The organism is Streptomyces sp. ASQP_92, assembly GCF_025399895.1.
Lineage (GTDB): Bacteria > Actinomycetota > Actinomycetes > Streptomycetales > Streptomycetaceae > Streptomyces.
In genome coordinates this window covers 1-113,273 of record NZ_JAODUA010000003.1, presented here as the reverse complement: position 1 = coordinate 113,273, position 113,273 = coordinate 1, and the positions used below count along the sequence as shown (strand labels likewise).

General features: G+C 70.7%; 106 protein-coding genes (1 of these 106 running past the window's edge). 39 read left to right on the top strand and 67 right to left on the bottom strand.

Translation table 11 applies throughout. From position 1 onward, the window contains the following. From nuoN to N4G70_RS09910, 14 genes are all read right to left on the bottom strand, one after another. Positions 1-1,641: the 5' portion of an NADH-quinone oxidoreductase subunit NuoN gene (gene nuoN / locus N4G70_RS09975; RefSeq protein ID WP_261712192.1), read on the bottom strand. It extends 12 nt beyond the left edge of the window; 1,641 of the gene's 1,653 nt are visible here — the first part of the coding sequence; it begins with the start codon at positions 1,639-1,641; its stop codon lies beyond the left edge, outside the window. Continuing rightward, positions 1,638-3,248 carry an NADH-quinone oxidoreductase subunit M gene (locus N4G70_RS09970; RefSeq protein ID WP_261712191.1) on the bottom strand — a complete coding sequence of 537 codons (1,611 nt, stop codon included), beginning with the start codon at positions 3,246-3,248 and terminating at the stop codon, positions 1,638-1,640. Before N4G70_RS09970 ends, nuoN begins: the two co-directional genes overlap by 4 nt. Positions 3,249-3,251: 3 nt before the next feature. Beyond that, positions 3,252-5,207 carry an NADH-quinone oxidoreductase subunit L gene (gene nuoL, locus N4G70_RS09965; RefSeq protein ID WP_261712190.1) on the bottom strand — a complete coding sequence of 652 codons (1,956 nt, stop codon included), beginning with the start codon at positions 5,205-5,207 and terminating at the stop codon, positions 3,252-3,254. Between the two features lie 14 nt (positions 5,208-5,221). After that, positions 5,222-5,521 carry an NADH-quinone oxidoreductase subunit NuoK gene (gene nuoK / locus N4G70_RS09960; RefSeq protein ID WP_053728780.1) on the bottom strand — a complete coding sequence of 100 codons (300 nt, stop codon included), beginning with the start codon at positions 5,519-5,521 and terminating at the stop codon, positions 5,222-5,224. Continuing rightward, positions 5,518-6,342: an NADH-quinone oxidoreductase subunit J gene (locus N4G70_RS09955; RefSeq protein WP_261712189.1), complete on the bottom strand. Its 825-nt coding sequence runs from the start codon at positions 6,340-6,342 to the stop codon at positions 5,518-5,520. Before N4G70_RS09955 ends, nuoK begins: the two co-directional genes overlap by 4 nt. Further along, the gene (gene nuoI / locus N4G70_RS09950; protein ID WP_399035119.1) at positions 6,339-6,920 is read right to left on the bottom strand and encodes an NADH-quinone oxidoreductase subunit NuoI; all 582 of its coding nucleotides are present in this window, start codon (positions 6,918-6,920) and stop codon (positions 6,339-6,341) included. Before nuoI ends, N4G70_RS09955 begins: the two co-directional genes overlap by 4 nt. Positions 6,921-7,014: 94 nt before the next feature. Then, a complete protein-coding gene (gene nuoH, locus N4G70_RS09945) occupies positions 7,015-8,367 on the bottom strand; it encodes an NADH-quinone oxidoreductase subunit NuoH (protein WP_399034834.1) in 1,353 nt (450 codons plus the stop codon). Continuing rightward, a complete protein-coding gene (locus N4G70_RS09940; RefSeq protein ID WP_261712187.1) occupies positions 8,364-10,874 on the bottom strand; it encodes an NADH-quinone oxidoreductase subunit G in 2,511 nt (836 codons plus the stop codon). Before N4G70_RS09940 ends, nuoH begins: the two co-directional genes overlap by 4 nt. Further along, on the bottom strand, positions 10,871-12,232 hold the full coding sequence (nuoF, locus tag N4G70_RS09935) for an NADH-quinone oxidoreductase subunit NuoF (RefSeq protein ID WP_120721967.1): 1,362 nt from the start codon (positions 12,230-12,232) through the stop codon (positions 10,871-10,873). The genes N4G70_RS09940 and nuoF overlap by 4 nt, the downstream gene beginning before the upstream one ends. Then, entirely contained in the window at positions 12,232-13,044 is an 813-nt protein-coding gene (gene nuoE / locus N4G70_RS09930; RefSeq protein WP_261712574.1) for an NADH-quinone oxidoreductase subunit NuoE, read from the bottom strand. Before nuoE ends, nuoF begins: the two co-directional genes overlap by 1 nt. 17 nt (positions 13,045-13,061) lie before the next feature. Further along, positions 13,062-14,384: an NADH-quinone oxidoreductase subunit D gene (locus N4G70_RS09925; protein ID WP_261712186.1), complete on the bottom strand. Its 1,323-nt coding sequence runs from the start codon at positions 14,382-14,384 to the stop codon at positions 13,062-13,064. Next, entirely contained in the window at positions 14,384-15,109 is a 726-nt protein-coding gene (locus N4G70_RS09920; RefSeq protein ID WP_261712185.1) for an NADH-quinone oxidoreductase subunit C, read from the bottom strand. Before N4G70_RS09920 ends, N4G70_RS09925 begins: the two co-directional genes overlap by 1 nt. Continuing rightward, a complete protein-coding gene (locus N4G70_RS09915; RefSeq protein WP_120721971.1) occupies positions 15,106-15,660 on the bottom strand; it encodes an NADH-quinone oxidoreductase subunit B family protein in 555 nt (184 codons plus the stop codon). The genes N4G70_RS09920 and N4G70_RS09915 overlap by 4 nt, the downstream gene beginning before the upstream one ends. Before the next feature lie 17 nt (positions 15,661-15,677). Then, entirely contained in the window at positions 15,678-16,037 is a 360-nt protein-coding gene (locus N4G70_RS09910; RefSeq protein WP_030494815.1) for an NADH-quinone oxidoreductase subunit A, read from the bottom strand. 721 nt (positions 16,038-16,758) lie between these two features. On the opposite strand from N4G70_RS09910, the gene N4G70_RS09905 reads away from it, so the two are divergent. Continuing rightward, entirely contained in the window at positions 16,759-17,589 is an 831-nt protein-coding gene (locus N4G70_RS09905) for a C40 family peptidase (RefSeq protein ID WP_261712184.1), read from the top strand. Positions 17,590-17,735: 146 nt separating this feature from the next. After that, complete coding sequence (locus N4G70_RS09900) at positions 17,736-18,278, top strand: hypothetical protein (protein ID WP_261712183.1); 543 nt, start codon at positions 17,736-17,738, stop codon at positions 18,276-18,278. A gap of 79 nt (positions 18,279-18,357) precedes the next feature. On the opposite strand, the gene N4G70_RS09895 is transcribed toward N4G70_RS09900, so the two are convergent. Further along, positions 18,358-19,641, bottom strand: coding sequence for a geranylgeranyl reductase family protein (locus tag N4G70_RS09895; RefSeq protein WP_261712182.1), 1,284 nt, complete (start codon positions 19,639-19,641; stop codon positions 18,358-18,360). Positions 19,642-19,742: 101 nt separating this feature from the next. On the opposite strand from N4G70_RS09895, the gene N4G70_RS09890 reads away from it, so the two are divergent. After that, positions 19,743-20,285: a GNAT family N-acetyltransferase gene (locus N4G70_RS09890; RefSeq protein ID WP_261712181.1), complete on the top strand. Its 543-nt coding sequence runs from the start codon at positions 19,743-19,745 to the stop codon at positions 20,283-20,285. A 39-nt stretch (positions 20,286-20,324) separates the two neighbouring features. Here the strand turns inward: N4G70_RS09890 and N4G70_RS09885 are convergent, their stop codons facing one another. Further along, positions 20,325-21,017 (bottom strand): demethylmenaquinone methyltransferase, encoded by a 693-nt coding sequence (locus N4G70_RS09885; RefSeq protein WP_261712180.1) that lies wholly within the window; start codon positions 21,015-21,017, stop codon positions 20,325-20,327. Positions 21,018-21,140: 123 nt separating this feature from the next. Here N4G70_RS09885 and N4G70_RS09880 point away from each other — a divergent pair, with 123 nt between their 5' ends. Further along, entirely contained in the window at positions 21,141-22,151 is a 1,011-nt protein-coding gene (locus N4G70_RS09880) for a chitinase (protein ID WP_261712178.1), read from the top strand. A gap of 490 nt (positions 22,152-22,641) precedes the next feature. Here N4G70_RS09880 and N4G70_RS09875 read toward each other — a convergent pair whose 3' ends face one another. The 16 genes from N4G70_RS09875 to N4G70_RS09800 all read right to left on the bottom strand — a co-directional run bounded on the left by N4G70_RS09875 (position 22,642) and on the right by N4G70_RS09800 (position 37,369). Continuing rightward, positions 22,642-23,280 carry an imidazolonepropionase-like domain-containing protein gene (locus N4G70_RS09875; protein WP_261712176.1) on the bottom strand — a complete coding sequence of 213 codons (639 nt, stop codon included), beginning with the start codon at positions 23,278-23,280 and terminating at the stop codon, positions 22,642-22,644. 15 nt (positions 23,281-23,295) lie between these two features. After that, positions 23,296-24,495, bottom strand: a complete 1,200-nt coding sequence (gene mqnC, locus N4G70_RS09870; protein WP_120721979.1) for a cyclic dehypoxanthinyl futalosine synthase — start codon at positions 24,493-24,495, stop codon at positions 23,296-23,298. Between the two features lie 94 nt (positions 24,496-24,589). Further along, entirely contained in the window at positions 24,590-25,315 is a 726-nt protein-coding gene (locus tag N4G70_RS09865) for an A24 family peptidase (RefSeq protein ID WP_261712175.1), read from the bottom strand. Between the two features lie 17 nt (positions 25,316-25,332). Next, positions 25,333-28,308, bottom strand: a complete 2,976-nt coding sequence (locus N4G70_RS09860) for a bacterial transcriptional activator domain-containing protein (RefSeq protein ID WP_261712173.1) — start codon at positions 28,306-28,308, stop codon at positions 25,333-25,335. Between the two features lie 81 nt (positions 28,309-28,389). Then, complete coding sequence (locus N4G70_RS09855) at positions 28,390-29,424, bottom strand: hypothetical protein (protein WP_261712172.1); 1,035 nt, start codon at positions 29,422-29,424, stop codon at positions 28,390-28,392. Further along, a complete protein-coding gene (locus N4G70_RS09850) occupies positions 29,421-30,077 on the bottom strand; it encodes a hypothetical protein (protein ID WP_261712171.1) in 657 nt (218 codons plus the stop codon). Before N4G70_RS09850 ends, N4G70_RS09855 begins: the two co-directional genes overlap by 4 nt. Before the next feature lie 38 nt (positions 30,078-30,115). Beyond that, complete coding sequence (locus tag N4G70_RS09845) at positions 30,116-30,622, bottom strand: Tad domain-containing protein (RefSeq protein ID WP_261712170.1); 507 nt, start codon at positions 30,620-30,622, stop codon at positions 30,116-30,118. Continuing rightward, positions 30,619-31,137 (bottom strand): TadE/TadG family type IV pilus assembly protein, encoded by a 519-nt coding sequence (locus tag N4G70_RS09840; RefSeq protein WP_261712169.1) that lies wholly within the window; start codon positions 31,135-31,137, stop codon positions 30,619-30,621. The genes N4G70_RS09845 and N4G70_RS09840 overlap by 4 nt, the downstream gene beginning before the upstream one ends. Further along, a complete protein-coding gene (locus tag N4G70_RS09835; RefSeq protein WP_120727862.1) occupies positions 31,137-31,517 on the bottom strand; it encodes a TadE family protein in 381 nt (126 codons plus the stop codon). Before N4G70_RS09835 ends, N4G70_RS09840 begins: the two co-directional genes overlap by 1 nt. An 84-nt stretch (positions 31,518-31,601) precedes the next feature. Beyond that, complete coding sequence (locus tag N4G70_RS09830; protein WP_120721985.1) at positions 31,602-31,856, bottom strand: hypothetical protein; 255 nt, start codon at positions 31,854-31,856, stop codon at positions 31,602-31,604. A 39-nt stretch (positions 31,857-31,895) separates the two neighbouring features. Then, positions 31,896-32,822, bottom strand: a complete 927-nt coding sequence (locus N4G70_RS09825) for a type II secretion system F family protein (RefSeq protein WP_261712167.1) — start codon at positions 32,820-32,822, stop codon at positions 31,896-31,898. Next, on the bottom strand, positions 32,819-33,799 hold the full coding sequence (locus N4G70_RS09820) for a type II secretion system F family protein (RefSeq protein WP_261712166.1): 981 nt from the start codon (positions 33,797-33,799) through the stop codon (positions 32,819-32,821). The genes N4G70_RS09825 and N4G70_RS09820 overlap by 4 nt, the downstream gene beginning before the upstream one ends. A gap of 10 nt (positions 33,800-33,809) precedes the next feature. Then, positions 33,810-35,117 carry a CpaF family protein gene (locus N4G70_RS09815; RefSeq protein WP_261712165.1) on the bottom strand — a complete coding sequence of 436 codons (1,308 nt, stop codon included), beginning with the start codon at positions 35,115-35,117 and terminating at the stop codon, positions 33,810-33,812. After that, positions 35,114-35,932 (bottom strand): hypothetical protein, encoded by an 819-nt coding sequence (locus N4G70_RS09810; RefSeq protein ID WP_261712164.1) that lies wholly within the window; start codon positions 35,930-35,932, stop codon positions 35,114-35,116. The genes N4G70_RS09815 and N4G70_RS09810 overlap by 4 nt, the downstream gene beginning before the upstream one ends. A 48-nt stretch (positions 35,933-35,980) precedes the next feature. Beyond that, positions 35,981-36,709, bottom strand: coding sequence for a hypothetical protein (locus N4G70_RS09805; RefSeq protein WP_261712163.1), 729 nt, complete (start codon positions 36,707-36,709; stop codon positions 35,981-35,983). 396 nt (positions 36,710-37,105) lie between these two features. Further along, positions 37,106-37,369 carry a hypothetical protein gene (locus N4G70_RS09800; RefSeq protein ID WP_261712162.1) on the bottom strand — a complete coding sequence of 88 codons (264 nt, stop codon included), beginning with the start codon at positions 37,367-37,369 and terminating at the stop codon, positions 37,106-37,108. A gap of 554 nt (positions 37,370-37,923) precedes the next feature. Between N4G70_RS09800 and N4G70_RS09795 the strand changes: the two genes are divergently transcribed. The 6 genes from N4G70_RS09795 (at position 37,924) to N4G70_RS09770 (ending at position 43,901) form a co-directional block, all read left to right on the top strand. Next, positions 37,924-38,583 (top strand): hypothetical protein, encoded by a 660-nt coding sequence (locus tag N4G70_RS09795; protein ID WP_261712161.1) that lies wholly within the window; start codon positions 37,924-37,926, stop codon positions 38,581-38,583. After that, positions 38,571-39,605, top strand: coding sequence for a hypothetical protein (locus N4G70_RS09790; RefSeq protein ID WP_399034812.1), 1,035 nt, complete (start codon positions 38,571-38,573; stop codon positions 39,603-39,605). The genes N4G70_RS09795 and N4G70_RS09790 overlap by 13 nt, the downstream gene beginning before the upstream one ends. A 157-nt stretch (positions 39,606-39,762) precedes the next feature. Next, positions 39,763-41,784: a hypothetical protein gene (locus N4G70_RS09785; protein WP_261712160.1), complete on the top strand. Its 2,022-nt coding sequence runs from the start codon at positions 39,763-39,765 to the stop codon at positions 41,782-41,784. 1 nt (position 41,785) lies between these two features. Beyond that, a complete protein-coding gene (locus N4G70_RS09780) occupies positions 41,786-42,901 on the top strand; it encodes a hypothetical protein (RefSeq protein ID WP_261712159.1) in 1,116 nt (371 codons plus the stop codon). 80 nt (positions 42,902-42,981) lie between these two features. Continuing rightward, the gene (locus N4G70_RS09775; protein ID WP_261712158.1) at positions 42,982-43,203 is read left to right on the top strand and encodes a hypothetical protein; all 222 of its coding nucleotides are present in this window, start codon (positions 42,982-42,984) and stop codon (positions 43,201-43,203) included. A 125-nt stretch (positions 43,204-43,328) separates the two neighbouring features. Next, entirely contained in the window at positions 43,329-43,901 is a 573-nt protein-coding gene (locus N4G70_RS09770; RefSeq protein WP_261712157.1) for a hypothetical protein, read from the top strand. Between the two features lie 47 nt (positions 43,902-43,948). Here N4G70_RS09770 and N4G70_RS09765 read toward each other — a convergent pair whose 3' ends face one another. After that, positions 43,949-44,197 carry a hypothetical protein gene (locus tag N4G70_RS09765; RefSeq protein ID WP_261712156.1) on the bottom strand — a complete coding sequence of 83 codons (249 nt, stop codon included), beginning with the start codon at positions 44,195-44,197 and terminating at the stop codon, positions 43,949-43,951. Between the two features lie 309 nt (positions 44,198-44,506). Here N4G70_RS09765 and N4G70_RS09760 point away from each other — a divergent pair, with 309 nt between their 5' ends. From N4G70_RS09760 to N4G70_RS09745, 4 genes are all read left to right on the top strand, one after another. Next, the gene (locus tag N4G70_RS09760) at positions 44,507-46,468 is read left to right on the top strand and encodes an alpha/beta hydrolase family protein (protein ID WP_261712155.1); all 1,962 of its coding nucleotides are present in this window, start codon (positions 44,507-44,509) and stop codon (positions 46,466-46,468) included. A 33-nt stretch (positions 46,469-46,501) separates the two neighbouring features. After that, positions 46,502-46,849, top strand: coding sequence for a hypothetical protein (locus tag N4G70_RS09755; RefSeq protein ID WP_261712154.1), 348 nt, complete (start codon positions 46,502-46,504; stop codon positions 46,847-46,849). Next, positions 46,846-47,238, top strand: a complete 393-nt coding sequence (locus N4G70_RS09750; RefSeq protein ID WP_261712153.1) for a hypothetical protein — start codon at positions 46,846-46,848, stop codon at positions 47,236-47,238. The genes N4G70_RS09755 and N4G70_RS09750 overlap by 4 nt, the downstream gene beginning before the upstream one ends. Positions 47,239-47,415: 177 nt before the next feature. Then, complete coding sequence (locus N4G70_RS09745) at positions 47,416-48,858, top strand: PE-PGRS family protein (protein WP_261712152.1); 1,443 nt, start codon at positions 47,416-47,418, stop codon at positions 48,856-48,858. 24 nt (positions 48,859-48,882) lie between these two features. Here the strand turns inward: N4G70_RS09745 and N4G70_RS09740 are convergent, their stop codons facing one another. Genes N4G70_RS09740 through N4G70_RS09720 form a run of 5 tightly spaced genes read right to left on the bottom strand, consistent with a single transcriptional unit; the run spans position 48,883 to position 52,858 of the window. Further along, complete coding sequence (locus N4G70_RS09740; protein ID WP_261712151.1) at positions 48,883-49,587, bottom strand: hypothetical protein; 705 nt, start codon at positions 49,585-49,587, stop codon at positions 48,883-48,885. Positions 49,588-49,601: 14 nt separating this feature from the next. Further along, on the bottom strand, positions 49,602-50,204 hold the full coding sequence (locus N4G70_RS09735) for a hypothetical protein (protein WP_261712150.1): 603 nt from the start codon (positions 50,202-50,204) through the stop codon (positions 49,602-49,604). A 31-nt stretch (positions 50,205-50,235) separates the two neighbouring features. After that, entirely contained in the window at positions 50,236-51,717 is a 1,482-nt protein-coding gene (locus tag N4G70_RS09730) for a PE-PGRS family protein (RefSeq protein ID WP_261712149.1), read from the bottom strand. A gap of 10 nt (positions 51,718-51,727) precedes the next feature. Further along, the gene (locus N4G70_RS09725) at positions 51,728-52,558 is read right to left on the bottom strand and encodes a hypothetical protein (protein ID WP_261712148.1); all 831 of its coding nucleotides are present in this window, start codon (positions 52,556-52,558) and stop codon (positions 51,728-51,730) included. A 39-nt stretch (positions 52,559-52,597) separates the two neighbouring features. Next, the gene (locus N4G70_RS09720; RefSeq protein ID WP_261712147.1) at positions 52,598-52,858 is read right to left on the bottom strand and encodes a hypothetical protein; all 261 of its coding nucleotides are present in this window, start codon (positions 52,856-52,858) and stop codon (positions 52,598-52,600) included. Positions 52,859-53,081: 223 nt separating this feature from the next. On the opposite strand from N4G70_RS09720, the gene N4G70_RS09715 reads away from it, so the two are divergent. Further along, positions 53,082-53,342: a WXG100 family type VII secretion target gene (locus N4G70_RS09715; protein ID WP_261712146.1), complete on the top strand. Its 261-nt coding sequence runs from the start codon at positions 53,082-53,084 to the stop codon at positions 53,340-53,342. 214 nt (positions 53,343-53,556) lie between these two features. On the opposite strand, the gene N4G70_RS09710 is transcribed toward N4G70_RS09715, so the two are convergent. Beyond that, on the bottom strand, positions 53,557-58,023 hold the full coding sequence (locus N4G70_RS09710; protein ID WP_261712145.1) for an FtsK/SpoIIIE domain-containing protein: 4,467 nt from the start codon (positions 58,021-58,023) through the stop codon (positions 53,557-53,559). A 151-nt stretch (positions 58,024-58,174) separates the two neighbouring features. Then, complete coding sequence (locus N4G70_RS09705; RefSeq protein ID WP_399034800.1) at positions 58,175-60,172, bottom strand: protein kinase domain-containing protein; 1,998 nt, start codon at positions 60,170-60,172, stop codon at positions 58,175-58,177. Between the two features lie 239 nt (positions 60,173-60,411). Here N4G70_RS09705 and N4G70_RS09700 point away from each other — a divergent pair, with 239 nt between their 5' ends. After that, a complete protein-coding gene (locus tag N4G70_RS09700; protein ID WP_261712144.1) occupies positions 60,412-61,515 on the top strand; it encodes an esterase family protein in 1,104 nt (367 codons plus the stop codon). A 102-nt stretch (positions 61,516-61,617) separates the two neighbouring features. On the opposite strand, the gene N4G70_RS09695 is transcribed toward N4G70_RS09700, so the two are convergent. Further along, on the bottom strand, positions 61,618-62,484 hold the full coding sequence (locus N4G70_RS09695; protein ID WP_261712143.1) for a menaquinone biosynthetic enzyme MqnA/MqnD family protein: 867 nt from the start codon (positions 62,482-62,484) through the stop codon (positions 61,618-61,620). A 342-nt stretch (positions 62,485-62,826) separates the two neighbouring features. On the opposite strand from N4G70_RS09695, the gene N4G70_RS09690 reads away from it, so the two are divergent. After that, on the top strand, positions 62,827-63,030 hold the full coding sequence (locus tag N4G70_RS09690; protein ID WP_003967102.1) for a cold-shock protein: 204 nt from the start codon (positions 62,827-62,829) through the stop codon (positions 63,028-63,030). Positions 63,031-63,201: 171 nt separating this feature from the next. Here the strand turns inward: N4G70_RS09690 and N4G70_RS09685 are convergent, their stop codons facing one another. Next, entirely contained in the window at positions 63,202-64,929 is a 1,728-nt protein-coding gene (locus N4G70_RS09685; RefSeq protein ID WP_261712142.1) for a long-chain fatty acid--CoA ligase, read from the bottom strand. A gap of 240 nt (positions 64,930-65,169) precedes the next feature. Between N4G70_RS09685 and N4G70_RS09680 the strand changes: the two genes are divergently transcribed. Next, positions 65,170-66,177 (top strand): AraC family transcriptional regulator, encoded by a 1,008-nt coding sequence (locus N4G70_RS09680; protein ID WP_261712141.1) that lies wholly within the window; start codon positions 65,170-65,172, stop codon positions 66,175-66,177. 174 nt (positions 66,178-66,351) lie between these two features. After that, positions 66,352-67,503 (top strand): lipase family protein, encoded by a 1,152-nt coding sequence (locus N4G70_RS09675; protein ID WP_261712140.1) that lies wholly within the window; start codon positions 66,352-66,354, stop codon positions 67,501-67,503. Positions 67,504-67,562: 59 nt separating this feature from the next. Here the strand turns inward: N4G70_RS09675 and N4G70_RS09670 are convergent, their stop codons facing one another. Next, on the bottom strand, positions 67,563-68,204 hold the full coding sequence (locus tag N4G70_RS09670; protein ID WP_261712139.1) for a MerR family transcriptional regulator: 642 nt from the start codon (positions 68,202-68,204) through the stop codon (positions 67,563-67,565). 98 nt (positions 68,205-68,302) lie between these two features. Between N4G70_RS09670 and N4G70_RS09665 the strand changes: the two genes are divergently transcribed. Then, the gene (locus tag N4G70_RS09665) at positions 68,303-68,809 is read left to right on the top strand and encodes a DUF4188 domain-containing protein (protein WP_261712138.1); all 507 of its coding nucleotides are present in this window, start codon (positions 68,303-68,305) and stop codon (positions 68,807-68,809) included. A 663-nt stretch (positions 68,810-69,472) separates the two neighbouring features. Here N4G70_RS09665 and N4G70_RS09660 read toward each other — a convergent pair. The 9 genes from N4G70_RS09660 to N4G70_RS09620 form a co-directional block, all read right to left on the bottom strand. Then, entirely contained in the window at positions 69,473-70,513 is a 1,041-nt protein-coding gene (locus tag N4G70_RS09660; protein WP_261712137.1) for an ALF repeat-containing protein, read from the bottom strand. Between the two features lie 230 nt (positions 70,514-70,743). After that, positions 70,744-71,898: an acyltransferase gene (locus N4G70_RS09655; protein WP_261712136.1), complete on the bottom strand. Its 1,155-nt coding sequence runs from the start codon at positions 71,896-71,898 to the stop codon at positions 70,744-70,746. Between the two features lie 455 nt (positions 71,899-72,353). Next, entirely contained in the window at positions 72,354-72,983 is a 630-nt protein-coding gene (locus tag N4G70_RS09650) for a TetR/AcrR family transcriptional regulator (RefSeq protein ID WP_261712571.1), read from the bottom strand. A 531-nt stretch (positions 72,984-73,514) separates the two neighbouring features. Beyond that, on the bottom strand, positions 73,515-74,087 hold the full coding sequence (locus N4G70_RS09645; protein WP_261712135.1) for a dihydrofolate reductase family protein: 573 nt from the start codon (positions 74,085-74,087) through the stop codon (positions 73,515-73,517). 420 nt (positions 74,088-74,507) lie between these two features. Beyond that, entirely contained in the window at positions 74,508-75,872 is a 1,365-nt protein-coding gene (locus N4G70_RS09640; protein ID WP_261712133.1) for a dicarboxylate/amino acid:cation symporter, read from the bottom strand. 485 nt (positions 75,873-76,357) lie between these two features. After that, positions 76,358-76,654 (bottom strand): DUF4229 domain-containing protein, encoded by a 297-nt coding sequence (locus N4G70_RS09635; protein ID WP_261712132.1) that lies wholly within the window; start codon positions 76,652-76,654, stop codon positions 76,358-76,360. Positions 76,655-76,743: 89 nt separating this feature from the next. Then, positions 76,744-77,268: a GNAT family N-acetyltransferase gene (locus N4G70_RS09630; RefSeq protein ID WP_261712131.1), complete on the bottom strand. Its 525-nt coding sequence runs from the start codon at positions 77,266-77,268 to the stop codon at positions 76,744-76,746. 8 nt (positions 77,269-77,276) lie between these two features. Then, on the bottom strand, positions 77,277-78,440 hold the full coding sequence (gene mqnE, locus N4G70_RS09625) for an aminofutalosine synthase MqnE (protein ID WP_261712130.1): 1,164 nt from the start codon (positions 78,438-78,440) through the stop codon (positions 77,277-77,279). Positions 78,441-78,495: 55 nt separating this feature from the next. After that, the gene (locus tag N4G70_RS09620) at positions 78,496-78,945 is read right to left on the bottom strand and encodes an Lrp/AsnC family transcriptional regulator (protein WP_053728817.1); all 450 of its coding nucleotides are present in this window, start codon (positions 78,943-78,945) and stop codon (positions 78,496-78,498) included. 142 nt (positions 78,946-79,087) lie between these two features. On the opposite strand from N4G70_RS09620, the gene N4G70_RS09615 reads away from it, so the two are divergent. Next, positions 79,088-79,210 carry a hypothetical protein gene (locus N4G70_RS09615; RefSeq protein ID WP_261712607.1) on the top strand — a complete coding sequence of 41 codons (123 nt, stop codon included), beginning with the start codon at positions 79,088-79,090 and terminating at the stop codon, positions 79,208-79,210. Here the strand turns inward: N4G70_RS09615 and N4G70_RS09610 are convergent. The 3 genes from N4G70_RS09610 to N4G70_RS09600 are packed head-to-tail and all read right to left on the bottom strand — an operon-like array spanning position 79,207 to position 82,333. Further along, on the bottom strand, positions 79,207-79,929 hold the full coding sequence (locus tag N4G70_RS09610; RefSeq protein ID WP_261712128.1) for a UbiX family flavin prenyltransferase: 723 nt from the start codon (positions 79,927-79,929) through the stop codon (positions 79,207-79,209). The genes N4G70_RS09615 and N4G70_RS09610 overlap by 4 nt on opposite strands. A 44-nt stretch (positions 79,930-79,973) precedes the next feature. After that, positions 79,974-80,876, bottom strand: coding sequence for a menaquinone biosynthesis prenyltransferase MqnP (gene mqnP, locus N4G70_RS09605; RefSeq protein WP_261712127.1), 903 nt, complete (start codon positions 80,874-80,876; stop codon positions 79,974-79,976). Continuing rightward, the gene (locus tag N4G70_RS09600) at positions 80,876-82,333 is read right to left on the bottom strand and encodes a menaquinone biosynthesis decarboxylase (protein WP_261712126.1); all 1,458 of its coding nucleotides are present in this window, start codon (positions 82,331-82,333) and stop codon (positions 80,876-80,878) included. Before N4G70_RS09600 ends, mqnP begins: the two co-directional genes overlap by 1 nt. 88 nt (positions 82,334-82,421) lie before the next feature. Here N4G70_RS09600 and N4G70_RS09595 point away from each other — a divergent pair, with 88 nt between their 5' ends. After that, positions 82,422-82,820 carry a PLD nuclease N-terminal domain-containing protein gene (locus N4G70_RS09595; RefSeq protein ID WP_261712125.1) on the top strand — a complete coding sequence of 133 codons (399 nt, stop codon included), beginning with the start codon at positions 82,422-82,424 and terminating at the stop codon, positions 82,818-82,820. 476 nt (positions 82,821-83,296) lie between these two features. Here N4G70_RS09595 and ccsB read toward each other — a convergent pair whose 3' ends face one another. From ccsB to hemL, 7 genes are all read right to left on the bottom strand, one after another. Then, complete coding sequence (gene ccsB, locus N4G70_RS09590; protein ID WP_261712124.1) at positions 83,297-84,385, bottom strand: c-type cytochrome biogenesis protein CcsB; 1,089 nt, start codon at positions 84,383-84,385, stop codon at positions 83,297-83,299. Then, the gene (locus tag N4G70_RS09585) at positions 84,382-86,094 is read right to left on the bottom strand and encodes a cytochrome c biogenesis protein ResB (protein ID WP_261712123.1); all 1,713 of its coding nucleotides are present in this window, start codon (positions 86,092-86,094) and stop codon (positions 84,382-84,384) included. The genes ccsB and N4G70_RS09585 overlap by 4 nt, the downstream gene beginning before the upstream one ends. A 3-nt stretch (positions 86,095-86,097) precedes the next feature. Next, positions 86,098-86,859: a cytochrome c biogenesis CcdA family protein gene (locus N4G70_RS09580; protein WP_120722020.1), complete on the bottom strand. Its 762-nt coding sequence runs from the start codon at positions 86,857-86,859 to the stop codon at positions 86,098-86,100. Positions 86,860-86,866: 7 nt separating this feature from the next. Continuing rightward, complete coding sequence (locus tag N4G70_RS09575) at positions 86,867-87,475, bottom strand: TlpA disulfide reductase family protein (protein WP_261712122.1); 609 nt, start codon at positions 87,473-87,475, stop codon at positions 86,867-86,869. 77 nt (positions 87,476-87,552) lie between these two features. Then, positions 87,553-88,833 carry a hypothetical protein gene (locus N4G70_RS09570; protein ID WP_261712121.1) on the bottom strand — a complete coding sequence of 427 codons (1,281 nt, stop codon included), beginning with the start codon at positions 88,831-88,833 and terminating at the stop codon, positions 87,553-87,555. 208 nt (positions 88,834-89,041) lie between these two features. Next, a complete protein-coding gene (locus N4G70_RS09565; RefSeq protein WP_261712570.1) occupies positions 89,042-89,689 on the bottom strand; it encodes a histidine phosphatase family protein in 648 nt (215 codons plus the stop codon). A gap of 89 nt (positions 89,690-89,778) precedes the next feature. Further along, entirely contained in the window at positions 89,779-91,092 is a 1,314-nt protein-coding gene (gene hemL, locus N4G70_RS09560) for a glutamate-1-semialdehyde 2,1-aminomutase (RefSeq protein WP_261712119.1), read from the bottom strand. A gap of 181 nt (positions 91,093-91,273) precedes the next feature. Between hemL and N4G70_RS09555 the strand changes: the two genes are divergently transcribed. From N4G70_RS09555 to N4G70_RS09520, 8 genes are all read left to right on the top strand, one after another. Then, positions 91,274-91,858, top strand: a complete 585-nt coding sequence (locus N4G70_RS09555) for a hypothetical protein (protein WP_261712569.1) — start codon at positions 91,274-91,276, stop codon at positions 91,856-91,858. A gap of 304 nt (positions 91,859-92,162) precedes the next feature. Further along, positions 92,163-92,558 carry a molybdopterin-binding protein gene (locus N4G70_RS09550; RefSeq protein ID WP_261712117.1) on the top strand — a complete coding sequence of 132 codons (396 nt, stop codon included), beginning with the start codon at positions 92,163-92,165 and terminating at the stop codon, positions 92,556-92,558. A gap of 145 nt (positions 92,559-92,703) precedes the next feature. After that, positions 92,704-93,528: a molybdate ABC transporter substrate-binding protein gene (gene modA, locus N4G70_RS09545; RefSeq protein WP_261712116.1), complete on the top strand. Its 825-nt coding sequence runs from the start codon at positions 92,704-92,706 to the stop codon at positions 93,526-93,528. A 104-nt stretch (positions 93,529-93,632) separates the two neighbouring features. Further along, positions 93,633-95,669: an ABC transporter permease gene (locus tag N4G70_RS09540; protein WP_261712114.1), complete on the top strand. Its 2,037-nt coding sequence runs from the start codon at positions 93,633-93,635 to the stop codon at positions 95,667-95,669. Positions 95,670-95,752: 83 nt separating this feature from the next. Continuing rightward, positions 95,753-96,106, top strand: a complete 354-nt coding sequence (locus tag N4G70_RS09535; RefSeq protein WP_261712113.1) for a metalloregulator ArsR/SmtB family transcription factor — start codon at positions 95,753-95,755, stop codon at positions 96,104-96,106. After that, the gene (gene mgtA / locus N4G70_RS09530) at positions 96,090-98,753 is read left to right on the top strand and encodes a magnesium-translocating P-type ATPase (RefSeq protein WP_261712112.1); all 2,664 of its coding nucleotides are present in this window, start codon (positions 96,090-96,092) and stop codon (positions 98,751-98,753) included. Before N4G70_RS09535 ends, mgtA begins: the two co-directional genes overlap by 17 nt. 9 nt (positions 98,754-98,762) lie before the next feature. Then, on the top strand, positions 98,763-99,587 hold the full coding sequence (locus N4G70_RS09525) for a helix-turn-helix domain-containing protein (RefSeq protein WP_261712111.1): 825 nt from the start codon (positions 98,763-98,765) through the stop codon (positions 99,585-99,587). Between the two features lie 99 nt (positions 99,588-99,686). Beyond that, a complete protein-coding gene (locus N4G70_RS09520) occupies positions 99,687-100,247 on the top strand; it encodes a GNAT family N-acetyltransferase (RefSeq protein WP_261712110.1) in 561 nt (186 codons plus the stop codon). Here N4G70_RS09520 and N4G70_RS09515 read toward each other — a convergent pair. After that, a complete protein-coding gene (locus tag N4G70_RS09515) occupies positions 100,222-100,653 on the bottom strand; it encodes a GNAT family N-acetyltransferase (RefSeq protein WP_261712109.1) in 432 nt (143 codons plus the stop codon). The genes N4G70_RS09520 and N4G70_RS09515 overlap by 26 nt on opposite strands. A gap of 265 nt (positions 100,654-100,918) precedes the next feature. Between N4G70_RS09515 and N4G70_RS09510 the strand changes: the two genes are divergently transcribed. Both N4G70_RS09510 and N4G70_RS09505 read left to right on the top strand, forming a co-directional pair. Then, complete coding sequence (locus N4G70_RS09510) at positions 100,919-101,758, top strand: NAD(P)H-binding protein (protein ID WP_261712108.1); 840 nt, start codon at positions 100,919-100,921, stop codon at positions 101,756-101,758. Positions 101,759-101,914: 156 nt separating this feature from the next. Beyond that, a complete protein-coding gene (locus N4G70_RS09505; protein WP_261712107.1) occupies positions 101,915-102,652 on the top strand; it encodes a Mut7-C ubiquitin/RNAse domain-containing protein in 738 nt (245 codons plus the stop codon). 95 nt (positions 102,653-102,747) lie between these two features. On the opposite strand, the gene N4G70_RS09500 is transcribed toward N4G70_RS09505, so the two are convergent. Both N4G70_RS09500 and N4G70_RS09495 read right to left on the bottom strand, forming a co-directional pair. Continuing rightward, complete coding sequence (locus tag N4G70_RS09500; protein WP_261712106.1) at positions 102,748-103,254, bottom strand: MarR family winged helix-turn-helix transcriptional regulator; 507 nt, start codon at positions 103,252-103,254, stop codon at positions 102,748-102,750. An 80-nt stretch (positions 103,255-103,334) separates the two neighbouring features. After that, positions 103,335-103,916 (bottom strand): TetR family transcriptional regulator, encoded by a 582-nt coding sequence (locus tag N4G70_RS09495; protein WP_261712105.1) that lies wholly within the window; start codon positions 103,914-103,916, stop codon positions 103,335-103,337. A 114-nt stretch (positions 103,917-104,030) separates the two neighbouring features. Here N4G70_RS09495 and N4G70_RS09490 point away from each other — a divergent pair, with 114 nt between their 5' ends. The 3 genes from N4G70_RS09490 (at position 104,031) to N4G70_RS09480 (ending at position 106,960) form a co-directional block, all read left to right on the top strand. Then, on the top strand, positions 104,031-105,611 hold the full coding sequence (locus tag N4G70_RS09490) for an FAD-dependent monooxygenase (protein ID WP_261712104.1): 1,581 nt from the start codon (positions 104,031-104,033) through the stop codon (positions 105,609-105,611). Between the two features lie 140 nt (positions 105,612-105,751). Next, complete coding sequence (locus N4G70_RS09485; RefSeq protein ID WP_261712100.1) at positions 105,752-106,087, top strand: YnfA family protein; 336 nt, start codon at positions 105,752-105,754, stop codon at positions 106,085-106,087. Positions 106,088-106,195: 108 nt separating this feature from the next. Beyond that, positions 106,196-106,960 (top strand): SDR family NAD(P)-dependent oxidoreductase, encoded by a 765-nt coding sequence (locus tag N4G70_RS09480; RefSeq protein WP_261712099.1) that lies wholly within the window; start codon positions 106,196-106,198, stop codon positions 106,958-106,960. Positions 106,961-107,008: 48 nt separating this feature from the next. Here N4G70_RS09480 and N4G70_RS09475 read toward each other — a convergent pair whose 3' ends face one another. Next, positions 107,009-107,836 (bottom strand): helix-turn-helix domain-containing protein, encoded by an 828-nt coding sequence (locus N4G70_RS09475; protein WP_120722036.1) that lies wholly within the window; start codon positions 107,834-107,836, stop codon positions 107,009-107,011. Between the two features lie 589 nt (positions 107,837-108,425). Here N4G70_RS09475 and N4G70_RS09470 point away from each other — a divergent pair. Next, complete coding sequence (locus N4G70_RS09470; protein ID WP_261712098.1) at positions 108,426-109,502, top strand: hypothetical protein; 1,077 nt, start codon at positions 108,426-108,428, stop codon at positions 109,500-109,502. 474 nt (positions 109,503-109,976) lie between these two features. On the opposite strand, the gene N4G70_RS09465 is transcribed toward N4G70_RS09470, so the two are convergent. Next, positions 109,977-111,170: an RtcB family protein gene (locus N4G70_RS09465; RefSeq protein ID WP_261712097.1), complete on the bottom strand. Its 1,194-nt coding sequence runs from the start codon at positions 111,168-111,170 to the stop codon at positions 109,977-109,979. A gap of 200 nt (positions 111,171-111,370) precedes the next feature. Here N4G70_RS09465 and N4G70_RS09460 point away from each other — a divergent pair, with 200 nt between their 5' ends. The 3 genes from N4G70_RS09460 to N4G70_RS09450 form a co-directional block, all read left to right on the top strand. Then, a complete protein-coding gene (locus N4G70_RS09460; protein WP_261712096.1) occupies positions 111,371-112,222 on the top strand; it encodes a DUF3558 domain-containing protein in 852 nt (283 codons plus the stop codon). 35 nt (positions 112,223-112,257) lie between these two features. Then, complete coding sequence (locus N4G70_RS09455) at positions 112,258-113,019, top strand: DUF3558 domain-containing protein (protein ID WP_261712095.1); 762 nt, start codon at positions 112,258-112,260, stop codon at positions 113,017-113,019. A gap of 104 nt (positions 113,020-113,123) precedes the next feature. Beyond that, a partial coding sequence (locus N4G70_RS09450; protein WP_261712568.1) for a DUF2637 domain-containing protein occupies positions 113,124-113,273 on the top strand: 150 nt, incomplete at its 3' end.

The window sequence follows — 113,273 nt, the reverse complement described above, 5'->3', positions numbered from 1 at the left end:
CACCCCCGCATGATGCGCAAGGTCAAGGAAGTACTGCGGCGCCACACCCAGCACCAGCGTCACCGCGACCCCCACCCCGATCGTCGTCATCGTGAGCGGCGACGGCACCGCCACCGTCGGCCCGTCCGCCTTCGGCTCGCTGAAGAACATCAGCACGATCACCCGGATGTAGAAGAACGCCGCCACGGCGGAGGAGATCACACCGACCACGACGAGCGCCCCCGCACCCCCTTCCGCCGCCGCCTTGAACACGGCGAACTTTCCGGAGAAGCCGGAGGTCAGCGGGATGCCCGCGAAGGCGAGCAGGAAGACCGCGAAGACCGCCGCGACCAGCGGCGAGCGGCGGCCGAGCCCGGCCCACTTGGACAGGTGCGTCGCCTCTCCGCCCGCGTCCCGCACCAGCGTGACCACCGCGAACGCGCCGATCGTCACGAAGGAGTACGCCCCCAGGTAGAAGAGGACCGACGAGATGCCGTCCGCGTTGGTGGCGATGACACCGGCCAGGATGAACCCGGCGTGCGCGATCGAGGAGTACGCGAGGAGCCGCTTGATGTCGGTCTGGGTGATGGCGACGACCGCGCCGCCCAGCATCGTGACGATGGCGACGCCCCACATGACCGGCCGCCAGTCCCAGCTCATGCCGGGCAGCACCACGTACAGGAGGCGGAGCAGCGCTCCGAAGGCGGCGACCTTGGTGGCGGCCGCCATGAAGCCGGTGACCGGGGTCGGGGCTCCCTGGTACACGTCGGGCGTCCACATGTGGAACGGAACCGCGCCGACCTTGAACAGCAGACCCATCAGGAGCATCGCGCCGCCGATGAGCAGCAGCGCGTCGTTGCCCATGGTGCCGGCGAGCGCCGGGTCCACGTTCTGGACGGAGCCGCTGATGACGTCGGCGATCCTGGCGTAGGTGACGGAGCCCGCGTAGCCGTACAGGAGCGCGATGCCGAAGAGCAGGAAGGCCGAGGAGAACGCGCCGAGCAGGAAGTACTTGACCGCTGCCTCCTGCGACATGAGCCGCTTGCGGCGGGCCAGCGCGCACAGCAGGTAGAGCGGGAGGGAGAAGACCTCCAGGGCCACGAACAGGGTCAGCAGGTCGTTCGCCGCCGGGAAGACCAGCATGCCGGAGACCGCGAACAGGGCCAGCGGGAAGACCTCGGTGGTGGTGAACCCGGCCTTGACGGCCAGCTTCTCGCTGTCGCTGCCGGGGACCGAGGCCGCCTGCGCGGCGAAGGAGTCCACCTTGTTGCCGTGCGCCACCGGGTCCAGGCGCCGCTCGGCGAAGGTGAAGACCGCGACGATGGACGCGAGCAGGATCGTGCCCTGGAGGAACAGCGCGGGGCCGTCGACGGCGACCGCGCCCATGGCCGCGATATGGGCCTTGGTGGTGCCGTAGCCGCCGGCCGCGAGGCCGACCACCGCCGCGAAGGCGGCGGCGAGCGCGACCACGGACAGGAAGACCTGCACGTAGTAGCGGCTGCGGCGCGGGACGAAGGCCTCCACGAGGACGCCGAGGATGGCCGCGCCGACCACGATCAGCGTGGGCGCGAGCTGGGCGTACTCGATGTGCGGCGCGGGGATCTTGTCCAGCTTTCCCTCGGCCGCCGTGGTCCACAGGCTGTGGACAGCTGATGAGCTCACTTGGCCGCCTCCACCACCGGGTTGGGGTCCTTCTTCTGTACGTCCGACATGGTCTGGCGGACCGCCGGGTTGACGATGTCGGTGAGCGGCTTCGGGTAGACGCCGAGGAAGATCAGCAGGCCGATCAGCGGGGCGACCACGAGCAGCTCGCGGACCTTGAGGTCGGGCATGCCCTGGACCTCGGCCTTGACCGGTCCTGTCATCGTCCGCTGATAGAGGACGAGGACGTAGAGCGCGGCCAGGACGATGCCCAGGGTCGCGACCACGCCCGCCACCGGGTAGCGGCTGAACGTGCCGACCAGGACCAGGAATTCACTCACGAAGGGCGCGAGACCCGGCAGCGAGAGGGTGGCGAGGCCACCGATCAGGAAGGTGCCGGCCAGGACCGGGGCGACCTTCTGGACGCCGCCGTAGTCCGAGATGAGCCGGGAGCCGCGCCGCGAGATCAGGAAGCCGGCCACCAGCATCAGCGCGGCCGTCGAGATTCCGTGGTTGACCATGTACAGCGTGGCGCCGGACTGGCCCTGGCTGGTCATCGCGAAGATGCCCATGATGATGAAGCCGAAGTGCGAGATCGACGCGTACGCCACCAGGCGCTTGATGTCCCGCTGGCCGACCGCGAGCAGCGCCCCGTAGATGATGCTGATCACGGCGAGGACCACGATCACCGGCGTCGCCCACTTGCTGGCCTCCGGGAAGAGCTGGAGGCAGAAGCGCAGCATCGCGAAGGTGCCGACCTTGTCGACGACCGCGGTGATCAGCACGGCGACCGGCGCGGTCGCCTCGCCCATCGCGTTGGGCAGCCAGGTGTGCAGCGGCCACAGCGGGGCCTTCACCGCGAAGGCGAAGAAGAAGCCGAGGAACAGCAGCCGCTCGGTGTTGGTCGCCATGTGGAGCGAGCCGCTCGCGCGGGCCGCGGCGATCTCGTTCAGCGAGAACGAGCCCGCCACCACGTACAGGCCGATGACGGCGGCCAGCATGATGAGGCCGCCGACCAGGTTGTAGAGCAGGAACTTGACGGCCGCGTACGAGCGTTGGGTCGCCGCCGCCTCGTCGCCCTGTGCGTGGGCGCGGTCGCCGAAGCCGCCGATGAGGAAGTACATCGGGATGAGCATGGCTTCGAACAGGATGTAGAAGAGGAAGACGTCGGTGGCCTCGAAGGAGAGCACCACCATCGCCTCGACGGCGAGAATCAGGGCGAAGAAGCCCTGGGTGGGCCGCCAGTCGTTCTTCGCGGTTTCATTGGGGCCTCCCCTGCTCGAACGGAGTTGAGAGCTCGGGGAAGGGTCGGCGTCGTGCCAGCCGGCCGCGATGATGAACGGGATGAGCAGCGCGGTGAGCCCGATGAGGGCCACCCCGATGCCGTCCACGCCCAGTTCGTAGCGGACTCCGAAGTCCTTGATCCAGGCGTGGGACTCAGTCAACTGGTAGCGGGCGCCGCCCGGTTCGAAGCGCCCGAGCTGGATCGCGGCGAGCGCCAGGGTGCCCACCGATACCAGCAGGGCCAGCCACTTGGCCGCCGTGCGCCGGGCCGCGGGGACCGCCGCGGTGGCGATCGCGCCGAGGGCCGGGAGGGCCGCCGTCGCGGTGAGGAGGGGGAAGGACATGGTTTACACCGCCCTCATCAGCAGAGTCGCGGCGATGATCACCACAGCACCTCCGAACATCGAGACCGCGTAACTGCGGGCGAAGCCGTTCTGCAGCTTGCGCAGCCGGCCGGAGAGCCCGCCGACCGAGGCGGCGGTTCCATTGACGACTCCATCGACCAGGCTGTGGTCGAGGTAGACGAGCGAGCGGGTGAGGTGTTCGCCGCCGCGGACCAGGACCACATGGTTGAAGTCGTCCTGGAGCAGGTCGCGGCGGGCCGCCCGGGTGAGCAGCGAGCCGCGCGGGGCGACGACCGGGACGGGCTTTCGCCCGTACTGCGCGATCGCGAGGCCCACACCGATCAGCAGGCAGACGACGGTGGCGCCGGTGACGGTCCACTCCCCGATCGGCGCGTCGCCGTGGTCGAAGGAGGTGACCGGCTCCAGCCACTTCACGAACCGGTCGCCGATGCCGAAGACGCCACCCGCGAAGACCGAGCCGAAGGCGAGGACGATCATGGGGATCGTCATGGACTTCGGGGACTCGTGCGGGTGCGGCTCGTCGTGGGCGCCGCGCGTCTCGGCGGCGGGCTCCACGCTCGGCTCGGCCGGCGAGGGGGTCTTCGCGTTCCGCCAGCGCTCCTCGCCGAAGAAGGTCAGGACCATCACGCGTGTCATGTAGTACGCGGTGATCGCGGCGCCGAGCAGGGTGACCGCGCCGAGGATCCAGCCCTCGGTGCCGCCCTTGGCGAACGCCGCCTCGATGATCTTGTCCTTGGAGAAGAACCCGGACAGGCCCGGGAAGCCGATGATCGCGAGGTAGCCGAGGCCGAAGGTGACGAAGGTGACCGGCATGTACTTGCGCAGGCCACCGTACTTGCGCATGTCGACCTCGTCGTTCATGCCGTGCATGACCGAACCGGCGCCGAGGAAGAGCCCGGCCTTGAAGAAGCCGTGCGTCACCAGGTGCATGATCGCGAAGGCGTAGCCGATCGGGCCGAGGCCGGTGGCCAGGATCATGTAGCCGATCTGCGACATCGTGGAGCCGGCCAGGGCCTTCTTGATGTCGTCCTTGGCGCAACCGACGATCGCACCGAACAGGAGCGTGACCGCGCCGACGACCACGACGGCCGTCTGGACGTCGGGCACCACGTTGAAGATCGCGCCGGAGCGGGTGATCAGGTAGACGCCCGCGGTGACCATGGTCGCCGCGTGGATCAGGGCCGAGACGGGCGTCGGGCCCTCCATCGCGTCGCCGAGCCAGGACTGGAGCGGCACCTGGGCCGACTTGCCGCAGGCGGCGAGCAGCAGCATCAGGCCGATGGCGGTGTCACGCCCCGAGCTCGCCCCGCCGGCCTCACCGAGGACCGTGGTGAAGGCGAAGGAGCCGAAGGTCGTGAACATCACCATGATGGCGATGGACAGGCCCATGTCGCCGACCCGGTTGACCAGGAAGGCCTTCTTGGCGGCGGTCGCCGCGCTGGGCTTGTGCTGCCAGAAGCCGATGAGCAGGTAGGAGGCGAGGCCCACGCCCTCCCAACCGACGTACAGGAGCAGGTAGTTGTCGGCGAGGACCAGGAGCAGCATCGCCGCGAGGAACAGGTTGAGGTAGCCGAAGAAGCGCCGGCGGTTCTCGTCGTGCTCCATGTAGCCGATCGAGTAGATGTGGATCAGCGTGCCCACACCGGTGATCAGCAGGACGAAGGTCATCGACAGCTGGTCGAGGTGGAAGCCGACGTTCGCCTGGAAGCCCTCGACCGGGACCCAGGTGAACAGGTGCTTGGCCACGGTCCGGCTGTCGGCCGAGCGGCCCAGCATGTCGACGAAGAGCACCGCGCCGAGGACGAAGGACGCGCCCGCGAGCAGCGTCCCCAGCCAGTGGCCGATCCCGTCCAGTCTCCGTCCGCCGCACAGCAGGACGGCCGCTCCGAGCAGAGGCGCCGCGACGAGCAGCGCGATGAGGTTGTCTGTGTTTCCCACGATGCAGCGACCCCTTACAGCTTCATCAGGCTGGCGTCGTCGACCGAGGCCGAGTGGCGGGAACGGAAGAGCGACACGATGATCGCGAGCCCGACGACGACCTCCGCGGCGGCGACGACCATCGTGAAGAACGCGATGACCTGGCCGTCGAGGTTGCCGTGCAGCCGGGAGAAGCACACGAAGGCGAGGTTGCAGGCGTTGAGCATCAGCTCGACGCACATGAAGACCACGATCGCGTTCCGCCTGATGAGCACCCCGGCGGCGCCGATGGTGAACAACAGGGCTGCCAGATAGAGGTAGTTGACCGGATTCACTTGACCGCCTCCTCGTCCCGGCCGAGCCGTTCCTCGGAGCGCTGCTCCAGGGCCTTGAGGTCGTCGAGCGCTTCCTGGGACACGTCGCGGATCTGGCCGCGGCCGCGGAGCGTCTGGTTGACGGTGAGCTCCGAGGGGGTGCCGTCGGGGAGCAGGCCCGCGATGTCCACCGCGTTGTGCCGGGCGTAGACGCCGGGGGCGGGCAGCGGGGGCAGGTGCTTGCCGCGTACGCGCTCCTCGGACATCTCGCGCTGGGTCTTGGCGCGTTCGGTGCGCTCCCGGTGGGTGAGCACCATCGCGCCGACCGCCGAGGTGATCAGCAGCGCGCCGGTGATCTCGAAGGCGAAGACGTACTTGGTGAAGATGAGGGCGGCGAGCCCTTCCACATTGCCGTTGGCGTTGGCCTGGCCGAGCCCGTTGAAGTTCTTCAGGGAGGCGTTGGCGATGCCCGCGATCAGGAGCACCCCGAAGCCGAGCCCGCAGGCCGCGGCCCACCAGCGCTGCCCCTTGATGGTCTCCTTCAGCGAGTCCGCCGCCGTGACGCCGACCAGCATGACGACGAAGAGGAACAGCATCATGATCGCGCCGGTGTAGACGACGATCTGGACGACGCCCAGGAAGTACGCCCCGTTGGCGAGGTAGAAGACCGCCAGAATGATCATGGTGGCGGCCAGGCAGAGCGCGCTGTGCACGGCCTTCTTCATGAGGATGGTGCACAGGGCGCCGATCACGGCGACCGTGCCGAGCACCCAGAACTGGAAGGCCTCCCCGGTGGAGGTGTGCGAGGCCGCGACGGCCAGCGCGACGGTGGACGCGCTCATGCCCCCACCACCTTGCCGGACGCGGGCTCCTCCGGACCGAAGGTGGAGGCGGCCTCCTGGGGCTGCTCCCCCTTGCTGAGCGCCACCTGGCGCACGGTGCCGGGCGCGGCCTCGGTGACCAGGCCGCGGTAGTAGTCCTGCTCGTTCATGCCCGGGTAGATCGCGTGCGGGCTGTCGACCATGGTGTCGTCGAGCCCGGCGAGCAGCTGCTCCTTGGTGTAGATCAGGTTCTCGCGCGAGGAGTCGGCCAGTTCGAACTCGTTGGTCATCGTCAGCGCCCGGGTGGGGCAGGCCTCGATGCACAGGCCGCACAGGATGCAGCGGGCGTAGTTGATCTGGTAGACGCGGCCGTAGCGCTCGCCCGGCGAGTAACGCTCCTCGTCCGTGTTGTCGGCGCCCTCCACATAGATGGCGTCGGCGGGGCAGGCCCAGGCGCACAGCTCGCAGCCGACGCACTTCTCCAGGCCGTCCGGGTGCCGGTTGAGCTGGTGGCGGCCGTGGAAGCGCGGCGCGGTGACCTTCGGCTGTTCCGGGTACTGCTCGGTCAGCCGCTTCTTGAACATGGCCTTGAAGGTCACGCCGAAGCCGGCGACGGGGTTGAGGAACTTGTCCTCCGACTCCCCCGGCTCACCCGGCTTGCCCGGCTTCCCCGATGTCCCGGCCGATGACTTGTCAGACACCGTCGTCCTCCCTTCCTTCTCGGTCACTCTGAGTATCCGCCCCACCACTGACAATCAACTCGCGCTGCTGGCGCGGCCGTCGGCGGGGTACGGGCGGGAGGGTCTGTCCGGGCAGCGGCGGCACCGGGAAGCCACCGGCCATCGGGTCGAAGGCCGCGGGCGGCGTCTTCGCGTCCGCCTCCTGCTTCCTGCCGCGGAACATGTCCGCGACGAAGGAGAGCAGCAGCAGGGCGACGACCGCGCCGCCGACGTAGAGCACGATCCTGGAGAAGTCGTAGCCCTCGTTGCGCAGCGTCCGTACGGTCGCGACCAGCATCAGCCAGACCACGGAGACCGGGATGAGGACCTTCCACCCCAGCTTCATCAGCTGGTCGTAGCGGACCCGGGGCAGCGTGCCGCGCAGCCAGATGAAGAAGAAGAGCAGCAGCTGGACCTTGATGACGAACCAGAGCATCGGCCACCAGCCGTGGTTCGCGCCCGCCCAGAAGCCGCTGATGGGCCAGGGGGCGCGCCAGCCGCCGAGGAAGAGGGTGGTCGCGACGGCCGAGACGGTGACCATGTTGACGTACTCGGCGAGCATGAACATCGCGAACTTGATGGACGAGTACTCGGTGTTGAAGCCGCCCACCAGGTCGCCCTCGGACTCCGGCATGTCGAACGGGGCCCGGTTGGTCTCGCCGACCATCGTGACGACGTAGATGATGAACGAGACCGGCAGCAGCACGATGTACCAGCGGTCGCCCTGCGCCTCGACGATCTTCGAGGTCGACATCGACCCCGAGTAGAGGAAGACCGAGGCGAACGCCGCGCCCATCGCGATCTCGTACGAGATCATCTGGGCGCACGAGCGCAGGCCGCCGAGCAGCGGGTACGTCGAGCCGGAGGACCAGCCCGCGAGCACGATGCCGTAGATGCCGACCGAGGCGACGGCCAGGACGTACAGCATGGCGATCGGCAGGTCGGTGAGCTGCATCGTGGTGCGGTGGCCGAAGATCGACACCTCGTTGCCGGACGGTCCGAAGGGGATCACGGCGATCGCCATGAACGCCGGGATCGCGGCGATGATCGGGGCCAGGACGTAGACGACCTTGTCGGCCCGCTTGACGATGACGTCTTCCTTCAGCATCAGCTTGATGCCGTCGGCGAGCGACTGGAGCATCCCCCAGGGGCCGTGCCGGTTGGGGCCGATGCGCAACTGCATCCAGGCGACGACCTTGCGCTCCCACACGATGGAGAACAGCACGGTCACCATCAGGAACGCGAAGCAGAAGACGGCCTTGACGACGACGAGCCACCAGGGGTCGCGGCCGAACAGGGAGAGGTCCTCCGCAGCGAGCGTGATCACGCCTCCACCACCTCCGTGGGAGCTTCCGTAACGGCCGGGCCGATGCGGACGACCGCGCCGGGCACCGCGCCGGTGTCCGATGCGACGCCACCGCCGACGGAATTCAGCGGCAGCCACACCACCCGGTCGGGCATCTCGCTCACCAGGAGCGGGAGTTGGACGGCGCCGGCCGGCCCGGTGACCTGGAGGAGGTCGCCGTCCTTGACCCCGGACTCGGCCGCGGTGGCCGCGGAGAGCCGGGCCACGGCCGCGTGCCGGGTGCCCGCGAGAGCTTCGTCGCCGTCCTGGAGGCTGCCGTGGTCGAGCAGCATCCGGTGACCGGCGAGCACCGCCTCGCCCACGGCGGGCCGGGGCAGCGGCTGCGCCGACTCCAGGGGCTGGCTCGCGCGCGGCCCGTCCCAGGTGCCAAGGCGCGTCATCTCGGTGCGTACGGCGCGCACATCGGGCAGCGCGAGCGGCACGTCGAGGGCGTCGGCCAGCATGTGCAGCACCCGCGCGTCGGTCGGCGCCAGGCTGCGGGTCATCTGCTCCGGCTTGAGCGCGGCCTCGAACAGGCGCGCCCTGCCTTCCCAGTTGAGGAAGGTGCCGGGCTTCTCCGCGACGGCGGCGACCGGCAGGACCACGTCCGCGTGGGCGGTGACCTCGGTGGGCCGCAGCTCCAGGCTGACCACGAAGGATCCCGCGAGGGCCTGGCGGGCGCGCGCCGGGTCCGGCAGGTCCGCCGGGTCGACGCTCGCGACGAGCAGCGCGCCCAGTTCGCCGGTGACCGCGGCCTCGACGATCTGGCCGGTGTCGCGCCCGTAGCGGTGCGGCAGTTCGCGTACGCCCCAGGCCGAGGCGACCTCGTCGCGGGCCCGCGGGTCGGTGGCCGGGCGGCCGCCGGGCAGCAGCGACGGGAGCGCGCCCGCCTCGACCGCGCCGCGCTCGCCGGCCCGGCGCGGGATCCACACCAGTTCGGCGCCGGTCGCCGCGGCCGCGCGCACCGCGGCGGTCAGCGCGCCGGGCACGCCCGCGAGCCGCTCGCCGACGATGAGGACGGCGCCCGGGGAGCGCAGCGCCTCGGCCGCCTTCGCGCCGTCCGCGTCCAGGCCGACGCCGCCCGCGAGCGCGTCCAGCCACTCGGTCTCGGTGCCGGGCGCGGCCGGCAGCAGCGTGCCGCCCGCCTTCGCGAGGCCCCGGGTCATGTGGGTGGCGAGCGAGAAGGTGCGCTGGCCGTGCTTGCGCCAGGCCTTGCGCAGCCGCAGGAAGACGCCCGGGGCCTCCTCCTCGGACTCGAACCCGACGAGCAGGACGGCGGGCGCCTGCTCCAGGGAGGTGTAGGTGGCGCCCTGCCCGTCGAGGTCCCGGCCGTGGCCCGCGACGCGGGCGGCCAGGAAGTCGGCCTCCTCGGCGGAGTGCACCCGGGCCCGGAAGTCGATGTCGTTGGTGTCCAGGGCGATCCGGGCGAACTTGGCGTAGGCGTACGCGTCCTCGACGGTGAGCCGGCCGCCGGCGAGCACCCCGGCCCGGCCGCGCGCGGCGGCGAGTCCGGCGGCGGCCGCCTCCAGCGCCTCGGGCCAGCTCGCCGGTTCCAGGACGCCGTCGGCGTTGCGTACCAGCGGCGTGGTCAGGCGGTCCCGCTGCTGGGCGTAGCGGAAGGCGAACCTGCCCTTGTCGCAGACCCACTCCTCGTTGACCTCGGGGTCCTCGGCCGCCAGGCGCCGCATGACCTTGCCGCGCCGGTGGTCGGTGCGGGTCGCGCAGCCGCCCGCGCAGTGCTCGCACACCGACGGCGACGACACGAGGTCGAAGGGCCGGGAGCGGAAGCGGTAGGCCGCCGAGGTGAGCGCGCCGACCGGGCAGATCTGGATGGTGTTGCCGGAGAAGTACGACTCGAACGGGTCGCCCTGACCGGTGCCGACCTGCTGGAGCGCGCCCCGCTCGATCAGCTCGATCATGGGGTCGCCGGCGATCTGGTTGGAGAAGCGGGTGCAGCGCGCGCACAGCACACAGCGCTCGCGGTCCAGGAGCACCTGGGTGGAGATGGGGACCGGCTTCTCATAGGTGCGCTTCTTGCCTTCGAAACGCGAATCGGTCTCGCCGACCTGCATCGCCTGGTTCTGGAGCGGGCACTCGCCGCCCTTGTCGCAGACCGGGCAGTCCAGCGGGTGGTTGATCAGCAGGAGTTCCATGACCCCGCGCTGGGCCTTCTCGGCGACCGGCGAGGAGAGCTGGGACTTGACCACCATGCCGTCGGTGCAGGTGATGGTGCAGGACGCCATCGGCTTGCGCTGGCCCTCGACCTCGACGATGCACTGGCGGCAGGCGCCGGCCGGGTCGAGCAGGGGGTGGTCGCAGAAGCGGGGGATCTCGATGCCGAGCTGTTCGGCGGCGCGGATCACCAGGGTGCCCTTGGGGACGCTGATGTCGATGCCGTCGATGGTCAGCGACACTGTTTCTTCGGCGGCCTTCGACGGCCCGGCCGCCTCGCCGCCCCCGGAGGAAGCGCTACTCGTCGTCACAGTCATGCGTTCACCTCCGTGTTGTCGTCCGCCCAGGCGGTGGACCTGGCGGGGTCGAAGGGGCAGCCCTTGCCCGTGATGTGCTGCTCGTACTCGTCGCGGAAGTACTTGAGCGAGGAGAAGATCGGCGAGGCGGCGCCGTCGCCGAGCGCGCAGAACGACTTGCCGTTGATGTTGTCGGCGATGTCGTTCAGCTTGTCGAGGTCGCCCATCGAGCCCTTGCCGGCCTCGATGTCGCGGAGCAACTGGACCAGCCAGTACGTCCCTTCGCGGCACGGGGTGCACTTGCCACAGGACTCATGGGCGTAGAACTCGGTCCAGCGGGTGACCGCCCGCACCACGCAGGTGGTCTCGTCGAAGCACTGGAGCGCCTTGGTGCCGAGCATGGACCCGGCCGCGCCGACGCCCTCGTAGTCCAGCGGGACGTCGAGGTGCTCGTCGGTGAACATCGGGGTCGAGGAGCCGCCCGGCGTCCAGAACTTGAGCCGGTGGCCCTTGCGCATCCCGCCGCTCATGTCGAGGAGCTGGCGCAGGGTGATGCCCAGCGGCGCCTCGTACTGGCCGGGCCCCGTGACGTGCCCGCTGAGCGAATACAGCGTGAAGCCGGGGGACTTCTCGCTTCCCATCGACTTGAACCAGTCCTTGCCCCGGTTCAGGATCGCGGGAACCGAGGCGATGGACTCGACGTTGTTCACCACAGTGGGGCACGCGTACAGACCGGCGACCGCGGGGAAGGGCGGTCGCAGCCGGGGCTGGCCACGGCGGCCTTCGAGGGAGTCCAGGAGCGCGGTCTCCTCGCCGCAGATGTACGCGCCCGCGCCCGCGTGCACGGTGAGTTCGAGGTTCAGGCCGCTGCCGAGGATGTCCTCGCCCAGGAAGCCCGCCTCGTACGCCTCGCGCACCGCCTCGTGCAGCCGCCGCAGAACGGGGACGACCTCGCCGCGCAGATAGATGAAGGCGTGCGAGGAGCGGATCGCGTAGCAGGCGATCACGATGCCCTCGATGAGGGAGTGCGGGTTGGCGAACAGGAGCGGGATGTCCTTGCAGGTCCCGGGCTCCGACTCGTCGGCGTTGACGACGAGGTAGTGCGGCTTGCCGTCGCCCTGCGGGATGAACTGCCACTTCATCCCGGTGGGGAAGCCGGCGCCGCCGCGGCCGCGCAGACCGGAGTCCTTGACGTACGCGATGAGGTCGTCCGGCGTCATGGCGAGCGCCTTGCGCAGGCCCTCGTAGCCGTCGTGGCGCCGGTAGGTCTCCAGGGTCCAGGACTCGGGCTGGTCCCAGAAGGCGGAGAGCACCGGCGCGAGCAGCTTCTCCGGGCTGCTTCCGTTGCCGTTTCCTGCGATCTCGGTGGCCAACGTCATCACTCCCCCTCCTCGGCGGCGGGACCGGCGGGGTGGGCCGGGTCGGACGCTGAGGTCTGCTGTGGTGCGTCGTGCGAGCTCAAGTGCTCGGAACCGGGCTGGGGTTGGTCCTTGGGGCCCTCGCCTCGGGGGTGCACCACGCGCGCGCCCGGGGTCTCGCCCTTGGCCAGGCGCAGCCCGGCGAGCGAGGCGGGTCCGGCGCCGCCGGTCGCGGCGACCGCGCCGGGGCGCTGGTCGGGGAAGCCGGCCAGGATGCGCGCGGTCTCCTGGTAGGTGCACAGCGGGGCGCCCCGGGTGGGCGCCACCTCGCGCCCGGCCCGCAGGTCGTCGACGAGGCGCTTGGCGCTCTCGGGCGTCTGGTTGTCGAAGAACTCCCAGTTGACCATCACGACGGGCGCGAAGTCGCAGGCGGCGTTGCACTCGATGTGTTCGAGCGTGACCTTGCCGTCGTCGGTGGTCTCGTTGTTGCCGACGCCCAGGTGCCGCTTCAGCTCGTCGAAGATGGCGTCGCCGCCCATCACCGCGCACAGCGTGTTGGTGCAGACGCCGACCTGGTAGTCGCCGGACGGCTTGCGCCGGTACATGGAGTAGAAGGTGGCGACGGCGGTGACCTCGGCCGTCGTCAGCTCCAGGAGGTCCGCGCAGAACGCCATGCCGGTGCGCGAGACGTATCCCTCCTCCGCCTGGACGAGGTGGAGCAGCGGCAGCAGCGCGGAGCGGCTGTCGGGGTAGCGGGCGACGATCTCCTTGCCGTCCGCTTCGAGGCGGGCGCGGACATCGGCCGGGTAGCCGGGCGCGGGCAGTTGCGGCATGCCCAATTGGATGTCTGTCACCGGTCGACGCCTCCCATCACGGGGTCGATGGACGCGACGGCGACGATGACGTCGGCGACCTGGCCGCCCTCGCACATGGCCGCCATGGCCTGAAGGTTGGTGAAGGACGGGTCGCGGAAGTGGACCCGGTAGGGGCGGGTTCCGCCGTCGGAGACGACGTGCACGCCGAGTTCGCCCTTGGGTGACTCGACGGCCACGTAGGCCTGTCCGGCGGGGACCCGGAAGCCCTCGGTCACCAGCTTGAAGTGGTGGATGAGGGACTCCATGGAGGTGCCCATGATCTTCTTGATGTGGTCGAGGGAGTTGCCGAGCCCGTCCGGGCCGAGCGCGAGCTGCGCGGGCCAGGCGATCTTCTTGTCCTGGACCATGACCGGGCCCGGCGCCAGCCGGTCCAGGCACTGCTCGACGATCCTGAGCGACTGGCGCATCTCCTCCAGGCGGACCAGGAAGCGGCCGTAGGAGTCGCAGCTGTCGGCGGTGGGGATGTCGAAGTCGTAGGTCTCGTAGCCGCAGTACGGGTCGGTCTTGCGCAGGTCGTGCGGGAGGCCGGCCGAGCGCAGGACGGGCCCGGTGGCGCCGAGCGCCATGCAGCCGGTCAGGTCGAGGTAGCCGACGTCCTGCATACGGGCCTTGAAGATGGGGTTGCCGGTGGCGAGCTTGTCGTACTCCGGCAGGTTCTTCTTCATGGTCTTCACGAACTCGCGGAGCTGGTCCATCGCGCCCGGGGGCAGGTCCTGGGCGAGTCCGCCGGGGCGGATGAACGCGTGGTTCATGCGCAGGCCGGTGATCAACTCGTAGATGTCGAGAATGAGTTCACGATCCCGGAAGCCGTAGATCATGATCGTGGTCGCACCCAGCTCCATGCCGCCGGTGGCGATGCACACCAGGTGCGAGGAGAGCCGGTTGAGCTCCATGAGCAGCACGCGGATGACCGACGCCCGGTCGGGGATCTCGTCGGTGATGCCGAGCAGCTTCTCGACGCCGAGGCAGTACGCCGTCTCGTTGAAGAACGGCGTCAGGTAGTCCATGCGCGTGACGAAGGTGGTGCCCTGGGTCCAGGTGCGGAACTCGAGGTTCTTCTCGATGCCGGTGTGCAGATAACCGATTCCGCAGCGGGCCTCGGTGACGGTCTCGCCCTCGATCTCCAGGATCAGCCGGAGCACGCCGTGGGTGGAGGGGTGCTGGGGGCCCATGTTGACGACGATGCGCTCGTCGTCGGCCCTGGCCGCGGACTGGACGACCTCGTCCCAGTCGCCGCCGGTGACCGTATATACAGTCCCCTCGGTGGTTTCCCGAGCGGACGCGTGAGAAGTGCTCATCAGCTGTACGACCTCCGCTGGTCCGGAGCCGGGATCTGGGCGCCCTTGTACTCGACCGCGATGCCGCCGAGGGGGTAGTCCTTGCGCTGGGGGAAGCCCTGCCAGTCGTCCGGCATCATGATCCGGGTGAGGGCGGGGTGGCCGTCGAAGACGATGCCGAAGAAGTCGTACGCCTCGCGCTCGTGCCAGTCGTTGGTCGGATAGACCTCGACCAGCGAGGGGATGTGCGGGTCGGCGTCGGGGGCGCTCACTTCGAGCCGGATGAGCCGGCCGTGGGTGAGGGAGCGCAGGTGGTAGACGGCGTGCAGCTCGCGGCCCTTGTCACCCAGGAAGTGGACGCCGCTCACGCCCGTACAGAGCTCGAAGCGCAGGGCGGGGTCGTCGCGCAGGGTGCGGGCGACGCGCGGGAGGTGCTCGCGCGCGATGTGGAAGGTGAGTTCGCCGCGGTCGACGACCGTCTTCTCGATGGCGTTCTCGGGGAGCAGGTCCTGCTCCTCCAGGGCGCCTTCGAGTTCGTCGGCCACCTCGTCGAACCAGCCGCCGTACGGCCGCGAGGTCGCGCCGGGCAGCGTGATGGTCCGCACCAGGCCGCCGTAGCCGGTGGTGTCACCGCCGTCGTTGACGCCGAACATGCCCTTGCGGACGCCGATGACCTCGCCGGCGTCCTGGCGCGGGGCGGGTACGCCGCTCTGTTCGGGGGTGTCGGGGGTATCGGGAGAGCTCACCGCAGCAGCCCCTTCATCTCAATGGTGGGGAGCGCCTTGAGGGCCGCCTCCTCCGCCTCGCGGGCCGCCTCCTCCTGATTGACCCCGAGCTTGGTGCCCTGGATCTTCTGGTGGAGCTTGAGAATCGCGTCGATCAGCATCTCGGGGCGGGGTGGGCAACCGGGCAGGTAGATATCAACCGGGACAATGTGGTCAACACCCTGAACAATCGCGTAATTGTTGAACATTCCGCCCGATGAGGCGCAAACGCCCATGGAAATAACCCACTTGGGGTTGGGCATCTGGTCATAGACCTGCCGCAGGACCGGCGCCATCTTCTGGCTGACCCGGCCGGCCACGATCATCAGGTCGGCCTGGCGCGGGGAGCCGCGGAAGACCTCCATGCCGAACCGGGCCAGGTCGTAGCGGCCCGCACCGGTCGTCATCATCTCGATGGCGCAGCAGGCGAGGCCGAAGGTGGCGGGGAAGACGGACGCCTTGCGCACCCAGCCCGCGGCCTGCTCAACAGTGGTCAGTACGAAGCCGCTAGGCAGTTTCTCTTCGAGTCCCATAGGTGCCCCTCAGCCCCTCAGTCCCATTCCAGGCCGCCGCGCCGCCACACATACGCGTAGGCGACGAAGACGGTGAGCACGAAGAGCAGCATCTCCACGAGCCCGAAAAGCCCCAGGGCGTCGAAGGTGACCGCCCAGGGGTAGAGGAAGACGATCTCGATGTCGAAGACGATGAAGAGCATCGCCGTCAGGTAGTACTTGATGGGGAAGCGGCCGCCGCCGGCCGGCGTGGGAGTGGGTTCGATACCGCACTCGTACGCCTCAAGTTTCGCCCGGTTGTACCTTTTTGGACCGATTAGCGTGGCCATGACCACGGAAAAGATCGCAAACCCTGCCCCGAGGGCGCCGAGCACGAGGATGGGCGCGTAGGCATTCACGCTCCTCGCTCCTTCCAGTCGTCCTTGACCGTTGGACCGCACACGGGTCTCGCGAACACCTCGCCACCTCGCCATTCCGCATGAAGATCGCGTACATGTGAGGCAGTTCACAAGCCCGACTGCCCCGCATCCTATGCCCGCCGGTCTGTGATCTGCGACACGGGGTACGACAACGCCTTTGTGATCTCCACCACCTGACGAAGGATCATGAAGTCGGATGAGCGGTGATCTTCATACGTGAAGCGCCCGAGCGATCACGAGACGTGACATCTGGAGGTGTTACCGCTGGTCGGCGGCGGTCTGGCTTTATCAAGAGTTGTGCGCTACAGGCAAATTGGCGGCAAAGGCACATCCGGTGATAAGCGGCCACTCCTCACTCGCGGGAGGGACTTCTCGGCGCGGGAGTGGACGCGTGCGCCCGTTCACGAGAGCCGCCGCGGCTCCACGACCGACTCGATCTCTCCACACTGTGACCTGCGTCACGTGGCAACGGTCGGGAAATCAACGGGGCTTGGCCATCGACGTGAGGGGATGGTAAGCGCCGGGCAATTCGGGCGTTTCATGGAAAACACATGATCACAGCCCTGATAAGGGCTGCCAGTTTTGTCCGTTACGGCGTCAATAAGTGTCGGCAAGAAGCGGATTCGGCTCTTCCGTCATCAACTGTGGCGCAGCACACGTTTCTTGAAGGGAACCCCGTACCCCTGATAGCGGTTGTCCCATGTCCCACACCGCTCACATACCCAGCCACCGGAAGCCCCGCCGCAGCGCCTCGAAGGTCTCGCTCCGGGCCGGAGTTGCCGGTGGCGTACTCAGCACCATCGCGCTGGCAGGTGCGGCCGCCCCGGCCATCGCCGCTCAGCCGGTCAACGAGACCATCGAGATGCCCACGCTGACGGGCGACCTCGCGACCACCGCGGCCGCCACCGTGCAGGCCACCAAGGCGGTTGCCGCCGACCTCCAGCTCCAGGCCGCACAGGACGCCGCCGCGTCCACCGCCGCCAAGGACGCCAAGAAGGCCAAGGACGACGCCGAGAAGAAGGCCGCGGAGGCCAAGGCGAAGGCCGAGGCCGAGGCCGCTCAGGCGAAGGAGAAGGCCGCCGCCACCGAGCGCGCCTCCCGCTCCGCCGAGCGCACCACGCTCAAGGCCGCCTCCGCGAGCACCGGTGCCACCTCCTTCAAGGCGTCCAACGCCACCGGTTCCGCCGCCACCATCGTGAACTTCGCCCTGGCCCAGGTCGGCAAGGCGTACGTCTCGGGCGCCACCGGCTCCAGCGCGTACGACTGCTCCGGTCTCGTGCAGGCCGCCTACCGCCAGATCGGTGTGGACCTGCCGCGCGTCTCGCAGGACCAGTCGGCCACCGGCACCGAGGTGTCGCTGTCCAACCTCCAGCCGGGCGACGTCCTTTACTGGGGCGGCAAGGGCTCCGCGTACCACGTGGCGATCTACGTGGGCGGCGGCAAGTTCGTCGGCGCGCAGAACCCCTCCAGCGGTGTTGTCGAGCGCAGCCTGGACTACGACGCCCCCTCGGGCGCCGTCCGCATTCTCTGAGGCATCCAGCGGCCTTCTGAGCCGCACCCGCACCGCCTGTGAGGGCCGTTGCTCCCCCGCTCGGGAGCAGCGGCCCTTCGGCATGCCCGGAATGTGTTGAACTCTGCCTGTTTCCGGGCAGAGTTCACCTATCAGGGGGTGGGCGCATGGACGAGCAGGCGCGTGACGCGCAACCGCAGCCGTACGAGGTCTACGCCGACGGGCTCGGCATGTTCGCCGCCATCGGCATCGTGTTCATGGTGCTCGGCCTGTGGATGCTCACCGGCATCCGCCCCTGGCACGGCCCCGTCGACTGGGCCAAGCTCGCCTTCGGCTGGGGCTTCGCGCTCTTCGTCATCGCCGCCGGCGCGTTCCTCGTCCTGGCGTGCGTGTACGGGGCGCTGCGCCCGGTGATCCGCGCGGACGCGGCCGGGATACATCTCGCGACGCGCTTCAACGCGCCCTGGACGCAGGTGCGCGAGATCGAGGTCGGCACGGTGGCGATCTGGGAGCTCGGCGACCGGAGCGCCGAGGGCGGCTACGAGCACCACCGCGCGGTGTGGGTGACGCTGCACGACGGCAGGCGCCACGAGTACATATCCCGCCGCCAGGGCGGGGACCTGTCCGCCGAAGAACTGCGCACCGGTCTGTCCCGGTTCGCCGGAGAGGTCCCCGTCCGGTGGACGGACGAGGTGGAGCGCCGCTGCTGACGACGCCCCCGGGTCAGGCCCTTCGGACCAGGCCTTCGGACCAGGCCATCGGACCAGGCCATCAGGTCAGGCCATCGGATCAGGCCTTCGGGGCCACCTTGGAAAGGCTGTTGATGATGCGGTCCATCGCGTCGCCGCCCGTCGGGTCGGTCAGGTTGGCCAGCATCTTCAGCGTGAACTTCATCAGCATCGGGTGGGTCAGGCCGCGCTGGGTGGCGATCTTCATGACCTTCGGGTTGCCGATCAGCTTCACGAAGGCGCGGCCCAGCGTGTAGTAGCCGCCGTAGGTGTCCTTGAGGATCTTCGGGTAGGCGTGCAGGGCGAGTTCGCGCTGCGAGGGAGTGGCGCGGGCGTGCGCCTGGACGATGACGTCCGCGGCGATCTGCCCCGACTCCATCGCGTACGCGATGCCCTCGCCGTTGAACGGGTTGACCAGACCGCCCGCGTCACCGACGAGCAGTAGGCCCTTGGTGTAGTGCGGCTGGCGGTTGAAGGCCATGGGCAGGGCGGCGCCGCGGATCGGGCCCGTCATGTTCTCGGGGGTGTAGCCCCAGTCCTCGGGCATGGACGCGCACCACGCCTTGAGGATCTCGCGCCAGTCCAGCTCCCGGAAGGCGGACGACGAGTTGAGGATGCCGAGGCCGACGTTGGACGTGCCGTCGCCCATGCCGAAGATCCAGCCGTAGCCGGGGAGCAGCCGCTCCTGCGGGCCGCGCCGGTCCCACAACTCCAGCCAGGACTCCAGGTAGTCGTCGTCGTGCCGGGGCGAGGTGAAGTACGTGCGGACGGCGACGCCCATCGGGCGGTCCTCGCGCCGGTGCAGGCCCATGGCGAGCGAGAGGCGCGTGGAGTTGCCGTCGGCCGCCACCACGAGCGGGGCGTGGAAGGTGACCGGGGTCTTCTCCTCGCCGAGCTTGGCGTTGACGCCGGTGATGCGCCCGGTGCGCTCGTCCACGATCGGGGCGCCGACGTTGCAGCGCTCGTACAGCCGCGCCCCGGCCTTCTGCGCCTGACGGGCGAGCTGTTCGTCGAAGTCGTCGCGCTTGCGCACGAGACCGTAGTCCGGGTACGAGGCGAGGTCCGGCCAGTCGAGCTGGAGGCGGACGCCGCCGCCGATGATCCGCAGGCCCTTGTTCCGCAGCCAGCCGGCCTCTTCGGAGATGTCGATCCCCATCGAGACGAGCTGCTTGGTGGCGCGCGGGGTCAGGCCGTCGCCGCACACCTTCTCGCGCGGGAAGGCGGTCTTCTCCAGGAGCAGCACGTCGAGTCCGGCCTTGGCCAGGTAGTACGCGGTCGTCGAACCGGCCGGACCGGCCCCGACGACGATCACGTCCGCGGTGTGTTCGGAGAGCGGCTCGGTCACAGCGGGATCTCCCGAAGACTCGAATTTGCGTGCCGAGAAGCACAGGACATGTGCAGTCTATGGGTGGCTGTTGATCGACATCGCGAAGGGTTGCCCACGCCATGAGCTCTGTGTCCCCCGAGTCCCCCGTACCGCGGAAGTCCCCGCCGGCCGTCCGGCTGCGCGTGCCCACCGAGGAGGACGCCTACGCCTGGCACCGGGCGTTCGACGACCCGGAGGTGATGGAGTTCCTCGGGGGGCGCTCGGCCGAGGTCTCGGTGTACGAGGAGCTGACCGCCCGCCAGCGCAAGCACGACGCCGAACACGGCTTCTGCCTCTGGACGATGCTGGACGAGGACGACGAGGTCGTCGGCTTCACCGGCGCCCAGCCCTGGCCCCGGGACTGGGGCCCCACGGGCGAGATCGAGATCGGCTGGCGCCTGGCCCGCACGCACTGGGGGCGCGGCTACGCGTCGGCCGCGGCGCGGGCGGCCGTGGCCCGCGTACGCGCCGCGGGCCTCGGCCATGTGGTGGCGATGGTGCACCCCCACAACACCCGTTCGGTGGCGGTGGCGGAGCGCCTCGGGATGACGCTGGCCAGAACGTATCCGAACCCGGTGTCGGGGGTGGAGGCCCTGTGTTTCCGTCTGGAGCTGGGGAGTTGAGGCGCGGGGGCTGAGGCCCGGGGGCGAGGCGCGCGGTCCTCAGGCCTTGAAGCCGCGGTGCAGCGCGACGACTCCGCCGGTCAGGTTGCGCCAGGCCACCTTGGACCAGCCCGCCTTCTGGAGCTTCTCGGCGAGCTCCGGCTGGGCGGGCCAGGCGCGGATGGACTCGGCGAGGTAGACGTACGCCTCCGGGTTGGAGGACACGGCCGTCGCGACGGGCGGCAGCGCCCGCATCAGGTATTCCGTGTACACCGTCCGGAACGGCTTCCACGTGGGCTGCGAGAACTCGCAGATCACGACCCGGCCACCGGGCTTGGTGACCCGGTACATCTCGCGCAGCGCGGCGTCCGTGTCCTGGACGTTGCGCAGCCCGAAGGAGATGGTCACCGCGTCGAAGGTGTCGTCGCGGAAGGGCAGCTTCGTCGCGTCGCCCGCCGTGAACGGCATGTGGGGCCGGCGCTCCTTGCCGACCCTGAGCATCCCGAGCGAGAAGTCGCAGGGCACGGTGTACGCGCCGGCCGCGGCGAAGGGGTGCGAGGAGGTGGCCGTGCCGGCCGCGAGGTCGAGGACCTTCTGCGCGGGACGCGCGTCGACCGCTTTCGCGACCTCCTTGCGCCACAGCCGGGCCTGGCCGAGGGAGAGCACGTCGTTGGTGAGGTCGTAGTGTGCCGCGACGTCGTCGAACATCGAGGCGACTTCGTGCGGCTGCTTGTCCAGGGATGCGCGGGTCACGCCTCCCATTCAAGCAGGAGCCGCGCCGCGGCCCGGTGCCCGGCCCTCGCCGGTCCGGCCGGGCCGCGTACATTCTCCCTTCGGTGCCACGGGGGCGCGACCACGAGAGCGGGTGCACAGGACATGCGGAGTCTTCTGAGGGTGCCGGTGGCCGGGGCCGGTGTGCTGGCCGCGCTGCTGTGCGCCGGGTGCTCCTCGGCCCCGGCCGCTCCCGCCGCCCCCGCCGGGGCCGCCGGGGAGCCCGCGCCCGCCGCCCTGACGGCCTCGTACTCCCCCTATGTCAGCGCCACCACGGCCGCACCGACCGATGCCGTCGGCTCCCCCGCCGTCTACAACCTGGCGTTCGCCGTCGCCCACGGCTCCACGTGCCGGGCGGTGTGGGACGACGACACGGCCATCGTGGACCAGGACGTCAAGGACCGGGCCGCCGGTCTGAAGAAGTCGGGCGCGGCGGTGCGGGTGTCCTTCGGCGGGCAGGCCGGAAAGGAACTCGCGCTGACCTGCCGCACCCCGACCCAACTGGCCGCCGCCTACCGCTCGGCGCTCGACGCGGTGGGCTCCACCGAGGCGGACTTCGACATCGAGGGCACGGCACTGACCGACCCGGCCGCGCTCACCCGGCGCGCCGAGGCGATCGCCCTGCTCCAAAAGGAGCGCGCCCTGAAGGTGACGTTCACGCTCGCGGTGATGCCGACGGGACTGCCGTCCGAGGCCCTGGCGCTGCTCAAGTCCGCCAAGGAGCGCGGAGTCGAGATCTCCACCGTCAACATCATGACGATGAACTACGGCACGTCCTTCGGCGGGAACATGGGCGACTACGCGGTGCGGGCGGCCACCGCCGCGCACGCCCAGCTCCAGCGGGTGCTCGGCCTCTCCGACCGGGCGGCGTGGCGGACGCTCGGGGTCACCTCGATGCTCGGCGTCAACGACGTGAAGGGTGAGACGTTCACGCTGGACGATGCGGCGGCGGTGCGGGCGTTCGCCCGGGACAAGGGGGTTGGGCGGGTGTCGATGTGGGTCACCTACCGTGACCGGAAGTGTGACGCTGGGGTCGACTCGGGGGTGGCGCGGCCCAGTTGCAGCGGGGTGGACCAGGCGCCGGGCGCCTACGCGAAGGCCCTGTCGCAGGACTGACCCTTGGGGCTCCGCCCCAAACCCCGGGGTGTTCTCCCACCCACCCGCCCGTGCAGCGGGGCTGGTTGGTTCCGGCCCCTCCTGGGGCTCCGTCCCAGACCCCGAGGCGCCTTTGCCCACCCACCCGCCCGTGCAGCAGGGTTGGATGGCCCGGGCCTTCCTGGGGCTCCGCCCCAGACCCCGTTCGCGCCTGAACGGCGCTCGTCCTCAAACGCCGGACGGGCTGAGGTGCCCTGTGCGGGCCCGCACCGGTCCTGCCAGGGGCGCGGGGAACTGCGCGAGAAGCGGCCACGGTCTTCGGATGAAGGCGGGTTTTCCTGGGGGCGCGAGGAACTGCGCGACCAGCCACGCACGACCCGAGGCCTAAACGGGGTTAGGGGCGCGGGGAACTGCGCAAGCACCCACGCACGACCCGACGCCGAAACGGGGCCGGGGGCGCGAGGAACCGCGCAAGAAGCCCCGCCCGCAGGCAGAGCCCGGCCTCGCAGAGCTAAGCCCGGCGGTGCAGCAACCGCCCGCCGATGACGGTCGCGACACACGTGCCCGCCCCCCGCGCGAGCAGCCCCGCCTCGTCCGGCACCGCGAAGACCGCGAACCGCGCGGGCCCGCCCACCGCGAGCGGCGCACGGAAGGCGTCAGCGGGGCGCCGAGCCCCGGCCAGCGGGTCGAGGCTCGCAAACCCCCCCGCCTCCCCACCCGGCACCACCTCAAGCCCCGCCCGCCGCACGGCGGTTCGTACGGACGGCGTGGTGAGTGGCCCCGCCACCGCCACCACCCCACACGCGAGCAGCTTCTGTGTGCAGCGGCGCGCGCTGTTGCCTCGGCGGGGCTCGCTCGGGGCGAGGGTGGCGAGCGCGGCGCCGGTGAGGGGGTCGGTGCCGAGTTCGTCGGCCTCGAAGGTGTCGTCCGGGAAGTAGGTGTGCTCCAGCAGGGCCGTGCCGTGCCGGTTGACCAGGCCGGGGGTCAGCACGCCGGGCCAGCGGCGGACGCGGGCGGCGGGGTGGGCCGCCGCGACGTCCTCGTACGGCCCGATCATGGCGATCCGGCCGGCCTCGACCAGGACCGCGCCGCCGGGGACGGGCGAGCGGTCCCCGGGCAGCACCAGGTCGGCGGCGTGGAGCGTCAACACCTCAGGAAACCAGCCTCAGTTGGAGGCGAGGAGCTTGAGCTCCGGGTGGGCGGTGCCGCCCGCGATCGCCGTCGAGGAGATGTGCGACTGGACACGGACGTCGACCGGGTCGTTCGCCGGGTCGTCGTGCACCACGAGGTGCTCGTAGGTGGTGGATCGCTGGGCCGGCACGCGGTCGGCCGTGCGGATCATGTCGATCATCTCGCGCAGGTTCGAGCGGTGCTTGGCGCCGGCGGAGGAGACGACGTTCTCCTCCAGCATGATCGAGCCGAGGTCGTCCGCGCCGTAGTGCAGGGTGAGCTGCCCGGCCTCCTTGCCCGTGGTCAGCCACGAGCCCTGGATGTGGGCGACGTTGTCGAGGAAGATCCGGGCGATCGCGATCATGCGGATGTACTCGAAGATCGTCGCCTGGGTGCGGCCCTTGAGGTGGTTGTTCTCGGGCTGGTAGGTGTACGGGATGAAGGCGCGGAAGCCGCCCGTACGGTCCTGCACGTCGCGGATCATGCGCAGGTGCTCGATGCGCTCGGCGTTGGTCTCGCCGGTGCCCATCAGCATGGTGGACGTCGACTCGACGCCGAGCCCGTGCGCGGTCTCCATGATCTCCAGCCAGCGCTCGCCGGACTCCTTGAGCGGGGCGATCGCCTTGCGCGGGCGCTCCGGCAGGATCTCGGCGCCGGCCCCCGCGAACGAGTCGAGTCCGGCGGCGTGGATGCGCGAGATGGCCTCTTCCACCGACACCTTGGAGATGCGGGCCATGTGCTCGACCTCGGAGGCGCCGAGGGAGTGGATGACCAGCTGGGGGTAGGCCTTCTTGATCGCCGAGAAGTGCTCTTCGTAGTACTCGACGCCGTAGTCCGGGTGGTGGCCGCCCTGGAACATGATCTGGGTGCCGCCGAGCTCGACGGTCTCCGCGCAGCGGCGCAGGATGTCGTCGAGGTCGCGCGTCCAGCCCTTGGCGGTGTCCTTGGGGGCGGCGTAGAACGCGCAGAACTTGCACGCCGTCACGCAGACGTTGGTGTAGTTGATGTTCCGCTCGATGATGTACGTCGCGATGTGCTCGGTACCGGCGTAGCGGCGGCGGCGCACCGCGTCGGCGGCGGCACCGAGCGCGTGCAGCGGCGCCGAGCGGTACAGGTCGAGCGCCTCCTCCGGGGTGATCCGCCCACCCTCGGCGGCACGGTCGAGAACGGACTGAAGATCGGCCTTCTCAGTCACCGGAGGTGTCCCTTTCTCAGGGGTTACGGACGGACTGATCCAGCGTACGCCAGGGGTGGTGGCCCGTTCAGCGGGGCCCGGGGGCCGGCCCGGGTCAGCCGGTGAGGCCGCCGAGCAGCAGGCCGCCGAAGGCGCCGGCGACGAGGAACGGGCCGAGCGGGAACGCCGTCTTGCGGCCCGCCCCGCGGAATACGACGAGCCCCATGCCGTACAGCGCGCCCAGGACGAGGCCGAGGAGGGCGCCCGCCATCAGGTACGGCCAGCCGTACCAGCCGAGCATCACCCCGAGCCCCAGCGCGAGCTTCACATCGCCGAAGCCCATGCCCGCCGGGTTGATGAGGAACAGCACGAAGTACCCGGCGCCGAGCGCGATCCCGCCGAGCAGCGCGGTCGTCCAGGATCCGGCGTGCCCGGGCAGCAGGGCCGCGAGCCCGAGCAGCAGGGCGGCGGCTCCGGCCAGCGGCAGGGTGAGCGGGTCGGGCAGCCGCCGGACGGCCAGGTCGACCAGGCACAGGAGCACCGCGAACGGGGCGAGCAGCAGCCACACCCCGAGTTCGGGCCGGAACCCGGTGGTGGCGGCGAGGGCGGCGCACACCAGCGCGGTCGCCAGAACGGCGGGCAGTGCCCGGCCGTAGCGCGATCCCGGCCCGCACGCCGGGCACCGGGCTGGGCCGGGCCGGCGCGTCAGCTCGTGCCCGGCCGGGCAGGCCGTGCGCCACGGCTCGCCGGGTTCGACGGAGAGCCGGTACCGGGGGCGCGGCAGCAGGTATCCCGCGCCCGCGCCCCAGGCGGCCGCCGCGAGGGTCAGCGTTGCGTTCACCGGACCAGGGTGCCCGGTCAGCCCGCCGACGCCGCGGCCGGGTCGCCGTCGCCGCGCCAGGACGGGAACAGTTCGTCGAGCAGGGCGACGGTGCGCGGCGGCAGACCGCGGGGGCCGCTGCGGGTGGTGAGCTCCGCGACCAGGGCACGCAGGGCGGCCTCGTCCCCGGTGTCGTGGGTGGCGCGCAGCAGCTCGTTCCACAGCCGCTCGTCCGAGGGCGAGCTCGCGAGCGCGGTACGGAGCGCCTCGATGGCCTTCTGCGGGCGTCCCTGTTCCCGGTGGTGGGCGCAGAGCGCGAGCGCCACATCGGCCACCAGGAGCGGCAGTTGGGTGTCGATGATCTCGTGGCCGAGCCAGCCGTAGCGGCCCTCGGGGCGCTCGGCGAGGAGCGGCCCGCGCACGAGGTTGAGGGCATCGGTGAGCAGCCGCTCGCGCACCGAGGCGCGGCGGGTGCCGCGGCCCTCGGTGGCCTCGTAGTGCAGCGAGCGCAGCACGTCGAGGTCGGAGACGACGGACCGGGCGAGGGTGAGCCGCCCGTTGGCGTCCGTACGCAGCCGGGGCGAGCCGTCCTCGTCGGTGCCGAGCCAGTCCCGCAGCCGGCCGATCAGGGCCTCGCGGACCTCGTCGGTCACCCCGCGCGGCCACATCGCGGACGCGAGGACCAGTGGGTGGACGCCTTCGCGGTGCAGGAGCAGCAGGGCGAGCGCCTCGTGGAGCAGCGCGCTGCGCTCGTCGTCGGGCGCCGCGAGGCCGATGATCTCGTACGTTCCGACCAGCCGGGCGTAGACCGCGGGGCGGCCCTGCTCGGTGATGTCCACCAGGAAGGCGTGCGGGGCGGGGGCCGGGTCGTCGCCGTCGGGGCCGGACATCGCGTCGGCCGAGGCGAAGAGGCGTACGACCGCCTGGTGCACGGCGGCGGGCAGCAGTTGGGCGGTGAGTTCGAGGCCGAGCAGCGGCGCGGCCAGGCGGCCCTCCTCGCTGATCTCCAAGTCCCAGGCGGCGCCCAGGTGTTGGGCCGTACCGTCGACACCGACCAGGCACCCGATGCCCAACTTGCCCGCGCCCGCGGTCAGTTCGGCGAGGGCGGCGGCTTCGGCGTCGGTGGGAGTGCCGGCGATCATCACCAGGTGCGGGGCCCAGCGGGTGTGCTGCGCGGGTCCGGTGCGGCCGGTGAGGACCGAGTCGTGGCCGGCCGCGCCGAGCGCGGCCCGGCGCTGCTGGATCTCCGCGCCGAGGTCTTCGAGGAGCACCCCGACGGAGTCGAGGTGGCGCAGCCGGGTGGGGGCGAGCGCGCCCAGTTCGCGGCCGAAGCCCACGACGGTGACGGTCATGCGGTCGGACCAGCCGTTGGTGGCGAGTTCGGCGGCGACCGAGGCGAGCATCGCGGCGCGCGTCTCGCCGGGGCCGCTGAGCGAGACCAGGCCCGGCGCGGCTTCGAGGTTGAGCAGCAGCCGGGCGCCGTCCAGGGTGCCGAGGCTGACCAGGCCCGGGTAGGGGGCCGCGATCTCGGTGAGGTCCTGCCGCACCTCCGCGGGCACGGCCGTGCGCTCCAGACGCCACAGCGTCGGGTCGCTGCCCTGCTGCCAGGGAGCGGGCGGCTCACCGGAGGGCTGGGCCAGTTGGAGGTGCAGGTCGGTGGCGGTGAACCAGGCCGCGTACACGACGGGCAGCGGCCGGTTCGCGGCGTCGAGCGCGGCGGACAGGCCGCGCAGCGCCTGGTCGAGGAAGCGCACGGCCTCGGGGTCGGCGCCGACCAGGAGCGCATCGTGGACGTCGGCGTCGGCGCCGGTGGGCACCGGCGGCTCCATGCCGCGGCGCCCGGCGACCGCGGTCATCGCGGACTGCCACAGCGCCATCCGGCGGCGGCGGCCGAGCGCGCCGAGCACCCCGGCGGCGAGCAGCGGCGCCCCGATGAGCGCCTCGGTGAGCCCGAACCCGCTCTCGGACGACGACGAGGAGGTGGCGGTCTCGGACGCGGCGCCCCGCGGCGTCTGCTGGGGGGCGGGCGTCTGGACGGGCGGAGCCTGCTGCTGCGGACCGGAGCCGGTGCCCGCGTCCACGCCGGGCCGCGCCCCCGCGCCCTGCTGGGCCGGCTGGGCGTGGTCGCCGGACTTGGCGTACTCGGCGATCTGCCGCTGAAGCCCCTGCGGGGCCTCGACCACGGGTGCGGGCATCTCGACGAGGTCACCGCCGTGGGCGTCGGCCGGCATCTCCATGATCCAGCCCGGCCGGATCAGGCTGGCCTCGGACAGCTTGGAGCCGTCGGGCTGCACCCGGTCCTTGTTGAGCTGGTAGATCTCGTGGTAGCGCCGCCCGTCCCCGAGGTGGCGCTCGGCGACCTCCCACAGCGAGTCGTGGTGACGGCCCTCGGGCGGCTGGATCCGGTAGAATTTCGTGGCCCCGTCGGCCACCGCCCCGCCCTGCGCCTCGGCGGCGTGATGCGCCTGTGCCGCCGCCTGCTTCTGCATCGCCTCGGCGACGGTCTCGGCCTGCTGCTGCCCCGGCAGTTGCTGGGCGGCGGCGACGGTCGGCCGGGCGGTGTTCTCGACGTGCTGCCCGCCGGTCAGACCCGGGGTGAAGCTCGCGGCGGTGGCGGTGACGAGCAGCACCGCCGCGATGAGCTGACGCGCCAGCAACTGGCTCGGGCCCGCGCCCGGCACCCGCGAGGGCAGCCCGACGCCGGACACCGCGGCCTTGACCTCGACCAGCACACAGGCGGTGAACTGCGCCCACGCCAGCCACACCACGAGCGTGAGGATCCGCACGAAGGCCTGCGCGGATATCTGCTGCTGCACCATGTCGAGCGAGGGCATCCGGTGCGGCAGCGGCCACCCCACACTCGACGCGAGCGCCGCGGGCACCCCCACGACGAGCCCGAGCAGCGCGACGAACGCGAAGAACGCCTTGGCGAAGTCACCGGGCGTACGACGACGCGGCAACGGCTGAGGCGTCCGATTCGCCGGACCCGTCGAGCGGGAGGGGGTGCGTGCCATGGGGTGGGTTCCTGGGGTCGATGCGGCGGGGCCGGGGGGCTGGGGGGTGGGGGCGGTCGGCCCCCAACTCCCCTTTTCCAGCTAGCGGTTGATGGACTGGATTTCTTGGACGGTTACGTTTTGGGGCGGCGTGGTGAAGATGCTGTCCGGGAGCGGCCCTTGCTCACCGTTCGTCGCGGACCAGCTGACGTGCCACGTGATGCTCGCCTTGAACGAGTACGACCCGGCACGTCCGTACGTCACGCCGCAGGGCGGGGTCTGTCCGGCCTTGCCTGCCGCGTAGGGCTCGCCGATGCTGCCGTCGGCGTTGATCGGACAGTTGCCGGACGCCGGGAAGACGGTGGCGTCGGGCGAGCCGGACTCGATGTGCAGCGCGACCGGCGTGGCGACGGCGGTCGAGGTGATGCCGGCCAGCGAAGCGCTCACCTTCTTCTCAGTGAACTGCTTTCCCGGCGCCCAGATCCACGTCGGCAGATTCACCGTGGACGTGCCGCTCGGGGCCATCGACACCTGGGTCGACGGCAGCGCGATGGAATCCGACGCGTACTCACCGAGGATCCTGGCGTTGACGGCCATCGGAACGTCCGGCGTCTTGCCGTTCTCCACCCAGAACGGGAACTTGTCGCACTTCGAGGCCTCGGGGTCGTCCTTGCGGTTGGGATTCACCACCGCGGCCCAGAACATCCCCTTGCCTTCTTGGTCGAGGTTGTAGTCCTTGTAGCCGCCCTTGGCGGGGTCGCCCGTCTTGTACTGCGAGTCGAAGACGTCCCCGATGAAGTCACCGATGCCGAAGAACTTGATGGTGCGCCACTTTCCGATCATGGCCTCCATCTCCTTGGGCGAGTACGTCGGCTCGTACCAACAGGCGGGCGGGACCCAGGAGCTGTCGCTCGACGTCAGCTCACCCGCCGTCTTCGCGCTGCCCGACTTCTTGTCCCCGGTCACCTGCGCCTTGGAGACGCCGACGGTCACGTTGCCTGCGGAATTCTGGGCGCTGGCGTCACCCCGGCTGTGTGAAGACCCGTTGTCTTTGCTCGCCCAAGCCGGGGCGACCTGAGAAGCGACGATGATCGCGGCGAGCAGCGTCGCTGCCGCCGCCTTGTTTCCACGTGTCACGGCTGGCACTTCTGGTCTCCTCGCACCGAACTCACCATGGTGGTCTGCCACACGCCCTGAGCGTTCTTGCGCAACCGGGACACGTACGAGACGTACGAGTTCTTGTCGGGCGGAGTGACGTTGACTTTGCCCGTCTTCCGGTTCTTCGTGAAGCCCTTTGTTTCATCACCGCAGTAGGTGAGTTGAGCCGACCCGTCCTTGTCGACGGTGACCTCACGGTTGAAGAGTCGCGTCGTTCCCGTCACCGTGGTGCCGTCCTTCACGAAACCCGCGATCCATTGGGTGTCGATGATGAGGGCCTTGCCCACCGAATAGAACGCCACGCTCTTGGACTTCGGGTCCTGCTTGTCGATCGCTTCCTCGATGGCCTTCTGGTACTCCGCGTTGTCGGCGAGGATCGCGTCCTTGACCGGGTCCCCGGTCTTCTCCGGGTCAAAGGTCAGCACGTCCCCCTCGGGCAGGACCACCTTCGGCCGGTTCGCCGCGTCGGGGGTGCTGGACGCCGAAGCCGACGGCGAAGCGGACACCCCCGTGTCCGCCCCCGCGATCTCCTTGGAGTCGCCCCCCTTCGAACCCCCACCGCACCCGGTGAGCAGAAGCGCGCCCGCGGCCGCCAGGGCAGCCGCGGCCGTCGTGGCCTTGTGGTTACGCATCGGGGGGTCCTACCTCCGTGAGGGAAAGGGTGTACATCTCAGCCCACCTCGTTCTTCGCCACGGACCGGCCGTGCACCACGACCTCGCCGCCGTAGAAGAACCCGGTGAACACGGGCTTGTAGGTCAACTGGATCTCGACTTCGACCTGTTGGGCGCTGCCGCCCACGCAGTGGGACGCCGCGATGTCCTGGCCGGAGAGGCCGGACGCGCGGGCGAAGGCCTTCACGCGGGTACCGCAGTTCTCGTAGCGGATGGGCGCGCCCGCGCCGGAGCCGTCGTACAGGGCTTCCTTGTCGATGTCCTGCGCCGCGTAGCGGGCGGCCTGTTCGGCTATGTCCGCGGCGCGCTCCCGCTTGGAGATGGACAGGCCGCCGTCGATGACGAACGCGGCGAGGCCGAGGAAGAGGACGGCGAAGACGATGACCGCGGCCGCCCCCGACCCCCGGTCGTCGAGACGCGCGCGCCGGTCCCGGATCCAGGCGCACCCGTCTGCCCGGAGCCGACGCGGGGCCCCGGGCCCGGCGGTGTTCCGCGGCGCGCTCATGCGGTCTTCCTCTTGAACGGGTCCAGCGGGGACGTCGAGGTGCCGGTCAGGGTCGTGGGGATGTCCAGGCCGAGCATCGACAGGCCCCGGATGCGGCAGCTGACCTCCACCGTGAAGAACTCCGCGTCGGTCCAGCCCGCGCTGGTCTGGCGCACGCTGACCGGCCCGGAGCAGACGTCCGCCAGGTCGGCCTCCGCCGCCGACTTGGCCTCGGACAGCGCGGTGCCGAGGTCCTTCTGGATGGAGCCGGCCCGTGCCGCGTCCCGCGCCGCGGAGTCCACCGCGCCGCGCCCGTCGACGAGTTGGCCGAACGCCACCAGGACCAGGATGAACAGGATCATCACCGGGGCGAGGATGACCACCTCGATGGTGGAAAGGCCCCGGTCGGCGGCGGCCGTCGAGCGGCGGCGCACCGCGGCGGTGAGGCGGGTCGCGCCGACGCGGCTTGCCACGTCGGCGATGCGGGCCGCGCCGACGGAGCCGGGCCGAGCGGCGCGTACTGTCCGCGCGCGCATCAGTTCCCCCCCTCGCGTACGAATCGTTCGACCGGCCCCTGCGAGCGCGCATGCACCGTCAGGTGCAGCCCCGGAAAGACCGTCGGCACCTTGGCCGTGATCTCCACGCCCACCGTGTTCGCCTTGGGCTCCACCGTCTGGACGTCGGGGGCGAGCACGAGCTTCGGGCCGAGCTGCGCGATGTAGCTGGAGGCCTGGTCGCGGGCCTCGCCGCGCCAGGCGCCGGGCTGTTCGTCGGCCATGGCCCGCGCCTTGCGGGCCCCGGCCTGGGCCGCGGCCTGCGCCACATGGTCCGCGAAGAAGTACAGACCGAACTGCACGGTCGCGAAGATCATGAAGAACAGCACCGGGGTCAGCAGCACGAACTCGATCGCGGTCATGCCGGAGTCGCCGCGGGCGGAGGCTGCCTCCACCCGGCGGCGTACAAGAGCCCGGAGTCTGTCGCGCAAGGTAGTGGTCCCGCCTCAGCAGGTCTTGTCGGCGCTCGCGCCCTCGATGCACTTGCCGACCTTGTCGGCGCCGCCCTTGAGGGCCGAGTTGATGACCGCGGCGACCACGCCGACGATCGCCACGACGACGGCGGAGATGATGACCCACTCGACCGCGGACGCGCCCCGGTCGAGCTCGCCGGAGCGGGCGCGCTGGACGCGGCCGCGCAGGAAGGTGACGAGGAAGTCGACGGCCGGGTGGCTGACCTTGGGGAACTGCGGGCGGTTCATGGTGGTGGTTTCCTCTCGACAGAAGTGGGGGGAGCGCGCTCAGACCTGGAAGACGCGCATCGCGGCGGGGAAGATCAGGAAGACCAGGAAGCCCGCACAGAGCAGCAGTTGGGCGACGAGCATCGACTGGGACTTCTCACCGGCCGCCCCCTCGATCTCGGCCATCTCCCGGTGCCGCATCGTTTCGGCACGGGACGCCAGGGACTCGCGTACCTTCGCGCCGTCGTCCGCGACCAGGGCGAGCGACGAGGAGAGGTCCTTCAGCTCCTCGACGCCGAGTTCCTCGCCGAGCCGACCGAGCGCGAGCCACTGGCTGGTGCCGGTGATGCGGGCGTCGGCGAGCGTGTTGCGCAGCCGGCGCAGCGCCCAGCCGTCGCTGACCTCGGCGGCGGCCATCAGCGCCTCGGGCAGTCCGCGGCCGCCGGCCAGGTTCATGGCCACCAGGTCGAGGTAGGCCCCGATGACCCGGCGCAGGTCCCGGCGCTTGTCGGCGGCGTCCCTGCGGACTTCGAGGTCGGGCAGGAAGAAGAAGACCGCCCCGCACATCAGCGCCAGCCAGACCGGGATGATCGGGCTGCTGCCGAAGCCGAGCGTGGCGACGATGACGAAGAGCAGCGGGCCGAAGACGAGGCCCGCGACCCCGAGCAGCACCTTGATCGCCAGGAACCGTTCCCAGCCCCGTTCGAGCACGGCGAGGTCGGCGCGGATGGAGCGCTGCTCCCAGCCCTGCCGGAGGTACAGCTCGGCGACCCGCGCCCCGATTCCGGAGCGCAGCCCCGAAAGCCGGCCGGTGCCGTGCTCCTCGGGCCGCGGGGTGTAGACGCTGCCGGACGAGCGCATCGCGTCGATCCGCGCGATCTGCGAGACCGCCGAAGGCTTCGTCCGGGTCAGCGCCCTGATCAGGACGTAGATACCGAGGCCGAGGACCGCGCCGATCAGCACCGGTCCCGTGATGATGTCGCTCACCGCGCTCCCTCCCCAGCGGTTACAGGACGCTGTCCGTCCGCGTCCCGGTTCCCGGGCCCGCCCGTGGGGACGTCGGGGCGTACGAAGCGGGTCTCCGGCTCGTGCCGGACCAGGAAGCGGTCCGGCGTCTCGATCACCGACAGCTTGCGCAGCCACCAGAAGCCGAGCGCGAACAGGCCGCAGACACAGGCGAGTACGAGCTGGCCGACGGCCGAGTTGTACGGCTGCACGAAGTCACGGTTGAAGACGGAGAGCCCGAGCACGAACGCGATCGACACACCGACCACGATCTGCACACTGCGCCGGGTGGAGGAGCGCTGGGCCATCACGCGGTGGCGCATGTCGATCTCCTCGCGGGCCGACTTGGCGAGCGCCCCGAGCACCTGGCGCAGACCGGGGCCGCGCAGCCGGGCGTTGAGGATGAGCGCCGCGACGATGATGTCGGCGGACGCGTCGTCGATCTCGTCGGCGAGCAGCTGGAGCGCGTCGGGCAGCGGCGTGCGGGCCCGCAACCGGTCGACGAGCGCGTCGAGATGGGGCCGCAGCGCGGGGGCGGCCGCGCGGGCCGAGGCGGGAATGGCCTGTTCGAGGCCGACCGCGCCGGCGATGGTGTCGCGCAGCGACTCGGTCCAGGCGGCGAGCGCCTCGACCCGCTTCATCGCGACCTTCTCCTGCGCGGCGCCGCCGAAGAGCTTGTCCCAGAAGAAGACGAGCAGGCCGGTGGCGACACCGGCCACCGTCCACCGGGTGAGCAGCAGCACGAGCAGGCCGACACCGGCCGCGATCGAACCGCGCTTGCCGATGAACTGGAGCATTTCGCCCGCGCGTTGGCCCCGTGCGCCACCACCCGACTTGACCTCGAAGCCCCGGATCGCGACGACGAGCAGCGCGAGGCCGCCGCCGACGGCGAGGCCGGCCGCGAGCGCGTAGAGGGTCGTGGCCTCGAAGAGGCCGCCCATGGAGGGAAGGTTGTTCATACGGCTCCACTCACCCCCAGGCCCCGGAGGGCCGGTAGCCGTGCACGGCGAGTTCCTCGATGCAGGAGACGGGGGCGTGCGGGACGACCCGTCCGTCCGGCGTCTCGGCGAAGACCTCGCTGGACAGAACGCGCCCGTCGCAGCCGTTCACCTCGCGGACCGAGGTGACCATGCGCTGCAACCGGCCGCCGCTCTCGTAGTTGTTGCGCCGCTCGACGAAGACGACGAAGTTGACCGCGCCCGCGATCAGCATCTGGCTGGCCTCGATGGGCAGCCGCTCGGCGGCCTGGAGGGCGTACGTCGAGATGCGGTTGAAGACCTCGGAGGAGCTGTTGGCGTGGATCGTGGAGAGCGAGCCGTCGTTGCCCTGCGACATCGCGTTCAGCATGGTGACGATCTCGTCGCCGAGCACCTCGCCGACGATGACCCGCGAGGGGTTCATACGCAGCGAACGCCGCACCAGATCCGCCATCGGGATCATGCCCAGGCCCTCGGAGTTGGGCAGCCGCTCCTCGAACGCGACGACGTTCGGGTGGAGTTCGGGGAACTGGTCGAGACCCAGCTCCAGGGCGCGCTCGACCGTGATCAGGCGTTCCTGCTGCGGGATCTCGTTGGCGAGCGCCCGCAGCAGCGTGGTCTTTCCGGCGTTGGTCGCGCCCGCGATCATGATGTTCTTGCGGGCCCGGACCGCGCAGGCCAGGAAGTGCGCCAACTCCGGGGTGACGGTGCCGTTTCCGACCAGGTCGGCCATGAAGACCTTGCCCATGCGGGCCCTACGGATGGACAGCGAGGGCCGCCGGGCGACCTCCATGACCGCCGACAGACGCGAGCCGTCCGGCAGCCGCAGGTCGAGCTGGGGGTTGGCGGAGTCGAAGGGGCGCGAGGAGAGACCCGAGTAGGCGCCGAGCACCTGGATGAGCTCGATGAGCTCCTCGTCGGTCTCGGCGACCGGGTCGCCCCGGACCTCACGGCCGTCGGCGTACCCGACGAAGACCTGGTCGCATCCGTTGATGTCGATGTTCTCGACCTCGGGGTCGTCGAGCAGCGGCTGGAGCCGGCCGACGCCGAAGAGCGCCGCGTGCACGGCGGCCGCGTACTGCTCCTCGGTCTCCGCGTCGAGGGGGGTGCGCCCGGCGTTGATCTCCGTGCGGGCGTACTCCTCCAATATCTGGGCGATGACGGCGCGCGCGTACTGGCGCTCGTCCTCGCTCGACATCGCGGCCACGCCGCGCACCTGGTCCAGGCGCCGCTGCTCGGCGATCCGGTCACCGGCCTCCTGACGGAACCGCTTGACCAGCCCGTGATCGACCGCGCTCATCGGCCGACCCCGGCCCCGACCCAGGCGGCGCCGAACTGCTGGTACAGGTCGGCCGAGACCTTGCGGGCGCTGCGGATCAGCAGCGACTTGTCGAGGCGGCCACGGCCACGGCCGGCGAGCAGAGCGGCGCCCGACGGGTCGTGCGCGAGGGTGCCGATGACGCGGGCGCCGGTCTGCCCGGCCACCAGCATGTCGTTGACCTGGTGGGAGAGCTTGACGGACGCCCCGGCCTCGGCGATCAGGATCACGCCGATGAACGGGGTGGCCAGCGCGTTGCCGCGCGGGCTGCCGTGGAGGTGGGTGGAGAGGGCCGCGGCCCGGTCGCGTACCCGGGCGAGGTGCTCGGGCTCGGTGCGCGAGACGAGCAGGGCCAGCGCGGCGTGCGGGAGCAGGTCGAGGGCGGGCGAACCGCCGCTGATCCGGCCGATGTCGGCGATGACGTCGGCGGGCGCGTGCGGCGATTCGCCGAGCGAGGCGAAGGCCCGGCCGAGCGTGGGCCAGCTCCCGGCGAGACCGGCGGCCTGTTCGGCGGCGCCGAGCCCCACCAGCAGTTCGAGCCCGCCGGCCATCGGCTGGGCGTGGTCCCAGAGCTGGTCGGCGGCGAGCCCGCGACGGGCGGCCGCGGCCAGCGAGAGGAGGCCGGTGTTGGGGTTGAGGGGACCGCCGTTGGTGGCCGTGCAGCGGTACACCAGGTCCCCGCCCGCCGGGTCCGTCTCGGCGAGCAGTGCGCGACGGGGCCAAACGGCGGCCAGGGCGAGGGCGGCGGTGGTGACACCGGGAGAGCCCTTGTCGGATGCGAGTGCGATGAGCGCCATGTCTTCCGCGTCTTCTGTCTCTGCTGCGTCGCTGCGTCGCCGCGCGACTCAGCCGTTGTCCGGCGCGACCCGCACCACGGCGACTTCACCGGCGGACGCGGCCTGGGCGACGGCGGCCGCCTCGGAGGTGTTCACGGTGAGCGTGACGGCGAGGTTGCCGCTCCCGAAGGACTTGTCCTGGGTGCCGACATCGCTGACCACGGCGCGCTGGATGAGCGGCGAACTCCCGCCCGCCGAGCCGGAGTTGGCGTTCCCTCCGGAACCGCTGGTCTTGCCCGATCCGGCGGCGGTCCCGACCCGGTAGACGGCGACCGTCTCGCCGTCCTTGAGGTTGGCCGGGTACTGGCCTTCCTTGAGCGAGACACCGACGGCGGCCTTGCCGGCCTCGGTGCCGCCGCCCGCGGCGAACATCTCGCCCACGAGGATGGAGCCGGCGTAGAGGTTGGACTTGGCGCGGAGCTTGGACAGCGCGCCCAACTCGCCGGGGGTGATGTAGTGGACGTGGTCGTCGGCGGCCACCATCACCGTGGTGAGCTGTTTCTTCGTCACGGCATGGCCGGCGGCCACGTCCTCGCTGAGCTTGTAGACCTCGACCCGGTCGCCGGCCCGCAGCACCAGAACGGTCGCCCCGAGGGCGCCGATGAGGATGAGCAGGACGGCGAGGGCCGCGAGGGCGGGCTTGCGTTCCCGCGGTGGCGCCGGAAGCCGCTCACCGACCGGCTGCCCGGGCGCCGCCCCCCGGTGGGTCCCCGCCCCGCCGCGCTCCTGGACCTTCACGTCTCTTCTCCCCGTGGTAACTCTTTTGCGACAGCGTCGCGGGCGAACCAGAACGCACCAAGACGCATGCCTGGACCTGAATCAAGCCATCTCACGCCGCGAGGACTGGGACTCGACCGGTCACTTCGGGCCCGCCGAAGACCTTCGCGAGGCCACCTGCACGCTGTCAGATCATGTGATCGCACCGTAGCAGCCGCCCCTCAGCACCCTCAAGGCGCGTTAAAGATCGCGAACATTACCCATCTCGGCACAGCGGCCACAAAGGCTCCGAAATGGCTTATTTCTCCCCGTCACCGCGCACCTTCGTTACCACTGTGCAATCCATGCGAACCGGGTTCTCCGCAGCCTTGGGGGAAACGGGCCGCTCCGGGCGCCGCGGGTCCCGACACCGTCGGGTCACGTCGTCATCGCGCGCCGGCCGCGCCCGCGCACCGCGGCCAACAAGACAAAACCGATCAGAGCGAGGCCGGCCAGCACACCGCCGGCGACGAAGAAGCCCCACGGCCAGTCGGGGCTGCGATAACCGTCCTGGTGCGGCGTCTTGGCGCAGCTGGTGGTCGCGTCGCAGATGGCGTGCTTGCCCGCTTTGCGCAGGAGCCCGAGGGCGGCACCACACGCCGACGCCACCGCCGCCCCGGCGAGCAGCACGCCCGGCAGCACGTACCAAGCTCCGTGCGGCCGCAGCCGAGGAGAAGGGCGGGGCGTCGCGCATAGGGGCGGGGCACCAAACGACCCTTGGGCCGGGCCCCATGGGTGAGCCGAAGTCGGCACCTGCCGGAGCGTCATAACGGGCGCCGCGGTCGGACCGTGGGCGGACCCCGGCTCCCCTTGAATCATCCGACTCATCGAGCAACTCCCCTTTCCGACGCGGCCCAGCTGAACACCACCATCCTCACCAGCGCCCCCGGGCGCGTCGTGAGTACCCGTACTCATTCGCCACGGCGTCGTCGCACAACAAACTGAGTTCCGGGCGTTCCGGCCCCCCGGCGAGCCGGGTACCCGATCGGGAACGGGGGACGGAGACGGGCGCACACCGCTCCACCGGTGGCCGAACGGAGCGCTCCGGAAGGGGAGATCGCGGGGACGAGCCTCGTCGTTCTCCACCCATACGCGCACTGTGCTCCAGTTTGCCCAAGGCTTTGCCCTAGCGAAACCGGCCAGTCCTCGATAACTTCCCTTCACCCGCGACCACATCTGTTTCACCGGGAGCATCCGTGAACCGCCGCATCCTGCCGATGGCCGCCTCCGCACTCACCGTGACGGCTGCCCTCATGCTGAGCGCGTGCAGTAGCAATGACGAAAAGCCCAAGGACTCGGGCAAGATCGCAGGGGCGGATCAGAGCGACAAGGCGTCGCCGTCGGCGACCGCATCGGCCTCGGCGACCGCGAGCGACCGGCCGAAGATCGAACTTCCCGCCGACCTCTCCTACACCTTCGACTGGCAGAAGACCGGCGACCCGGCCAAGGACGCCGTCCTCTCCGACGGAGAGCAGCTCATCAAGGCGATCGACTACGCGATCGTCAAGCAGGACCCCCTCCAGGCGGCGTACCGCTTCTACACGGAGGGAGAGCTGTCCGCCTCGACTCAGCGATACGTCGAGGACTACGTCAAGGCCAAGTCCCGCGTGACGGGCTCGTACCGCTACTACAACGCGACCGTGTCGGTCGGCGACCACGGCACCGCCGCCCTGTCCTACTGCCAGGACCAGGGCAAGGCGTACGACATGGCCATCCCGACGGGCAAGGTGGACAAGACCCCGGCCACCAAGAACAGCTATGTGCTGTACCACACCGCCCTGCGCAAGAACGACGGCGGCGTATGGGTGACGACGAAGATGGTTTCCGACAGGGGGAATGCGAAGTGCCAGCCGTGATATCCCGGTATGCGACCACGGTCGCAGCGGCCGCCCTGGTGACACTCCTCCTCTCACCCGGCCCCGCGTTCGCGGACAACAAGATCGGCGGTGGCGCCAAGGGCGGCACCCAGGCCGGCGGTAGCTCCACCCCCGACGGCACCATCTCCGCCACCGCCGGCGGCATCGCCTACGACCGCTCGAAGAACGGCGCCGGCAGTTCCGTCGGCCCGCTCACCCCGGTCGGCAACTGGACGCCCCCGGCCTGCTGGTACGCCCCCAAGTACAGCCCCGCCGAGTTCAAGGCGTATGTCGAGCCGATCTGGAGCGCGGACTCCACCGGTTCCTCCTGGGACAACGCGCAGCGCGACAGGTACGTCAACGGAAAGCCCTACACCAACTTCAACCTGGACAAGGCCGACAAGGGCTACTGGTGGGACTCGTACGCCGACCCGAGCTTCCGGCCCGGCTGGGACGCGTGCCAGAAGCCCTACTTCTGGGTCGACAAGGGCGCGCCCCCGCCCCCTGACATTCCAGAGGCCGTCACGCCCGAGATCCTCGGCAAGCTCGCGTACGCGGAGATCCGCGTGCCGACCACCAAGGTCACCCTGAAGCCCGACGGCACCAGCAAGGTGAACCTGCCGACCTGGACATGGCTGGACAAGAGCGACTTCCACCCGGTCTCGGTCACCGCGTCCGTCGCCGCGCTCGGCATCTCGGCGACCACGACCGCCACCCCGGTCTCGCTCAAACTGGACCCCGGCACCGCGGACGCCACCCTCTTCCCCGCCTCCGGTGAGTGCCCCATCAACGCGGACGGCTCCATCGGCACCCCGTACGAGGCGGGCAGCGCCGACCAGGCCCCGCCCTGCGGCGTCACGTACCGCCGCGCCACCAGCGGCGCCCCCTACAACCTGAAGGCCACGGTCACCTGGAAGATCCACTGGGTCGGAACCCCCGCCGGCGGCGACGATCTGCCGGAGGGCACCTTCGGCCAGGACCAGCAGGTCACCGTCCAGGAGATTCAGGCGGTCAACCGCTGAAAAAGGCCGCCCCGGATAAAGGATGATCCTTTATTTGCCCAAGAAAGCGGAGGAAATCCGCTCGCTCCATACGATGGAACGCTGTTGACCATCGGGGAAAGGGCACCGGGGGCGTTCTCCGTAACGTCGCGCTGTCGTGGCAAGGCGAGCGAAAGGCATGGTGTCCATGGGGGACTACGTCGGTGTCGACCCGGTGCGGGTGCGCAAACTCGCGGACCGGCTCCAGGACTTGGAAGCCGCTCTGGCACGGCACGGCGCCCTCATCCGCAAGAACTTCGCCTCCTGGCAGAGCGGACTCGATCTGTCGCTGCTCGCCCAGCAGACGCAGGCGGTGGGCGAGGACGCCCGCAGCATGTCCAAGCGCGCCGATCTGGCCCGCACCCTGGAAGTCGCCGGCGTCGCCCCCAGCATGTGCACCACGAGCGGGGACATCATCGACATCCCGTGGGACATGGCGGACGTCGACAAGGAGAGCGCCAGGGAGGCCGGGTTGGACGCGGCCGCCCTCCAGAAGGCCCTCGACCACCCCAAGGACAAGGGCTCCCGCGAGGACATCGCGGCCATCGGCCGCGCCCTGGCGGACCACCAGGACGATCCCACCTATCTGAACGCCTTCGCGGCCGCCGGCGGAATCGTCGACGCGGCCCGTGTGAGCCGCGCCCTGCACACGCAGGACGGCACCCATGGCGGCGAGACCCTCAGCAAGGATTCGCAGAATCTGATCGGCCAGTACGCCACGGGCGTCAACCGCGTCTTCGCCCTCCAGTCGGCGGGCAGGATCCCTCCGAACCCGGACTACGCCAAAGCCCTCACCAACCCGCCGGACGACGACATGTGGTCCGTCGGAATGCTGTTCAAGTACGGCCCCAAGGGCAACGAGTGGGACACGGCCGTCCTGACCAAGGTCGGCGCGGCGATGCTGGACTGGCGTACGGCTCACCAAATGCGGCCCGCGCACACCAAGGGTCAGGTCGCGGGCATGGTCTACGTGGCGCCCGCGTTCGTGGACCCCGATCACGCCTGGTACGGGTCGCTCGGCCTCACGCACGACTACAACCGCGAGGGCATGGACGACGCCGCGAAGCGGGCCCTGGCCATCGACGCCAATGACCCGTCACTGGCCCTGATGCAGCGCGTCGGCGAGAACCCCGACGCATCACGCAACCTGCTCACCGGCACCGACGGCGCCCGGCACGCGCAGGAACTCGTCAGCGACCACTGGGCCACCCCTGGTCTCCAGACCAACGACTACGTGTGGCCCAGCACGGTGATCCGCGCGGCCACCGGCGATCGCCAGGACCACTTCAAGGCATCCGCCGAGGCCGCCGCGAACATCATCAACGCGGGGGCGGCGAAGTTCGCCTCCGACGGCAAGAAGAGTGGCGCCGAAAAGGATCAGTACCCCGTCAACCCCGAGGTGTCGAAGGCGCTTTCCTACGTCTTCCAGTCCTACGTACCGGACTTCGCCGCGTCGACCGGCGTCTCGCAGAATGACGCGACGGTCAATGACGACGGCACGATCACCGTCGGCCGGGCGCCCGCCAAGGCGTTCCTGAGCGAAATCATGAAGAACCGCGACGAGGCGGGCTATGTCATCCAGGCGATCAATGCCCAGATCAGCCGCACGTCTCAGCACGGAATCGTCGGGGATGACAGTACGTACCTCAAAAATCTGGCGGAACTTCGCGGCGAAGTGTCGGTAGCCGGACATGACGTCGATATGAATGAGGCGGCCCTGCGGGATGCCGAGCACGCCAAACAGCTCATGTGGTTCAACATCATCAGCAGTGGCGCGGCCGCCGTCCCGCTGCCCAGTAATCCGGTGAAGCTCGCTCTGGCATCCAAGTGGGTCCAGGCGGCGATCTGGGCGGGCATCCCCTATGGCGGGTCCACGTTCCCGTCCGGTGAGGCGAACCAGGTCGAGAGCGCTTACAAGGACATCAAGTTCGGCGACTCGACCTCCATGCAGATACCGCTGATGCAGGGTCTCGTCCGGGCGGGCGACATCAAGCCCCCCGAGGCACACCCGGAGTGGGCGAACGGCAACATCGTCATCCGCAACGACGCCGACCGGGCGGCCTTCAATCAGTGGTGGGTCAGGACGAAGAGCGAGAACCACGGCCGGCTGGACAACTTCGACGACGACATGCGGGATTCCTTCAGCCGCGGGGTCGGCTGACATGACCGCACCGATATGCGCTGCGAAGGGCTCGACCGTGATGCGACGCCATGGGAAGTGGCCGGCCGCCGGCGCCGTCGCGGTCGTCCTGCTGTCCCTTCAGGGGTGCCTGGGAGGCGGTGACGCCCAGTGGAAGGACCCGGACAAGGGCCAGGCGGAGGTGCTGTTGCGGACCGCCGATGAGAACGGCGGGAGTTCGGGTGCCGCCTGGCTCGCCTTCGACGGCGACCCCGACGGCCTCACCGTCGGCCCCGACGGGAAGGTCTACGGCATGAGCGCCTCGCTCGCTGTGATCGAGGACGATCACAGAGCCAGGACCGTCCTCGACGGCGAAGTGCACGGCGTCGGCGGCCTGGTCGTGCTCTCGCCGAACTCGTTCGTGGTCGGGGCTCGCTCGCAGCTGCTGAACGTGCGGACCGACGGGAAACGGAGAACGGTCCTCGCCGGCGCCCCGGGTGGGCCGAGGAAGCTCGGACAGCCGGCGCCGGCCACCGCCTCGGCGCAGGACGTCCACCTCTCCGACCAACCGGTCGAGCCCTTCGGGAAGCGGCCGGACGGCACCCTGCTGTTCACGGACGGCGATGTGATCTGGCAGCTCAAGGAGGGGCGTCTGACACGTCTCTACCAAGTGCCTGCGGACCGGGGCGACGCCGCCGGGCGCGCCATTGCCCGCGGGAGTGCGGTGGACCGTTCCGGCACGGTCTATCTGCGCACGTCGGCGGAGGGCGCACAGGGGCGTCTTGCCGATGTGGTCACCGTTCACCAGGACGGATCGGTCGCGAAGCTCGCCGTCCCAGAACAGGCCGACGGGGTGAAGGGGAACCTGTCCGACCTGCGACCGACCTGGATGGCGGGAGACGACGGAAACGGGGTCTACGTACGCGCTCATGACGACACGGCGCAGTACGTACTTCACCTGACGGCCCAAAAGGCCGAAGTCGTGGCCAAGCAGGCCTCCGGCGGCTCACGCGGCGACTCCGACGCGGGCTGCGACGAGGGGCACTTGGTCGACGCGACGAAGCTGCCCTGCCCGATGCCCGAAGCCCTGACGTACTCGTCGGGAGCCCTCGTGATGGCGGGGAACGCCCCGTTCGTCCTGAAGATCGCGACGCGGTGACATCAACTCGACCCCGGAAATGAGGCGCAGTCATGGGAAGACCGCAGGAAGACCGGCTGGATTACCTCTGCCGTCAGGACATGAACGCGATAGAGAGCGCCGCGGGCGAGATCCGCACGGCCATCCGGAACGTGGAGTCCATGATGCCGAAGACATGGATCGGCAAGAAGGCCGACCAATGGTGCGCCGACCACAACGGCCGCATGCAGCGCCTCAAGACCCTCTTCGACTCGTTCCCGGCCGAGGAGAACCGGCTCGTGGAGAAGGCCCGCAAGGACGAGACGGGACACGGCGCGGGGTGAATCCGCCGCTCCCCCGATCGGGAAACGCGGCAATTGGTGCGTAACGCTCGGCGTGCTGACCGCCCTCGCCGGCCGTCACGTAGCCTCAGAGCACTGTGCCCCCACACACCACGGGAGACCATCAGATGGGCGTCCGAAGGTTCAAGAGGATCTCCATCGCCGCACTGATCGCGGTGGTCGCCTGCGGCTGCTCGTCGGCCTCGGGGAACTCGGGCTCCGGCTCGGGCAAGAAGACCGGCGGCGGGCCGACGTACCAGCAGGCGATGGACGCGCTGCATCCGGACGTGCTGGACGCGATCAAGGCCACGATGCCGGGGATCCGTCCCGACGAGTACTCGGACGGGTCGCGGGACTGCGGTGGGCCGGACTGGATCGACTCCAAGGACGCCAGCAAGCGGTCCCTGACCTCGTACATCCGCGTCCCCGGCGCTCCCTCCGACAAGCGTACGCCCGCCGCTCTGGTCGACAGCGTGGTGGAGCATCTGCGCGGCAAGAACTGGGCGGAGGATCCCGAACGAACCGGGTCCTCCAACGCCGGCGACGGCTCGGTGACCAAATACGTGAAGAAGACGGGCGGCAACGGTTCGGCCGTCGTGTCCGCCACCCCGTTCAAGCTGGCTTCCGGGGAAACGTCCCAGACGCTGGTGGCCCAGATCGTCACCGACTGCCTGCGCAACCCCGACTACCACAAGAACTGAGCCGGGAACCTCGACGCCGTCTGGAGCTCAGGCGTCGGCCGCGGACGTCAGCTGGGCTTGTTCGGGCCGCCTCCGGTGTCCTTCCGGTTGGCCGCCGCCTTGTCGATCGCGTCGGCCATGACACCCAACTTGACCTTGCGTCCCGCGAGTTCGCCGCGAATACGCTCGGCATTCGGGCCCGCCCATCGTTCATCGTCCTTGGCGCTCCGGTCCGCCGCGATGGTTATGGGCTCGTCCAGCAGCTTTCGGATGTCGTCCGCCAATGTGCGCAGATCGGCGGCGTCGCGTGACCCCATCTCCAATACCCCCGTATAAATGGACCATTTGGGCAACCCCGTGCCGCCGTCGTGTTCCAGGCACTACGGTACTTGACCATGGGGATGGTTTACGCGGATCCGGACATGCTTGATCGCCTGGCGAAGTCATTCGACAGCAAGGCTCAGGCGATCCCACAATTGAAGAGCCGGGCCACGGCCCTGGACGTGGGTGGCGAGGTGTCCCAATTGCCCGCACTTGCGAGCTGGCTTCAGGATGAGGCACGTGACTTGCGGTGCCGGGCGGGCATCCTCCGGGCCCCGTCGGAATCCCCCTTCGACTCCCTGAAAATGTTCGGCCTTCCCAGCTCGATGGCCGGAGACAAGGACGCCGGGAAGAAGCTCGAAGACGGGCTCAAGGCGGCTCTCGCGGCCCACAAGGACGGGACTCCGCAGGAGCAGGCCAAGGCCGTCAAGGACTACTTCGCCTCGCTCTCGCCCGAACAGCAGGCTTCGCTCGCCGCGACGGACCCGTCCTTCGTCGGAAACCTGGACGGTGTGCCCGTCAATGTCCGGTTCGCGGCGAACCGAATATCCATCCAGAAGGAATTCGACTCGGAGAACGCGTACTTCAAGGGTCTGGCCCCCAATGACCCGGCCTACAAACGCACCAAGGACCGTGTCGATACGCTTCGGAGTTTCCTCAACCCGCGCATCAAGAAGTTCATCGACCCGAAGACGAACAGGCCCGTCGAGGTCGAGGTGCCGCGCCAGTTCCTGGTTTTCGACGCCCATTTCGGTTCGACCGCCGACCCCAAAGCCTCTCCGTTTGCCGATGGCCGGGTCGCCGAGGTCGTGGGCGATCTCGAAAACTCCAAGAACGTCGCTTTCCGGGTGCCCGGCATCACCAACCGTCTCGACAATTTCAACAGCTTCAGTGATGGCGGCTTCGACCTCGTCAAGGGCAAGGACGGTATCGAACAGCCGGGCACCGCGGTGGTGAGCTGGCTGGGCTACGACACCCCGGAGATCGGCGACTCCGTGGATCCGGCGAAGGCCGTGGTGGGCGGAAACCAGCTCAACGCGTTCCGGCAGGGCATATCCGTGAATCTTCAGCAGGACGCGAAAACCTCCATCTTCGCGCACAGTTACGGAACCCTGGTCACCAGCAAGGCACTGCAGAGCGGCCTCACGAACATCGACAACGTCACGTTCATGGGAAGTCCGGGGCTCGGCCCCAATATCCACTCGGTCGCCGACTTCCATATGCCGAACACGAAGTTCTTCGCGATGCGTGCCCCCGGTGACCCGGTCGAGTACACCCAGGGGCACGGGGACGATCCGGCCGACTTCAAGGACATCATTCGCCTCAGCACGACCGGCGCGCACGGGCACTCGGAGTACTACAAGGCCGGAAACGAATCCCTGACCAATATGCAGCGGGTCCTCTTCGGTGGAGATCACCAGCCACTCACGTTCACCCACACCACGCTCGACGAAGAACAGATGGGCGCCGCCGAAGTCCGGGAACTTGTCAAGTTCCTGCACGAGCGCGTGGACCCGGAAGTCGTCAACAGGATGGGCGGGGACCTCGACCCCATCGTGCAGGGGCTCCTCAACGGCAGAAGCAATATGAAGGACGTCATTCTGCCGATCCACTCGGTGCTCAACAAATACAACATGCTGGACCGGGTGCAGCCGAAGGAACTGTTCGGCGAGGTCAGCAAGTTGGCCGGCAACCTGGCCTACAAGAAGGTGTACGCAGCGGCCAAGGACCGGGGCGCACCGGACTTCGTCGCCAGGATGGCCGCCGGTTCCGCGGCGACGGCCTCGCGCGCCGCGCTCGGCGGAGTGACCTGGCCCGTCGTCAAGCTCCTGGAGTTCGACCGGCTGCAGAACAACACGCGCCAACTCGTCGGCGGTCTGTGGTCCGGCGGGAAGAAGATGTGGGCGGACGGCAATGAGATAGCGACCGAAATCGAGAAGGACGGCGGACGGATCCTCTCGGACGGTTCACAATTCGCCGGCACCCTCTTCAAGGACGGCGGGAGCATCGCCCTCGACGCCGGTGACACCTTCATCCACCCCAGCCATGTCATCGACAACGCGGGCCACGCGCTGAAATCCATGGACCACATCAAGAGCGAGTTCTCGGCCAAGACCAGCGACGCCGCCCGGGCCTTCAGCAATGCGACGAATACCACGATCGCCAAGGGCGGCGACATGCTCCACACCGGACTCACCACCGGGAACAAGGCCCTGCACAAGGGCAAGGACGTGCTCGACTCGGCCCTGAACTTCGCGGGGTTCTAAGCTGTCGTGACCAGAGCATGGAAGGGAACCAGCATGGGCCACGGGCCGGACGGTGGGCGGGAACGGTTCATCGAGGAGATCACCGCCGTCATGAACACGGTGCTGAAGGACGCGACGGTGATGGACCTGCCCTCGGTCATCGCCGCCGAGGCCGTCGCCATCACGGCGTTCGACGAGTCGGAGACGCGGCCGACGCAGGAGTTGATCGACGCGCTGATCGAGGCGCTGCGTACCGCCGGCTGGTCGGTCGACGCACGCAGGCGCACCGAGGACGAGCCCTCCCTGTACGCGGCCAAACTCGACGTCGGCGGAGGGTCGTTCGCGGTGCAGCCACCCGCCATTTCCTTCAGTGGTGTGGTGGACGACGCGGCCCGCGGATGACCGAGTACAGCGACAGCGACGACCTCACGACAGGGGACAGGGCGAACTCCATGGCACACAGCGCGGCATCCCCCGAGCAGGCACGCCAACAGGTCTCCGCGGAGATCCGTGACGCCATCAAGGACGCGACTCCCCGCGCCGTGTATCCCGACGACGAGTTCGAGGGGCGCTCGGTGCGGGTCGCGGGGTGGGATCCCGAGGAGACGCGGTCCAATGACACGCTGTTGCGGCGCGGCACCGCGCGGCTGGTCGCCCTCGGGTGGCAGGTCTTTCCGGAGACCACCGACAGCGACGACCGCTCCGCGCTCGTCTTCAAGGACGGTCTGGTCAACGGGCGTCTGTACGCGTCGAATCAGTCGCTGACGTTCACCGGGGAACTCGCGCCGTAGGGCTCTCCCCCGACCGCGTGGGCCGCCGCCCCGCGCCCGGTCGCTGGGCACACCCCTGACCGTGTTCGGTCATGCCTCTGTCCCCCGCCGTATCATGAGCCTCACACGTAACAGGCCAGGACGAGGCAGCCACCATGCCGACCCAACCGGTTCGTGGCGCGTACAGAGGGGGACGGCATGGGGGACAACCGGACGGCCGATCCGGAGCATCTGGAGCAGCTCGCCAAGCTCCTCGATGGCCGGGGCGGAGTGCAGGACAAGGTGGACGAGGCGTTCACCCGGGCCTCGCGACTCGGCGTCACCAGCAAGTTGTCCGGACTCAACCCGTTGCGTTCATGGATCAAGGACACCGGCCCCGATCTGCGCAGGCGGGCCGTCTTCGCCCGCCTCGAGGACGGCGACCCCGAAGCGGGCCTGCGCTGGGCCGGGTTCAGCCCCGACGACCTCAAGAAGTACGACGGTGACCTCCTCACCCCGGACTCCCTCCTGTTGGCCAACTCCCTTGCGGCGAGCGATGATCCCCGCGCCTATGAGTTCAAGCGGCAGCCGGACGAGTCGCTGAACGACTGGATCCAGCGGATGGAGGCGCACGCCCTCACCCGGATCCCGGGCCTCCAGCCGCACGAGCAGACCGTCGACACGCTGCTCGGTCTGTTCGGCGACTGGACCTCGGTCACCGCCGCCACCGCCGTGGTCTCGCTCCAGGGCTCGTCGCTGACCAAGGTCCTCGTCGGCAACTCCCTCAAGCAAGGTGTCTTCCGCGCGTGGAAGACGCAGGTGGGGGCGGCGATGCGGGCCTCCAACAGCCGGTGGTTGCAGAAGGGCGGCACGGCGCTCATCAAGTGGTCGCCAAAGATCCGCTCCCTGTCCGCCCCCGGGAGCTGGCTGCCCGGCCAGCTCGGCAACATGCTCTCGCGGAGCTCGCTGTACCAGCGGATCGCGGGCGTTCCGGGCACCGCGGGCGTCCGCGGCGACCTCTTCGGAACGGCGTGGAACGCGTTCCGGTCCAGCGCGCTGATGCAGCACGTCAACGCCAACGGCCTCATCGACTTCGTCGTCGGCTCGGACGAGGTCGCCAAGACATACGCCGGGTTCACCCACGCCGGGCAGCCCGTGGCACGTGCCGGAAACGCCAGTTTGGTGAAGGTCTTCACCAAAGCGGGCAATATGCAGCGGTTCGCGAACAGTGTGCCGGAGGCCGCCGAGGGCGCGTCGGCGTTCCGTGCGGGCCTGGGGGCGGCGGCCAAGACGGCCGGTCTCCTCCGGGGCGTCGGCATCGTGGGCGGTGTCGCCTCGACCGGCCTCAGCGCGGCCAACGTCATCTCCCAGGGCAACCCCGTCGAGGCCTTCAAGCGGAACGGCGCGGGGTACGTGGCCGACGTGGCCGAGGTGGGTTTCAACGCCTCACTCACGGCCGCGATGGTCGCCCCGAACCCGGTCACCATCGGCCTCGCCGTCGGCACCGGCCTCATCTACGGGGGCGCGAAGGTCGTCGAGCACTGGGACGACATCAAGGACGGGGGCAAGAAGGCCGCGCACTGGGTGGGGGAGAAGGCAGGCGGTCTCGCGAGCGGGGCCAAGAACCTGGCCAAGAAGGCCAACCCCATGCACTGGTTCTGACGCCGGCCACCATCGCCCGCGCGTTCAGCACTCCCTCAGGACGGCGAGGGCGAAGGCCAGGCGGCGGTCCAGCCAACTCGCCTGCGCCAGGTACCACGTTCGGCCCTCGGTCGGCGCCGACGTCATGGCCACCTGTTCCCCGGACGTCCAGGTCACCGGCTTGGCAGTGCCCCGGGTGGTGTTGCTGTCGTCCCCGCCGAGCCCCACGACCGAGCCGACGACGCTTCCGAGCGCCTTGCCCACGGTACGGCCCAGCACTTGGCCGGCGCTGCCCTTCGCCCAGTGGCGGCGGGCCACCACCTCGGGATGGTCCGGCTGCTCCAGCCACCAGGCGTGCTGGACCGCCCGCTTGGCCACCGGCCCCCTGACCACGGACCCGATCTCCCGGCCCCGGCCGTCCTGGACCCGATGGCGGCGCCCTCCGTCCTTGTCCGCCTCGGCGTCCGGGGTGACGGAACACAGCAGGCGCAGGCCCGCCTCGTCCTCGTACAGCCGGAATCCGGACGCGGCCGCCGGCTCTCCGGAGCCGGTCAGGGCGACGAACACGCTGGGCACCAGGTAGGTGGCGCCTCCGGCGCGCTTCTCCACCCGGACCGCCAGGGGCCCGGGTCCGGCACCGCGCACCGCGGCCGGCCGGGAGGCGGCGCCGATCGTGAACTTGCTGACGGTGTCCCAGTGCACCGGTGCGAAGGACGGCGGCTCCGCCTCTGCTTTCCTGCCGAACACCATGGCCTCCTTCTCCCCTAACCCAGGCCCTCGTCCCGGGAACGACCGAAGAGTACGTTCATGGGCGCGGCGAACAGCGCGCCGCTGAGGGACAGCGCGGACCTGTCCACCTGCTCCAGGACGAGCGCGATCGCCAGGTCCGTGGTGTCCGCGTCGCCCTCGACCTTCACCAGCCGCGTTCCGGACGTCATGGGTACGGGCCGGCCGCGGGTCGTCGCGATGGTCACGCGGTCGCGTTCGAGCCGGGCGTCCCCGGAGCCGCCGGTGACCCGGTAGGTGTAGCGGCGGTCGCGAAAGGCCAGCTCCAGCCGGCGGGAGCCCTTGCGGATCCCGGTGATCCTCAGGTCCAGGTCGACGATCGTTCCGTCCACCCGCAGCCACCCCCCGTCCAGGGACGGCAGTACGCCGGCGCCCCCGCCGAACAGGGTCTCGGGGAACTGGGCTCCCTCCAGGGCCACTTGGCGGCTCGGTCCCTGTCCGGGCGCGCCGAGGGCCCTGGTGATGTCGACGCTGCCGAACGGCCCGGCCACGCCCCGATATCCCCGGAGCCGGTCTTCCCGCACCGGTTCGAGTTCGAACGCGAAGTCGCCCACCCGGACGCCCTCCTCTCCTGTGTCCATGTACTCAGTCCCTGTGCTCAAGGGTCCCCGGTCAGAACCAGTGCATGGGGTTGGCCTTCTTGGCCAGGTTCTTGGCTCCGCTCGCGAGACCGCCTGCCTTCTCCCCCACCCAGTGCGCGGCCTTCTTGCCCCCGTCCTTGATGCCGTCCCAGTGCTCCACGATCTTGGCACCGCCGTAGATCGCTCCGGTGACGGCGAGCGCGCCGAGGGTGAAGGGGTTGGGGGCGATGGTCGCCGCGGTCAGCGAGGCGTTGAAGCCGACCTCCGCGACATCGGCCACGTACTTGGCGCCGTGCTCCCGGTCGGTGAAGTGCGAGGCCGGGTTTCCCTGGGCCCAGACATTGCCCACGCTGTAGGCGGTGGAGAAGACGCCGCCGGCGACACCGGCACCGCGCAGGAAACCACCCGCCTTTCCGGCCGTGCTGAGCCCCTTGCCGAGCGCGGCCAGGCGTCCGCTGCCGAACAGCCGGGCGTCGGCCGCGGCGTTGCTCGTCACCTTGATCAGGCTGGCGTTGGCGGCGCGGCCGGGGATCTGTCCCGAGTGGGTGAGGCCGCCGTACATCCTGGCCAGCCGGTCGGATCCGACCAGGAAGTCGATGGCCGAGTTTCCCGAGATGCCGAACACCCGGGGCGTGGTCATGACGCCACTGCGCCGTATCCAGTCCACTCCCATGCCGATCCGGGTGCTCATGTAGCCGCTGACCGTGGGGATCGAGGAGGCGTCCTGATAAGCGGCGCTGCCCGATGCCAGGGCGCTCAGCTTGCCCGGGAGCCAGGTTCCGGGCGCGGCCAGCGAGCGGATGGGGGGCGTCCACGCCTCCAGCCTCTCGCCCCACCCGATCAGCTTCGCCGAGGCGGGGACGCTGCCCGGGACCGCCTGGAGCCTCCCGGCGAAGTACATCTTGGCCGTGTTCGCCCAGCCGCCCTCGGCAATCGAGTTCCCCACGAGGACCTTGGTGAGGTTGACCGTGTGGAACGACGCGGATCCCGCGTGCGACACGAACCCCGTCACGTCCCCGTACAGGCCGAGGAAGTTCTCGATGTCCTTCTCGTACGGTCTGAGCGCCGGGATGGACGCGAAGGCGTGGGCGCGCAGCCGGTCGACCCAGTCGTCGAGGGACTCCCGTGACCGGCGCCGGAACGCCGGGTCCGGGCTGTCGCTGCTGGCGATGGCGTTGGCCAGCAGCAGCACGTCCGGCGCCTGCATGATGAGTGCGCCCTTGGCCAGGTCCTTGGCGTCGAACCCCGCCCACTTCGCCCCGGCCTGCGGGTCGCCGTCCTCCAGGCGGCCGAGCGCCGCGCGCTTGCGGAGGTCGGGTGCCGTGGTCGTCACCCAGGACCGCATGGGCCTGAGCGCGGTGAGCTTGCTGCTCACGCCCAGGTTGCCGGCCCTGGTGAAGGCCTCGTCGATCTTGTCCTGGACGCCGCCCTTGCCCTCCAACAGCTTCGCCAGCTGGTCCAGGTCGTCAGGGTTGACGGTCCGCTGCCCCTCGGCGCCTGCCTTGCTCCCCACGGACTTCCCCTCAGACGCCGTCGATCAGGTCTTCCGTGTCCGGGAGCAGGTCGGTGATGCGCTCCCAGACGTCCCCGGGCGTCGTCCACGCCACGACCAGGGGGCTTTCCGGGGTGACCTGGCCCGGCAGGATCGGCTCCTCGGGCTGCTCCCGGATCCAGTAGCCGGACGGGCCGCAGTCCCAGGCGGCCAGGGCCCGGATCATCGCGGAGCGCTCGCCCTCGTGCTCCCCGTCCCAGGCCGCGGTGATGCGCCAGGTGGCGTTGAGCGCGATGACGAGTTCGAGGAACTGGTCCAGTGCGGCGGGCTCCAGGCCGCTCGTCTCGACCAGGGCCTTGCGGGTCAGCTCGCGCGCCACCGCTTCGTCACCGGCCGCCTCGCCGAGCGCGACGAACGCCGCGTCGAGGGCGCCCATCGTCGTCTCGATGCGGGGGTGGGCCGGCGGCTGCGTCGGCTCCCCCCGGTGGAGGTTGACCTTGCGGGCGAGCTCCCAGACAAGGCTGCTCGGCTCGATGGGGACGTATTCGGACTCCTCCTCGCCGGGCCAGCCGTCGTGGGAGATGACCGCGTCCCGGCCGACGACCACGCCGTGGTTCACCGGGCCGTGTTCACCGGTGACCTCGACCTGGAGCAGGAGCAAGGGGGCCGCCAGCGTGCCGAGCAGGTCGCGCAGGAGCGGGACGAGTTCGCCCTCCTCGCCGACCAGGCCGATGCGCTGCAGTTCGACTACGCCCTCCCACAGTTCTTCGGGCGGCGTCTCACCGTCCAGCAGATGGGCGAAGACCGCGATGTGGCGGTCGGCCAGCCGGAAACGGGCGCGGGAACTGTCGTACGACGGCATGACTCTCGATTCCTCCCCGGGCGCCGGTGGTCGCCCGGCTCACTTCTTGGGGTGCTGCAGGTCCTTGGCGTCCTGGGTGGCCTGCTGGGCCTCGGTACGCAGCGACTGCGCCACCGTGGAACAGGTGGTGCGCCAGCTGTTCAGCTTTCCCCGGACATCGGTGGCGTTCGGGCCGCCCCAGGTCTTCATGGTGGTGGTGCTGAAGGTGCGTGGCTGGTCCATCAGGGACTCGACGTGATCGGCGAGCTGACGCAGGGCCGCGGCACGGTTGTTGAGTTCTTGAATGTCCGGATTTGCCATAGCAGCCTCCCCCGCTGTCACATGGACGGCCCAGCATAACCGTCCACCCCGGCAGGGCCCGGCGGCCCCTCCCCCCGCCACCCGCCCGGCGACTTCGCAGAGGGGACGGTGCAACCTCGGGTTCCGCGGCCCTTTACACGTGGTGCGGAAGGTGCGATAGCGTCGCCTGGTATCAGTCGGATTTTCTGCTTACTCAGCGAGCAGTGACACGGGGAGGAACGCGATGGATCGCGGAGCAAGTCTCAAGGAACTCAGGGACCTTGCCAAACTGTTCGGGCGCAGCGCAGGCGACCTGCACACGCTCATCAACAACCTGAACTCGGCGACGTCCGGCAGCACCGGCTACTGGAAGGGCCCCAAGTCGGACCAGTTCCGCAAGGACTGGGAAGACGCGCGCGGCACCTTCTCCAAGTGGGTCGACACCCTCCACGACGCGCAGAAGTCCGCGTCCACCAGCGCCGACAACATCGAGCGCGCCACCTGATCCGCATCACAGCCGGACAGTAGGCATCGCGGGGGCGCCCACCACCGGTGGGCGCCCCCGTTTGTGTGCGCAGGGCAGCGGCGGTCAACGGGCTGGAGGGGACAGGTGCTCGACCGGCGCCTGGCCTTCGGCCTTCGCGTTGGTGGGTGATCGCTGAAGTCCCCCCAGGGCCCCGCCGGCTGCCCGGCGGACCGCCGACGCCCCGCGTGCCGCGCTACCCCCGCATCACTCCCTGGACCGGCCGGAACGCGCCGCCGGAGACCAGAAGACCGCTGCCCGGCTGGCCGCTGCCCGTGTTCGAGGGGAGGCGGATGTTGAACAGTTCGCCTTCCTGCGAGGTCTGGGGGGTGAGCAGCAGGCCGTTGCGGGACTTGCGGGCGGCGGTGACGAAGCCGCGGTACTGGGAGGACAGGCTGTCCGTCGTGCCGGCCGCGATGACGCCGAGGCCGCCGTCGACACCCTTGCGCAGGAGCGCTTCCAGGGCCTCGTCGAGCCGGGTGTCGTGGAGCAGTTCGGCATCGTCGGCCAGCACCACATAGGGGCGGCCCCCGGCCTTCTCCACCAACTCCTCCAGGTCGTCCTCCCTGGCCTCGGCGTCGAGTACGCCGAGGACACCCGTGCGTCCCTCCAAGTCCCGCAGCGGGGAGCGGCGGGGGGTGACCAGGACCAGCGGGGTGCCCTGGGCCAGGAGCGACTCGGCCGCGCACATCAGCGCCGTGGAACGGCCGGACTTGGGCGGTCCACCGATGACGAAACCGGGGCCCGACTCCTCCAAGTCGACGCCGACGGGCGCCAGTTCGTCGCCGCCGACCGCCAGCAGCGCCCACAGCTTCGACGGGATCGCGAAGTCCGGATCCAGCGCCATCGCCTCGCCGACCGTGATGCGGGCCGGAAGCGCGTCCACCCGCATGGGACGGAAACGCGCGGGGGTGCGGCCGTGGGCCTCCTGGGTCCGCTCGGCGATCTCGCGGAGCCTGCGCACCTGGGCCTGGCCGCTGGGGTCCTCGTCGAGGAGGGCGATCTGCGTCTCCTCCGTACCCGTGTCGGTGATCCGCAGGGCGCGGCCCGGCGGCATGTTCTTGGGCACCTCGCGGGGGGAGAGACCCGCCATCGCGTAATCGTTGGGGTCGGCGAACCGCAGGATCAGCCGGTCCTGGAAGGCGGAGGCCACCATGCCGCTCAGGCCGCTGCGGTCGGACGTCATGACGACCTTCAGACCGACCGCGGAGCCCTCCCGGAAGATCCGCTGGGCCTGTTCGATGAGCTGGCCGTAGTTGTAGTTCTCGAAGGTGGAGAAGTAACCCTCCCAGTTGTCGAGGAGCAGCACCATCCACGGCAGCCGGTCCTCGGGCGCGGCCGAGGCGCGCTGCTCGGCGGCGCTGGACGCCCCCTCCATGGCGAGGAGTTGCTGGCGTCGGCTGATCTCCGCGAGCAGCCGGTCGAGCAGCCGGCGTACGCGGTCGGGCTCGTCGCGGCTGACCACGGCGCCGACGTGCGGCAGACGCACCAGCGGCAGCAGGGCGTTGGAGCCGCAGTCGATCGCGTAGACGTGGACGTCCCGCGGCGAGGCGGTCGTGGCGAGTGAACCGGCCAGGGTACGCAGGGCAGTTGAGCGACCCGAGCGGGCACCGCCGGCCAGCATGGTGTGTTCGCCGTCGACGAGGTCGAGCGCGAACGGCTTGCGCGCCTGCTGGGCGGGCAGGTCGGTCAGGGCGTACCCGATGGGCGGGACGTCGCCGTGCGCGGGCGCGGGGCCCGCCTGGGCGGTCAGCGAATCGAGCGTGACGTGCTCGGGCAGCGGGGGCAGCCACGGGCTGCGGGGCGGCGGGAAGCCCATCTTGTCGGAGCCGTCCCGGATGGCGTCCACGAGCACCGTCAGGTCGGTGACCATGGTGCCGTCGTCGTCCGAATCCGCCGCCCTGGGCAGCGGCCGGCTGAACGAGGACCAGGACAGCGGGGCGAGGACCGCCTTGGGGCCGCTCTTGCCCGTGGCGGGCCGACGGCCACCGATGCGCGCCGACTGCACGCCGACCAGCGACTGCGCTCCGGAGCGGACGTAGGCGCGGCCGGGGGTGGACTTGGCGATGGCCCCGGCGTCCGCGGCGTCGATGACGTCCATGGACTCGCTGCCGTCCGTCACCCGCAGCGCGATGCGCAGGTTGGTGTTGGCCCGGATGTCGGCGCTGACCACACCGGCCGGGCGCTGCGTCGCGAGCACCAGGTGCACGCCGAGCGAGCGGCCTCGGCGGGCGATGTCGACGAGTCCCGCGATGAAGTCGGGTAGTTCGGCGACCAGCGAGGCGAACTCGTCGATGACCAGGACGAGTCGCGGCATCGGCTCCAGCTCGGGCTGGAGCTTGCGGGTGTCGTTGTAGTCCTCGATGTCCTTGGTGCCGGTGTTGAAGAGGATCGTCTCGCGGCGGTGCAGCTCCGCGGCGAGCGAGGCGAGCGCGCGCTCGGTGAGGTGGGCGTCGAGGTCGCTGACCATGCCGACGGTGTGCGGCAGGCGGGCGCAGTCCATGAAGGCGCTGCCGCCCTTGTAGTCGATGAGGACGTAGTTGAGGGCGTCCGGCCGGTTGGCTATGGCGAGCGAGGCGATGATCGTCTGGAGCAGTTCGGACTTGCCCGCGCCGGTGGTGCCGGCGACGAGGGCGTGCGGGCCGTCCCGGCGGATGTCCAGGGTGAACGTGCCGTCGGCGGCGATGCCGATGGGGGCGGCCGTGGTCGAGCCGCCGGCCCGCCAGATCCGCTCGATGTCGGCGCCGGTCGGGTCGGGCAGGCCGAGCAGGCTGAGCAGCCGGGCCGAGGTGGGCAGCGCGCCGCCCGCGTCATCACGGCTGACGTCGCGGACCGGGGCGAGGGAGCGGGCCAGCAACTCGCACCATTCGAGGCCGACTTGGTCCGCGAGGACCTCGCCGAGGGCTTCGAGACCCGAGCCGCGCAGCGACACATGCGCGGGCGAGTGCACCGTCCAGCACACGACGGCCTTGCACTCCTCGGGAAGCAGCCGCTCGTCCTCGTCGAGACAGAGCGCGAAGATCCCGTACTGCGGGCCCTCCTGGAGGAGTTGGGGCACGCCCGGCATCCGGCGCAGCAGCCGCGCCCCGTCCAGGACGAGCAGCACATGCGGCTCGGCGCCGGGGGCGCCGCTCATCATGGTGCCCGAGCTCTCCCTGGCGGCCTTGCGCCGGGCCAGCTCGTTGAGGAGTTCGTTGACCCGGCGGGCGATGGTCTCGTTGTCGGAGCCGACCAGGGCCACACAGTCCTGGCCCTGCTGCGGCGCGGTGTGCGGCAGCCAGTGCGCCCAGCCCCAGTCCACCCCGGACTGCGGCGAGGCCGACAGCAGGACGAGCGAGAGGTCACGGGGGCTGTGCAGCGTCGCGGCCTGCACGGTGAGCCAGCGGGCCGTGGCAAGGGCCCGCGTCCGGTCGCCGGACACACCGACGACGCCGAGTTCGGGGAAGGGCAGGATGACCGGCAGGTCGGGCAGGAGCGGCGGGTCGGGCATCTCCTCGCCATAGGCGGCGCCCTGGCCCCGGGCGAGCTCGATGTCGGCGGGCTGAGTCGCCACGCCCACCCGCAGCCGCAGTACGTCGATGTCGGTGTGCCGGCGCTCCCACAGACGGCGCCGGGGGCCGGTGGCGAAGAGCAGCACTTCGGCCGGGTCGGGGTTGTCGGCCCGCCGGTTGCGCTGGTCCTCCTTGCCGAGACGGGTCAACTCGGCCTCGTATTGGGCGAGTTCCTCCTTGTACTGCTTGAAGGACTTCTTGTGGCGCTGCTTGCCGTCACGGTTGTCGCTGATCCACTGGCCGAGCATCATCACCGGCGTCATCGCGCAGAACAGCAGCATGTAGACCTGTTTGGTGATGAAGTACATCGCAAGGCCGAAGATCATCGGGGTGAGCGCCGCGATCATCTGGAAGCGGGCCCGCTCGGCCTTGGACGGCGGGACCGGCACGATGAGCCTGGGACGCGGCCGCACGGGCGAGAGGCGCGGCGGCCGGTTGTAGGCGAGTCCGCCCTCACCGGTCGCGGACAGGTGCGCGTCCGGCTCGCTGACCCGGTCGAGCACGAACAGCGAGTTCCCGGCCCGTACGACACCGCCCAGGGGCCAGTCCTGTGCGCCGTCCACCGGTTCGTCGTCGAGCAGCACCTGGGTGCCGCTCTGCGGGCCGAGGGTGGCTCGGCCCTGGACGTCGACGGTGATCCGGGCGGCGACGGGCGCCAGCATGGCGTCGGGGACCGCGAGCGTGCAGGTCGCGGCGGAGCCGAGGGTGGCGGTGCCGACCGCGAGCCGGACCACCCGCCCCGCGCCCGGGCCCGCGGCGACCCGCAACTCGAACCAGCCGACGGGCTCGCCCGCGCGGAGCAGCGGGCCCAGGGAGTCGTCGACGGATATCCGCATGCCGTCCCGGAGGATCTGCCCGGCCGGAGTGTTCGGCTCACAGCGGTGGCCGTCGGCCCACAGCGTGGGCTCGGCGCCGCGGCCGCCGTGGCGGGCGTCGAGGACGGTACCGGGCAACGCCACCACGACGGGGTGCGGCTGCCCCGCCCCACCGGGCACGCCGCCCGCGGCCGCGAGCGTCTGCGCGACGTCCCGTGCGGTCGCGTCGTCGTCGGCGTTGATCACGACGTCGCTCGGGGGCGCCCCCTCCTGCACAACGGTCACCAGGACTCGCATGGTGTCTTCACTCCCCCGTCGGCCCTGCCCGGCCCATCGCCATCTGCTAGCCCCGAGGCTAATGGCTGCCCCGAAGCGGCAGGACCGAGGGTGGTGACGGATGGCGACGGACCGCCGGCGCCGGACGGACGCGCCGCGGTGGCGCTCGGCGTCAGCCCTCCTTGGCCAACACCCCCGTAGGCCGCCCCGCCGCCGCCTCCTGGGAGTCGAAGCGGAGTTTGCCGTCGGTCTGGAGGGTGTACGTCATCGTCGCGGTGCCCCCGGTGCAGCCGATGGTTCCCGGGTTCGCGGGGTCCGTGCGTTCGGTGATGTGCAGGACGCGGGCGCTCGCCGAGTCCAGGGTGCCGACGCCGTGGCATGCGAGCGGGCCGAGGGTGGTGGTGGTGCGCACCACGTCCGTGCCCTTCGCACCCTTGGTGATCACCGCGGTGTAGACGTACCCGGAGGTGCCGTTGTCCTGGGTGAGTACGCCCTTCCAGGTGCCGATGAACTCCCCGGGTACGGAAGGGAGTTGGGGGCCGCCGGGCTGCGCCGAGCCCGAACTTCCGGGTGGGGTCGGTGCCGCGCTCGATGACGCGGGCGGCCGGGCGCTCGTGGGGTTGGAGTCGCCGCCCCAGTTCGGCAGCAGGCCGGCGAGGAACGCGGCGCCCACCGTGACCCCGGCCAGCGCCCCCGCGACCGCGAGCGTCACCGTGCAACTGACCCGGCGGCCACGGCCGCGTTCCCCCGAGTCGGCGGCGGTCCCCACCGACAGGGCCGCGCGCGGGTGGCGCCCGGCGGAGTTCGGCGGGGTGGTGGGCCTCGGGGGTGCGCCCGGGCCGGGAGGTGTGCGGGGACCGGGGAAGGGGTCCGCCTCGCTGCCGTACGAGATGGGGCCGGGGAACGGACCGGCTCCCCTGCCGTACGAGGGGCCGGAAAGCGGGCCGGACTCCCGGCGGTACGACGCGGGGCCCGGGAGCGGGTCGGCCTCCCTGCCGGACGACGCGGGGCCCGGGAGCGGGTCGGCCTCCCTGCCGTACGACGCGGGGCCCGGGAACGGGTCGGACTCCCTGCCGTACGACGCGTCCGGCGGTCCGAAGCCCCCGGCGCCGGACGGGCCGGCCTCGGCCGAAGCGCCCGGGCCGCCCAGGCCGCCCGAGCCGCCCAGGCCGCCCGAGCCGCCCGAGCCGCCCCCACCGCCCCCGCTCCCCCCGATCGCCGGGCTGCTGAACGGGATCGGGCCCGAACCGCTCACCGGCTCCTCGGGCTCCAGGTCCAGCAGCCGCACCGCCGAGCGGCTCACCTCCTCGACGAGGGGGCCCGGCAGCCAGCCCCCGCCCACCAGCGCGGCCGCACCGGCCGGAGCCAGCCGGGACGCGAGGGCGGTGGGGGTGGGGCGGCCGGCCGGGTCCTTGGCGAGGCAGCCGGCGACCGCGTCGCGCAGCTCGCCCGTGAGGCCGGCGCCCAGCTCGGCCGACTCGTGCACCACCTTGTAGAGGAGCGCGGCCGAGGAGTCGCCGGGGAAGGGCGGCCGGCCGGTCGCGGCGTACGCGAGGACCGCGCCCAGCGAGAAGACGTCGGCGGCGCCCGTCACCTGCCTGCTGAGGATCTGCTCGGGCGACATGTAACCGGGCGAGCCGATGGAGACGCCGGTCGCGGTGAGCGAGGCGGTGCCTTCGGTGGCGCGGGCGATGCCGAAGTCGATCAGGCGGGGGCCGTCCAGGGTGAGCAGCACGTTCGACGGCTTCACGTCCCGGTGGACCAGGCCGAGGGCGTGCACGGCGGCCAGCGCCTCGGCGAGCCCCGCGCCCAGGGCCCGTACCGAACGCTCGGGAAGGGGGCCCCGGTCCAGGACGGCCTGGGTGAGCGAGGGGCCCGCGACATAGCCGGTCGCCACCCACGGCACCGGAGCGTCCGGGTCCGCGTCGAGCACCGGCGCGGTCCATCGGCCGCCCACCCGCCGGGCCGCCTCGACCTCGTGGCGAAAGCGCGCCCGGAACTGCTCGTCCAGGGCGAAGTGCGGGTGCACCACCTTGACCGCGACCGTGCGGCCGCCCGCGCTGCGCCCCAGGTACACCCGGCCCATGCCGCCCGCCCCGAGCCGGCCGAACAGCCGGTAGGCGCCGATCGTGCGAGGTTCGCCCGCTTCCAGCGGCTGCAACGACTGCATCGCGGTGCTCCCCCAATGCCCAACCTGGTCAAGCCGGTCGCACAGCAGCGTAGGGCCGTACGTGCTCAGGATCACCCTCCTCCGAGACGGAACGGATGCTTGGCTGGGAGAACCGAACGGCACCCTCCGCCCTCTTGGATGGCGTAGTTCGTGCGCAATCGGCCAAAAACCGCCCGGCCACCGCTCGGAACACCCATGAACGCCACGTGCCCGCGACCAGATCCCCGGAGTCCCCGCATATGAACCGTCGTCGCCCCGCCGCCTGGATAGCAGCCGCCCTCATCGGCTCGGCCGTGCTGGTCACCGGCTGCTCCGACGAGGGCAAGCCGGTCAGCTTCGACTCCGGTCCGAGCAGTCCCTCGGCCAAGGCGTCGGCCCAGGGCGGCGCGGGCGACGGCGGTGCCTCGGGCAACGACGGCAAGGATGGCAAGGATGGCAAGGGCGGCCAGAATGATGACGCCTCTGCGAAGAACGGCGCCTCGCCCCAGACGCTGCTGCCCACCGGCCCCAAGGCCGAGTTCACCACGCAGAGCTCTCTGGGCGACGGTACGAAGATCGGCGTGACGACGCTCAAGGGCGCGAAGTCCGGGTTCACCGGCAAGGTGTGGGTGTGGGCGCCGAAGCAGTACTTCGAGGACACGTACAAGAACAGCGGTTTCCCGGTGCTCATCGCGCTGCCCGGCGGAAACGGTTACCCCAAGAACTACTGGATGGGCACCGACCTCAAACTCCAGAGCAGCATCGCCGAGTGGTCGAAGACCGGTAAGAGCCTGCCGTTCATCGTCGTCATGCCGGTCCTGAACCCGGACGCCAAGTACTACTACGACGGCAGCGACATCCCGGGCCGCCCGAAGATGGGCACCTGGATGACCGAGGACGTGCCGGACCTGGTGCGGGCCAATTTCCGCACCTTCTCGTCCCGCGACGGGTGGGCCTTCATGGGCTCCTCCTCGGGCGGTTTCGTGGGCCTGAAGTCGGTGCTCAAGCGGCCCGACCTGTTCAAGGCCGTGATCGCGTCGGGCCCGGACATCGTGCCGGACTCCCCCCTGTGGGCCGGCCACGACGTCGAGAAGCAGGCGAACAACCCGGAGAAGCTCGCCCAGGATCTGATCGACCGCAAGGGCCCCGAGGTCGCCCTCGCCTTCCAGGTGGGCACCAAGGAGGCCACCGTCGTGCCGAAGGTGCGGAGCTTCATCGACACCTACGGCAAGGGCCCGGTGAAGACCCATCTCCAGGTGATCCCCGGCGGCACCCACAACGCCCACACCTACGTGAAGGGCATGGGCGAGGGAACCATGGAGTGGATCAGCAAGCAGATGCTGGCGCCGGTCCCGTCCCCCTGAACCGGTCCCGTCCTCCTGAACCGGTCCTGTCCGCCACCGGGTCCGCTCGCTCGGGCACCTCCCGCTCCCGCCGAACCGGCCCGCTCCACGGGGAGCGGGCCGCTAAGGAGCGAGCAGCTCCACGTTCACATCCGCGGCGAATCCGGTCGTCGGCCCGGTCCTGCGGGCGAACTCCCTTACGCCTTCGAGCTGTTGGGCCCCGAAGCGGAAGTCGAGGGTCGTGAAGTAGCGCTCCAGGAGCTCCGCGTCGAAGACCTCCCAGCGGGCGGCCTGCTCGGCGACCTTGGTGACCTCTTCGAGGGAGAGGTCACGCGAGGCGAGGAACGCCTCGTGCACCTGCTGGACGAGGCCGGGCTCGCGGGCCAGATAGTCCTTGCGCGCGGCCCACACGGCGAAGACGAACGGCAGCCCCGTCCACTCCTTCCACATGGCGCCCAGGTCGTGGACCTGGAGCCCGAGCCGGGGCGCGTCGTGCAGCGAGGCCCGCAGGGCGGCGTCGCCGATCAGCACGGCCGCGTCGGCCTCGCGCATCATCAGGCCGAGGTCGGGCGGGCAGGTGTAGTAGTCGGGGGTCACCCCGTACCGCTCGGCGAGCAGGAGCTGCGCCAGGCGTACGGAGGTCCGCGAGGTGGACCCGAGCGCGACCCGGGCTCCGTCCAGCTCCTCCAGGGGACGCTGCGAGACGATCACGCAGGACATGACGGGCCCGTCGCAGCCCACCGCGATGTCGGGGAAGGCGACCAGGTCGTCCGCGTTGCGCAGGAACTCCACGAGGGTGATCGGCGCGATGTCCAGGTCGCCGCTGACGAGCTGCTCGCTGAGCTTCTCGGGGCTGTCCTTGGTCAGCTCCAGGTCGAGCAGCGTCCCCGTCCGGGCCAGGCCCCAGTACAGGGGCAGGCAGTTGAGGAACTGGATGTGCCCGACGCGCGGCCGGCCACCTCGGTGCTGGGGGCTGGTTGAATTGTCCACATGCCGAGGCTAGACCCGTCCCACTCCGTGGACCGCGCCGGGCCCTGGCAGCGACCCCTCGGGGGTGCTTCGCGGGACGTCGGCGGCGACCCCGCGGGAGCGCTTCGCGGGACCCCTGGGAACGGTGCGTCTTCACCTGCTCAGCCCCCGGTCAAACGTACGGGTGCAGTGATCTTTCCCTCTACCGCGGCACCTGAGCTGCGTGCTACGCTCAGCGCAAGTTGCAGTTTGGTTTCCCTTGCAGTACAGAGCCTGCGGAGCATGTAACCCGCAGGCTTTTGTAGTTTTCAGACTTGTTTGCAGGTTCTGGAGCAGGGCAACCCTTTGGCCCAAGGAGGGCTTATGGCTACCGGAACCGTTAAGTGGTTCAACGCTGAAAAGGGCTTCGGCTTCATCGCCCAGGACGGCGGCGGCCCGGATGTCTTCGTCCACTACTCCGCGATCAACGCGTCTGGTTTCCGCTCCCTGGAGGAGAACCAGGTCGTGAACTTCGACGTCACCCAGGGCCCCAAGGGCCCGCAGGCGGAGAACGTCACCCCGGCCTAAGTGCCCGGGTTGGCCGATCGCTGACACAGCAGTACCCAAGGAGCCCCGTCCTGCCGGACCGGGGCTCCTGCCTTTTGGCGTTCCTCACCAGAGGCCCACCAGAGGCCCACCCGAGGTCCACCAGAGGCCCATCGGAGACTTGCCGGAGCCTTCCCTGAGGGCCGCGGGCTCTCAGCCGTAGAGCGCCTCGATCTCGGCCGCGTACCGCTCCGCCACCGCCTTGCGGCGCACCTTGAGGGTGGGGGTCAGTTCGCCGCCCTCCACGGTGAAGTCCCGCGGCAGGACCGTGAAGTCCCGGATCCTGGCAGGCCTGGACACCTGGGCGTTGGCCGTGTCGACCGCCTCCTGGACCAGCGCGCGGACCTCCGCCGCGTCCCGCCCGGCGACCTCCTGCGCGTCGACCGTGATCAGCGCCACCGGGTACGGGCGCCGGTCGCCCACCATCACCGCGTGCGACACGAACCGGGACCGCTCGATGGCCAGCTCCACGTGCGAGGGTGTCAGGTTCTTGCCGGCGGACGTGATGATCAGGTCCTTCTTGCGGCCGGTGATCGTGAGGTAGCCGTCCGCGTCCAGCGCGCCCAGATCGCCGGTGTGCAGCCAGCCCTCCGCGTCCAGGGCCTCGGCCGTGCCGAGCGCGTTGGCGTGATAGCCCGGGAAGATCATCGGCCCCCGGGCGAGCACCTCCCCGTCGTCCGCGATCCGCACCTCGCACCCCGCGACCGGCCGCCCGACCGTCCCGTACCGCACCGCCCCCGGGTGGTTGAGCGAGATCACCCCCGCCGACTCGGTCATCCCGTACCCCTCGAAGACCTGGATCCCGCAGGCCCGCAGAAAGTCCAGGACGGCGGGGTCGATCGGGGCGCCACCGGTCAGGGCCCATCGCAGGCGTCCGCCGAAGGCCGCTCTGACCAGGCCGAACAGGGACTCGTCGGCGGCCTCGTACGCCTCGCGTCGCTCCGGCGGGAGCAGGCCGTCGGCCGCCAGGACACCGACCGCGACCGCCTCGTCGAAGCGCTCGCCGCCGCCCTCCTCGGCCTCGGCGAGCGAGCGCACCACGGAGTAGACCTTCTCGAACAGCCTCGGTACGGACGGCAGATGGGTCGGCCGGGCCTCGGCGAGTTCGCCCACGACGTCCTCGATCCGGCCGCCGAAGTAGCAGAGCTCGCCCCCGTACAGCAGCGTCGAGAACTGGATGAGCTGGGCGAGCAGGTGCGCGAGCGGCAGATACAGGTAGGTGCGGTCTCCCTCGCCGCCCTCGATGAGGTGCAGCGTGGCGTCCTGGACGGCGCCCATGTTCCCGTGGGTGAGCCGGCAGCCCTTGGGCGGGCCGGTGGTCCCGGAGGTGTAGACGAGCTCGGCGTCGTCGTCGGGCCGCACCGACTCGGCCCGGGCGAGCAGCTCGTCGAGCGGGACGGCGGACCCGTCCGGCAGCCCCGCCCCCTCGGGCCCCGCCATCACGAGGACGTGGGCGAGCGCGGGGAGCTTCCCGCGCAGCCCCTCCACCCGGGCCGCCTCCTCGGGGCCCTCGCAGATCGCCGCCTTGGCGGCGGAGTCGGCCAGTACCCACAGGGCCTCCTCGTCGCCCGCCGTCGGATACACCGGCACGACCACCGCGCCCACCGCGAGACAGGCGAAGTGCGCGTACGTCCACTCGGGGCGGGTCTCGGCGAGGATCGCCACCCGGTCGCCGGCCTCGACACCGAGCGCGATGAGGCCGCGCGCGGTGTCCCGTACGGTCTCGCGCAGTTCGGCGTAGGTGACCGTCACCCACTCCCCTCGCGCGTCCCGGAACCGCAGGGCCGGCCGGTCGGGGTGGCGCCCGGCCGCCCATTCGGTGAACACGGCGAGCGTCCGAGGGCGCGGGGGCGGGTCCTGGTGCGGGCTCTGGGGGGTCATGACCCGACGGTAGGTACGGGCGCGCCCCGCGCGGGATGGCGGGAAGCGTCAGGCCGGCTGACTTCTGCGCTCAGGCGCACGAAGGCGCGAAGGCCGGTTCTCGCTCGGCACCCCGGGCCCTCCTCAGCGGCACCGCACGCCCTCTGGACCGCGCCGCCTGACGGAAAACCGCGCCCCCTGGCTGACCTCGAAGCTCAAGTCGGCTGACCTCAACGCTCAACCCGGCTACGGTCGTTGACCATGGCGAAGCCGACGATCACGGTGCACCATGTGAGGGCCGTGCTGCGCGGCGCCGGGCGGCGCGGCATCGACACCGTGCCGCTGCTCCAGGCGTCCGGCATTCCCCCGCTGCTGCTCGGCGACGACCGGGCGCGGGTCACCCCGGTCCAGTTCGCCCACCTCTTCCGCGCCCTGTACCGGGCGACCGGCGACGAGTTCCTCGGCCTCGGCGGCGCCCCCAGCCGCCCGGGCACCTTCGCGATGATGTGTTACGCCGTGCTCGGCTGCCGCGACCTCGGCGCGGCGATGCGGCGCGGCACCGCCTTCTACGGGCTGTTCGCCGACGGCCCCGACCTCAGCCTCGAAGTGACCGGGTCCGAGGCGGTGTTCGCGGTGCGCGGCGACCTCGGGGGCCACGACGAGGACCGGTTCCTGACGGAGTGCCTCGTCATCATCTGGCACCGGCTGTGCAGTTGGCTGGTGGGGCGCCGCATCCCGCTGACCCGGGCCGCCTTCGGCTATCCACCGCCCCCGCACCGGGACGAGTACGAGACGCTGTTCGGCTGCCCGGTCCGGTTCGGGGGCGCCCGCACGGAGGCGGTGTTCGACGTGCGCTGGCTGACCGCTCCGCTCGTACGCGACGAGGCCGCGCTCGCTCAGATGCTGCGCCGCTCCCCCTTCGAGCTGCTCAGCCGGCACGCGTACGGGACTACGGTCGGCGAGCAGGTGGGCCGGGCGCTCGCGGGTGCCCTGCGCGCCTCGCCCCGGCTGCCCACCCTGGAGGAGACGGCGGCCCGCCTCGCCATGTCCCCGGCCACCCTGCGGCGCCGCCTGGCCCAGGAGGGCACCTCGTTCCAGCAGCTCAAGGACGCGGTACGGCGGGACGCGGCGATCGCGGGGCTCGCCGAGGGCGGCGAACCGATCGCGGAGATCGCGGCCCGCCTCGGCTTCTCGGAGGACACCAGCTTCCACCGGGCCTTCCGCCGCTGGACGGGCACGACGCCGGGGGCGTACCGGCTGGGGCGGTGAGCGGGGGGTGTACCGGCTGGGCCCGTACGGGGGCCGACCCGGCCGAGAGGGGGCGCGGCGCCGCTGTCGGCCTTGGTCAGTGAAGGTGAGCGGTACGGTCAGCTCCGTACCTACCGGCCAGTCACTACCTTCTCCTCAACTGCCCGCGCCCCATAGGACCGTTGGGAGAGCCGCATGCACGTCCGTACCAGAGTGGCCGGTGTCATCACCGCCGCACTCCTCCTGTCGGCAGCCACCCCCACCGCGTTCGCCGATGACACGGCGACCGCCTCGCCGGGTGACATCGTCACCCAGTCCCCCACCGAGTTCCATCCGCTGCCCGGCCAGTGGACCAACACCAAGGCCTGGCACATCACCTACCGCTCCACCACCGCGAAGGGCGGCCCGAACGTCGTCTCCGGCACGGTCATCGTGCCCAACGACAGCCGCACCGGCCCGCGCCCGGTCGTGACGTACGCGGTCGGCACGGTCGGGCTCGACGACTCGTGCGCGCCCAGCGCCAACTTCCCGTACGGCACGGCCGTCGAGGCCACCCTGATCAACCAGGTCGTCCAGAAGGGCTGGGCGGTCGCGGTCACCGACTACGAGGGGCTCGGCACGCCCGGCGAGCACACCTACACGGTCGGCCGGGCCGAGGGCACCGCCGTCCTGGACGCGGCCCGCGCCGCCGAGCGCCTCGGCATCCCCGGCGTCGACGCCAACTCGCCCGTGGGAATCATGGGTTACTCACAGGGCGGCCAGGCCGCGAGCTGGGCGGCCGAGCTGCACGACACGTACGCCCCCGATCTGAGGGTGAAGGGCACCGCGACCGGCGGCGTCCCGGCCGACCTGATGAAGGTCGCCTCCTCCAACGACGGCGGCCTGGGTTCCGGCCTCATCTTCATGGCCGCCGCGGGCCAGAACGCGGCCTTCCCCGAGCTGAAGCTGGACACGTACCTGAACACGGCGGGCAAGGCGCTGGTCGGCTACTTCAGGACCAACTGCGTGGCGATCGACACGACGGTGGGCTCGTTCAAGCACATCACCGACCTGACCGTGAAGAACCCGCTGCAACAGCCCGACTGGCAGGCCCGGCTCGCCGAATCGAGGCTCGGCACGCACCGCCCGGACGCGCCGGTATACCTCTACCACGGCACGATCGACGAACTGATCCCGTACGCGGTGGGCCAACAGCTGCGCTCGGACTGGTGCGCCCAGGGCACGAACGTGGAGTGGCACGCGCTGCCGCTGCTCGGCCACATCGGCGGGGTGACGGCGGGCGGAGTCCCGGCCGCGAACTGGCTGGCCGAGCGCTTCGCGGGTACGGCACCTCACCCCAACTGCTAGCTCTGGCGCGCCTATTCGGGGCGCGGGCGGGCGGAAGGGAAAGCTCGCCCTCGGGCCCTCTACAACCCATACCGGCGGGCGGACTCCTCCTGCTGGGCGAGGCGGTGGAGGGCCCGCAGGACGGGGTCGAAGAGAACGGTGGCGGCGACGGCGACCTCGACCTTCTCCTCCTCGGAGGGGTGGGTCTCGACGAAGTCCAGGTCGCGGACGGCCGCCCGGTGCATGAGTTCGGCGTACGGGGCCATCAACTCGGCGTCCCAGGCGTAACCGAGCCGGTGCAGCGTGGCCACAGCGGTGATCAACGCCCGGTGATCCGGGGAGAGTTCACCGAGCTCGCGGGCGGTCGTCCAGCCCAGCGCATCGAGGAGCCGGCCCACCTCGACGCGGGCCGCGGCCACGGACGCGTCGCCGTCATCGGGGTCGGGCCCGTGCGGCAGGGCCCACAGGGCGGCGCCGAGACGGATGGTGCGGTCGAGCGAGTCGTCGTCGACGTACCCGATGACCTCCTTGGCCGTGGCGACGGTGAGCCCCCCGACCTCGATGAGGGCCCGCACGAGGCGGAGCCGGCGCACATGGCTCTCGTCGTAGTCGGCGGTGGTCGCGCCGACCTTGCGCCCCGGGGCGAGCATCCCCTGCCGCAGGTAGTACTTGATCATCGCCGCGGAGACCCCGCTCCGCTCACTCAACTCGGCCAGCCGCATCCCTTGCGCCCTCCTTCGGATAACGTCATTATCCAAGGTACCGGTAGGGGATAACTTCCTTATCCAAGACGGTACTTGAGGGCTATGGAGGCGACGCGATGTTCACCGGACCGAAGCCGAACCGTACGACCGCCGCGGCCGAGGGCGATGTGGTGGTGCTCCTGATCGGGATGCGCGTCAACCACTTCTGGGCCGTGCACCAGTGGGCCCCGGTGGGCCTCGCGATGCTCCGCATGCTGGCCGAGCTGAAGCGGGACCGGAGCCGGGGTCTGCTCGGCCACGTGCTGCTGACCGCGTCGCCGCGTACGTACTACGTGGTCCAGTACTGGGAGTCCAAGGAGAAGCTGTACTCCTACGCGCACTCGCCGCAGATGTTCCACCACCGGGCCTGGGCGATCCTCAACCGCAAGGAGCGGCAGGGGAAGGTGCGGGGGCACGTGGGTCTGTGGCACGAGACGTACATCGTTCCCGAGGGGTCCTACGAGTCCATCTATGCGGACATGCCGCCGTTCGGGCTTGCGGCGGCGACGGGGGTTGTGCCGTTGGCTCGGCGGGGCCGCACGGCGGCGGAACGCCTGTCCCGTCGAACCACCCCGACCGGGTGACCCCCAACCCCCTGGGGCTCCGCCCCAGCCCCCGAGGCCCCTTCGCCCGTGCAGCGGGTTGATTGGTTCCGCCCTTCCTGGGGCTCCGCCCCAGCCCCCGAGCACCCTTGCCCACCCACCCGGCCGTGCAGCGGGGTTGGATGGTTCCGCCCCTCCTGGGGCTCCGCCCCAGACCCCGTTCGCGCCTCAAGGGCGCTCGTCCTCAAACGCCGGACGGGCTGAGGTTGCCCGATGCGGGCCCGCACCGGTCCTGCCAGGGGCGCGAGGAACTGCGCGAGAAGCGGCCACGGTCCGCAGCCGACCGAGGGTTTTTTGGGGGCGCGGGGAACTGCGCGAGAGGCGACCGCGGTCCGCAACCGAGAGCGGGTTCAGGGGCGCGAGGAACTGCGCGACCAGCCCCGCACGGCCCGCAGACCGAAGGGCTCTTAGGGGCGCGGGGAACTGCGCGAGAAGCAGGCACGGTCCGCAGGATCAAGAGGGTTCAGGGGCGCGAGGAACTGCGCAAGACGCGACCGCGGCCCGAGCCGAGAGCGGATTCAGGGGCGCGGGGAACTGCGCGAAACCATGCGTGCGGGGCGCCGACGCAAGAGTGTTGGGGGCGCGGGGAACTGCGCGAAAGGCCTCGGCCCACCCGCACACGAACACCCGCCCCCCAACCAACCGCTACGCCGAACGCCGCCGACGCGCAACGACAACCAACCCCGCACCCCCCGCGAGAGCAACCCCCGCACCGCCCACAGCCCACGGCAACCCCGCCCCCGCACCCGTAGAGGCGAGAGAGCTGCTGCCGGCGGAGGCGGGAACCGGGGCGTTGGGGGCAGAGGCCGCCGACTTACCGCCCTGGTCGACAACGGCCGTGCCCGTGCCCGAGGAGCCCCCGGCCGGAGCCGAACCCCCGCCGCCCTTCTGCCCCTTGCCCGCGCCCTTGGACGCACCCTTGTCCTTCGCGGCCGCCGCAACCGCCGCCGCGTCCGCCTCATCCTTCTTGCGCGCCTCGAACTGCCCCTTGTCGAGGAACGCCTGCACGTCCGCGGGCGTACCGAGCAGCGCCTTCTTCGCGGCCGCCTTCACCGCGGGCCCGCCCTTGCCGAGGATCGCCGTGGCCAGCACCCGGTTGTCGATGGCGCGGGCCTCGAACTGGCCCTTGTCGAGGAAGGCCTGGACGTCCCCGGGCGTACCCTTCAGCGCCTTGATCCCGGCCGCCTTCACGCTCGGCCCGCCGAAGTTGATGACGCTGCTGGCGAGCACGCGGTTGTCGATGGCGCGCGCCTTGAACTGCTCCACCTCGAGGAACTCCTTGACGGATTCCCGGGTGTCCTCGTCCAGCGCCTTGCGCCCGGCCTCCCGTACCGAAGGCCCACCGACGCTGATGGCCTGGGCGACGCGCACCCGGTCATCCTGGAACCGGGCGTCGTACTGGCCCACCTCAAGGAACTTCCGGACCGCCGCCGCGCCCTTGTCGAGCGCGTTGGTCCCGGCCTCCCGGAAGCACGGCCCCGCGTCCTTGGCCCCCATCAGGCGGAGGAGTGCGACCCGGTCGTCGGCCGCCTGATCCGCGGAGTTCTTGGACCCCGCGTCGGACCCCGCGTCCGGCGCCGAGACCGCGGGCACCTTCGCGTCGGCGGCGAACGCCGGAGAGGCGAGCAGAACGGCCGGCGCGACGGCGGCGGACGCGACGAGCGCGGATATGCGCGTGAGCTTCAAGTGATTTCCCCAAGTACCCATCAATGGCCCAAAACGGCCACCCTTAGGGTATATCGACCTTTGCGCGCCGCATGGTCCGGATGGTCTCCGCCCCCCCCGTCACCGCCCCACGGCCGACGGCCAGCGGCGGACGGCGGACGGCCAGCGGCGGGCGGCCAGCGGCGGGCGGCCAGCGGCGGGCGGCCAGCGGCGGGCGGCCGACGTTCACCGACCGCCACCAGCCGCCGCCCTCAATGCACTCGGCGCTGCTCGCTCCCCAGGAACACCGGCACGCCCGAATCGAACTCCGACGGCGTCGCGGGCGGGACCGTCGGCTGGCCACCCCCACCGGCCCGGCGGCGCCGGCTGACCGGGGTGTTGTCGCGCACGTCCGCGATGCCCCGCTTCAGCGCGTCGCGGATCCATCGGCTGGCGGGGCGCTCGACGAAGCGGTGGATGAGCCAGGCCGTGGCCATCATCAGGGCGACGACCGAGACCACGAGCACGGGAGCGGCCACTCGCCCACGGAAGTGGTGAATGAGGGTCAGGCCTATGAACATGTGGATCAGGTACAGCGGATAGGTGAGCGCTCCGGCCGTGGAGAGCCACTTCCACTGCACCTTGTTGAACACGCCCAGCGCGATCGCGCCGACCATCAGGAATCCGGCCAGGATGACCAGCCGCACCGGCCAGGTGGGAAGGTTCTCCGCCGCCGCGTGGCCGAGGTTGCTGGCCATGCGGTAGCGGATGTAGCGCTGCGCCAGCAGGAACTGGAACACGACGAGGCCCCACAGCACCGGGTTCGATCCGTAGCGGCGCATGAGGTAGAAGGCGATGCCGGCGATGAAGAACGGCGCGTACTGAGGCATCGCGAACGCTACGAGGACGGGAGTGCCGAGGCCGGGCGCGAGGGCTGCCGCCACCGTCCACACCCCGCAGAAGACGAGCACGTTGCGGTACGTGACTCCGCACAGGACGACGATCGCCATCAGGATGTAGAACTTGATCTCCACGAACAGCGTCCAGTAGGCGCCGTCGACGTCCTTGGTGCCGTTGCCCGCCTGGAGCATCGTGAAGTTGACGATGACGTCGTCCCAGTGGCGTATCGAACTGATCTCCGGCCACTTCTTCACGACCAGCGCGGTGAGCGGGATGGCGACCCAATAAGCGGGGAACAGCCGGGAGACACGCGAGACGGCGAAGTCTCCGATCGTGCGCCCCCATACGCTCATGCAGATGACGAATCCACTGACGAGGAAGAAGACCTCGACCCCGAGCCAGCCGAACTGGGCGAACGGGTGCAGCGTCGGGAAGATCGTCGCCGGGTTGTGTCCCCAGGCGCTGCTCAGCGCGAGGTAGTGGTAGCCCACCACCATCAGGGCGGCGACGAGGCGGAGCCCGTCCAACGCTGCAAGTCTGGTCGCCGGCCGGCGCTGGGACATCGCGGAACCTCCAGCACCCTGGTCGAGGGCGCTACGGATCGGGTGTTCCCGGCAGCCGGGAATTACTTGTGGGTAGATTGTGTGCGGGACATGTTCTCATGGCTTTACCACATGAAGTCCAGAGGTGCCGGTCAGAAACTCGCGATGGGTGGGATTTCCCGAAGGATCACCCTGGGCCTCAGGAACTCTCCGGGCTTTGAGGCGCGGGCCTCAGGGACTCTCCGGGCCTTGCGGCACGGGCCTCAGAGCGGCCGGGGCCCCCCAACGGGGCCCCGGAGCGCGGGTCTCGGAGCGCGGGTCTCGGAGCGCGGACCCCGGAGTGACGCATACCTCAGGGCGCGGCCTCACAGCGCGGATCCCCGGACCGCGGCTACCAGGACCGCGGCTACCAGGGCACGGGCCTGGGAGCGGGACGTGCCTCAGGGTGCGGAACGGGTGCGCGGGGACCAGCGGTCGCCCCGCATGAGGTTGCCCAGGCCCGCCCAGGCGAAGTTCATCAGGGTGGCAGCCGCCTCCTTGGCGGTGACGGAGTCCGCTTCGTTGGCCCAGCCCGCCAGCGACTCCGCCGCGCCCACGAGCGCCTGGGCCAGTCCGGTCACATCACGCTCGGCCAACTCCGTTGCTCCGTGGGCCTCTTGGGCCGCCGCGTGGATCAGCGTCGTCACGAACGCGACGATCTCCTCGCGCATCAGGGAGACCTCCCGCGCGAACGGCTCCCCGTGCGTTCGGGCCTGGCGGTGCAGCACGGACCAGGCGTCGGGGTGCTCGGCAGTGTGCGTGAAGAACGCCCTCAGGCCTGACCAGAGTTGGCCGTCGGCGGTGAGGCCGGGTTCCACGCCGTCCCGTACGGCCGCGACGAGGGCCTGGGCCTCTCGGCGGATGCAGGCGGTGAAGAGGTCTTCCTTGGAGTTGAGGTAGAGGTACACCAACGGCTTTGATACGCCCGCGCGTTCGGCTATCTCGTCCATCGAGGCGGCGCGGTAGCCGCGGCGGCCGAAGGTCACGACGGCGGCGTCGAGCATCTGCCGTTCCCGCACGGCTCGCGGCATCCGCCTGCCCTTGACGTCGCCCTCGCCCTCGGCTTTGCCGTCGCTGTCGCCCTCGCCCTCGCCCTCGCCCACGTGGATCCTGGCCCTTCTGGCTGCTGTGCGGTGCTTGCTGTTGGCAAGGGTATGCGGGGGGGGTGGGCCGGGGGTTTGTCCCCCACCCCGCCCCTTCCCGAAACCCTCCGGGGGTGGGGGTGTGCGTCCCCGGCGGGGGCTTGAGTGCGCAGAGAGAGGGGGGCGGGGCCCGGGGGTTCGGACTCGGGTGCGGGCCGTGCGTGGCTGGTCGCGCAGTTCCCCGCGCCCCTCAACCCCCTTCGACCCGCGGACCGTGCCCGCGTCTCGCGCAGTTCCCCGCGCCCCTTAACCCCTTCAACCTGCGGACCGTGCCCGCGTCTCGCGCAGTTCCCCGCGCCCCCAAACCCCCTCACCCCTGCGGACCGCGCCCCCAACTCCCTTCAACCCGCGGACCCTGGTCGCTGCTCGCGCAGTTCCCCGCGCCCCCAGCCGGGGCCCGTCAACGAACGCCGGGGCCCGTCAGCGGACCACGTCGAAGACGTTCTTCTGCAAACCGTTCGCGTATGCCTCGTGTGCCACGAGCTTCAGGTGCTGCGTGTCCTTGTCCGTCGTGCTGAACAGGCGCTTGCCCGCGCCAAGCAGGAGGGGGAAGACCAGCAGGTGGTAGCGGTCGATCAGGCCCGCGTCCGACAGGGCGTGATTCAGCGTGGCGCTGCCGTGGACGATGATCGGGCCGCCCTCCGTCTCCTTCAGCGCGGCCACATCGGCGAGCGAGCGCAGAATCGTGGTCTCGCCCCAGTTCGGCACCAGTTGGTCCTCGGTGAGCGTGGTGGAGACCACGTACTTCGGCATCGCCTTGTAGTCCGCGAAGTCCTCCATGTCGGGCCACACCGGGCTGAACGCCTCATAGCTCGCCCGGCCCAGCAACATGGCCGTCGCCTCCTGCTGCTCCTCGCCCTTGAGGGCGAACGCCTCGGGCAGGAAGTCGATGTCCTTGAAGGTCCAACCGGAGTTGCGATACCCCGGCTCGCCGCCCGGCGCCTCCACTACGCCGTCGAGCGAGATGAACGCGGTGCTGATCAGGGTACGCATCTGGGGTTCCTCGGAATCTCGGGTCGTCGGGTTCGGTTCTCGGCAGGGTCGAGGATCGGTGCTCACCGCGACGGCCCACGGGATGTGCGATACGCGTCATGTACTACGCGTCGCGCGTCGCGCCTCACACCTCACATCTCACGGCCGCACCAGCCATGATTTTGACTGGTGACCATGGAGGAACTCATCGGTCGTGGCGTGGGGCATTTCTCCGTGGCGGGGAGCTCCTGCGCTCTCATCGCCCGACGGCGACGGCGCCATCACGCTAAGCGAGCCCCAAGTCCCGGCCACGCAAGGCGAGTTGAGGCACCGAGACACCAAGGCACCAAAGCACCAAGGGCCCGAACGCGCGGACGCCCGCATCCCCGCCTGAGCGGGGTACGGGCGTCCGGGGCTGCGGGGTGCGGGGTGCCGGCCGGGTCAGGCGGCGGTCGCGACCGGGGTCTGGTTCTCGCGCGTGCGGGACTCGTACTCGTCGTCCACCGGCGAGAGGTGGACCGAGTCGAACGCGCCCCGGTCGAGGATGTTCTCGCGGGCCGACACGATGACCGGGACCAGCGCCTGGCCCGCCACGTTCGTGGCCGTGCGCATCATGTCCAGGACCGGGTCGATCGCCATGAGCAGGCCGACGCCCTCCAGGGGCAGGCCCAGCGTGGAGAGGGTCAAGGTCAGCATGACCGTGGCGCCCGTCAGGCCCGCCGTCGCGGCGGAGCCGATGACCGACACGAAGGCGATCAGGACGTAGTCGCCGAGGCCGAGGTGCACGTCGAAGATCTGGGCGATGAAGATCGCCGCCAGCGCGGGGTAGATCGCGGCGCAGCCGTCCATCTTGGTGGTCGAGCCGAACGGCACCGCGAAGGAGGCGTACTCCTTGGGGACGCCCAGGCGTTCGGTGACCTTCTGGGTCAGCGGCATCGTGCCCACGGAGGAGCGGGAGACGAAGGCGAGCTGGATCGCGGGCCAGGCACCCTTGAAGAACTGGAGCGGGTTGACCTTGGCGACGGTGGCGAGCAGCACCGGGTACACCCCGAACATCACCAGCGCGCAGCCGATGTAGACGTCGGCGGTGAAGGTGGCGTACTTGCCGATGAGGTCCCAGCCGTAGTCGGCGATGGCGAAGCCGATGAGGCCGAGCGTGCCGAGCGGGGCGAGCCGGATGACCCACCACAGGGCCTTCTGGAGGAGTTCCAGGACGGCCTCGCTGAGCGTGAGGATCGGCTTGGCCTTCTCGCCGAGCTGGAGGAGCGCGATGCCGGCGACGGCGGCCATGAAGACGATCTGGAGGACGTTCAGCTCGGTGAAGGGCGTGACCACGTCCGTCGGGATGATGCCGGTGAGGAAGTCCAGCCAGGAGCCCGTGTGCTTGGGCAGCTTGCCGTCCTTCGGGGTCAGGCCGGTGCCCGAGCCCGGGTTGGTGAGCAGGCCGATGGCGAGGCCGATGGCCACCGCGATCAGCGAGGTGATCATGAACCAGAGCAGGGTGCGGGTGGCGAGCCGGGCCGCGTTGTTGACCTTGCGCAGGTTGGTGATCGACACCAGGATCGCGAAGAAGACGAGCGGGGCCACGGCCAGCTTCAGGAGCTGGACGAAGATGTCGCCGATCTGGCCGAGGGTCTCCTTGAGCCAGCCGATGTCCTGGCTGCGGGCGAGCCAGCCGAGCAGGCCGCCGAGGACGAGACCCGCGATGATCTGGGCCCAGAACGGGAACTTCGAGGATATGGAGAAGCCGGACTTGGGCTGCTTCTCCTGGTCGGACTCGGAGGTCGCGGGGGACGCGGAGGACACGGAAACACTCCCGGGTGAGCGAGGACGGGGACGTTCAGACGGATGAGCGCGGCGCCCGTTCACGAGGGACTGGTCAGCGTGGACCGGTCACGTAGAGCTGGGGACACCGCCGCATGATGCCGGGGTCAGACGTCGCGGCAACAGACCGCGGACATGCAGCGGCAGAGGTCGACATGCAGACGCGCCACGAGCGGAACGGCGCCGCCGGTGGGGTGCTGGTGCACTGCTGCTGTCATCACGTCGAATACGTTAACACTTGAACTTTGAGAACCTCAAAGCAGTTCTTTTACCCCCGTACCCCCGTACCCCCGTACCCCCGTACCCCCGGATGACCCGCAGGTCGTACGGGAGGGGCTCGGAGTGGCACGGCCCGGGGTGCTCGGACGGTCCGGACGGGCCGGGAACGGCGGCGGCCCGGGTCCCGAGCGGTGTGCTCGGGACCCGGGCCGGCCGGGGTGTGGGAAGGCTGACGCGTCGCGCGCCGCCTACTGGGTGACGCCGTCCTCCTGGCTGCGGTTCGCTTCCAGCTTCGCCTTGGCGCGCTCCACCTTGGTGACGATCTGGGCGGACATCGCGTCGCGCTGCTTGCGCAGGAGGACGTAGCTGAGCGGCGCGGAGATGACCAGCGCGAGCAGGATGACCCAGACGAGGTTGGCGTTGCCCGCGCCCTTGGGCACGACGCCGAACTGGACCAGCAGGCCGACGAAGACCAGGCTGCCGATGAAGATCCCCACGCGCAGCATGGTGTACCAGATGGTGGCGCTCGGCTTGGCGGCGTTCACGACTGACCTTCTCTCTACGGTGGCCCCTGCCCGACTAGTGAAGCACGCCCACAATTGGATCAGTTCAGGGGGAGCGGGGAGCGGCTGGATCAGTTCAGGGGGAGCAGCATGATGATGTCGTCCCTGTCGTCGCCCTCGGCGACCCGGATCGCGCCGGGCACCCGCCCGACCTCCTTGTATCCGCACGACGCGTAGAAGCGGTCGACGCCGGTGCCGCCCCGGCAGGTGAGCCGGATCGCCTCGATGCCCTCGAAGCCGCGCACCGCCTCGGCGGTCGCCTCCATCAGGTCGCGTCCATATCCCTTGCCCTGGTGGGCCGGGTGCACCATCACCGTGTACAGCCACACCCAGTGGGTCATGAGGCGGTGGGTGTTGTACGCGATGAACGCGGTGGCGGCGACCTGTCCGTCCTCGTCGAACCCGACGAGGAGCCGCATGCGGCCCTCGGCCATGGCCATGAAGTGCTTGACCAGTTCGGGGCGTACGTCCTCGACGGAGACCGGCGGGACGAAGCCGACGGCCCCGCCCGCGTTGGACACCTCGGTCCACAGGGCGAGGATTCCGTCACGCAGGGCGGGGGTGACCGGCGGGTCGAGCTGGAACGTCAGTGCCATGGGACCGCTCAGAAACGCATCGGCTGGGGCGCTTCGCGCAGCGAGGCGTCCGGGCCGGGGTACTCGCGGATGATCTCGTAGCGCGTGTTGCGCTCCACGGGACGGAAGCCGGCCTCGCGGATGAGGTCGAGCAGGTCGTCCCGGGTGAGCTTGTTCGGCGTGCCGTAGTTGTCGGCGTCGTGCGTGATCTTGTACTCGACGACCGAGCCGTCCATGTCGTCGGCGCCGTGCTGGAGCGCGAGCTGCGTGGTCTGGAGCCCGTGCATGACCCAGAAGCACTTCACGTGCGGCACGTTGTCGAACAGGAGACGGGAGACCGCGAAGGTCTTGAGCGCCTCGGCACCGGTGGCCATCGTGGTGCGCGCCTGGAGCTTGTTGCGGACCTTGCCGTCCTGGACGTCCACGAAGTCGTGCTGGTAGCGCAGCGGGATGAAGACCTGGAAGCCGCCGGTCTCGTCCTGGAGCTCGCGAAGGCGCAGCACGTGGTCGACGCGGTGACGCGGCTCCTCGATGTGCCCGTACAGCATCGTCGCCGGGGTCTTGAGCCCCTTCTCGTGGGCGAGGCGGTGGATGCGCGACCAGTCTTCCCAGTGGGTGCGGTGGTCCACGATGTGCTGGCGGACCTCCCAGTCGAAGATCTCCGCGCCGCCACCGGTCAGCGATTCGAGGCCGGCGTCGATCAGCTCGTCGAGGATCTCGGAGGCGGTCAGGCCGGAGATCGTCTCGAAGTGGTGGATCTCGGTCGCCGTGAACGCCTTGAGCCCGACGTTCGGCAGCGCCTCCTTGAGGGCCTTGAGCGAGCGCGGGTAGTAGCGCCAAGGGAGCGTCGGGTGAAGGCCGTTGACGATGTGCAGCTCGGTGAGGTTCTCGTTCTCCATCGCCTTGGCGAGGCGGACGGCCTCCTCGATGCGCATCGTGTACGCGTCCTTCTCACCCGGCTTGCGCTGGAACGAGCAGTACGCGCACGACGCCGTGCACACGTTGGTCATGTTGAGGTGACGGTTCACGTTGAAGTGGACGACGTCGCCGTTCTTGCGCGTGCGCACCTCGTGGGCGAGCCCGCCGAGCCAGGCCAGATCGTCCGACGCGTAGAGCGCGACGCCGTCCTCGCGGCTGAGCCGCTCACCGGCCCGGACCTTCTGCTCCAGCTCGCGCTTGAGTCCCGCGTCCATCAAGGCCGCCTCCCATACGTGTGTCTTTCAGGCTCCACCAAAGGTACGCCCCGGCCTACTCGGGAAGTTCCCCGACCCGGTTCTCCCACTTCGTGGAGAGCACGATCGTGGTGCGGGTGCGCGAGACGCCCTTGGTCGAGCCGAGGCGGCGGATCGTCTTCTCCAGGCCGTCCACGTCACCGGCGCGGATCTTGAGCATGTACGAGTCGTCTCCGGCGATGAACCAGCAGTCCTCGATCTCGGCGAGGTCGCGCAGCCGGCGGGCCACGTCCTCGTGGTCGGCGGCGTCCGAGAGCGAGATGCCGATCAGCGCGGTGACGCCGAGGCCGAGCGAGGCGGCGTCGACGGTGGCGCGGTATCCGGTGATGACACCGGCCGCCTCCAGGCGGTTGATGCGGTCGGTGACGCTGGGGCCGGAGAGCCCGACGAGCCGGCCCAGTTCCGCGTACGAGGCCCTGCCGTTCTCGCGCAGTGCCTGGATGAGCTGCCTATCGACGGCGTCCATATGCCTGAAGCCTTCCATTGTTCAGCGATACCGCGAGTTTACGTGTAGAATCTAAGGCATGCAGGGGCGACACCCTGCGAATCATGCAGCTGTATGGATAAATTTCCAGCAGATCAAAGACGATCTTTCAGGAGTTGTCACCGTGTACACGATCGAGATGGCCTACGCCCGGATGCGCGAGCTTCAGGATCTGGCCAACCGGTCCCGTGCCAACCAGCCCTCGGCGAAGCTCCGCGCGCCCAAGCGCGCCGCCAAGAAGCGCTAATCCCCCGGGGAGCCTCCCCCGAGGTCTCGGCGCCGCTCGATGGGGCGCCCCGATCCGAGCTCTCCCTCCCAACGGCGGTACAGGCCGTGCGGCACCCCCGCCGCGTCCAGTACACGCCCCGCGACGAAGTCCACCAGATCCTGGATGTGCGTCGCACCCGCGTAGAACGCCGGAGAGGCGGGCAGCACCACGGCGCCCGCCTCGTCCAGCGTCACCAGGTGCTTGAGTGTCTGCCCGTTCAACGGCGTCTCGCGCACCGCGACCACCAGCTTCCGCCGCTCCTTGAGCGTCACGCTCGCGGCCCGCTGCAACAGGTCCTTCGAAAGCCCGAGCGCGACCCCGGCCACACAGGCCGTCGACGCCGGCACGATCAGCATCCCCTTCACCGGGTACGAGCCCGACGAGGGCCCCGCCGCGAGATCCCCCGCCGCCCAGTGGCGTACGTCCGAGACGTCGAGCCCGCCGAACGTGTCCGGCTTGCCGTCCGCACCACGCGCCAGCCACGCCCGCAGATCGTCCTGCCAGTGCGCGTCCCGGAAGGCGATGCCCGTCTCGTCGAGCAGCGTCAGACGCGAGGCCCGCGACACCACCAGGTCGACGCTCTCCCCCGCGGCCAGCAGCGCGCGCAGCACCGCCGCCGCGTACGGCGTCCCCGAGGCACCCGACACGCCGACGATCCAGGGCGTGCGCTGCTGACTGTGTACGTTCACGTGCTCCACGTGTCCGAGCCTATCCGGCGGCCCGGCGGGGCCGGGTCAGGTGCTCAGACGGTCAGGCCCCGCACCAGCAGATCGATCAGCGCACAGACGAAAAGGGCGATGCCGATGAAGCCGTTGACCTGGAAGAACGCCCGGTTGAGGCGGGACAGGTCGTGCGGCTTGACCAGGGTGTGCTCATAGAGGAAGGCCGCGAGCACGATCAGGAGGCCCAGCCAGAAGAAGAACCCGGCGCCGGTCGCCAGGGCGTACCAGACGAGCAGCGCCATCGTCACGGCGTGGCAGCCGCGCGCGCCGTGAATCGCGGCCGGGATGCCGAAGCGGGCCGGCACCGACTTCACGCCGTGGCCGCGGTCGGCCTCCACGTCCTGGCAGGCGTAGATCAGGTCGAAGCCGCCGATCCAGATGCCGATCGCGAGGCCGAGGATCACCGCGTCCCACGACCACGAGCCGGTGACCGCGATCCACGCGCCGACCGGGCCCATCGCCTGGGCGATACCGAGGATGGCCTGCGGGAAGTTGGTGAACCGCTTCCCGTACGGATAGACCACCATCGGGACCACCGCCACCGGCGCGAGCGCCAGGCACAGCGGGTTGAGGGCGGCGGCCGCGCCGAGGAAGACGACGAGCGCGATGAGCGCACCCGTCCAGGCCGAGCGCACCGACACCGCGCCGGTGACCAGTTCACGGCCCGCGGTGCGCGGGTTACGGGCGTCGATCTCGCGGTCGATGATCCGGTTGCAGGCCATCGCGAAGGTGCGCAGGCCCACCATGGCGACGGTGACCAGGAGCAGCCGCCCCCAGTGGATGTTCTTGTCGAGCTGGTACATCGCGGTCAGGGCCGCGGTGTAGGCGAAGGGCAGCGCGAAGACCGAGTGCTCGATCATGACCAGGCGCAGAAACGCCTTGGTGCGGCCCGGCTGGGGCATCGCTGCGGCTGAGGCACTCACTAGAGCCCGTACTCCTTCCAGCGGCGGTCGACCTTCGACGCCGTATCCGGGTCCGACTCGACCATGGCGGGCCAGCCGCCGTCGCGGGTGTAGCCCTCCTCGGGCCACTTCGCGGTCGCGTCGATGCCCGCCTTGCCGCCCCAGAACTGCTGGTAGGAGGCGTGGTCGAGATGGTCGACCGGCCCTTCGACGACGGTCAGGTCACGGGCGTAGTCGGTGTTCCCGAACGCCCGCCAGGACACTTCATGCAGATTGTGGACGTCACAGTCGGCATCGACGATCACGATCAGCTTGGTCAGGGACATCATGTGCGCGCCCCAGATGGCGTGCATCACCTTCTGGGCGTGCTTGGGGTACTTCTTGTCGATCGAGACGATCGCGCAGTTGTGGAAGCCGCCCGACTCCGGCAGGTGGTAGTCCACGATGTCCGGCACGATGATCTTGAGGAGCGGCAGGAAGAACCGCTCGGTGGCCCGGCCCAGCGGACCGTCCTCGGTGGGCGGGCGGCCGACCACGATGGACTGGAGCAGCGGGCGCTTGCGCATGGTGACGCAGTCGATCGTCAGCGCGGGGAACGGTTCCTGCGGGGTGTAGAACCCGGTGTGGTCGCCGAACGGGCCCTCGGGCAGCATCTCGCCCGGCTCCAGCCAGCCCTCGATGACGACCTCGGCGTTGGCCGGGACCTGGAGCGGCACCGTCTTGCAGTCGACCATCTCGATCCGCTTGCCCTGGATGAACCCGGCGAAGAGGTACTCGTCGATGTCGCCCGGCAGCGGCGCGGTCGAGGCGTAGGTGACGGCGGGCGGGCAGCCGAAGGCGATCGCGACCGGCAGCCGCTCACCGCGCTTGGCGGCGACCGCGTAGTGGTTGCGGCTGTCCTTGTGGATCTGCCAGTGCATGCCGATGGTGCGCTTGTCGTGGCGCTGGAGGCGGTAGAGGCCGAGGTTGCGCACACCCGTCTCGGGGTGCTTGGTGTGGGTGAGGCCCAGGTTGAAGAACGAGCCGCCGTCCTCGGGCCAGGTGAACAGCGCGGGCAGCAGGTCGAGATCGACGTCGTCGCCCTTGAGGACGACCTCCTGGACGGGCGCGGCCTCCTGCTTCACCTTCTTCGGCGGCACGTGCACCATCGAGCCGAGCTTGCCGAAGGCCTCGCGGATGCCGACGAACCCCTGCGGCAGCTCGGGCTTGAGCAGCCCGCCGATCTTGTCGCTGATCTCCTCGTACGAGGAGAGACCGAGCGCCTTGAGGAGCCGGCGGTCGGTGCCGTACACGTTCATGGCCAGGGGCATGGAGGCGCCCTTGACGTTCTCGAAGAGGAGGGCGGGGCCGCCGGCCTTGTTGACCCGGTCGACGATCTCGCCGACTTCCAGATACGGGTCGACCTCGGCCTTGATGCGCTTGAGGTCGCCCTCGCGCTCCAGCGCCCTGAGCAGCGATCGGAGATCGTCATAAGCCATGGGGTCAAGTATCGGGCACCCGATACCCTGGGCCCGTCACCGGGGCCGAGGCACGGCCCGCAACCGTTCCCGGGGGGACCGTTAGAACATGCTCAGGTATCTGCCGTTCCTGCTGGTCCTGGCGCTGTGGATCTACGCGTTCATCGACTGCCTGAACACCCCCGAGGAAGAGGTCAAGGGCCTCCCCAAGGTGGTGTGGATCATCATCGTGCTGCTCTTCGGCGAGGTTCTGGTCGGGCCGGTCGCGTGGCTGGTGGCGGGCAAGGCCCGCCGGGGTCCCGGCGCGGGCCCCTCCCGCTGGACCGCCCCCGACGACAACCCCGCCTTCCTCGCGTCCCTCGGGGAGGGGGCGAAGGGGGACGGGGCGATGCCGAAGGACCACGAGGCGTTGCTGCGGGACGACGAGGCGTTGCTGCAGGACTGGGAGGCGGATTTGCGGCGTCGTGAGGAGGAGTTGAAGCGGCGCGAGCGTGGCGAAGAGAGCTAGCCCCCTTCCCCGAACCCCCTCGGGGGTGGGCCCCCCGGCTCCCCCGCCGTTTGCGCAGTTCCCCGCGCCCCTGAGCCCTCGGCCGTGTGCGGGCCGTGCCCGCTTCTCGCGCAGTTCCCCGCGCCCCTGAAACCCGCTTTCGTCTGCGGGCCGCAGGTGGCTGATCGCGCAGTTCCCCGCGCCCCTAACCCCCCGGTCATGTGCGGACCGTGGTCGCTTCTCGCGCAGTTCCCCGCGCCCCTAGCTACTCGGTGCGGGCCCGCACGGGGCACCTCAGCCCGTCCGGCGATTGAGGACGAGCGCCCTTAAGGCGCGATACGGGGTCTGGGGCGGAGCCCCAGGGAGGCCCGGAACCAACCAACCCCGCCGCACGGGCGGGCGGGTGGGCAAAGGTGCTCGGGGTATGGGGCGGAGCCCCAGGGGGGCGGAACCAACCAACCCGTGGCACGGGCGGGCGGGTGGGAAAACCCCCCGGCTCAAACCCCCGCGTACGAGTGCTTGCCGTTCACGAAGATGTTCACGCCGTAGTAGTTGAACAGCCAGCACCCGAACGCGATCAACGCGAGCGTCGCCGCCTTGCGGCCCTTCCAACCGGCCGTGGCGCGGGCGTGCAGGTAGCAGGCATACGCGACCCAGGTGATGAAGGACCAGACCTCCTTGGGGTCCCAGCCCCAGTAGCGGCCCCACGCGTCCCCCGCCCAGATCGCCCCCGCGATGATCGTGAACGTCCACAGCGGGAAGACCGCCGCGTTCACGCGGTAGGAGAACTTGTCGAGCGAGGACGCGGCGGGCAGGCGCTCCATGACGGAGGTCGCGAAGCTGCCGGGCTTGCCGCCCTCCGCCAGCTTGGCCTCGTACCGGTCGCGGAAGAGGTACAGGATCGTGGCGACCGCGCCCACGTAGAACACCGCGCCGCAGAAGATCGCGGTGGAGACGTGGATCCACAGCCAGTACGAGTGCAGCGCGGGCACGAGCTGGTCGCTGGCGGTGTAGAGCACGGTGACGGCGAGGCCGAGGTCGAGCAGGACCGTGGTGACCAGCGGAAGGCCGAGCCAGCCGACGTTCTTCTTCAGGGCGAGCAGCGCCAGGTACACGCCGACCGCGACCGTGGAGAAGGTCAGGTTGAACTCGTACATGTTGCCCCACGGCGCCCGCTGTACGGACAGCGCGCGGGTGAGCACACCGGCGAACTCGATGAGGAAGGCGAGCACCGTCAGGGAGACGGCGATGCGGCCGTAGAGGTCGCCCTTCTCGTCCCCGCCCGACGCGCCGGGCCCGTCCGGTACGTTCCGGGCGCCACTGGCGGACCGGGTCACGACCTTGGGGCGTTCCAGGACGGTGGTGCCGCCGTTCTTGGTGGCGACCTCGACCTTCACGGTGCCCGCGTCCTGGGACTCACCGGCGCCGGTCAGCGCGGCCGCCGTACGGGCGACCTTGCTGCGGCTGCCGAACAGCCACTCGGCCATGTTGGCGAAGAAGGCCAGCAGGTACACGGCCATCGACGAATAGATCAGGTAGTTGCTGGTGTGCGCCAGGCTCTCATTGGTGGCGGCGGCGAGATTCACTTCTCAGCCCCTTCGGCAGGAACAACTGCGGATTCGGGTTCGGGATCCGGCGCGGTGGGCGCCTCGGGGATGAGCGTGACCGCGAGGTCGGCCAGCTCCTCGGGAAGCTTCGCGGACTCACTGCGGCCGAGCCCGGCCATCTCGACGACGGTCACTCCGTCGTCGCCCCTGACGGCCCGGACCCAGACCCGGCGCCGCTGGATGAACAGCGATCCGGCGAGGCCGGCGATGGCACCGATCGCGCCCGCGAGGGCGAGGCCGCTGCCGGGCTGGTGGGTGATCTGGAAGCTCGCCCACTGCTTGATGGGGCCCTTGTCGAAGGTGATCGACCCGGCGCCGTCCGGCAGTTGGAGGCTCTCGCCGGGCAGCAGCAGCTTCTTGAGGATCTTGCCCTGGTCGTCCTTGAAGGGCGTGATCGAGCGGCTGCTGGTGTCCAGCTGGTACACGTTCTTGGGCAGGCCCGAGTTGAGGCCGAGGTCGCCGTGGTAGGCGCCGATGTTGAGGACCGGGAAGTCGGGCGCGGGGAACTTCGAGAACATCTGGGTCGCCCCGGTGCCCTTGCCGCCGAACGTCGGCACGAAGAACGCGGCGAAGCCGAGCTGGTCCTTGTTGCCCTTGGCGTCGCGGTACCCGTCGAGCACCTTGATGGCGCCGCTGGAGGTGAGGTTGTTGTCCATCGGCAGCAGCGGCACCGCGCCGTGGAAGACCACATTGCCCTTGCCGTCCTTGACGGTGACCGACGGCGCGTAACCGTGGGAGAGCAGGTAGACCTTGGAGCCGTCGACGACGAGCGGCTTGTTGACCTCGACGGCCTTCTGCCGGGGCTTGCCGTCGGCGCCCTCGGAGTACGTCAGATGCGCCTTGAACTCGCGGGCCGTGCCCAGCTCGGGCCCGTTGCGCTCGTACGACGCGTCGAAGCGGTCCAGGGTGAAGCTGAACGGGGTGAGGTCCTCGGTGTCGAACATCGAGCCCGACTTGAAGTCGTCGTACTGGGTGAGGGTGTTGGAGAACCCGTCGCCCTGGACGATCAGCTTGCCGCCCTCGGACTTGAAGAGCTGGCCGGTGGCGAACGCGACCAGGATCACGATCAGCGAGACGTGGAAGATCAGGTTCCCGGCCTCGCGCAGATAGCCCTTCTCGGCGGCGACGGCGTCCCCGCTGATCCGGGAGCGGAAGCGGCGGCTCTTGAGCAGCGCGAGCGCGGCCTCGCGGACGTGCTCGGGCTCGGCCTCGGTACGCCACGTCGTGTACGCGGGCAGCCGGGTCAGGCGGCCGGGCGCGGCCGGCGGCCGACCGCGGAGCTGGCCGACGAACTGCCAGGTGCGCGGCACGATGCAGCCGATGAGCGAGACGAACAGCAGGATGTAGATCGCGGAGAACCACACCGAGCTGTAGACGTGGAACAGGCCGAGCTTGTCGTAGATCGGCGAGATGGTGTCGTGCCGCTTCTGGAAGTCGGCGACCTTCATCTCGTCCACGCTGGTCTGCGGGATCAGCGAGCCGGGGATGGCGCCGAGCGACAGCAGGAAGAGCAGGATCAGCGCGACCCGCATCGAGGTGAGCTGACGCCAGAACCAGCGGATCCAGCCGAACGCCCCGATGCCGACGGGGCCGTTGGACCGCTCCTCGGTGGGCGCGGTGGAGAGCTGCGCCCCGGCCTCGCCGAGGTCGGGCTCCGGAGCCGGTCCGGTCTTGTCGATCTTGCTCATGCGTCAGACACCCACCTGAAAGCCTTGGGACCAGCCCTGAACCTGCTGGACGAGCTCCGCCCAAGCGCCGGTCAGCAGCAGCACCCCGGTCACGATCATCATGCCGCCGCCGATCCGCATCACCCATGCGTAGTGCTTCTTGACCCAGCCGAAGGCTCCGAGCGCCTTGCGGAAGGCGACCGCCGCGAGCACGAAGGGCAGTCCGAGGCCGAGACAGTACGCGACCGTCAGTATCGCCCCGCGCCCGGCGCTCGCCTGGTCCATGGCCAGCGCGTTCACCGAGGTGAGCGTCGGGCCCAGGCACGGCGTCCAGCCGATGCCGAACAGGGCGCCGAGCAGTGGCGCTCCCGCGAGACCGGTCACCGGCCGCTTGTGGAAGCGGAATTCGCGCTGGGTCATCCACGGCATGAGGCCCAGGAAGAAGACGCCCATGAGGATCATGAGGACGCCGAGGATCTTGGAGAGCGCGGTGCTGTGGGTCTGGAGGTTCTGGCCGAAGTAGCCGAACAGCGCGCCGCCGGAGACGAAGACGGCGGTGAAGCCGAGGACGAACAGGCCGGCGCCGGCGACCATCCGGCCGCGCCGGGCCTCGGCCAGGTCGGTGCCGGTGACTCCGGTCACGTACGAGAGATAGCCGGGGACCAGGGGCAGTACGCAGGGCGAGAAGAACGAGACGAGGCCGCCGAGTACGGCGACCGGCAGGGCCACGAGAAGGGCCCCGCTGAAGACCGTCTCGTTCATCGAGCCGACGGCGGCCAGTGCCATCACGCGATCACTTCTCCGCGATCAGCGGGTCGATCATCTGGTGCAGTTTGGTGTCGTCGAGCGCCATCAGGGCGCGGGCGGCGATCTTTCCGTTCCGGTCGAGAACGATCGTCGACGGAATGGCCTGCGGATTCAGACTGCCCTTCGGGAAACGCAGAATGAGCTTGCCGATCGGGTCGTACAGACTCGGATAGTCGACGCCGAATTCCTTTTCGAACTGCTGGGCCGGGCCCTTGTCGGTGTCGCGGGTATTGATCCCGACGAACTCGACACCCTTGGCCTTCGTCTCCTTGGAGACCTTGGCCAGATACGGTGCCTCGGCCCGGCAGGGCGCGCACCAGGAGCCCCAGACGTTCAGTACGACGACCTTTCCCTTGAGGGAGGCGACGTCGAGCTGCTTGCCGTCGACGGTTTCCCCGGACAGCGCCGGGGCGTCCTGGCGGTCGCCCTTGGCGACGGTGGCCACGCCGCCGGTGCCGGTGACGAACTTGGTGTCACCGGAACCGCCGGACGTACCACCGGAACCGCAGGCCGTCAGGGTCAGCGCACCGGCGGCCGCGACAGCCGCGGCCAGCGTCAGGGTGCGACGGCGTCGAAAGGCAGGACTCACGGACATGTGAAAAGTTTCGCATGGCGGTTCCGGGGATCTTCCGCGCCCCCCTGGCTGCCCGTAAAGCCCCTTGTCAAGGACGCCTAAACGGTCTTCATGAACGCGTTCCAGCCACCGGCGGGGGCCTGTCCCACCCGGAGTCCGCGCAGCTTGGCGAGCACCTTCGGGTCCTGCACGTCGAGCCAGTCGACGTACTGCTTGAAGGAGACGAGCCTCACATCCTTCTTCTCGTCCCGCTTGGCCACGATGCCCTTGAACGCCTCTTCGACGGCGTCCATATAGATGCCGCCGTTCCACTGCTCGAAGTGGTTTCCGATGTAGAAGGGCGCGCGATTCGTTTCGTAGGCACGCTTGAATCCGGCGAGATACGCCTCGGTGGCCTGCTTGCGCCAGCCGGGATAGTTGGCCGGCGGCGCCTTGGTCGAATTCTTCGACTGGTTCGCGAGGATGTTGTAGTCCATCGACAGGACCTCGAACGAGTGCCCGGGGAAGGGTATTTGCTGGAGCGGCAGGTCCCACAGGCCGTGGCGCTTGACCGGCCACATCTGGGTGCCGCCGGGCGAGGAGGCGTCGTAGCGCCAGCCCAGCTTCTGCGCGGTGGGCAGCAGGTTGTCCTGGCCGAGCAGGCAGGGGGTGCGGCCGCCGGCGAGCTCGCGCTTGTAGTCGAAGGGCAGCGGGTCCTCGTCCGTCCAGCCGGTGTTGGTCTTCCACTGGGTGACGAAGCCGATCGCCTGGTCTATCTCGCTCTGCCACTGGGCGGCGGTCCAGTGCTCGACGGTGCCGTGCCCGGAGCAGAAGTGGCCGTTGAAGTGGGTGCCTATCTCATGGCCGTCGTTCCAGGCCTGGCGCACGTACTTCAGCGTCTCCTTGATGTGCGCGTCGGAGAGGTAGCCGATGTCGGAGGCGCCCACCGCGTTGTTCGGCGGCCGGTAGAGGCGCTTCTTGGCCTCCGGCAGCAGATACAGGCCGGAGAGGAAGAACGTCATGCCCGCGCCGTGGTCCTTGGCGAGCTGGAGGAAGCGCGGGAAGAGGCCGTTGCCGACCTCGCCGGCGCCGTCCCAGGAGAAGATGACGAACTGGGGCGGGGTCTGGCCGGGTTCGAGGGGGACGGGCTTCTCGGGCTGGTGCGGCTGCTTGCCGGTGTCGGCGGTGGAACCGTCGCCTATCAGTTTCGCGTCGGCCTTCTTGCCGGCCGCGTCACCGCTGTCGCCGCCCTTGCCCTGGCCCTTGCCACCCGATCCGCTACCGCCCGACGTGCCGCAGCCGGTCAGGCCGGCCGCCGCGGCGGCTCCCAGACCCAGGCCCAGCATGCCCCTACGGCTGAAGTTCCGGCTGCTCTCCCGCATAAGTCCGTCCGATCCCATCGCGCCACCGTCGTCTCGTCGTCCTCGAACCCAAGCGCGTCACCGCAGTTGGGCGATCTGTGAGATGCCGGGTGAAACAGGGATGGTTCCCCACAGCTCGCACAAATCTTCGTAAACCGTACGAGATGCCGGTGCGGGCCGAAGGGGCGGGGGGTGGAGGTCCGGTGAACGGCCGGGCCGGCCGGGGTGAGCCGGCCGGCCCGCCGCGTCAGGCGCCGAAGGCCTTCGACTTGCCCTTGACCGGCTTGGCACCGGCCAGCAGATGTGCCGGTACGAGATCGCGGGCGGGCTCGCTGTAGCCCACCGACACGATCCGGTCGCCCTGATAGGTGAAGCTGGTCAGCGAGGCCAGCGTGCACTGCCGCTTGCGCGGGTCGTGCCACAGGCGCCGCTTCTCGACGAAGCTGCGCACGATCCAGATCGGCAACTGGTGGCTGACGCACACCGCCTCGTGACCCCGGGCGGCGTCGCGCGCCGCGTCCAGGGCGCCCATCATCCGCACGACCTGCTCGACGTAGGGCTCGCCCCACGACGGCCGGAACGGGTTCGTCAGGTGCTTCCAGTTGGCCGGCTTGCGCAGGGCGCCGTCGCCGACCCCGAACGTCTTGCCCTCGAAGACGTTGCCCGCCTCGATCAGTCGGGGATCGGTCGCCAGGTCCAGGCCGTGCGCCTTGGCGATCGGCGTAGCCGTCTCCTGGGCGCGCTCCAGGGGGGAGGCGACGACGTGGGTGATGTCACGGCCCGCCAGGTGCTCGGCGACCCGGTCGGCCATCTGCCGGCCGAGCTCGGAGAGGTGGTAGCCCGCACGCCGCCCGTAGAGCACGCCGTCCGGGTTGTGCACCTCGCCGTGGCGCATCACATGCACGACGGTGAGGTCGCTGTCGCTCTTGCCGTTCTGGCGCTCGTTGTTCTCGCGCTTGCTGTTCTCGCGCTTGCTGTTCTCGCTCATGCGGTGGCCTCCGCTGCGGCACGGGCGGCGGCGGGCAGCGCGGCCGCGATGCGCTCGATCGCGCGCTCGTCGTGGGCGGTCGACACGAACCAGGACTCGAACGCGGAGGGCGGCAGATAGACGCCCTGGGACAGCATCGAGTGGAAGAACCCGTTGAAGCGGAAGGCTTCCTGCTTCTTCGCGTCGTCGTAGTCGCGGACCTCGTCGGGGGTGAAGAAGACGGAGAACATGTTGCTCGCCGTCTGGAGCCGGTGGGCCACGCCCTCCTTGCTGAGCGCCGCGGTGACGAGCCCCTGGATCTCCCGGGACACGGCGTCGACCTTCGCGTACGCCGCGTCGTCGAGCAGCCGGAGCTGGGCGAGACCGGCCGCGGTGGCGATCGGGTTCCCGGAGAGGGTGCCCGCCTGGTAGACGGGGCCCGCCGGGGCGAGGTGGCCCATGACGTCGGCGCGGCCGCCGAACGCCGCGGCCGGGAAGCCGCCGCCCATGACCTTGCCGAACGTCATGAGGTCCGGCACGACGCCGTCGACGCCGAACCAGCCCGCCTTGGACGTACGGAACCCGGTCATCACCTCGTCGGAGATGTAGAGCGCGCCGTTCTTGGCGCAGGCCGCCTTCAGACCGGCGTTGAAGCCGTCCGCCGGCGGGACGACGCCCATGTTGCCGGGCGAGGCCTCGGTGATCACGCAGGCGATCTCGCCCGGGTTGGCGTGGAACGCCGCGTGCACCGCGTCCAGGTCGTTGTACGGCAGCACGATCGTGTCGCCGGCCTGGGCGCCGGTGACGCCGGGGGTGTCGGGGAGGCCGAAGGTGGCGACCCCGGAACCGGCGGCGGCGAGCAGCGCGTCCACATGGCCGTGGTAGCAGCCGGCGAACTTGATCACCTTGGCGCGACCCGTGAAGCCACGGGCCAGGCGGATCGCCGACATGGTCGCCTCGGTGCCGGAGGACACCAGCCGGACCTGCTCGACCGGTTCGACCCGGGCCACGATCTCCTCGGCGAGCGCGACCTCGCCTTCGCCGGGCGTGCCGAAGGAGGTGCCGCGGGCGACGGCCTCCTGCACGGCGGCGATGACCTCGGGGTGCGCGTGTCCGAGGATCATCGGGCCCCACGAGCAGACCAGGTCGACGTACTCGCGGCCGTCGGCGTCGGTCAGGTAGGGACCCGTACCGGACACCATGAACCGGGGCGTACCGCCCACGGCCCGGAAGGCGCGGACGGGGGAGTTCACGCCGCCGGGCGTCACGGCGGACGCACGGTCGAAGAGGTTCTGCGAAACTGGGGCGTCGTATTCGTACGGATAGCTCACACCGCCATGGTGGCAGAGGCCCGGACGTTCTTGCGGACTGGTGTTTCACCGCACCCGCGCGGGGGAGGTCAATGACACGATGATCCGCAGATGATCGAGTTGCATCGGCGGATGATCGGGTTGCGCGGTGGGGGTCGCGCCATCTACAAACAGTCGGGCTACAAGCAGTCGGGTGAAGGATATGCATCGCGGTGGCGGACTGGGCGAGGGGACCGATGACCGGGGCCCCGAGCGCGCCCACCGGCGGGGACGGCACCGGCGACGCGACGCCCAGGACCGGATCGATCGGGTCGCGGACGGCGTCGGGGCGGGGAACGGAAGTGGCCGCATGGGGGTGACCTACAAGTATTTCGGTGCCCCGGACGGCGCGACCGCCGCTCGGGTGCCGGTCACCATGCGTCCCGAGGAGCTCGGCGGCGACGAGCTGGGCATGGGCGGCATGTTCACCAAGATCAAGCCGGAGACGATGGCCGCGATGGTCCTCACCGGCATCCAGGGCATACCTCTGCACAAGGTCCCGCCCCTGGAACTGGTCGTCCTGCACCCCGACTACGCGGTGGTCAAGCTCCCCATGACGGTCGTCGACCCGCTGCGCGGCGTCGGGGAGGAGACCGTGGGTGCGGCCGCCTTCATCTGGTCCACGGTCCCGGACCGCGGCGGCCCGCGCGACGCGTTCAACGTCTACCAACTCCTGCACGAATGGCAGGACTTCTCGCACCGCCTGCACGAGGCGGGCCACCAGCCGTACTGCCTGGTCTGGCCCTGACGCCGCGGCGGCCGGCGGTTCGGGCCCCGGGCCCCGGGCCCCGGGCGGCGCCTGCCCGCCGGCACCTCCGCCCCGCCTACCCGTCGGCGCCCCCGCCCCGCGCGCCGCCTGCCCGGCGGTACCTCCGCCGGGCGCCCTGTCCGGCCCGTCCGCCCCGTCCGGCCGGTCTCCCCGGGATGACGGGGGCGGCTCCAAAGACGTGCCGCGATCGCCTTGGAGCATCGTCCACCCACCTGCGCAGGTGCGGCGTATGTTCCGACGGAACCTTTGTATATGCGGCCTGAACCCGCCTATCTTGTCGCACATGCAGTCCTACACCATCGGCCAGGCAGCGCGTCTGCTCGGCGTCAGCCCCGACACTCTGCGCCGCTGGGCCGACGGCGGCCGCCTCACGACCCATCGTGACGAAGGCGGCCGCCGACTCATCGACGGGCGGGATCTGGCCGCCTTCTCCATCGAGGTCGGCCAGTCCCCCAACGGCGAGGAGGAGGCGCCCTACACCTCCGCCCGCAACGCCTTCCCCGGCATCGTCACCGCCGTCAAGCTCGGCGATGTCGCGGCCCAGGTCGAGATCCAGGCCGGACCGCACCGCCTGGTCTCCCTCCTGACCCGGGAGGCCGTCGAGGAGTTGGGCCTCGAGGTGGGCATGCAGGCCACCGCGCGGGTGAAGTCCACCAGCGTGCACATCGACCGCACCTAGGTCGAGAACCGGCCACTCACGAACGTCCCCGCGGCGTCGCCCCTCCCCGTTTCCTGCCAGGACGTCCGGCCACGGACCTCCACCCAGGACTCGGTGGGCCCTCACCTCCCGGCGCGGCTCGACAGCACCCGAAGGAGCTCCACCCATGTTCCTCACGACTCCCACCGCGCGGCGTCGCCGCGCCGCCGCGGCCGTCGTCACCGCCGCCCTGCTCGTCCCGCTGGCCGCCGCCTGCGGCAGCGACAAGGACAGCGCGGGCGCCAAGACGGCCTCCCCGTCCGGCGGTTCCGGCTCCGCCCCGAAGGCCGCGCAACTGACCGTCCTGGCGGCGTCCTCGCTGACCGACGTCTTCAAGGCGGCCGGTGCCGCCTATGAGAAGGAGAACCCGGGCACCCACGTGAAGTTCTCCTTCGCCGGGTCGCAGGAGCTCGCCGCCCAGGTGAAGCAGGGCGCGCCCGCCGACGCCCTGGTGACCGCCGACACCAAGACCATGGACGGCCTGAAGGCCGATGTGAACGACTCGTCGATCATCGCCAGGAACCGTCTGGTCGTCGTGGCCGGCGAGGGCAACCCGAAGAAGATCGAGGGCCTCAGGAGCCTGTCCTCCGACACCCTGAAGGTCGTCCTCGCGGCGCCCCAGGTGCCGGTCGGCCGTTACAGCAAGCAGGTCCTCGACGCCCAGAAGATCACGGTCAAGCCGGTCTCCCAGGAGCCGAACGTCCGCGCCGTCCTGTCCAAGGTCGAGCTCGGCGAGGCCGACGCGGGCATCGTCTACAAGACCGACGCCGCCTCCGCCAAGGGCAAGGTCGACACGATCGACATCCCCGACGCGCAGAACGCCGTCGCCAAGTATCCGGCCGCCACTCTGAAGACCTCGAAGAACTCCGACGCCGCCGCGGCCTTCGTGAAGTGGCTCTCCTCCCCCGAGGCGCGGAAGATCCTGACGGACGCGGGCTTCCAGCAGCCGTAACCCGCCGCCACCCCCGACCCCGACCGCCTCAACTCCCTTGCCGAGCCCGCCCGTTCCTCCCCATGGGCGGGCCCGGCACCCTCAGGACCCCCGGGGGAACCCCCATGCTCCGCAGCCGCTCCCGCTCCCACTGGCGCCCGCCCCTGGCCCTGGCGCTGCCCGCGCTGCTCGCCATCGCGTTCCTGCTGATGCCGCTGCTCGGCATCCTGGCCCGCACCTCCTGGAGCGAGCTCGGCACCCATCTGTCCGGCCCCGAGGTCACCGAGGCCCTGCGGCTCTCCCTGGTCGTCTCGTTCTGGGCACTCGGCCTCTCCCTTCTTCTCGGGGTGCCCCTGGCCTGGCTGCTCGCCCGGGTCGACTTCCCCGGCAAGGCTTTGGTGCGTTCGCTGGTGCTGCTGCCGATGGTGCTGCCGCCCACGGTGGGCGGCGTCGCCCTGCTGCTCGGCTTCGGACGGCGCGGGCTGCTCGGGCCGTGGCTGGAGAACACCTTCGGAATCACGCTGCCCTTCCACACCTCGGGCGCGGTGGTCGCGGCCACCTTCGTCGCGATGCCGTTCCTGGTGATCAGCCTGGAGGGCGCGCTCGGCGGACTGCGGCCCCGCTACGAGGAGACCGCCGCCTCGCTCGGCGCCTCTCCCCTACGCGTCTTCCTCACCGTGACGCTGCCCATGGTCGCGCCGGGCCTGGCCGCCGGCGCGGCCCTCACCTGGGCCCGTGCGCTCGGCGAGTTCGGCGCCACCATCACCTTCGCCGGCAACCTCCCCGGCACCACCCAGACCCTGCCGCTCCAGGTCTATCTCCTCCTCCAGGACTCCCCCGGGGCCGCGACCTCCGTGTCCCTGCTGCTGCTTGCCATCGCCATGGCGGTCCTGGTGGCGCTGCGCGGCCGCTGGACCGGCTCCGCCTCGGTACGGAACGGGGCGCCCGCCGCCGCGTCCGCCCCCGCACCCGCCGACCCCTCGCCCAGGGATTCCGATCCATCGCGTGCCGTCCCGGGCGCCCACGCCCCCCTCACGGCGGCCGCCGCCGAGGGCGAGCCGGAAGTCTCCGCGCCTCCCGGCACGGAAAGCGTCGACAGGAGCCCCAACTCCGCTGCCACCAGGCCAAGTTGGCCGATGCACGCCGCGGTGTCCGGGTTCAACGAGGTGACCCTGGACGCCGAGCCCGGCACCACCATCGCGGTGGTCGGCGAGAACGGCGCGGGCAAGACCACCCTGCTGCGGGCCCTGCTCGGCCTCACCCCCCGCGCCCACGCCGAGCTGCGCCTGGGCGACCTCGACGTCACCTCCCTCGCGCCGCACAGGCGGGGGGTCGCGTGGGTCCCCCAGGACGGCGCCCTGTTCCCGCATCTGAGCGCGCTCGCCAACACGGCGTACGGGCTGCGCGCCCAGGGCGTTGCCCGTGGCGAGGCCCGCGCCGAGGCCCGGCGCTGGCTGGACCGGCTCGGCGTGGGCCACCTCGCCCACCGCAAGCCGGCCCAGCTCTCCGGAGGGCAGGCCCAACGGGTGGCCCTGGCACGGGCGTTGGCCGCCAGGCCCCGGCTGCTGCTGCTGGACGAGCCCCTCGCGGCCCTGGACCAGACGACCCGGGCCCATGTCCGCCACACTTTGCGCACCCACCTGGCGGGGTTCGCCGGGGTCTGTCTGATCGTGACCCACGACCCGGTCGAGGCGGTCTCGCTGGCCGACCGGGTCCTCGTCCTGGAGGCCGGTCGCACCCTCCAGGACGCACCGCCCGCCGAGGTCACCCGCCATCCGCGCTCCCCCTGGGTGGCCCGGATGCTGGGCCGCAACGCGTGGGCCGGGGAGGCGAGGGGCGATGGCCTCGCGCTGGCCGGCGGCGGGCGGATCGTCGCGGCCGAGCGGCTGAGCGAGGGCAGCCGGGCACTGGCGATCATCGCGCCGGAGTCGGTGTCCGTGCACCGCAGGCGCCCCGACGGCAGCCCGCGTAACGTCTGGCCCGGCACCGTGCGCGAGATCACGGCGAGCGGGAGCAGGCTGCGGGTGCTCATCGGGTCGGCCGAGTCGCCCGACCTGATCGCGGAGATCACCCCGGACGCGGCCGCTGAGCTGGGCCTGGCGGAGGGCGCGGCCGTGTGGTCGAGCGTGAAGGCGACCGAGGTGACCCTCGTATCGCTGTGAGCCGACTCGCCATGAGCCGGCCCCCCTAGACTGGCTGCCCGGGCGACAGACAGGGCCACGACACCGAGGAGGCGGAGGCGGCGGTGACCACGACCAGCAGCACCGAGCCGTCGGCCGAGGTGCTCGGCGAGGCAGCGGGCGTCTTCGGACTCCTTGCCTCGCCCGCGCGGCTGCACATCATGTGGACGCTGAGCCACGGCGAGTCCGATGTGTCGGGGCTTGCCGAGCGGGTCGGCGGTGCGCTGCCGGCCGTCAGTCAGCACCTGGCGAAGCTGAAACTCGCGGGGCTCGTCCGGTCCCGGCGGGAGGGACGGCGGGTCGTCTATCTCGTCGACGACCCCGATGTGGCTCAGATGGTGCGCTGGCTGGTGGCCCGGCTCGGCGGGGGCGTGAAGCTGCCGGGACCGTCGGGACTCGTCCGTGACCTGGGCGCCTGAGCGGATTTCGTCTCTGCAGTTGTCAAGGAGCACTCCGCTGCAGCTGCTTCGTTCACTCGGCTCCGGACCCCGGGGGCTTGTCGAGTCGGACGCCGAGACACGACTCGTGCGATATGGGGAAAACGTCCTCCCCGCGCGTCGAGTTCCATCCCTGCCGATTATTTTTCTGCGCAGTCTGCGCGACCCGTTCACCGCCGTGCTCGCCTCCCTCGCGCTGGTCTCCACGCTGGTCGCGGCCTGGGCCACGGCCTCGGTCATCGCGGTCCTGGTGGTGGTGAGCTGTGCGCTGCGGGCGGCCGGCGAACACCGCGCCGACCGTTCGGCTTCAGGGTTGCGGGAGTTGGTGGCGAGCACCGCGACCGTGGTGCGCAGGACGGCCGACGAGGCCGTGCCGGTGTCGCGCGAGGTGCCGGTGGAAGAGGTGGTCCCGGGCGATGTGGTGCGGCTCGCGCCCGGCGATCTCGTACCGGCGGACCTGCGGTTGCTGCGGTCCACCGGCCTGACGATGCATCAGGCGGCTCTTACCGGGGAGTCGGCGCCGGTCCCCAAGTACCCGGTGGACGAGCCGGCACCCGGGACGACGGGTGCTGCTCCCGCCGAGGCGCGGGCGCACGGCCGGGACGAACATGGCTCCCGCCAGGAGTTGGCCCGCACCCTCGACGACCAGGACTTCGACCGGCCCGAGGTCTGCTTCCAGGGCAGCAGTGTGGCCTCCGGCAGCGGCACCGGCGTGGTGATCGCGACCGGTGCGGACACCCGGTTCGCGCGCGCCGACCGGCTGCCGGGCCACGACCGGCGCACGACCGCCTTCGACCGGTCGGTCCACGGCATCTCCTGGATCCTGATCCGCTTCATGCTGCTGACCCCGCCCCTGGTCCTGATGGCCAACGCGGCCCTGCGCGGCCGCGGTCTGGAGACGCTGCCGTTCGCGGTGGCCGTCGCGGTCGGCCTCACCCCCGAGATGCTGCCGGTCATCGTGACGACCACCCTCGCGCGGGGCGCCGCCGCCCTGGCCCGCGACCATCGGGTGATCATCAAGAGGCTGCCCGCGCTGCACGACCTGGGCGCCGTCGACGTCGTCTGCCTGGACAAGACCGGGACGCTCACCCAGGACCGGCCCGTCCTGGAGTGCGCGCTGGACACGTCGGGCACGCCCGACGACTCCGTGCTGCACTGGGCCGCCGTCAACAGCCTGTGGACGGTACGGCTCGCCGAACTGCCCAGCGCCGACGCCCTGGACGAGGCCCTGCTCGACGCCGCCGAGGAACGGTTCGCCGAGGGCCTCGACGCCCTGGAGTACGACGCCGTCGCCGCTCTCCCCTTCGATCCGGTGCGGCGCCTGTCCACGGCCGTCGTCGCCACCCCGCACCGCCTCGGCCGCCACACCCTGGTGGTCAAGGGCGCCGTCGAGGACGTACTGGAACGGTGCCGGCTCACCGACGACGAACGGGCCGGGACCGCCGCGCTCGCCGGCCGTCTCGCCGCGGACGGGCTGCGCGTCCTCGCGGTGGCGCTGGCCGAACGGCCCGCCTCCCCACGCCCGTTCACCGCCCGGGACGAGCGCGGGCTCACCCTGAAGGGGCTCGTCGGACTGCGTGACGCGACGGCGGACACGGCGGCCGCCGCGCTCGCGGGCCTGGCCGACCGGGGGATCGAGGTGAAGGTGCTGACCGGCGACCACCCCGGCACGGCCGCCCGCGCCTGCCGCGACCTCGGCCTGGAACCCGGCCGCGTCGTCACCGCCGCCTCCTTCGACGCCCTCGAGGACACCGAGCTGGGCGAACTCGCCGACAGTAGTACTGTCTTCGCCCGCTGCTCCCCCGCGCACAAGGCCCGGCTCGTGCGCGTCCTGCGCGAGCGCGGACACGTCACCGGCTTCGTCGGGGACGGCGTCAACGACCTGCCCGCGCTGCGCGCCTCGGACGTGGGCATCTGCCCGCCCGAGGCCGTCGACGTGGCCCGCGAGACGGCCGACGTCGTACTCGCCGCGAGGGATCTCACCTCGCTCGACCACGCCATCGCGGCGGGGCGCGCCGGCGGGGCCGGCATCGCGGGCTATCTGCGGATCACCCTGTCCTCGAACCTCGGCAACGTCATCGCGATGCTGACCGCGGGACTGCTGCTGCCGTTCCTGCCCATGCTGCCCTCGCAGGTGCTGGTGCAGAACCTGTGCTTCGACGCCGCCCAGTTGGCGTTCGCGTACGAGCGCCCGCGGGCCGCGGCGCTGCGCCGCCCGCTCACGCTGCGCCCACGCGAAGTGCTCGCCTCCGTCACCGGGTTCGGCGTCATCAACGCCGCGACCGACCTCGCGACGTTCGCGGTACTGGTCTGGGCGGTGAGGGACACCCGGGCCCAACCGGCCTTCCACGCGGGCTGGTTCACCGAGAACCTGCTGACCCAGGCCCTGGTGATGGTCCTGCTGCGCACCGGGCGCGGCGGCGGCATCCCCACCACCGCCGGCGTCCTCGCCCTGACCGGTCTACTGCTCCCGCTCACCCCCGTGGGCCCTCTCATCGGCATGGCGGCGCTGCCCCAGGCGTACTACCCGCTGCTCGCCCTCGTGCTCGCCCTGTACGCGGCGGCGCTGCACTGGGGCACCCGGCGCGCGCGCCGCACGGACACTCCGCAGGAGGCGCCCGCTTCATAGGATCGGCCCATGTCAGCGCAGAACCCCGGCCCCCGGCGCGACACCCGGGGCATCGTCGACGCCGCCGATTTCCTCGCGCACGTACGGTTCCGCAGGCACGAGCCGGCGCCGGAACTGCGGCCCTGCCTGGAGCACTACTGGCTGATCGACTGGGATCTGGCCGAGCCGTACGCGTCGCACCTGGTGCCGCATCCGTCCGTCAACCTGGTCTTCCAGCGGTACGACGACGGCCGCCCGGACTTCCTTGAGCTGTCGGGCGTGGGCCTGGGTCTCGCCACCCGGAAGCTGTCGGGCCGCGGGCGGGTGTGCGGGATCCAGTTCCGGCCGGGCGGGTTCCGGCCCTTCGCGCCCGGCTTCGCCGTGTCGACGTGGACGGACCGAGTGGTCGCGGCGGACCCGGTGTTCCCGCACGCCGACCCGACGGCGGTGCTCTCGCCGGAGCGGGACGAGGACCGGGTCGCCGCCCTCGACGCCTTCCTGCTCGCCCTCGACCCCCGGCCCGATCCTCGGGCGGAGCTGGCGATGAAGCTGGTCGACCGCATCCGTCACGACCGCACGCTGCGCCGGGTCGACGTGCTCGCCCGCGAGGCCGGCCTTTCGGCGCGCTCCCTGCAACGCCTCTTCGCGGCCTGGGTGGGCGTCGGCCCGAAATGGGTCGTACTGCGCTACCGCATCCATGAGGCCCTGGAGCACGCCGAGTCCGCCGAATCCGTCGACTGGGCCCAGCTGGCCGCCGAGCTGGGCTACGCCGATCAGGCCCATCTCGTACGGGACTTCACCGCGACGCTGGGCGTCCCGCCCTCGGCCCTGCGCGCCGGAACCTCCCGCGCCTGACCCCCTGATCACGGGCACCTGCCCCTGTTGAACCCAGCCCTCCCACCCCATAACCGCTGGTCAGGGGGATTGTCAGACCCGGCGCCTACAGTTTCGGACATGAACGTCACAGCCCGTGAAGTCCCCCCGCGCATCCGCCTGGTGGCCTGGTCAAAGGGCGACTTGGGCCTGCTGCGCAAGAAGAACACGCCGGAGATGACCGAGCACCTCGGCGGCCCGGAGCCCGAGGAAAAGGTGCTCTCCCGGCACGCCACCTACACGGCCATGAGCGCGCGACCCGCCGACGAGGGCCGGATGTTCAGGATCGTCCTCGACGAGACGGGCGAGGAGGTCGGATCGGTCGGGTACTGGCCGCGCATATGGCAGGGCGAGGCGGTGTACGAGACGGGGTACGGCATCCTGCCCGCGTTCCGGGGTCGCGGTCTGGCCGTCGCGGCGCTCCGGGCGGTCGTGGCCGAGGCGCGTGCGGCGGGCGGCCCACGGCGGCTGCACGCCTACCCGTCCGTGGACCACACCGCCTCCAACAACACCTGCCGCAACGCCGGGTTCACCTGGGCCGGCGAGGTCGCGTTCGAGTATCCGCCGGGCACCTGGCTCCGCTCCAACGACTGGTGCACCGACCTGGGCGAGCAGGTCAGTCCAGCGGCTTGTCGAAGTTGAACGCGGTCACCGCCATGCGCTCGCGGAAGTAGAAACGGTGTGCGTCGGTGCGGTGGGTGCCCGAGTCGAGATTGAGGGAGGTGCAGCCCACTGCCCTGGCGTGGTCCTCCAGGTGGGCGAGGAGGGCGTGGCCCACGCCGGTGGAGCGGGCGGTGGCAGCGGTGACCAGGTCGTCGACGTACAGCTTGCGGACCGCGCTGGTGTTGACGACGACCCGCCAGCCGGCGGCCCCCACACAGGCCCCGTCGTCGCCGTACGCGGCGCTGAACCGCAGCCCCTGGGCGTGCCCCTCCCCGTAGATCTCGGCGAAGAGCTCCTCGGTGAGGTGCGGGCGGAGTTCGGTGAGTACCGGCAGCAGGTCGTCCGTCAGACGCGGGTCGCCCGGCTCGAGGTCGATGATCTTCATGCGGCGAAGCGTAGAGGCCGCGGCCCCGGCCCGCGACTGCCGATGGGTTCGCGTGCGCGGGCTTCCGGGGATGGGGCGACTCCTGCGCCCCACCCACGACCCCATCCCACCGCAATGCGCTTGACGTCAGCGGTCGAGTCGACGATATTTGTCTGCGTGACGCAGATTCTGTTCTGCACAGTTTAATGGCCGGGGGGCCGACCCCGCAGGCGTGCCGGAGCTGCTTCAGTTCTTCAACTCCCTTTGTCCGAAAGGTATTTCCACCATGACGGTCCTGATCACCGGCAGCCGCGGCAAGGTCGCCACCACGCTCATCCCGCTGCTTCGGGAGCGCGGTCTCTCCGTTCGGGCGGCGTCCGCCAGCCCCGACAAGCTGACCCTTCCGGACGGCGTGGACCGCGTCGTCTGCGACCTCGACGACCCGGCGACGTTCCCGGCCGCGCTGGCCGGAGTCGAGTCGGTCTTCCTGTACGCCAACCCGCAGCACATCGAGGCGTTCCTCGCCGAGGCGAAGGCCGTCGGCGTCCAGCACATAACGCTGCTCTCCTCCAGCGCCGTCCTGGAGCCCGGCGCCGACACCAACGCGATCGCCACCATGCACCACGCCGTCGAGCAGGCCCTGGAGCGCTCCGGGATCCCGTCGACGTTCCTGCGGCCCGGCGGCTTCGCGGGCAACGCGCTGGGCTGGTCCTGGGGCGCCAAGTCGACCGGCACCGTGGACCATCCCCTCCCCGGCGCCCAGGCGGCGCTCATCCACGAGGCCGACATCGCCGATGCCGCGCTCGCCGTCCTGACCCGGCCCGAACTGCGCGGTGGCGCCCACCACCTCACCGGTCCCGTCTCGCTCAGCGTCACCGAGCAGGTCGCGATCCTCGCCGAGGCGACCGGTCGCCCCCTCACCGTCAACGCCGTGGACGGCGCCGCGTGGAAGGAGTCGATGGCCGAGTTCATGCCGCCCGAGTTCGCCGACACCCTGCTGCGTTACTTCGCCGCCCATGACGGCCACCCCGACACCGTCACCACCGCCGTCGAGGAGCTGACCGGCCACCCGGCCCGCACCTTCGAGAGCTGGGCCCGGGAAAACGCGGACGCCTTCCGTCCGTAGCCCCACCGCCCGGCCCTGACCCCACCGGGCCCCGGCCCGGCCATGGCCTCGGCCCTGACCTCACCGCAGCCCCAACCGCGGCCCGGCCCGCACCAGTTGCGGGGCACCTCACCAAATGCATGGCCCGCGACCCGGCCCGAATGCGATCCTGACCGCGTGAACGGACCGGAGATCCATATCGACTTCGCCCCTGAGCTGCACCTCTTCGTCCCGGCCAAACGCCGCCAGGGCCGCAGCGCCGTCGTGACCGACGGCGTGTCCACACTCGGCCATGTCGTCGAGTCGCTGGGCGTCCCGCTCACCGAGGCCGGCCGGCTGTTCGCCGACGGCCGCGAGGTGCCGGTCTCCCACATCCCGACGGCGGGCGAGGTCGTCGAGGTACGCGCCGTGGAGCGTCCCCAGAAGGTGCCGGGCGCCCCGCTGCGCTTTCTGCTCGATGTCCATCTCGGCACGCTGGCGCGGCGATTGAGGCTGCTGGGTGTCGACGCCGCGTACGAGAGCGAGGACATCGGGGATCCCGCGCTCGCCGCGCTCTCCGCCCGGGAACAGCGCGTCATGCTCTCCCGGGACCGCGGGCTGCTGCACCGCAGGGAGCTGTGGGCCGGGGCCTACGTCTACAGCCATCGCACCGAAGAGCAACTCCGGGACGTACTCAGCAGGTTCACGCCCGCCCTCGCACCCTGGACGCGCTGCACCGCCTGCAACGCGCCGCTGCGGGAGGCCGACAAGGAGTCGGTCGGGGACCGGCTTGAGCAGGGCACCCGCAGCACCTACGACGTCTTCGCGGAATGCGGGTCCTGTGGGCGCGTCTACTGGCGCGGCGCCCACCACGCCAGTCTTGAGGCGATCGTCGACGAGGCCGTCCGCGAGTTCGGCGGCCCTGGCGGCGGGTGAGGGGTTCGGGCCGGCCGCAGCGCGTTCAGCGCTCGGGCGACATCCGCCGCATGCACCCAGGCGCTCCGGCCGCCCGCGCCGGGCCCCGCCCGCCCTCAGATCCGCCCGCTCCTGAGGCGTTCGATCTGAGCGGTGCTGAGTTCCGCGGTGCGGCGCATATGCGTGGCGATGAGGGCGATCTCGTGGTCCTCGTACGCCTCGAACATCTCCCACCAGGCGCCGTTGAGCTTGCCCCAGACCGAGCCGAGTTCCGCCATCCGGCAGGGCACGAGCTCGACGAGCACCTTCCTGCGGTCCTCGGTGTCCCGGCGCCGCGTCACATAGCCGGCCTTCTCCAGGCGGTCGACGAGCCGGGTCGCCGAGCCCGTGGTGAGCCCCGTCAGGGCGGCGATCCGGCCCGTGGTGACCGGCCCGGGTTCCAGGCCGAGGAGGTTGAGGCACTGGAGATCGGTGGGATGCAGCCCCAACTGGTCGGCCAGCGCCTGGTTGAACAGGGCGTACGAGGCCATGTAGCGGCGCGAGACGCCGCCCAGGTCACGCATCAGATCGGCCCGGTCGCCGCAGTCGGGCCGCCGCCCGTCGGCGCTGTTCTTCTGTGCCATGCAGAGATTGTACGGCGCAGAGGAACGCGGGGGTACGCCCGCGGGGGACCCCTCGCCGGGCGGTGCGGGAGCCGCAGGCCCTACGGACCCTCGGCCGTGAGGTAGCGCTGCACGGTAGGGGCGAGCCAGGCGATCACGTCGTCGTGGGGCATCCCGACCGCCGGGGGGAAGCGCAGTACATAGCGGGCCATCGCCATGCCCAGGATCTGCGAGGCGACCAGAGCGGCCCGGCGCGGGGCGTCCGAGGGGTTCGGGCAGACTCCGGCCGCGAGGGTGACCAACTGCTCGGCGAAGATCGCCTGGACCCGTTCGGCACCCGCCGCGTTGGTGACGCCCACGCGCAGCAGGGCGGTCAGGATGTCGTCGCTCTCCCAGCGGTCCAGGAAGTGCGCGACGAGCGCGGCGCCCAGCCCCTCGACGGGCAGCTCGTCGGCCTTCGGAATGCGCAGGTCGATCGCGGAGGCGGCGGCGAAGAGCCCCTCCTTGTTGCCGAAGTAGCGCATCACCATCGACGGGTCGATCCCCGCGTCCCGGGCGATGGCCCGGATGGTCGCGCGCTCGTAGCCGTCGGCCGCGAAACGCTCGCGGGCGGCGACCAGGATCGCGTCCTTGGTGGCCAGGGAGGTGCGGCGAGAGCCCCCCGCAGGTGCTTCGGTCGTCATGCCAACAACTGTAGGCCAACACGTGTTGACACGCCAGTGGCGCGGTTCTACCGTTGCCAACGAGCGTTGACCAACAGTCGTTGACCAACAAGCGTTGGCCCTCAGGAGGCAGCCATGAACGGCAGCACCCCCGCGTCCGGCTCCACCGGCCCGTCCGACCCCGCGAGCCCGGCCGGACAAGCCCGCGCCCACGACGACGCCCACACCCGCAACACCAACACCAACACCAACACCCACGGCGACACCTCGACGACCGACGTCCTGATCGTCGGTGCCGGGCCGACCGGGCTGCTCCTGGCGGGCGATCTGGCCGCCGCGGGCCTGCGCGTCACGGTCGTCGAGCGTCGGGCGCACGGGATCAGCAACATGACGCGCGCCTTCGCCGTCCACGCCCGCACCCTGGAGATGCTGGACGCCCGGGACCTGGCGGAGGAGTTGGTCAAGGGCGGAACGACGGTCGACCACATGGACATGTTCGGCCGGGTCGCCCTCGACCTGACCCGGCTGCGCTCCCGCTTCCCGTTCCTGCTGATCACCCCGCAGTACCAGGTGGAGCGCCTCCTTGAGCGACGCGCCCTGTCCGAAGGCGTCCACTTCCGTTACGACAGCGCGCTGTTGACGCTCCGTCAGGACCCGGACGGGGTCTCCGCCGAGCTGCGCGAGGGCAGCGGCACCGGCGCCGAGGAGACCACCACCCTCCGGGCCCGCTACCTCGTCGGCACCGACGGCGCCCGCAGCGGCGTGCGCGAGGCCCTCGGGCTGCCGTTCCCCGGCGGGGCCGTGATCCGCTCGATCGTCCTCGCGGACGTGCGGCTCGACAAGGAGCCGGAGGCGACGCTCACCGTGAACGGCACCGGCGACTCGTTCGCCCTCGTGGCCCCGTTCGGCGACGGCTACTACCGCGTCATGGGCTGGAGCCGCAAGCGCCAGGTCCCCGACACCGCCCCCGTCGAGCTGGACGAACTCCGCACCATCGCCCGCGAGGCCTTCGGCACCGACTACGGCCTGCACGACGCCCGCTGGATCTCCCGCTTCCACAGCGACGAGCGCCAGGCCCCCTCCTACCGGGTCGGCCGGGTCTTCCTGGCCGGGGACGCCGCACACGTCCACTCCCCCGCCGGCGGCCAGGGGATGAACACCGGCCTCCAGGACGCGGCGAACCTCTCCTGGAAGCTCGCCGCCGTTGTACGGGGCCGCGCCGCCGACCCCGAGGCCCTGCTCGACAGTTACGAGGCCGAGCGCCACCCGGTCGGCGCCGCGGTGCTGCGCAGCAGCGGTGCGCTCGTGCGGCTCGCCATGGCGCACAACCCCCTTCAGCGCGCGGTGCGTTCCCTGGCCGTCCAGATCCTCGGCACCCTGCGGCCCGCCGCCGACAAGGCGATGGGCATGATCAGCGGCATCGGGATCTCCTACCGGGCGGAACGCGGAGCCCACCCGCTCACCGGAAAGCGCGCCCCCGACCTCGACCTCACCCAGGGCCGCCTCTACGAGCTGTTGCGCCGGGGCGAGTTCGTCCTGGTGACGCCCCCGGACAGCGGGGTCGGGGCGCCGCGGGGCGTGGTGGGCGCGCACTGGCGCAGCGGGCGCGTCGACAGCCTGCTCGTACGGCCCGACGGATATGTGGCCTGGGCCGGCGACCGCCCGGACCCGGCCGGGTTGGGTACGGCGCTCGCCCGCTGGACGGGACGCGCGTAACGGCGGGTCCGGTCCCCTCCCCCACAGCGGCCCCAACTCCCTTGCAGGAAGCCCCAGAGCGAGCCGCACTCCGCTCCCTGCCATGCCGCTCCCCGCCATGCCGCGCTCCGGCATGGCGGGGCCCGTGCCACCCTGGCCCCATGCTCGTCGCCCGCTCCGCGCTCCTCTTCGTCCTGGCCGCCCTGTTCGAGATCGGCGGGGCCTGGCTCGTCTGGCAGGGCGTCAGGGAGCATCGCGGCTGGGTGTGGATCGGCGCCGGGGTCCTCGCGCTCGGCGTCTACGGCTTCGTGGCCACGCTCCAGCCCGACGCCGAGTTCGGCCGCATCCTCGCCGCGTACGGCGGTGTCTTCGTGGCGGGGTCGATCGCCTGGGGGATGGTCGCGGACGGCTACCGCCCGGACCGCTGGGACGTCGCCGGCGCGCTGATCTGCCTGGCCGGGATGGCCGTGATCATGTACGCCCCGCGCGGCCGCTGAAGGCCCCCACCCCGCACGCCCCGCGCGGCCGCTGAGGGCGCCCCGGCCGGGCGCACCGCGGCCCGCCTATCCTGGCGGCGTACTCACCACACGCGCGAGGAGCACGACATGACTGCCGCCGGGACCCCGATCGCCGTCGTCACCGGAGCGAGCAGCGGGATCGGTGCCGCCACCGCCCGCGGGCTCGCCGCCGCCGGCTACCGCGTGGTGCTGACCGCGCGCCGCAAGGACCGCATCGAGGCGCTGGCGGCCGAGATCAACGAGGCGGGCCACCAGGCGACGGCGTACCCGCTGGACGTCACCGACCGGGCCGCCGTCGACGAGTTCGCGACCGCCTTCCGCACCATCGGGGTGCTCGTCAACAACGCGGGCGGCGCGCTCGGCGCGGACCCGGTGGCGACCGGCGACCCCGAGGACTGGCGGCAGATGTACGAGACGAACGTCATCGGCACACTGAACGTCACCCAGGCCCTGCTGCCCGCCCTGGAGGCCTCGGGCGACGGCACGGTCGTGATCCTCTCCTCCACGGCGGGCCACTCCACCTACGAGGGCGGGGGCGGCTATGTCGCCGCGAAGAACGGTGCGCGCGTGCTCGCCGAGACGCTGCGCCTCGAGATCGTCGGCCGTCCGGTGCGGGTCGTCGAGATCGCGCCCGGCATGGTCAAGACGGAGGAGTTCGCCACGACGCGCTTCCGCGGCGACGCGGAGAAGGCGGCGAAGGTGTACGCGGGCGTGGCCGAGCCGCTGACCGCCGACGACGTCGCCGACACCGTTACCTGGGCGGTCACCCGCCCCAGCCACGTCAACATCGACCTGCTCGTGGTGCGTCCCCGCGCCCAGGCCTCCAACACCAAGATCCACCGCGAGCCGTAGCCGAACCGGGCGGGGCGAGCACCCACCGGGCCCCGCCCCGCGCGGGGCCTACTGCACCTTGGCCCGCAGCATCGGCGTCCTGGTGTGCCGGCGCTTCTCCCCCGCGTGGAAGACCAGGATGATCATGCGGGCGCCCGGCGCGGCCATCGGCTGGGCGGCGCACATCGTCACCCAGCCGGGCCCCAGCGCCCCGTGGTTGAGCGGACGCTCGTCGCCGTCGAGGTGGAGGTAGGCGCTGGCCCGGTTGTAGATCCCGGCGGCGAGCGGGTCCGCCAGGACCTCCTTCTCGATCTGCGCCAGCGTCTCGTCGGTGGGGTCGGCGGCCAGCGCCGCCCGCAGCTGGGGCAGCACCAGCGGCGCCCAGGAGTGCTCCCAGTCGGTCAGCGTCTCGCGGGCGCCCGGGTCGAGCGCCATCCACCGCATCGTGTTCTGCGGCACCTGCCCGCCGGGGAACATCTCGGACCAGCGGTCGTTGTACGCCAGCAGGTTCCACGAGCGGTCGTTGACGTACGCCATGTGCCCGATGCCGTCGACGGCCTCTTGCCACACGCCGGGGATCTCCTCTCCGGACTGCGAGTTCAGGGGAAACGGCGGATCCTGGCCCAGGCAGTAACGCCACAGCGCGATCCACTCCTGCTCGTTCATGCCGAGCAGCCGGGCCACGTCCTGGAGCAGGTCAGCGGGCGGGTTGGGGTAGCGCCCGGACTCGAGGCGGCCGTAGGTGTCGGGGGCGCGGTGCAGGATCTGGTCGATCTGGGCCTGCGACAGGCCGGGCGCCCGCCGTCCCTGCCGGGTGGGTCTGCTGAGCCCGTGGCTCTCGGGCTTGATCAGCGCGCGGCGCTCGCGCAGCAGGGAGCGCAGAGCGGGCTTGTCCATCTGTGGTTCTCCCCCGGTAACGGGCGGCCGGCGATTTCGTTGCCGGCCGCGCGGTTGGAACAGCCGCTCCCGACTCTCGGTCCCGACTCTGCGATCGGCTCCGGGCCGGGCGCTCGGCGTGCACCGGATGGCCGGTGCGCATCCCATGGTCGGCGTACGTTCCATGGTCCGCGTACGTCCCATTGTCCGAGCGAATCGATTCCCCGCTCTCCACGGGGTGAGCGCGGCTCGCCGTGGGGCCGGTGCGGGCCCGTGGGGACACGGCTCACCGACAGCGCTGCGGCCCCGGACGCGGTCGTCGGGGCTGAGACAACAGTCACTGTGTGCGGTGGCCGGGAGAGCGCCGGAGATCACGGCCGGAGCGCGGGCCGGGAGGCGATTGGCGAGGTGTGCCCTTTCGTGGACGGGTCGGGTACGGTCGGCCCCTCCGGGCACAGCTCTGGAGCCGCCCCCTTCGGGGTGGCCACCGAGGCACCCGCCAGGAGAGACCCCACCAGTACGGTGACCGATGGGGTATGCACGGATCAAGCGGTAGCGCGCTGCGCACGTACGCAGGGCGCACACACGCAGCGGCACAACGGGGGCAGACATGGGCGAACCGGACGGCCGGTGGGCCGGCGCCGAGGACACCGCCGCGTCCGGGGGCGCCGAGCACGCCCAGGAGCTGTCGGCCCGGGCCGTCGAGGTCTACGGCCGGGTCACCCGCCACGAGCACATCGACCCGGTGCGCGACGCCCACGCCCTCGACGAGCTCGCCGACTGGGGCCTGGTCACCACCGACCCGCACCTGCCCCATCTGCCGATCGCCCTCGACCCCCAGGAGGCCGGCCGGCGCCGCCTGGACGACGAGCTGCGGCGGATGGCGGCCAGGGCCGCCCTCGCGGCCCGGATCCCCCAGGTCACCGACGAGCTGAGCCTGCACTTCGAACGGGCCAAGTGGCGCTCGGGGCGCGGCTCGGAGTTCCTCGGCGAGCCCGAACTGGTCAACGCCCGCATCGAGCAGGCCGTCGGCCGGGCCCGGGCCGAACTGCTCACCGCCCAGCCCTGCGGCCCGCGCACCCCCGCCCAGCGCGAGGCGGTCGAGGAGCGGGACCGGGCGGCGCTCGCCCGGGGTGTCCACATCCGCACCCTGTATCTCGACGCCGGCCGCGACTCCGCGGTGACCGGGGCCTATGTGAGCGCCATGACCGGCCGGGGCGCCCAGTTCCGTACCCAGGTCACCCAGTTCCAGCGCTGTGTCGTCATCGACCGGCGCCAGGCGTTCATCTCCGATCACGTAGTGAACTCCGCGCCCGGCGACGCCTCCTGGCACGTGCGGGACCGGGCCGTGGTGGCGTTCATCGCCGAGGTCTTCGAGGAGTGCTGGCGCCGGGCCGACCCCTGGAACGGCGACCCGCAGAGCGGCGCGCCGGAGTCGGCCGGGCCCGGCGGCACCCGCACCACGCTGCTCCAGCGCGAGATCCTGCGCGACATGGCGCGGGGCATCGAGCAGCGGCTCACCGCGCAGCGCCTGGGCATCGGGCTGCGCAGCCTGTCCAAGGAGGTGCACACCCTGAGGCAGTTGTTCGGGGCGTCCACGCTTCAGGAACTCACCTATCAGTGGGCGCTGTCGGACGAGCGCCTCATCGACGACCGGCCACCCCGAACGGGCCGGGCCACGGCCTGACGCGCTGCCGTCAAACGCCCTCATCAAGCCATCCGGACACCCCTTCCTGCCCGGGGGGCCGAATCTTTTCCCATCCCGCTTTTCAGCGGATAAATCTTCAGCGGAAAACTAACGGCGCTTCCTGCATGCTGAATGAGGACGATCAACTGCCCTGTGAAGGGCGGATCCCGATCGCCTGACGTCCGCTGTCACGAGGACGTTGTCCGCGTACGCCAGAACCGGCAGTGCAGGGCATGGGCAGACGATGCCCTGCCGGGCGTCCCGCGGACACCGGGTGGCTTCTGCCAGTGCCGCCCGGACAAAGCCGGACCCCTCCCCGGTACGTCCTCGTGATACGGGCAGTGCCCGGCGGCCTCTGGCCCGCCGACGGCACAGCCGTGCGCCACATCCGGCGCTTTCCCGGCATGCGGGCCGGGAAGAGGCGGCGGCCGGGGGCTCACGCCCCCGGCCCGGCCGCGCTCCCCCGCGAGACCCTCAACCCTTGACGCACACCACCTGCTTGAGCTTCGCGACGACCTCCACCAGGTCGCGCTGCTGGTCCATGACCTTCTCGATCGGCTTGTAGGCGCCCGGGATCTCGTCGACCACGCCCGCGTCCTTGCGGCACTCCACGCCCCGCGTCTGCTCGACGAGGTCCCGCGTGGAGAACGCCCGCTTCGCCGCACTGCGGCTCATCCTGCGGCCCGCGCCGTGCGAGGCCGAGTTGAAGGAGGCCGCGTTGCCGAGGCCCTTGACGATGTAGGAGCCCGTGCCCATCGAGCCCGGGATGATCCCGAACTCCCCGGCGCCCGCGCGGATCGCGCCCTTGCGGGTGACCAGCAGGTCCATGCCGTCGTACCGCTCCTCCGCCACGTAGTTGTGGTGGCAGGAGATGACCGGCTCGAAGGTGACCCTGGCCTTCTTGAACTCCTTGCGGACCACGTCCTGGAAGAGCGCCATCATGATGGCCCGGTTGTACTTCGCGTACTCCTGCGCCCAGAACAGATCGCCCCGGTAGGCCGCCATCTGCGGGGTGTCCGCGACGAAGACGGCGAGGTCGCGGTCGACCAGGCCCTGGTTGTGCGGGAGCTTCTGCGCCTGCCCGATGTGGAAGTCCGCGAGCTCCTTGCCGATGTTGCGCGAACCGGAGTGCAGCATCAGCCAGACCGAGCCCTCCTCGTCGAGACAGAACTCCACGAAGTGGTTGCCCGAACCCAGCGTCCCCATCTGCTTGGCGGCCCGCTCCTCGCGGAACCTCACCGATTCGGCGATGCCCCCGAACCGCTCCCAGAACCCCTCCCACCCGGAGGTGGGGAAGGCGTGCAGCCGGGAGGGGTCCACCGGATCGCGGTGCATGCCGCGGCCCACCGGGATGGCCTGTTCGATCTTCGAGCGGAGCCGGGAGAGGTCGCCCGGGAGGTCGTTGGCGGTCAGCGAGGTCTTGACCGCGGACATCCCGCAGCCGATGTCGACGCCGACCGCGGCCGGGCACACCGCGCCGTGCAGGGCGATGACCGAGCCGACGGTGGCCCCCTTGCCGTAGTGGACGTCCGGCATCACGGCGAGGCCCTTGATCCACGGCAGCGTGGCGACATTGCGCAGCTGCTGCATCGCGCCCTCGTCGATCGACCCCGGGTCGGTCCACATCCTGATGGGCACCCGTGCGCCCGGCATTTCCACGTACGACATGATTCCTCGATCCCCCGAAAGCATAAATCGGCACCAAAGCCGGAAACCGCACGTAGGGCAAAAACTGGATCCGAAACCCACAACCAGGACAGTGGACCGGCGTTCACAGGTGCGCGTGCGATACACATTGTGTCCGGCCACCGCCCCCGCGCGGCAACCGCTTTTCCCCCAGTCGCCCTGCTGAAAGGAGCCCGGACACCGTGCAGCGAAAGGCGTACGTGCCTGGTCTCGCACTCCTGGTGGCGCTCGCCTCCGGCTGTTCCGCGGCCTCCGGGAGCGACGGCTCGACCACCGACTCCAAGGCGGGCGTGCCCAAGACGGCCGCCGCGCCGCCCGGCAAGTACCGCACCCTGCCCGAGCCCTGCCGGGCCGTGAACAAGGGCCTCCTGGCGGACATGCTGCCGGGGTCCGCCTCCCTGACGGACGCCGACGCCGCGAAGGAGCTGGCCGGCGCCGCCGACCTCACCTACGACACCGACCGCAGGGTCGGCTGCCGCTGGAAGGACGAGGCGTCCGAGGCGGTGCGCAGACTCACGGTCGACTTCGAGCGGGTCGTCTCCTACGACCCTGCGGTCAGCGACGACGACCGGACCAAGGAGCTCTACGGGAAGAAGGAGAGCGCGGCGCACCTGCCCGCTCCCCAGAGCTCCGCCCCCTCACCGGCCGCGACCAGGACCCCGAGCCCGACCGGCACGCCCCCCGGCGCCACCCCGTCCGTCCCGGCGGGCCCGCCCACCGGCGCCCCGGCCACGCCGAGCCCCTCGAACACCGCCGGCAAGGACGGCCTCCAGCCGCGCCGGCTCAGCGGGCTCGGCGACGCCGCGTTCCTCGACGACGTATCGTCTTCGTCCGGCTCGTCCCCGACCGGCACCGACGGCGGTTCGGCGGCCGGACAACGTACCGTCACAGTGGTCTTCCGTACGTCCAACGTCATCGTGTCCATCGAGTACACCGCCCAGGCCACGGGATCCGCCGCGGTCCCCGACAGCAAGGAGCTGCAGGAGCAGGCCCAGGCCCTGGCCGGCAAGCTCGTCGAGCAGTTCAGCGAATAGCGCGCCCAGCGCGAAGAACGAAGAGCGAAGGAATCATGCACCGATCAGCCCCGGCCACCCCCGAAAAGGCCCACGCCCCGGCCCCGCGCATCCGGCTCGCCCGTGTCCTCGCCTGTGCCGCCGTCCCTGTGATGCTCGTCGCAGCGGGCTGTTCCTCCGACTCGGGCGGCGACAAGAAGAAGGACGCGCCCTCCGCCTCGTCCTCCGGCGGCAAGCAGGCCTCGGCCTCGCCGTCGCTCGCGCCCGCGAAGTTCAAGAAGCTCCCCGAGGCCTGCCAGTCGATCAGCGAGAAGTCGATCGACAAGTACGTCCCCAAGGCGAAGACGAAGGCGGGCGAGGTCGGCAAGACCTCCGACCCGCAGTCCCAGGCGAGCTGCACCTGGAACGGCCTCGACGACAAGGGCGTCGACGGCTCGAACTACCGCTGGCTCGACGTCGACTTCAAGCGCTACGACTCCACCCCGGGCCTCGGCAGCGGTGACGCGCTGGCCCAGAAGCAGTTCGATCGGGCCGTCTCGGGGGCTCAGGGGACGGCCGACGCCAAGAACGTGAAGACCTCACCGGTCTCCGGCCTCGGCGACCAGGCGACCGCCATCACCTTCGACCTGAAGAAGACCGACGCGGACTTCCGCTACGGCGTCGTCGTGGTGCGCACCGCCAACACCGTGGTCGCCGTCGACTACAACGGCACCGGCTACCAGGGCGCGGACGCCCCCTCGGCGGGCGACGTCCAGGACGGCGCGACCGCCACCGCCAAGGAGGCCGTGGCGGCCGTGGCCACCGCGAACAACAAGTAGCCCTCGCACCACCGTCCGGAGTCCGGCCCTCCCCTGTGGGCCGGACTCCGTACGTATGTGCCAGGCTGTGCCCGCCAGTTGCTTGACGAGGGGAGGGGACGCGGGTGGCCGCGACTCAGCTGACACGGACGCACCGCATCCTGATCGGGGTGGTGGTCGCGGGAGCCGTGGTGATCGCCGGGATCGGGTTCGCGGGTTCGTACGCCGCGGTCCGCGAACTCGCGCTGCACAAGGGCTTCGGGAACTTCTCCTAC

Excerpts from the sequence above, each read along its gene's own strand:
- N4G70_RS09970 (WP_261712191.1), bottom strand. The coding sequence starts at position 3,248 with ATGTCCTTCCCCCTCCTCACCGCGACGGCGGCCCTCCCGGCCCTCGGC.
- N4G70_RS09955 (WP_261712189.1), bottom strand. The coding sequence starts at position 6,342 with ATGAGCGCGTCCACCGTCGCGCTGGCCGTCGCGGCCTCGCACACCTCC.
- N4G70_RS09940 (WP_261712187.1), bottom strand. The coding sequence starts at position 10,874 with ATGACTGTGACGACGAGTAGCGCTTCCTCCGGGGGCGGCGAGGCGGCC.
- nuoF (WP_120721967.1), bottom strand. The coding sequence starts at position 12,232 with ATGACGTTGGCCACCGAGATCGCAGGAAACGGCAACGGAAGCAGCCCG.
- nuoE (WP_261712574.1), bottom strand. The coding sequence starts at position 13,044 with ATGCCGCAACTGCCCGCGCCCGGCTACCCGGCCGATGTCCGCGCCCGC.
- N4G70_RS09925 (WP_261712186.1), bottom strand. The coding sequence starts at position 14,384 with ATGAGCACTTCTCACGCGTCCGCTCGGGAAACCACCGAGGGGACTGTA.
- N4G70_RS09915 (WP_120721971.1), bottom strand. The coding sequence starts at position 15,660 with ATGGGACTCGAAGAGAAACTGCCTAGCGGCTTCGTACTGACCACTGTT.
- N4G70_RS09905 (WP_261712184.1), top strand. The coding sequence starts at position 16,759 with ATGTCCCACACCGCTCACATACCCAGCCACCGGAAGCCCCGCCGCAGC.
- N4G70_RS09900 (WP_261712183.1), top strand. The coding sequence starts at position 17,736 with ATGGACGAGCAGGCGCGTGACGCGCAACCGCAGCCGTACGAGGTCTAC.
- N4G70_RS09890 (WP_261712181.1), top strand. The coding sequence starts at position 19,743 with ATGAGCTCTGTGTCCCCCGAGTCCCCCGTACCGCGGAAGTCCCCGCCG.
- N4G70_RS09880 (WP_261712178.1), top strand. The coding sequence starts at position 21,141 with ATGCGGAGTCTTCTGAGGGTGCCGGTGGCCGGGGCCGGTGTGCTGGCC.
- N4G70_RS09860 (WP_261712173.1), bottom strand. The coding sequence starts at position 28,308 with ATGGCACGCACCCCCTCCCGCTCGACGGGTCCGGCGAATCGGACGCCT.
- N4G70_RS09850 (WP_261712171.1), bottom strand. The coding sequence starts at position 30,077 with ATGCGTAACCACAAGGCCACGACGGCCGCGGCTGCCCTGGCGGCCGCG.
- N4G70_RS09845 (WP_261712170.1), bottom strand. The coding sequence starts at position 30,622 with ATGAGCGCGCCGCGGAACACCGCCGGGCCCGGGGCCCCGCGTCGGCTC.
- N4G70_RS09840 (WP_261712169.1), bottom strand. The coding sequence starts at position 31,137 with ATGCGCGCGCGGACAGTACGCGCCGCTCGGCCCGGCTCCGTCGGCGCG.
- N4G70_RS09835 (WP_120727862.1), bottom strand. The coding sequence starts at position 31,517 with ATGACCGCGATCGAGTTCGTGCTGCTGACCCCGGTGCTGTTCTTCATG.
- N4G70_RS09830 (WP_120721985.1), bottom strand. The coding sequence starts at position 31,856 with ATGAACCGCCCGCAGTTCCCCAAGGTCAGCCACCCGGCCGTCGACTTC.
- N4G70_RS09820 (WP_261712166.1), bottom strand. The coding sequence starts at position 33,799 with ATGAACAACCTTCCCTCCATGGGCGGCCTCTTCGAGGCCACGACCCTC.
- N4G70_RS09815 (WP_261712165.1), bottom strand. The coding sequence starts at position 35,117 with ATGAGCGCGGTCGATCACGGGCTGGTCAAGCGGTTCCGTCAGGAGGCC.
- N4G70_RS09810 (WP_261712164.1), bottom strand. The coding sequence starts at position 35,932 with ATGGCGCTCATCGCACTCGCATCCGACAAGGGCTCTCCCGGTGTCACC.
- N4G70_RS09785 (WP_261712160.1), top strand. The coding sequence starts at position 39,763 with ATGGTGTCCATGGGGGACTACGTCGGTGTCGACCCGGTGCGGGTGCGC.
- N4G70_RS09780 (WP_261712159.1), top strand. The coding sequence starts at position 41,786 with ATGACCGCACCGATATGCGCTGCGAAGGGCTCGACCGTGATGCGACGC.
- N4G70_RS09775 (WP_261712158.1), top strand. The coding sequence starts at position 42,982 with ATGAACGCGATAGAGAGCGCCGCGGGCGAGATCCGCACGGCCATCCGG.
- N4G70_RS09770 (WP_261712157.1), top strand. The coding sequence starts at position 43,329 with ATGGGCGTCCGAAGGTTCAAGAGGATCTCCATCGCCGCACTGATCGCG.
- N4G70_RS09765 (WP_261712156.1), bottom strand. The coding sequence starts at position 44,197 with ATGGGGTCACGCGACGCCGCCGATCTGCGCACATTGGCGGACGACATC.
- N4G70_RS09760 (WP_261712155.1), top strand. The coding sequence starts at position 44,507 with ATGTTCGGCCTTCCCAGCTCGATGGCCGGAGACAAGGACGCCGGGAAG.
- N4G70_RS09755 (WP_261712154.1), top strand. The coding sequence starts at position 46,502 with ATGGGCCACGGGCCGGACGGTGGGCGGGAACGGTTCATCGAGGAGATC.
- N4G70_RS09750 (WP_261712153.1), top strand. The coding sequence starts at position 46,846 with ATGACCGAGTACAGCGACAGCGACGACCTCACGACAGGGGACAGGGCG.
- N4G70_RS09745 (WP_261712152.1), top strand. The coding sequence starts at position 47,416 with ATGGGGGACAACCGGACGGCCGATCCGGAGCATCTGGAGCAGCTCGCC.
- N4G70_RS09740 (WP_261712151.1), bottom strand. The coding sequence starts at position 49,587 with ATGGTGTTCGGCAGGAAAGCAGAGGCGGAGCCGCCGTCCTTCGCACCG.
- N4G70_RS09735 (WP_261712150.1), bottom strand. The coding sequence starts at position 50,204 with ATGGACACAGGAGAGGAGGGCGTCCGGGTGGGCGACTTCGCGTTCGAA.
- N4G70_RS09725 (WP_261712148.1), bottom strand. The coding sequence starts at position 52,558 with ATGCCGTCGTACGACAGTTCCCGCGCCCGTTTCCGGCTGGCCGACCGC.
- N4G70_RS09720 (WP_261712147.1), bottom strand. The coding sequence starts at position 52,858 with ATGGCAAATCCGGACATTCAAGAACTCAACAACCGTGCCGCGGCCCTG.
- N4G70_RS09715 (WP_261712146.1), top strand. The coding sequence starts at position 53,082 with ATGGATCGCGGAGCAAGTCTCAAGGAACTCAGGGACCTTGCCAAACTG.
- N4G70_RS09710 (WP_261712145.1), bottom strand. The coding sequence starts at position 58,023 with ATGCGAGTCCTGGTGACCGTTGTGCAGGAGGGGGCGCCCCCGAGCGAC.
- N4G70_RS09705 (WP_399034800.1), bottom strand. The coding sequence starts at position 60,172 with ATGCAGTCGTTGCAGCCGCTGGAAGCGGGCGAACCTCGCACGATCGGC.
- N4G70_RS09700 (WP_261712144.1), top strand. The coding sequence starts at position 60,412 with ATGAACCGTCGTCGCCCCGCCGCCTGGATAGCAGCCGCCCTCATCGGC.
- N4G70_RS09690 (WP_003967102.1), top strand. The coding sequence starts at position 62,827 with ATGGCTACCGGAACCGTTAAGTGGTTCAACGCTGAAAAGGGCTTCGGC.
- N4G70_RS09685 (WP_261712142.1), bottom strand. The coding sequence starts at position 64,929 with ATGACCCCCCAGAGCCCGCACCAGGACCCGCCCCCGCGCCCTCGGACG.
- N4G70_RS09680 (WP_261712141.1), top strand. The coding sequence starts at position 65,170 with ATGGCGAAGCCGACGATCACGGTGCACCATGTGAGGGCCGTGCTGCGC.
- N4G70_RS09675 (WP_261712140.1), top strand. The coding sequence starts at position 66,352 with ATGCACGTCCGTACCAGAGTGGCCGGTGTCATCACCGCCGCACTCCTC.
- N4G70_RS09670 (WP_261712139.1), bottom strand. The coding sequence starts at position 68,204 with ATGCGGCTGGCCGAGTTGAGTGAGCGGAGCGGGGTCTCCGCGGCGATG.
- N4G70_RS09665 (WP_261712138.1), top strand. The coding sequence starts at position 68,303 with ATGTTCACCGGACCGAAGCCGAACCGTACGACCGCCGCGGCCGAGGGC.
- N4G70_RS09650 (WP_261712571.1), bottom strand. The coding sequence starts at position 72,983 with ATGCCGCGAGCCGTGCGGGAACGGCAGATGCTCGACGCCGCCGTCGTG.
- N4G70_RS09645 (WP_261712135.1), bottom strand. The coding sequence starts at position 74,087 with ATGCGTACCCTGATCAGCACCGCGTTCATCTCGCTCGACGGCGTAGTG.
- N4G70_RS09630 (WP_261712131.1), bottom strand. The coding sequence starts at position 77,268 with ATGGCACTGACGTTCCAGCTCGACCCGCCGGTCACCCCCGCCCTGCGT.
- mqnE (WP_261712130.1), bottom strand. The coding sequence starts at position 78,440 with ATGGACGCGGGACTCAAGCGCGAGCTGGAGCAGAAGGTCCGGGCCGGT.
- N4G70_RS09620 (WP_053728817.1), bottom strand. The coding sequence starts at position 78,945 with ATGGACGCCGTCGATAGGCAGCTCATCCAGGCACTGCGCGAGAACGGC.
- N4G70_RS09600 (WP_261712126.1), bottom strand. The coding sequence starts at position 82,333 with ATGGCTTATGACGATCTCCGATCGCTGCTCAGGGCGCTGGAGCGCGAG.
- N4G70_RS09595 (WP_261712125.1), top strand. The coding sequence starts at position 82,422 with ATGCTCAGGTATCTGCCGTTCCTGCTGGTCCTGGCGCTGTGGATCTAC.
- N4G70_RS09585 (WP_261712123.1), bottom strand. The coding sequence starts at position 86,094 with ATGAGCAAGATCGACAAGACCGGACCGGCTCCGGAGCCCGACCTCGGC.
- N4G70_RS09580 (WP_120722020.1), bottom strand. The coding sequence starts at position 86,859 with ATGGCACTGGCCGCCGTCGGCTCGATGAACGAGACGGTCTTCAGCGGG.
- N4G70_RS09575 (WP_261712122.1), bottom strand. The coding sequence starts at position 87,475 with ATGTCCGTGAGTCCTGCCTTTCGACGCCGTCGCACCCTGACGCTGGCC.
- N4G70_RS09570 (WP_261712121.1), bottom strand. The coding sequence starts at position 88,833 with ATGGGATCGGACGGACTTATGCGGGAGAGCAGCCGGAACTTCAGCCGT.
- N4G70_RS09565 (WP_261712570.1), bottom strand. The coding sequence starts at position 89,689 with ATGCGCCACGGCGAGGTGCACAACCCGGACGGCGTGCTCTACGGGCGG.
- N4G70_RS09555 (WP_261712569.1), top strand. The coding sequence starts at position 91,274 with ATGCATCGCGGTGGCGGACTGGGCGAGGGGACCGATGACCGGGGCCCC.
- N4G70_RS09550 (WP_261712117.1), top strand. The coding sequence starts at position 92,163 with ATGCAGTCCTACACCATCGGCCAGGCAGCGCGTCTGCTCGGCGTCAGC.
- modA (WP_261712116.1), top strand. The coding sequence starts at position 92,704 with ATGTTCCTCACGACTCCCACCGCGCGGCGTCGCCGCGCCGCCGCGGCC.
- N4G70_RS09540 (WP_261712114.1), top strand. The coding sequence starts at position 93,633 with ATGCTCCGCAGCCGCTCCCGCTCCCACTGGCGCCCGCCCCTGGCCCTG.
- N4G70_RS09525 (WP_261712111.1), top strand. The coding sequence starts at position 98,763 with ATGTCAGCGCAGAACCCCGGCCCCCGGCGCGACACCCGGGGCATCGTC.
- N4G70_RS09520 (WP_261712110.1), top strand. The coding sequence starts at position 99,687 with ATGAACGTCACAGCCCGTGAAGTCCCCCCGCGCATCCGCCTGGTGGCC.
- N4G70_RS09515 (WP_261712109.1), bottom strand. The coding sequence starts at position 100,653 with ATGAAGATCATCGACCTCGAGCCGGGCGACCCGCGTCTGACGGACGAC.
- N4G70_RS09510 (WP_261712108.1), top strand. The coding sequence starts at position 100,919 with ATGACGGTCCTGATCACCGGCAGCCGCGGCAAGGTCGCCACCACGCTC.
- N4G70_RS09500 (WP_261712106.1), bottom strand. The coding sequence starts at position 103,254 with ATGGCACAGAAGAACAGCGCCGACGGGCGGCGGCCCGACTGCGGCGAC.
- N4G70_RS09495 (WP_261712105.1), bottom strand. The coding sequence starts at position 103,916 with ATGACGACCGAAGCACCTGCGGGGGGCTCTCGCCGCACCTCCCTGGCC.
- N4G70_RS09490 (WP_261712104.1), top strand. The coding sequence starts at position 104,031 with ATGAACGGCAGCACCCCCGCGTCCGGCTCCACCGGCCCGTCCGACCCC.
- N4G70_RS09485 (WP_261712100.1), top strand. The coding sequence starts at position 105,752 with ATGCTCGTCGCCCGCTCCGCGCTCCTCTTCGTCCTGGCCGCCCTGTTC.
- N4G70_RS09480 (WP_261712099.1), top strand. The coding sequence starts at position 106,196 with ATGACTGCCGCCGGGACCCCGATCGCCGTCGTCACCGGAGCGAGCAGC.
- N4G70_RS09475 (WP_120722036.1), bottom strand. The coding sequence starts at position 107,836 with ATGGACAAGCCCGCTCTGCGCTCCCTGCTGCGCGAGCGCCGCGCGCTG.
- N4G70_RS09470 (WP_261712098.1), top strand. The coding sequence starts at position 108,426 with ATGGGCGAACCGGACGGCCGGTGGGCCGGCGCCGAGGACACCGCCGCG.
- N4G70_RS09465 (WP_261712097.1), bottom strand. The coding sequence starts at position 111,170 with ATGTCGTACGTGGAAATGCCGGGCGCACGGGTGCCCATCAGGATGTGG.
- N4G70_RS09455 (WP_261712095.1), top strand. The coding sequence starts at position 112,258 with ATGCACCGATCAGCCCCGGCCACCCCCGAAAAGGCCCACGCCCCGGCC.